Source organism: Mycobacterium sp. NPDC050853 (assembly GCF_040653875.1).
Taxonomy (GTDB): Bacteria; Actinomycetota; Actinomycetes; order Mycobacteriales; family Mycobacteriaceae; genus Mycobacterium.
On record NZ_JBFAGW010000006.1, the window covers coordinates 57,220 to 172,562 of the forward strand.

Below are 115,343 nucleotides of genomic sequence, written 5' to 3' on the forward strand. Positions count from 1 at the left end.
TCCGATCCGCCGGCGATCATGACGTCGTATTCACCGCGCTCGATGGCCGCAGCCGCCGTGGTGATGGCCTGCAGGCCGGAGGCGCAGGCACGGGTCACGGTGTGTCCCTCGACGCCGTGGCCGAGCTTCAGGTCGAGTGCGATCTCACGGGCGATGTTCGGCGCACCGGCAGGCAGAATCACCCCACCCCAGACGATGGCCTCGATCTCGTTCGACGAGATCTTGGTGTTGTCGAGCAGACCGCGTACGGCCTCGTCGGCCAGCGCGATGGTATCGATGCGGGTGAAGTCGCCGAAGGCACGAACGAACGGGGTACGCGCGCCCGCGACGATGACGGCGCGACGCTTGGCAGGAGCAGTCATGGCGGCGAGCTTACTCGCGAGTCAGTTGCCCGTTTACGCGGGTGCATCGAGCGTAAACATTGGTACTGATCGCACGGTCAGGACGCCAGATCCCTCGCAAGCTTGGACGCACCCAGCGCCATAAAACCGCCGGTGAATGTCGCCCAGAAGAGCGCCGCCGGTCGCGGCAGATCGCCACGCACCACATGAGCGACACCGTGCGTGGTGTCGATGGTGTCGACCATCAGCGCCAATCGCTGCCACCGCGACCGCTCCGACTCGGGACACGTCAGATACCCCACACCCAGGGCTATCGCACGCGCACCAAATACCCTTGTCACATAGGACAATTCAGGGGTCGTCGGCACATGACTCAATCGTGCCATCAATTGCGGGACCGCCAAACCGGCAATCCCCGAAGCCACACGTCCGACCGCAATTCCTCGTAATGCCGTATTGAGACTCATGTCGGCGATGCTGCCAGCGTGACGCACTCCTGACACTGCCAACCGGTGCCAGATCCCGCCCGATCCCTGCCAATTCACCCGACGACGCCGCCGGGCCGCTGTCCGGGCATCGGTCCCCAGCAGCGGCCTGGCAGCTTCACTCTCGTGCGGGCTACGTGCCCACGCCGGGACTGGCCGAGCCGTCCGCGGTGTAGGACTTGGCACCGGTCCCGGCCAGCTGGCCGCCCTCGACTATCAGGTACTCGTCGCGAATGGGCCGCCGCTCAAAGAAGTCCTCGAGAATCTCCCGGGTACCCGCGGCATACCGCGCCTGCGCCGACAGGGTGGTACCGGAAACGTGTGGTGTCATCGCTTCGTGCGGCATGGTGCGCCACGGGTGATCGGAGGCCGGCGGCTGCGGGTACCAGACGTCACCGGCGTAACCGGCGAGCTGTCCACTACGCAGGGCATCGACCACCGCATCGCGGACCGTGATCTCGGCGCGTGCGGTGTTCACAATGTACGAACCGCGGCGCATGGAGTTGATCAGATTCGCATCGAACAGATGGTAGGTCTGCGGGTGCAGCGGGGCGTGGATGTCGACGATGTCGACAGAGCTCACCAACGATTGCACATCCGGGTGGTAGATGAGTCCGAGCTCCTGCTCCACCTCGGCGGGCAACCGGCGGGTGTCGAAGTAGTGCAGCCGCACATCGAACGGCTTGAGGCGGCGCATCACGGCCTGGCCGATGCGCCCGGCCGCGATGATTCCGACGTCGAATCCCTCAAGGTCATAGGCCCTTTCGACGCTGTCTGCGATGTTCCAGCCTCCGTCGACGACCCACTGGTGCGACGGCAGGTAATTACGCACCAGCGCAAGGATCTGCATGACGGCGTGCTCTGCGACGCTGATGCTGTTGCAGTAGGTGACCTCGGCAACGGTGATGCCGGCCTTGATGGCCGCATCCAGATCGACGTGGTCCGAGCCGATACCCGCCGTTAACGCCAGTTTGAGCTTGGGCGCCTTGGCAATTCGTTCCGCACTGAGGTAGGCGGGCCAGAAGGGCTGGGAGATAACGATATCTGCGTCGGGCAGCTCCTTCTCGAACACCGAGTCGGGCCCGTCCTTGTCGGAGGTGACCACCAGCTCATGGCCCTGTGACTCCAGGAAGCGACGCAAGCCGAGTTCCCCGGATACACATCCAAGCAGTTCACCCGGGTTGAAGTCGATGGCCTCCGGCGTGGGCAAGGTCTGCCCGTCCGGATAGCCGCCGATGACCGGAATCGAATCTCGGGCGTATACGGGCGGATAGCCCGTCACCGGGTCGGGGTAGAGCACACACAAGATCTTCGCCATGACCACTCCTCTGCGGCAGTCCTGTGGGCCGCCAGTTCTTCTGATGCAGATGGCTTTTCAGCTATCCGATGCGTCCTTGTCGACGCACTCTCAGTTTCCGGCCCAGGATGGTCGGGTGTCCAAGACCAAGTTCCGACCGCCCCATAGGCGGAACCGATCAGGGCAGGTCGAGCGCCGCAGTGGTCTGGACCAGTGCACGCGCAAGCAACGACGCGGGCTCACCCGCGGCACGCACCAGCGCCACTGGCGAGCCCAGCGTCGGTACCTGTAGTTCCACCGTTCGAGTTCCTGTCGGCGCAGGCACGGTGGCGAACCAGGTCCGTGCGACGATCGCCGCCCAGCGACCCGTGCCGACGAGGGCCAGCAGGGTGGCGACGGAGTCGGCCTCCAAACGTGGCGATACCGTCAGCCCATGCTCGGCGGCCGCCTCGTCGATCCGGTCGCGATCACGCATACCCTTGTGCAGTAAGCACATTGGCAGGCTCAACGCCTCCGACCAATCGATCGGATCGGAGGCGTCACGCAACAACCCCTCACCGGCCACCAGCACATAGCGTTCCTCGTAGAGACGGGTCACCTCCAGCCCTTCGGTCTGTAACCCGTCGTCGTAGACCACGCCCGCGTCCAGCTCAAACCGGCGGATGCGATCCAGGATCTCGGCGGATCGCAGGCTGGACTCGATCCGTACCCGCACCAACGGGTGCTCACCGCAAAACGCATCGGCCATGAGCGCGACACGGGTCGCAGCGCCGGGTACCACGCCCAGCCGCAGTTCACCGGTGAGTCCGCTGCGCAACGCCGTCACCTCATGCTCCAGCGCATCACGGTCCGCGAGAATCCTTCGGGCCCAAAGGACCAAGCGGTCTCCCTCCGGGGTTAGTCCCTCAAAGTTCGACCCGCGCAATACCAAGGGGACACCCAGCTCGTGTTCGAGCTTGCGGATGGCCTCCGATAGCGCCGGCTGGGAGACGTAGCACGCCGATGCCGCACGGGCGAAGTGTCGTTCCCGCGCCAGCGCCACAAAATATTCGAGCTGACGGAACTGCATGGCTCGTTCTACCACGGGTGATCGGGTCTGCCTATCGACTCAGCGGCGACATCTCTTGGACAGGCACGCCCGGCGGCTCACACTGATCCTGTATCGCGGCCTCGACACCGTGATTGGCGTCGCCGCCGGGGTTGCCGCCGCCGTACTCGTCGGCAAGCCGAGAGCTACAGGATCTCGTCGATCGACTCGGTGGGGCGCGCCATCCGAGTGCCCTTCGCGGTCACCACGAAGGGACGCTGAATCAAGCGCGGATGCGCGACCATTGCGTCGAGCAAGGCGTCATCGGATGCGTTGGCGAGGCCGAGCTCCTTGTACTCCGCCTCGCCGGTGCGTGCCGCCTCGCGCACCGTCAGGCCCGCATCCTTGATGAGTGCCTTGAGCTGCGCCTTGGTGAGCGCATCGTCGAGGTACTTCACGACGGTGATATCGGCACCGGCATCCTCGAGCCGGGCCAGCGCCTGGCGGGACTTGGTGCACCGGGGGTTGTGGTAAATCGTCGCGTCCACAGCTTCAACTTACAGGTAGGGGTTCACGGCACGCCCGATACAGCGCGGGCCTGACGACCGCGCTGCCTCATTCCTACCGCTCACCCCCCGAGCAAATTCAGACTCGGCAGCTAGGCCGAAACCCCGACCGGTGCAAGACCATTGCGCTGACCACTTGTCAGCTTTCTGGAGAGGTTGAAGAACTTCTCCTAGATGGTTACGACCAATTTCCCGCTCGCGCTCCCGGCTTCCATAGCGGTATGCGCCTCGACGATCTGGTCGAAGGTATAAACACGATCGATAGGAATGTGGGTGTTGCCGGAGGCTGCGCCGTCGAGATACTCCTGCAGGACGTGTGCGGGCAGGTCGGCGGTGCCTCCGCCGTAGGAGGTCAGACGGACGCCCCGCGGGATGTAATCGATAGGGTAAAACTCATTGACTATCCACTGGTTGGACAGCATTCCGGTGAAGCACACCACCCCGTGAACGCGAGTGGCACGCAGGGTGTCCGGAAGCGTTGGTGTGCCAATGAGTTCCAGCGCGGTATCGACGCCGTCGGGCAGAATGTCTCGGACTTGGCGTGCGACCTGGCCGTCGTCAATGAGGACATGGTCGACACCGATCCCGACTAACGCGTCGGCCTTACCGGGGTTTCGCGTGGTGGAGAACACGGTCATATTGCGCTGTTTCGCCAGCACCGCAGTGGCCATCCCGATCGAAGAGGTGCCGCCCCGGATGAGAAGCGACTGACCGGCGCTGACGTCCAGTCCTACCGTCAGAGATCCGTACGACGTTTGCAGCATCTCGGGAACGGCACCCAGCGTGGCCCAGTCCAAGCCGCTGGAAAAGGCGGTCACCTGTGTAGCGGGCACACAGGTGTACTCGGCGTATCCGCCGTCGAACTCACGGCCCATGCCGCCCATCATGGCCATCACCTGCTGCCCGACCGCGAACTCACCGCCGGGGCAAGCTGCCACCACACCGGTGGCCTCGATACCGAGTACCCGCGGAAAGGTAACCCCTTCCGCCAGGCCCAAGCGGGTATGCAGTTCAGATCGATTCAAGCCGAAAGCTTTCACCGCAATGAGTACCCACCCGTTGACCGGTTCCGGGACCGGCAGCTCCCGGATCTTCAGGGCCTGCGGGGGTCCCGGGGCGTCCAGAACGATGGCCCGCATGGTGGTGGTCATGATGCCGTCCCATCCTTCACTGCTGTCTGTTCCGCGGCCGCGGCTTTGGTCAAGATCTTTGAGAACTGCTGCAACTCGCGAGCGGACAACACCGTCCCCAAGCGGCTCGAAAGTTCGTCCTCCAGGGACAATTTCGCCTTGGCCAGCAGGCGCCTACCGGACGAAGTCAACTCGATGGTCGAGGAGCGCCCGTCGTCTGGATTCGGTCGACGCCGGCAGTGATCGGAGCCTTCGATGCGGTCAATCAGCTTGCTGGTGCCGCCGACCGTGATTGACAGCTCGGTGGCAATGTCGTTGACCCGGCACGAGCCGCGCCGCCCGATGACGCGCATCGGCTCATACCGGCTCAGCGGCAGATCAAAATCGGCGCGCAGCCGTGCGTCCACGGCGTTCCACAAGCCGATTTCCCATCTGACCAACTCGCTGAACAACAGCTCCAGATCTGCCATGGCCCATCCTCTCAACCTACTACTGGATTCCATGGAATATAGCAGGCCGGTATGAGGCAGTGCATTCCGCGGAATGTAATTCGACTTGATGACCAGCGTCCGTCATTCGCTAGCTGAACCTCATCGACCTAGTGAACCAATGCCTTGAAATTGGCTGTACTGTAAGGGCTTCCAGTCCACTATCGACGGCGTTGATAAATCCCGAGGTGAGCGCTTCCGGGGCCTACTTAGCGATTCGTGCCGCGGGTCAGGCTGGGCATGATGACATCGTCCACCAGCGTCCGGACCGTGTTGGCTGTCGGTGACCGCACGGGCAGTAACGAGCGGAACACCAGATACCCCGGCAACAGATCCCAGAGTTCCTCGTTGACGGCGGCCGCATCGATCTCGCCCCGTTCGACAGCTGCGTTGACCACGTCATCGATCAACAACTTTCGCTGATCAATGAACTCCGTCCGAAACGCCTTGGTCAAGGCGGGATTTCGCGCGATCTCGTTCAGCAGACCGCGCATGACGGGCGTATTGCGCCGGACATCGGCGAGAGCATTGGTCCCGATCTGCAGCAGATCCTCGCGTAGTGAGCCGGTGTTAGGCCGGACGAGCTGGGCGCGCATCCCCTCGATGAAAGCCGCCAACACCAATTCCGCCTTCGACGGCCAACGCCGATAGATCGTGGCCTTGCTGGCTTTCGACTCGGCAGCGACTTCGTCGACCGATAGGCGGTCGTATCCGTGCTGCCGCAACAGACGCAGAGTGACCGCCAGCAGCTCCACCTCACGCGGAGTCCACTGAGGTGCCCGCCGCCCCTTAGCCCCCTTAGTCAACCCCGTTGACACAGCGCTCCTCATCAGAGTACGGTACCGTACCGTTCCACAAGAATCTTATCGGCTCGACCCGCTATCGGTACCCGATTGCGGTCTGCCGACTAGCGAGAGGGCGTGGGCGCTGGTGCAAGGTCGGTTCTGGAGTCTCCTCAAGCGGTGGTGGACATTGGCCGTCGCGGCCAGCGTGATAGCGGTGGTGGCCTTCGGCGTTACTCGCCTACACGGCGTATTCGGCTCGAACATCGAGCTGTCTCGCCCCGGCAATGAGGCCATGGAGAACACCAACTACAACCCCAAACGCGTCCTCTTCGAGGTCTTCGGCACGGCCGGAAGCACCGCAACCATCAACTTCCTCGATGAAATGGCACAACCGCACCGCGTCGACAATGCACCGCTGCCCTGGTCGCACGAGCTGGTTACCAACGACCCCACCCTGTTCGCCGATTTGCGCGCGCAGGGCAACGGTGACGTAACCGGTTGCCGCATTACCGTCGACGGCATCGTCAAGGACGAAAGGACCGTCACCATCGTGAACGGCTACACCACCTGCCTGGACAAGTCCGCATGAGTGCCGGTCACGCCCAAGAGTCACGGGCCGCCAGGATAATCCGCCGGCTCGCGGTGCCGATCGTCTTGTTCTGGGTGGCCATCGCGGCGGTGACCAACGCCGCAGTGCCGCAACTGGAAGTGGTTGGCGAAGAACGTTCTGCCCCACTGAACGCCGCCGATGCACCGTCCACCATGGCGATGAGGCATATCGGCAAGGTCTTTAACGAGTTCGACTCGGACAGCTCGGCAATGGTCGTCCTCGAGGGTGACAAACCCCTTGGCGCGCAAGCACATCAGTTCTACAACACGCTGGTGCAGCGGCTGAATGAGGACCGTGAGCACGTGCAGCACGTCGCCGACTACTGGGGCGATCCGATCACGGCGGGCGGTTCGCAAAGCAAGGACGGCAAGGCCGCGTACGTGCAGGTCTATGTCGCCGGCAATCAGGGCGAGGCGCTCTCCAATGAATCCGTCGATGCCGTACGGCGCATCGTGGCAGACACACCCGCCCCGGACGGGGTCAAGGCCTACGTTTCCGGCGAGGCCCCCACCATCACCGATCAGTTCGAGGTGGGCAACGCGGGCGCCGCCCAAGTCACGCTCATCACCTTCGCGGTCATTGCCATCATGCTGCTGATCGTCTACCGCTCGCTCGGCACCACGGCGCTGGTTCTGGCGACAGTCCTTGTGGAACTATCGGCAGCGCGCGGAATTGTTGCGGCACTAGGACACACGGGAGTCATCGGCCTGTCGACCTATGCCACGAATCTTCTGACAATGCTCGCCATTGCCGCCGGTACCGACTACGCAATATTTTTCGTCGGCCGCTACCAGGAAGCACGCTCAGCCGGTGAGGATCGTCTGGCCGCCTACCAAACGATGTTCAAGTCCACTGCTCACGTGATCATCGGATCAGGTCTGACCGTCGCGGGCGCGTTGCTCTGCCTGTCGTTCACGCGACTGCCCTACTTCCAGACCCTGGGTGTGCCTGCTGCGCTCGGGGTGCTGGTGACCCTGGCTGCCTCGCTCACCTTGGCCCCGGCCGTGCTGATAATCGCCAGCCGCTTCGGACTGATGGAGGCCAAACGTGCGATGCGCACGCGCGGTTGGCGCCGCATCGGCACGGCAATCGTGCGCTGGCCCGGCCCAATTCTCGTCGTCTCTTGCGTGGTGACGCTGATCGGACTGCTCGCGTTGCCGGGGTACAAGACCACCTACGACGGCCGCATCTACATGCCGAGCTCGGTTCCGTCCAACGTGGGGTATGCCGCAGCCGAACGTCACTTCTCCGTCGCGCGACTCAACCCCGAGCTTCTCATGATCGAGACCGATTTCGATATGCGCAATCCCGCGGGCATGGTCATGCTGGAACGCGTCGCCAAGTCCGTTCTGCATGCCCGTGGCGTGGCCCTGGTCCAATCGATCACCCGCCCTCTCGGGACGCCGATCACCCACTCCTCCATTCCATTTCAGATAAGTGCGTCGAGCGCCAGCCAGCTGATGAATCTCTCCCAGCAGCAGAACCAGGCCCTGTACCTGTCTCAACAGGCCGATCAGATGACGCAAACCATCGCTGTGCTGAGACAGCAACTGGCACTTCAGAAACAGAGCGCCGCGATCACGCACGAACAGACCCAGGGATTCCAGCAGACGGTGGCGGTCGCCCAGGACTTGCGCGACAAGATCGCGAACTTCGACGACCAGTTCCGACCCCTACGCAACTACTTCTACTGGGAACCACACTGCTTCGACATCCCCTTCTGCGCGGCGCTGAGGTCCGTCTTCGACGCCCTCGACGGTATCGACGAACTCGTCGATGCGCTCCAAACCGTCACCGGAAGCCTCAACAAGCTCGACGCTTTACAGCCCAAACTCGTGGATCTCATTCCACCCCAGATCGCGATACAGGAGAAGAACCGCGACCTGACCCAGTCCAACTACGCCATCAACAACGGCACCAATACGCAGAATGAGGAATCCACCCGCACCGCAACAGAGTTGGGCAAGGCTTTCGACGACGCGAAGAACGATGATTCGTTCTACCTGCCACCGGAGGCGTTCGATAATCCGGCGTTCAAACGCGGCATGAAGCTATTCATGTCCCCGGACGGCAAGGCCGCGCGCATGATCATCACCCATCAAGGAGATCCGCAGACCTCCGAGGGGATCGAACACATTGACGCGATAAAGGAAGCTGCCTTCGATGCCGTCAAGGCAACACCGCTGGCCGACGCCAAGATCTATGTGGCCGGAACCGCTTCGGCGTACAAGGACATCGCCGACGGCCAGAAATACGATCTGCTGATGGCCGCGTTGGCCTCGCTTGGCCTCATCCTGCTCATCATGATGTTCCTGACTCGCAGCCTCGTGGCGGCCATGGTCATCGTGGGGACGGTGGCACTGTCGCTGGCGGCATCATTCGGGATGTCAGTAGTGGTGTGGCAGTACATCTTCGGAATTCCGCTGTACTGGGTCATCTTCCCGCTGGCGGTCATCATCTTGCTGGCTGTCGGCGCAGACTACAACCTGCTACTGGTCTCCCGATTCAAGGAGGAAACCGGCGCAGGCTTGAAGACGGGCATCATCCGCGCCATTGCCGGCACCGGCGGGGTTGTCACCGCCGCCGGCCTGGTTTTCGCGGTGACAATGTCATCCTTCATCTTCAGCGATCTGCGCGTTCTTGGCCAGATCGGTACCACGATCGGCCTCGGACTACTCTTCGACACCCTCGTGGTGCGGTCGTTCTTGACGCCGGCGATAGCCACCTTGCTCGGCCGCTGGTTCTGGTGGCCCCTCAACATGCGCAGCCGCCCAATGTCGAATCCTTTTGGGCCGAAACCCTCCGGGACCGATGACGCCACCGGACCGATCTCCGTGCACGGCTGACGCTTACGCGGGCTGGTTCCACGGCGCGGTAGGCAGCGGAGACCCAGTCTCCAAGAATGACTTGAGGTTTGACAGCACGGCTGCCCATCCACCGTTTGCCTGTGCATACTCGGCCGGGTCCGCCAGATCGGCATGCGTGAGGGTGAGCCGCACGATGTCTTGGTATGGCTGAATCAGGAAGGTAACGGTAGATGTCGGCCCCTCGGCACCGCTCGCCGGGTCGGCCCAGGTGGTCACCAGCTTGCGTGGCGGATCGGCCTCCACCACGGTGCCCACCACATCGGCAATACCGGAACCGTCGACGCGTTGGTGTTCCCAGCGTGAACCCTGTTGCCAGTCAGAAACGTTCGCATGTCCCCAGTACTGGCCGCTCAGCTCGGGATCGGTGATGGCCTGCCACACCTTCTCCGGCGTGCTGCTGATGTAGGTGGTGTAGACGAAAGTTGGTTGAGACATGTTTGGCTCCTCAGCTCGCTGCTTGATCGCACTCAGCGCCCGCAGCCACGGGCGCTCGAACTTGTCGATCCACCGTTCCTGAATCTCTTGCAGCGGAACCGGATTGAGATAGTGCAGCTTCTCGCGGCCCCGCCGCACGGCACTGATCAGGTTGGCGGATTCGAGCACGCCCAGGTGTTGAGTCGCCGACTGTCGCGTCATACAAACGCCGTCGCACAGCTGACTCAGAGTCTGGCCGTTACGTTCATGCAGCCGGTCCAACAGCTCCCGTCGAGTTGGGTCGGCGAGAGCCTTGAAAACCATGTCCCAATGAGAATGGCCGGGCGCTGACTGCACCCGGCCATTATGCAGGTATTTACCTGCCTATTGCAACGGGTGTCTTTGTCGAGGCATTCACCCTGCTGAATCGGACGCCCTTATCGGCGACCTTCCCGTACTTGAGAACGGGCAGCTCACGGAAGTAGTTCTGGTACGAACGCCACGGGGCGGTCGGCACCTGGTGCGGCATCGCAGCGCCCGCACGCGAGATGTACCCGGAGTCCAAGTCCACAAACGGCAGTCGCTCCGTGGTCTCGGGCTCGACCGGCCACACGACCGTCTGGCCTTCCTTGTCCATGTGTTTGAGCAGCCGGCACGTGTACTGCGACACCAGATCGGCACGCAAGGTCCACGAGGCGTTGGTGTATCCGAACGTGAAGATGAAGTTCGGGATACCCGTCAGCATCAGCCCCTTGTAGGTGACGCACTTCGACGGATCGACCTCGATGCCGTCGACGACCGGCTTGAGGCCAGCCGCCAGCTGAACGTTCAAACCCGTTGCGGTGACAACAATATCGGCCTCAAGCTCCTCGCCCGACTCCAGCAGGATGCCCTTCGGGGTGAATCGCGCGATCCGGTCGGTGACGATCGACGCGGTGCCCTTGCGCAGCACGCGGAACAGATCCGAATCCGGCACCACGCACAACCGCTGGTCCCACGGGTTGTACTTCGGGGTGAAGTGCTTATCCAGATCGAAATCGGGCAGCTGCCGCTTCAGTAGCGCACGCAAGATCCCCTTCATCCGCTCCGGGTCGCGGCGGCTCGTCTGGTAGCTGATGAAGCTGACCATCTGGTTCTTCCACTTCACGATCGGGTACGCGATCGAGGCAGGCAGCTTGCCCTTCAGTGCCACCGCCAGGGCGTCGGTGGACGGCAGCGACACCACGTAGGTGGGCGAACGCTGCAGCATGGTCACGTGGCCTGCCGTTCCCGCCATCGCGGGAACCAGGGTCATGGCCGTCGCACCACTGCCGATGACAACGACCTTCTTGCCTGCGTAATCCAGATCCTCCGGCCAGTGCTGCGGGTGGATCACCTGACCGGCGAAATCGTCGAGACCCTCGAACTCGGGCGTAAAGCCCTCGTCGTAGTTGTAGTACCCGGTGCAGCCCAAGAAGAACTCGCAGGTGAATTCGACGGTCTCGCCAGCGTGCTCCACCTGCAGCGTCCAGAGGCCCTGCTCGGAGGACCACTCGGCGCCGACGATCTTGTGCCCGAATCGGATCGACTTGTCCACGCCGTATTCGCGAGCGGTATCCGTGACGTATTCGCGGATGGACGTCCCATCGGCAATGCCCTTGGTGCTCGTCCACGGCCGGAAGTTAAAGCCCAGGGTGAACATGTCGGAGTCGGAGCGGATCCCCGGGTAGCGGAACAGGTCCCATGTGCCGCCGATGCGCTCGCGCGCCTCCAGTACCAGGAACTTCTTGCCCGGCACGTCGCGGGTGATGTGGCATGCCATGCCAATACCCGAGATTCCGGCGCCCGCGATGACAATGTCGACATGTTCGGTCATGACAGCTAGGCTATCGACGCAGTGTCGAGAAAGTCAACAGTGTGTCGAGAACTTCATAGAATGCGCAGGTAGACGTGACTAAACCGACGACGAGAGGCCGCAGGACGACGCGCCCCTCCGGGGATGATCGGATACAGGCCATCCTGGCGACCGCCGAGGAGCTGCTCGCACACCGTCCGCTCACAGATATCGCCGTCGACGATCTGGCGCGCGGAGCCGGGATCTCCCGGCCGACGTTCTACTTCTATTTCTCCTCCAAGGAAGCCGTCCTCCTCACGCTCGCAGAACGCATCATCGAGGAGGCCGACGCCAATGTCGCGGCCATCGACATAACCGGCATGAAGAGCCCGGCCGAGTACTGGCGCGCCGTGATCAAGGCCTATTTCGATGCCTTCGGTTCGCACCGTTCCGTCTCGGTGGCGTTATCGGGCGTACAGGGGACCAGCGCCGAGCTGGATCAACGCTGGTCGGAGGTGACCGAGAATTGGGTCGCCATGACAGCTGTCGGCATCGACGCCGAACGAGCTCGTGGTGCCGCTCCGGAAACCATTCCCTCCCGCGATATCTCGATCGCGCTCAACCTCATCAACCAGTCGATGATGCAGGCGACCTTCACCGGTCAGCAGCCCGCCGTCGAGGATGACAGGGTGGTCGATACGCTGCTGCACGTCTGGCTCAACGCGATCTATGGAGAACTCCGTGAGAATTCGTAGTGCGGTGCTGCATTCGGCACCTATCGACCGGCCCTACCGCGACACCCATCCACTAAAAGTCGTTGAGCTGGAACTCGACCCACCCGGCCCCGGCGAGGTGCTGGTACGAATCGAAGCGGCGGGCCTTTGCCATTCGGATCTGTCGGTTGTCGACGGCAACCGCGTCCGACCGGTGCCAATGGCCCTGGGGCACGAAGCCGCCGGTGTCATCGCCGAAGTCGGCCCCGGTGTTCGCGACGTCTCCCCCGGCGATCATGTGGTGCTGGTGTACGTGCCGAGCTGCGGCGCCTGTCGGTACTGTTCCTCGGGTCGCCCCGCCCTGTGCCCGGACGCCGCTGCGGCCAACGGTCGCGGCGACCTGATCCGCGGCGGCACGCGCCTGCACGATCTGGACGGCACCGAGATCCGTCACCATCTGGGCGTGTCGGGCTTCGCGGATCATGCTGTAGTGGACCGTAATTCGGTGGTCGTCATCGCTCCGGACGTTCCCCTGGACACCGCCGCGCTCTTCGGCTGCGCCATGCTGACCGGTTTCGGGGCGGTCGTCCACACCGCCTCCGTGCGCCCCGGCGACTCGGTCGCGGTGCTCGGACTCGGCGGCGTCGGCCAGGCCGTCGTGATGTCGGCGGCCGCCGCGGGTGCCGGCGAGGTGCTCGCCATCGACCCCGTACCCGCCAAACGCGAGCTGGCCCTAGAACTCGGGGCCACCAGCGCCTGTGCACCAGAGGACGCCCCCGGCGGCCACGACTGGGTGTTCGAGGTGGTCGGATCGGCCGCGGTGCTGGAGCAGGCGTACGCGCTCACTGGCCGCGGCGGCGGCACCGTGTCGGTGGGCCTACCACACCCCGACGCACGGATCACGCTGCCCGCGTTGAGCATTGTGGCCGAGGGGCGCAGCATTCTGGGCTCGTACATGGGATCGGCGCAACCGCAACAGGACATCCCGGCGATGCTGGCGCTGTGGCGGGCCGGTCGACTACCGGTGGAGAAGCTCAAGTCCGACGACCTACCCCTCGCCGATATCAATATCGCCCTGGATGCGTTGGCCGACGGCCAGGCAGTCCGGCAGATCCTGCGCCCGGGCGCGGTGACGGCATGACCAAGCCAGAACTGCCCACCAAGGCCGACTTCCCGGTACATCTGCGGCACCAAACCCGTTGGGCCGACAACGATGTCTACGGGCACGTCAACAACGTCGTCTACTACGCCTGGTTCGATACCGCCGTCAACGGCTGGCTGATGAAGGCCGCCGGATGCGATATCCGGGACTTGCCTGCCATCGGCGTCGTCGCCGAAACCTCATGCAAATACCTGGCCGAGGTGTCCTTCCCCGATGAGCTGTCCATCGGCCTTGCCCTGGAGCACCAGGGCCGCAGCAGCGTCATCTACAAGCTCGCAGTGTTCCGCGTCGTCGACGGTGAAGTCGAAAGCGCACCCCGCGCATTGGGCAGATTCGTCCATGTCTATGTGGACTCCGACGCGCGCACTCCCGTTCCCATCCCCGAGCAGGTCACTACAGCTCTCGAACAGTTGAGGTAACAGCACATGCCATCCCTGCACCGCGCCGAAGGCGTGTACACCCTTCAACTCGGAACCGACGAGAACCGTTTCACCACAGCCAATATCGATCAGATCAACGCGCTGCTCGACGAGGCCCTCGCGGATGAGACCCCGGCCGCTCTGGTTGTCACCGGGAGCGGCAAGTTCTTCTCCAACGGGCTGGACGTCGACTTCCTGGGCACCAACCCCGACAAGCTCAGCTGGTACATCACCGAGGTCCAGAAGATTCTGGCGCGCTTCCTCGTGTTCCCCACGCCCACCGTCGCCGCCGTCAACGGTCATGCCTTCGGTGCCGGAGCCATGGTCGCGCTGGCCTGTGACTACCGGGTGATGCGCGTCGATCGCGGATTCTTCTGCCTGCCCGAGGTCGACCTCGGCATGCCGTTCACGCCCGGTATGGCGGCGCTGTGCCAAGGCAAGATGACACCACAGGCGGCGTCCGCCACCATGCCCAGCGGCCGGCGGCTCGGCGGCGCCGAGAGCCTGGGTTACCAGATCGTCGATGCAGCCGTCGACGAGGGCCAGGTGCTCTCTACCGCAACAAGTTTCGTAGCGCCATTAGTGGGCAAGAACCGGGACACGCTCGGCACGGTCAAGTACGGGATGTACGGCTCAATCGTCCCACTGCTGCTCGCCGGATTGGGGTCGTGACAACAAGGCCACGATGGACAGCGCGACCGCGATAGCCGACACTGCGATCGCGACCCAGAACCCGTACCCCGTCACGATCGGGGCCTTGATATTGGTGCGGTAGTACAGCAGTTCCAGCCCCAGCAGCCCAAGTGCCAGAACGCCCGCGGCGATCGGCGCAACGCGGTGCAGGATGTTCTGCCCCACCATGCATCCGGCCACCACGAGTAGCGCCGATACCAGCAGAATCATTTGTCCCGCACCGAATCCCGCTGGAAGTACGACGGATCCGATGGCACCACCAATGGCGTTGGCCCTGCCTCCACCGCTGGCCGAGGTACGCAGCCACGGAAGCCAGACGCTGACCGCCATCACCAGACCGGCGAATGCGATCAGCCACCCGGCGCGTCTCATGGCAATTGCCCCGGAACGCATTTGACCAGCATCGCCTTCAGAGAGCGGCGTTCGTCGACGGAGAGCTTCTCCATGACCTCATTCTCGGCAATGGTCACCGCCTCGACCGCCTTGTCCAGCTGGGTGCTGCCGCGCCGGGTCAGGCGAGCTGGCAGCGACCGGCCGTGGTCCGCATTCTCCGGACGGCTGATGAGCCCCTCCTCTTCCAGCCGGTGCAGCACCGCGTTCATTGCCTGTCGGGTAACCATGGCCTGCCTGGCCAGCTCCGAATTGGACATGCCGGGAGAGGTCTGCAGGATCCGCATGCAGATGTACTCGGGCAGGCTGAGGCCAATCGGCTCCAGCCGGGCCGCGACCTTGCCGCGCAGCGATGTCGCGGTACGGGTCAACAAGTACCCCAGGGTCGCGGTTCCGTCGGTTTCCATGTCAATGATGTTGACTTATGTCAGTTCCGCTTACAAGCAGGTCCCCACGCCGTGTCGGGCGCGGGGACCTTTGTGCTTGCTACCGGGGACTAGTCGGACGACGCCTTATGCGAGTCGCTGTGCGAGGAACCGTTCGAGGCGCTCGAGTGCGAGTCGCTCGATGAGGAGCTCGAGGCGGACTCCGACTTACCGGTGGTCGACGCGGCACTCTCGGGCTTCTTCGCAGCTGAAGAGTCATTTTCGGACTTCTTCGGTGCGGACCCCTTGTCGGACTTGGCGTCCTTGGAATCAGCCTTCTCGCTCTTGTCTCCCTTGGCCGAGTCTTCGGTCTTCGGCGCAACCCCGCCGCTGACCTCTCCGACCTTGGTGACCGGGGTGGGCAGTTTGACCTTCGGCACGTTGACCTTCGGCTCCGCAGGCTTGGCGGCATCAGCAGGAGTCGCAGGCTTGACGGGCTCAGCCGGGGTGGCTGGCTTGACCGGCTCGGCGGGGGTGGCCGCTTCCACGGGCTTGGCCGGCTCAGCCGGAGTCGTCACCTTGACCGGCTCCACCGAGGTGGCTGGCTTGGCAGGCTCGGCCGGGGTGGCGGGCTTGGCAGGCTCGGCCGGGGTGGCGGGCTTGGCAGGCTCGGCCGGCTCAGCCTTGGCCGGCTCTGCTTCGGCAGCAGCCTTCGAACCGGTAGCCTTCGACTCTGTCACCTTCGACGCATCGGCCGCCTTCGCGTCCGCCGTGGCCGTCTTGCTCAGCGCCGTAGGAATCGACGTCGGAACCTTTACGGCCGTGGTGTTCGCAGTCGCCGAGGGCAAGCTCAGACCCGACGGCAACAGCGATCCCGGGTTCTGGGTGATAGCCGAGACCACCGCGATCGTGTTCGCCAGATACGCGGCCGGAACACCCGCCAACAGCCCCAACGCCTTCGTCTCGGCGTTGATCAGGTTCTGAATCGTCGGTGCCGAGGTGGTGCCATCAGGGTTCACAATCAACTGCCCGGTCAACAGCTGGAACGGCGCATTCACAATCGTGAACGGCGACGCCAACACCGGTGACCTCGAGAACTTCGCATCGTATTGCAGCGGCCCAACGAGCAGGTTCACCAACGGATTCGCCGACGGCCACGTCGACCCCGCAGGCGCCGTCGGAGCAGCCGCAGCCGTAACCGCAGCCTCAGGAGCTGCCGCATTCGTAGCAGCGAGCGTCTTGGGGGTGGATGTTGTCGTCAGCGATTCGGGGAGCGACAGGATCAGACCCGACGGGAGGATCGATCCCGGATTCTGGGAAACAGCCGACACCACGGCGATCGTGTTCGCGACGTACGCAGCCGGTACCCCAGCCAACAGCCCCAACGCGGTCGTCTCAGCGTTGATCAGGTTCTGAACCGTCGGAGCAGATGTCGTGCCGTCGGGGTTGGCAATCGACTGTCCGGTGAGCAGCTGGTACGGCGCATTCACGATCGTGAACGGCGACGCCAACACGGGCGACTGCCACTTCGCATTGAACTGCAGCGGCCCAACAGCCAGGTTCACCAGCGGATTCGCCGACGGCCACGTCGACCCCGCAGGCGCCGTCGGAGCAGCCGCAGCGGTCACGCCTGGCAATGCGGCCAGCGAGCCGATGCTGGCGGGCGAGAGCGTGCCATCGTTCGACATCAGGACATACGCCTGTGTCGACACTGTCCGATGTTGTTCCGGACTGGCGCTAGGAGTTTGGATCGTGAGCGCGGAAGCCGACGCGGCGATGCAAATACTGCAAACCGTCGCGGCCGCCGTCGCACGAAGTCGTATACGCACGTAAACCACCCCTTCTGGGCAAAGCTTGTGAATAGGCTGGAAGTAACCTGGAGAACTCGCCATAAACGTAGGGCACACTGCACCATGCCGCCGACCAGGAACTCGATAGTTTTCCTAGCCGTAAGTCAAATATCTCCCGGGCGCCACCGAGGATTGCCCAGGGATTCTCCGAATCAACCAGCGGTTGGGCAAATCAACCCGCTATGGCTGTCGGACCCCGGTGCGAGCATCTGTTCATGAACGGAACGGCCAGCATCCTGCACGCGGATCTGGACTCGTTCTACGCCTCCGTCGAGCAACGTGATGATCCAGCGCTGCGCGGCCGCCCGGTGATCGTTGGAGGCGGTGTCGTGCTGGCCGCCAGCTACGAAGCGAAGCGGTGCGGGGTGCGCACCGCGATGGGAGGCCGGCAGGCGCATCAACTATGCCCGAGTGCCGTGGTGGTTCCACCCCGTTTCGACGCGTACAGCGCGGCGAGCAAGCAGGTCTTCGAGGTCTTCCGAGACACCACTCCCCTGGTCGAGCCCTTGTCCATCGACGAGGCGTTTCTGGATGTCGCTGGCTTACTGCGCATTTCGGGCACACCGCGCGATATCGCGGCAGTACTGCGCGCGGAGGTACGCCGGCGGGCGGGTCTGCCGATCACCGTCGAGATCGCTCGCACCAAGTTCCTGGCCAAGGTCGCCAGCCGTCAGGGCAAACCCGATGGGCTGTTGGTGGTGGAGCCCCACGAGGAGTCGTCATTCCTGCGGCCCTTACCGGTGCAGGCACTATGGGGCGTCGGCGCGATCACCGCCAAGAAGCTGCGGGTGTACGGCATCCATACGGTCGCGGATATCGCAGATCTCGGCGAGTCCACGCTGGCCGCAATGGTCGGCCGGGCCATGGGCCACCAATTGCATTGCCTTGCAAATAATGTGGACCCGCGGCGAGTTCGAGGAGGACGGCGGCGGCGTTCCATCGGCGCCCAATGCGCACTTGGGCGGCGACGCCGCACGCCTAAGGAGATCGACGCCATAGCCACCCAGCTCATCGAGCGGATCGCCCGGCGGATGCGCGGCACCGACCGCAGTTGTCGAACCGTGGTGCTACGGCTGCGGTTCGACGATTACACGCGCGCGACGCGTTCACACACCGTGCTGCGGCCCACGACCTCCACCGAGCGCCTGCTGGCGGTGGCACGGCAGCTTGTCGACGAGGGCGCCTCGCTGATCGCCGAGCGGGGAATCACCCTGATCGGATTCTCCGTTTCCAACTTCGACCCATGCGGCGCAGCACAATTGGAGCTTCCGTTCACAGGTTTGACCGAGAACGCGCTGGCGCTCGACAGTACCCTTGATGAACTGCGCGACAAGTTTGGCACTCGGTCAGTCACCCGTGCCACCTTGTTACACGGGGGTGGACACGAGGAGTGGGGCATCCCCACCTTCGAGGACCTCTAGAAAATAAGGCCCGTCATCACCGTGAGGACGATGACGGGCCTTTACCGCGGCAGTTATCAGGAATCGACCGAGCACAGCCAGAAGGTACCGCCGGTGGTGTCTTGCACCAGCGCCATCCGGCCATATGGGGTGTCCTGCGCGGGTGTCAGCACCACACCACCGAGCTCGGCGACCTTGGTGGCACTGGCGTCGGTATCGTCGGTACCGAAATACACGGCCCAATGAGCCGGCACACCCTCGGGAAGCGCCCACTGGCCGATGGTCGCGTCATTGACACCCGCGATCGGCTCACCCTCATGCTGGGCGCACGCATACCGGAAATCATCGGAATCACCCTCTACCTTGGTATCCCAACCGAGAACCTTGGTGTAGAAGTCGACCGCCTTGTCATATTCACGGGTATTCAGTTCATGCCACACCGGCGCGCCCGCCTCGGCAACCAACTGGAACCCCTTGTGAGCCAGCGGCTGCCACAACCCAACTACGGCGCCGGAGGAATCGCCGAAGATTCCCATGTATCCGAGCTCCGGAACTTCCATGGCCTGCATGCAATTTCCGCCACCGTTGTCGGCCACCTTCTGCAGCGTGGCATTGATGTCATCGGTGGCGAAGTACGTCGTCCACCCATCGGGGGCATTCCACTCCGGGTTTTTGGCGATCATTCCCGCGACGGCCTTACCGTCCTTGTGCGCGTTGACGTAGCCGCCGTAATCGGGGCCGGCCTCCTGCAGCGTCCAGCCGAACAGCGCGCCATAGAACGCCTTCGACTTCTCAAGGTCCGACGAGGCAAGGTCGATCCACGCGGGGGCACCGAGTGGCGTTTCTTCACGAGTGGGCATGGGGTCTCCTTGAACTGGATGGGGCATTCACAGGTATCGACCACCGGGGCCAGAAAAACTCATCGCAGGTGCCGACCCTGTCCGCCGCAGAGGGCGGCCAGTTCGCTACGGTCTGTGGCGTGATCGTGTTGCTGCCACCCTCGGAAACCAAACGTGAAGGTGGAGATCACACTCCTCTGCGCCTGGACGAACTGGCGACACCGGCGCTGAATCCACTCCGCGGGACACTCGTCGACGAGCTCGTCGCTCTCGCCGCCAACCCTCAGGCATGCAGGAAGGCGCTGGGCATCTCGGCATCGCAGGACGCCGAGATTCAGCGCAACGCCGAGCTGCGCGCCTCACCCACCATGCCTGCCCTGCACCGGTACACCGGCGTGCTGTACGACGCCCTCGACGTGACATCGCTGCGCGGTGCCGCCGCAACCAGGGCACGTGAGCGACTCGCTGTCGGCTCGGCACTGTTCGGACTGCTACGTGCCGATGATCCGGTCCCCGCTTATCGGCTGTCGGCCTCGTCCAAGCTGCCCGGACAACCGTCCCTCGCCGCGCGGTGGAAGCCGGCATTGGAACCGGTACTGGCCAAACTGGCTGCCAACGAACTGGTGGTCGACCTGCGCTCAGGCTCGTATGCCGGATTGGGACGGCTACCGCACGCGGTGACCGTTGATTGCCTCACCGAGCATCCCGATGGGCGCCGCACGGTGATCACCCATTTCAACAAGGCACACAAGGGAAAGCTGGCGCGCATCCTCGCCGGAAGCAGAGCCGAACCCACTGACGCCGCCGCGGTGGCCACCGTCGCCCGTCGCGCGGGACTTCATATCGAGCGCGACGGCAACGCGCTGACGATCATCGTCAGTCAGTAGACGCGGAGTGCGACTTTCCTTCGGAGGAATGTGAAGTCCCTTCCGATGACGATGCGCCCTTGCCGGTCGACGACTTCTCCGGCGACGACTTCTCCGTCGATGGCTTCTCAGCGGGCTTATCGGTCTTGCCGCCCACCGAGGACGTCAATCCCTCGCGAACCTTGGGCACCGTAGACGCAGCGGGTGCCTTGCTATCTGTCTCGGCTCCCTTGGACCCCTCTGCCGTCTTGGTGCCGCCGGTGGTGCTGGTGTCACCGGGCGCCGACTTCAGGCTGTCCCGGATGACCTTGACGGGATGCGTGACCTCAGGCTTGGCGGCTTCCGGCTTGGTGACCTCGGGCTTCGTCACTTCGGGCTTCGTCACTTCGGGCTTCGTCACTTCGGGCTTGGCGACTTCCGGCTTCGTAGCTTCCGGCTTGGCGGCCTCTGCCGTCGCCGGGTCTACCTTCGGCTCAACCGCTTTCGTCGGGTCCACCTTCGGCTCAACGACTTTCGTCGGATCTACCTTCGGTGCCTCCGCGGCCGTGTCGACGGGCTTGGCCTCATGCTCCGTCTTGGGCGCCTCTGCAGACGCCTCGGCAGGCTTGGCCCCATGCTCTGTGTGCTCGATGCCGGCCGTCTTCACAGCGGCGTCGCGCTTGGTGGCCTCTGACTTCTCGGACACGGCATCCGGCTTGGTGGCGGCCTGATCGGCCCGCTGAGAGAGGGACGTCTCCGGCGTGGTCTGAGTGTCGGCTGCAGGTGCCGACAGTTTCGGTACCTGCCCCAGCAGACTCGACAAGTCATTGAGCGCCGCGACAATCACCGTCGGCACACCCTCGGTCTTACCAATGATCGCCTGCACCGGCACCGTGATCGGTAATGCAAGCACGTGCAATACCGCGAAGGCCAGCTGGGCAAAGTAAGACGGAGTACCAAAGGCCGGACGCGGCCCCGGGAAATTAGTCGGCAAGGGATCCGGCGCCGGAGGCGGCTCGTCGGCGGGTGGGTCAGTCTCCGCTGCGGCCAACTTGGGCAACGGCGAGGAGACCTCTGCGACCTTCTGCTGCGGTTGCGCCGCTGCGGGTTGCTGCGGTGAGAGCCCTGGTATTTCGCCCAACAGGCCAGACAAATCATTGAGCGCCGCGGCGATCACCGTCGAGACGCCCTCGGCACTACCCAGGAAAAACTGCACCGGCACCGTGATCGGCAATGCGACAACGTGGAATACCGCAAAGGCCAACTGCGCAAAGTAAGACGGAGTACCAAAGGTCGGACGTGGCCCCGGGAAATTGGTAGGCGGCGTCGGCTCATCGGCCGCGGGCGGATCTGCGGGCTGGCCCACCGGCAGATCACCAGCATCAGCGGCGGGCGCATTGAGCTCTGGAGACAGGCTGGTCGGCGCGACTTTTGATGTCGTGAGGAGCTTGGCGACAGTGCCCATGAGATCGGTACTACTCGCCACTCCGGTGCCCGCCGAATTCGATTGCGCTACAGCATCATTCTGCGGGACAGCTACCGCCAACAGGTCAGAGAGCGCCGTGAGGGAGAATGGCCGTGTCGTCACGGAACGTGTTGTGGCCGTATATGTTACGGAAGGGGTCGACCGAACGGTTCGCACGTCCACGCCTGTTCCGACGCACAGACTGCACACCGCAGCAACCGCCGCAGTTCGAATACCTACATACACTGGACGACACTCCCCTCCGACCCGGGCCAGACCGCCTTCGACAAGGGAAAACTACTACCTCTACGCGCCGGCGACAACACGAAGGCCGCGGCAGCGACTTAACTGTCAGCGCCGGTCCGCACCGGCTGATCCGCCAGCGCGAGCATTTCGTCATCGGTAAACAACCGTGAGCGGATGAGAAACCGCACCCCTTCCGGCGCCTCCAGCGAAAATCCCGACCCACGCCCGGGCACCACATCCACCGTCAGATGCGTATGCGACCAGTACTCGAACTGATCGGCGCTCATCCAGAACGGGGCATCCCCGCTAACCTCACCGAGTAACACATCCGCTCCGCCCACCCGAAATTCCCCGAGCGGGTAGCACATTGGCGCGCTACCGTCGCAGCATCCGCCGGACTGGTGGAACATCACCGGCCCGTGTTTGGCCACCAACGACGCCAATAGCTCGGCCGCCGCCGGGGTGAGATCGACACGATTGATCAGAGCCGGACTTTCTTCGCGCAAACTGGGGGCACCTCCCGCTTGCGGGGGATCATCAGAAGAACCCCGCCGCGTCGGGCGAGTAGCTCACCAAAAGGTTCTTGGTCTGCTGGTAGTGATCGAGCATCATCTTGTGGTTCTCGCGCCCGATACCGGACTTCTTGTAGCCACCGAACGCGGCGTGTGCCGGGTACTGGTGGTAGCAGTTGGTCCACACCCGCCCCGCCTTGATACCGCGGCCCAACCGGTAGGCGTTGGTCATATCGCGTGACCACACCCCCGCACCGAGGCCATACAAGGTGTCATTGGCGATCTTCAACGCCTCATCCAGCGAGTCGAACTTCGCCACGGACAGCACCGGGCCGAAGATCTCCTCCTGGAAGATGCGCATGCTGTTGGTACCGGCGAAGACCGTCGGCTGAATGTATGCGCCGTCCGGGTATTCGGCGACCTTCCGGGCGTCTCCACCCGTGAGCACCTGAGCACCCTCTTGTCGCCCGATGTCAATGTAGGACAAGATCTTTTCGTACTGGTCGTTACTTGCCTGCGCACCGATCATGGTGTCCTCATCGAGCGGATCGCCGCTGACGATGGCCTCCACGCGCGGGATCGCTCGGGCGATGAACTCGTCGTAGATGGATGAATGCACCAGGGCGCGGGACGGGCATGTGCACACCTCACCCTGGTTGAGCGCGAACATGGTGAAACCTTCGAGCGCCTTGTCCAGGAAGGCGTCGTCGGCAGCCATCACATCAGGCATGAAGATGTTAGGGCTCTTACCGCCCAGCTCAAGGGTGACCGGGATGATGTTCTCGGTCGCGTACTGCATGATCAGCCGGCCCGTGGTGGTTTCACCGGTGAACGAAATCTTGGCGATGCGCGGACTGGAGGCCAACGGCTTACCCGCTTCGACACCAAATCCGTTGACCACGTTGATGACTCCCGGCGGCAGAAGATCACCGACCAGTTCCATCAACACCAGGATCGAGGCCGGGGTCTGCTCGGCGGGCTTGAGCACCACACAGTTCCCTGCAGCCAGCGCGGGGGCCAGCTTCCAGGCGGCCATGAGGATCGGGAAGTTCCACGGGATGATCTGCCCGACAACGCCGAGCGGCTCGTGGAAGTGGTAGGCGATGGTGTCGTGGTCGATCTCCGAGAGCGAACCCTCCTGGGCACGCAGCACCCCGGCGAAATAACGGAAGTGATCGATCGCCAAAGGAATATCGGCGTTGAGGCTTTCGCGGATCGGCTTGCCGTTGTCCCAGGTCTCCGCGACGGCCAGCCTCTCCAGGTTCTGTTCCATCCGGTCGGCGACCTTGAGCAGTGTGTTGGACCGATCGGTCGGCGAGGTGTTACCCCACGCCTCCGCCGCAGCGTGCGCGGCATCGAGCGCCTTCTCGATATCGGGTGCGGTGCTACGGGCGACCTGAGTGAACACCTTGCCGTCGATCGGAGAGGAGTTCTCGAAGTACTGGCCGTCCGCAGGCGCAACCCACTCACCACCGATGAAGTTGTCGTACCGAGGCGCGAAAGTGATTACGCTGCCATCGGTTCCGGGTGCTGCGTGCTTCATTGCCTGCTCCTGTCGGTCGAACATCCGAGCCCTGTGACGTACGTTACACCCAGGTCAGGGGCGGGGGCACCGGTTGTCAGTCCCGTGGCCAGAGCACCAGTTGAGTGCACCGGAACACGGCCACCGCGCGCCCATCCTCGGATGTCACCGTCGCATCCCACAGCTGAGTGGAGCGTCCGCGGTGAACCGGCACCGCAGTCCCGGTGAGCGTTCCCTCGCGCGCGGCGCCGAGAAAGTTCGTCTTCAGCTCGATGGTGGTGAATCCGGTCGCACCCTCCGGCAGGGAGGCTAGGCATCCGTACCCGCACAGCGTGTCAGCGAGCCCGACGATCGCGGCGGCGTGGACGAACCCGTTCGGAGCGAAATGCTCCCCGCGGATCGGAAGCTCGGCGGTGACGGAGCCGTCCTCGGCGCCGTCCCCGTACGACACAGACTCGATCCCCAGCAGCCCGGGAAATTGGCCGGCGGGAAGGCGTTCACTTGCCATCTGGCTTCCTGTCCACGTGTGTGCGGGCAACGATAATCGCCCGCCCGATCCGCATACCTTTAGCATGGGTAAGTTATGTCAGCCCAGTCACCTGAATCCACCACAGTCGATCAGGAAGCGGCCAGCTCCATGATCAGCGTGCAGCGCCGCAATCTGATTTTCATTGCGGTCCTGCTCGGGATGCTCCTTGCCGCCCTGGACAGCACCATCGTCGCCACCGCCCTGCCCACCGTCGTCGCCGATCTCGGGGATGCCGGGCATCAGTCCTGGGTTGTGACCAGCTATCTGCTGGCCTCCACGGTGGCTACCGCGGTCATGGGTAAGTTCGGTGACCTCTTCGGGCGCCGGACAGTATTCATGACCTGCATCGTGATCTTCGCCGTCGGATCACTGCTCTGTGGCATGGCCGGATCCATGGCGATGCTCGTCGGTGCCCGCGCCATCCAAGGCCTCGGCAGCGGCGGGCTGATGGTGACGGCGACCGCCCTCATCGGCGAGATCATCCCCATGCGCGAGCGCGGCCGATATCAGGGCATGCTCGGCGCGGTCTTCGGGGTGACCACGGTGATCGGCCCGCTCCTGGGCGGCCTGTTCACCGATCACCTCGGTTGGCGGTGGGCGTTCTACATCAACCTGCCCATCTCGGCCGTGGTGATCGTCGTGGCGGCCGGTGCAATACCCGCACTGGCCAAGGCGATGCGTCCCGTCATCGACTACTGGGGCATTGCGCTCATCGGATTGGGCGCCTCGGCGCTGACGTTGGCGACCAGCTGGGGCGGCACCACCTATCCGTGGTCCTCGCCGATGATCATCGGATTGTTCATCGGCTCGGTCGTAGCGATCGGTGTCTTCATCTGGGTGGAATCCCGCGTGCCCGAACCGATTCTGCCCCCGCGTCTGTTCCGCGACCCAGTCTTCACGATCTGCTGTGTGCTGAGCTTCGTCGTTGGTTTCGCCATGCTCGGCGTGATGACGTATCTGCCGACGTTCATGCAGTTCGTCAACGGTGTCTCGGCCACCGCCTCGGGGCTGCGCACCCTGCCGATGGTGGCGGGCATGCTCATCACCTCCACCGCCACCGGCACGCTCGTAGGGCGCACCGGCAAGTACAAACGCTATCCCGTGGCGGGCACCGCCATCATGGCCATCGCCCTGGTGCTGCTGTCCCGGATGGACAACTCGACGCCGTTCGCGCTGCAATCGCTGTACCTGCTGATCCTGGGCGTGGGCATCGGCGCCTCGATGCAGGTGCTCACCCTCATCGTGCAGAACACCGCCCGATTCGACGACCTAGGCGTCGCGACGTCCGGTGTGACCTTCTTCCGGACCATCGGCAGCTCCTTCGGTGCGTCCATATTCGGCTCCTTATTCTCAAATTTCCTTGCCCGCGAGCTGAATTCTGTAAAGGCACCCATCGAAGCCACTCAGTCCCCACAGGCACTGCACGCATTGCCGCATGAGGCTGCGATACCCGTTATCAACGCCTACGCCGACTCTTTGGATCTGGTATTCCTTTGTGCGGCACCGGTGGCCGCAGTCGGCTTCATCGTCGCGCTCTTCCTCAAGGAAGTCCCGCTGCAAGCCGCCGACTCGGCGAGCGCAGTGGATATGGGTGAGGGTTTCGCCATGCCCAACACGGTCTCGCCGGACAAACTGCTGGAGATCGCCATCAGCAACGCGATGCGCGGGTTCCCGCACATGGGCCTGCGCAAACTTCGCGAACGGGCGGGCGTCCGCCTGCCCATCGCCCCGCTGTGGGCGCTCGTCCAGGCCAACCGCTTCCTGCGAGCCACCGGTTCAGCTCAGGTATCCCGGATCGCACAGTGGTACCGGATACCGCCGGAGGTATTCGACCCGGCATTCAACGAGCTCGTCGAATATGGCCATGCACTGCGCACGGATGACCACATCTGGCTGACCGAGTCCGGCCGCCAGGAAGTCGACAAGATCAGTGAGGCAATCAACCAGTATCTGATCGAGCGACTTTCCCGTACGCCGGATTTCGAAGATCGCGCCGATCGTGAGCAGATTCAGGCTGCGCTGGAACGTATTTCACGCCGAATCGTGACCGATACCGATTGGCGCGAGAACCCTACCGCTGCACTACACGCGGCGCCTGGGGCGTTACCAGCAAGGTAAGCAGGGCCTGGATCGCCGGGCGCGGGTTGAAGTCTGGCGCGGGGTTTGCGAGCTGCTGATAGATGATGCCCGTCAGGTAGTCCTGGAAGATCTCCGCGTGCAGCTCGGGAGTGACCGGGTTCACCTTGCGCATCAGCTGCAGCGTGCGGGGAATCTGTGCATCCCGCCCCCGCTGCAACGGCTCCCTCAGCTCGGGGTGGCTCCAGCCTTCCATGAGCAGCACCATGTACGCCCGGACTCGGGAGCTCATCACCCCAACAGCACCGTTGGCATAGGCGGTGCCGACGTTCACAAGCTCGACGACCGTCGTCGGGTTCGTCTCGGTAACCAATGCCCGCCAGAAGGCGCGGCGCAACTTCTCGATCTCGATGATGACGCCCAGCAGTAAAGCGTCGCGGGTGCGGAAATGATTCGATGTCGTTCCGCTCGGGACGTTCGCCGCCGCGTCGACCGACCGATAAGTCAGGCCGTGGACGCCCAGGGTGCCCGCCACCTCAATGGCGGCAGCGATCACCTCTGCCCGCCGACCCTGTGGTTGCTCGTTCATCACAACAAGCGTATTACGACCGGTTTCTGGACACGCGCGTTCCCCGCATACTTCCCCCTGCACTGTCTTTAGGCTGGGCATCATGCGCTTCTCAATATGGGGACAGACGAATCAATCCTGGGCCGATCTGCTGGATATCGCCCAGTACGCCGACGACGGTTCGTGGCGCGCCTTCTACGCCGCCGACCACTTCATGTCATTCGCAGACACCCCCGAGAAGCACACCGACTTTCACGAGGCCACCGCGATCTTTGCGGCACTCGCCGCGGCCACCTCACGTATCCGGCTGGCACCCTTGGTGCTGTCGATGACCTTCCGGCATCCGGCGGTACTCGCCAACTGGGCGGTCACCGTCGACCACGTGAGCGGGGGGCGCTTCACGCTCGGATTGGGCGCCGGCTGGCAGGAGAACGAGCACCAACGGTACGGGCTCGAACTCGGCGAGCCGGGACCGCGAGTCAACCGGTTTTCCGAAGGGCTGCAAGCGATTACCGGACTATTGACTGAGCAGGCGACGACGGTGGACGGCGAGTACTACCGACTGACGGAGGCCATCTGCGAACCCAAACCGCTGCAGCGGCCCCTACCGATTCTGATCGGCGCAACCCAGCCGCGGATGCTGGGACTGACCGCTCGATATGCACAGGAATGGAACCAGTGGTCCACACCCGGGACCTTCCATGAGGTCTCGGGTCGCCTGGACGCCGCGGCCGAGAAGATTGGCCGCGATCCAGCGACGATATGGCGTTCCACGCAGGCGCGCATCATTGTCACCGATGGCCCGCAATCCGAAGCACGCGCCGCGGAAACCGCTGCCAAATCACCGATTCCGGTGTTGTACGGCACCGCCGAACGCATCGCGGAACAGATGGAGCCATGGGCACGCGAGGGTGTCGACGAGGTGATCTTGCCTGATCACCTTCTCGGCATCGGGAATGCCCGCCGGGACGCTTTTGACGCCCTGGCGCAGGCCCTCAGGCCGCTAGCGGACTAGTTCGCGCGCTGACCGGGGTTAGTTGCCCCAGCCGCGCTGGCCGTCCCAGCCACCGCAGACACCGTTGTAGCAGCCGTGACCATAGCCACCCTGTCCGGGATTCCACCCGCCGCACACCCCGTTGTAGCAGCCACCGCCGCCACCCGCGTCGCCGCCGCCCGAACCACCGGGATCGGCAAGAACGACCTGGTTGGACGTGGTTGTCGGCACCCCGGCGGCCATCACGGCAGCGGGTGCAGCAGCGATCAGCACCGCGCCGGCACCTGCGACGAGCACCCTTCCGATGATCTTCCGTGTGATTGACATATATCCATATTGCTCCTTATTCCGGAGCCTGCCAACCACCGACACCAACTTAATACTCATCCAATCACAAACGGTCACTTATGTTTTCGCAGGTAGAACGCAAAAACGCGATGTTTGTGGGTTGGCTCACCCTAGGAAGTCGATGCAAAGACCTGAACGAACTTCGATAGTGAGGCATCGATATCGCTGCGCAGTGCGGCCGCGACCACGGTGCCGATCGGGCCGAACATGGCGGGCCCGCCCAAGTGCAGGGTGAAGTCCACGACCGATCCCGGTCCCTTCGGGGTGATCGTCACCCTGAGCTTGACTTTCACACCGCCCCTGCCCTTGCCGTCCAGGAACAGTCCCGTCGGCGGGTCGTACTTTTGAAGCGTCCATTTGACCCGGTTGTACATGCCCTTGACGCACACGATCGAGTCGATCACAGTGCCCTCTTGGAGGGTCTCCGGCAACTTGCTGCGCCACGCCGTGTGAACACTCAGCCACTCATCGAATCGCTGCAGATCCGAGGCGTGCTCCCAGGCCACCTGGGGAGGGAGGGGCACATCGATGGAGGAATTCAATTTAGCTGCCACGCTGGCAGAGGATACCCGACCGATAAAAACAGATGGCTAACAGTTACTGGGCGCCGGTAGCCGGGCAAACCTGTCGGCTATCCACTGGACCCCGAGCCGCTCCCCTTCAGGGTCCACATGCCCCTTACCCGGCGCGACGATTTCCTGGACCGTGTCCCCCAGGGCGCATGCCCGTTGCACCGCCGCGTGGATCCAGCGTGCGTCGATAAGCCGATCGGACTCACCGGCATACACGAGCATCGGCCCGGATGCCCGACCCAGCGGTAGTGCGATCCGCTTCAGCGCGCCCGCGAAGATGGCCGCATCCTGCGGGGTGGTGCCGTGAAAATCGTTGGCGCGCAATCGGCCTATGGCCGCGGTCCGCGCGGGATCCAGTCCGTTGTGACAACCCAGCAGCAGCGCCTTGTCGTGTGGGTTGTCCTGAAATGACCCGTGCAGAAAGTTCTCCGGCACCAGCTCCGGGACGGTGACCGACAGCCCCGTGAGCAAGGTCGGCATCATCGAGAGCTGACTCAAGTCATATCGACCGTCGCCGACATGGGTGGCCATATTGGTGAGGTCGGCGGCCGGCGATAGATTTGCCGCCCCCACAAACTCCAGCTCAGGGGCGTAATCACCCGCAAGTTCGGCGGCCGCCCAGGTTGCCTGACCACCCTGGGATGCCCCGATGGCCGCCCATGTCGACGAAGCCCCGGGTATCAGCGACACCGCGGCGCGTGCCGCGTCGATGACGTTGAATCCCGCGGATCTGGGCTCCAGATAGGGGTGTGGACCCGGAACCCCCAGCCCCTCATAGTCGGTGATGGCCACCACCCACCCGCGCTTGGTGAGGTTTCGCACCAGCCAGATATAGCCCCGCAAGTCGGGGGCACGGGAGACCGCACAGTCGTCATCCAGGCCGGTAGTGCCGTGCCCTACCGATACGACAGGCCAACCCTCTCGCGGCGGTTCGCCTTTCGGCGAAAAGACGACTCCCGTGACCTCGGTGGGCGTGGCGGTGGAACCCGAGGTGGACATGTATCGGATGAGATGGCCGTCGGCGATGGCATCAAGATCTGGGGCCAGCGACAACAGCACATCCGATAGCACTTCACCCGGCGGCGGCGAGGGAGGCGGGGGTGCAACACCCTCCGCCTCGACCCGCGCGCAGGCCGCCGTGAACAACACCAGCGCCGCAATGAGCGGCGCCAGTCGGTTACTGCGCGTCGCCGGCCTTGGGGGCCTCAGGCGCTTCTGCCTTGTCGACGGCACTCTTTGCGGCGTCCTGCACCTTGTCCACCACCGAGGAGTACTTGCCACCGGTCTTGGAGTCGATCACGTCGCCGACCTTGTCGACCGCCTGGTTCACCTTGTCTTTGTTGCCCGACAACAGGCTCTTGAGCTTGTCGATGAGGCCCTTGAAATCAGCCATGTTGTAGTTCTCCTTAGGTCTGGGACGGCGCAACTGTAGTACGAGATCGCGGCGTATGTTGGGTCGAGTGACGGACCCTGTGAAAATCACGCTGACCGGCGCTCCGGAGACGATGCTGGCCACGCTGTACGGGCGCGCACAGGACGCCAAATCCCCCAATTCGGTTCTTCATGACCACTACGCCGCCGAGGCCGTCGCGCGCATCGACTACGACTTCTCCAAAACCAAGATCAAAGGCACTCAGGCGATCGGCGTAGCGTTGCGCGCCCGGCAGCTTGACGTCTGGACCTCCGAGTTTCTCACTGCACACCGAGAAGCGACGGTGCTGCATCTGGCCTGCGGGCTGGACACCCGCGTCTTCAGGATCAATCCGCCCGAGACCGTGCGCTGGGTCGATGTCGACTACCCCGATGTGATCGCGCTGCGGCGCACACTGCTCCCCGAGCGCGGAGGCGACTACCGGATGATCGAAAGCTCCGTCACCGATGAGGCGTGGCTGGAGAGCATCCCCGCCGACCGACCCACCCTCGCGGTGTTCGAGGGTTTGACGATGTACCTGACCGAGACCGAGGGCCAAGGGCTGATCCGGCGAATCACCGACCGATTCCCCAGTGGCCAACTGGCTTTCGACTGTTACGGCAGCATTGGGATCAAGCTGCAGAAGCTTGTGCCCGCGGTACGCAATGCAGGTGCCACCCTGCACTGGGGTATCGACGATCCCGCCCAGATCCAGGTGTTGCACCCGGGGTTGCGCTGCATCGACGACCTCCGCAGCACCGACGTGGCAGGTGAGGAACACCTGCCACTGTCGGGCCGCATCCAGATGAAGGTCATCTCCCATATCCCCGCCCTGCGCGATATCGGCAGGATCATGCGGTTCGGTTTCTAACCCCTTTTCTTACGCGAGCAGACGCATAGTGCACAGAGACGCCAGGTGGCGCGTGCACTATGCGTCTGCTCGCGTATGGAGGGTCAGCCGTTGAAGGTCAGCGGTTGAGGACGACCATGGCCTTGCCGTCAGCCACCGACTCAAGGGTCCGCAGCTGCAGCAGCTCAGGGTTCTCTCGCAGCAGCTTGGCGGTGTTGGCCATCGAGCGCAGCGCCGCGGCATCCGCGCGGGCCCGCTCCAGCTGAGCCTTACCGGCCTCGCGGGCCAGCAGCGGCTCGGCCAGTGCCTTGCGTACCTCGCCGGACAGCATGAGGTCCTTGACGACGAACCGGGTCACCGTCACACCCAGCTCCTCGACCTCGGCCGCAATCTTCGCGACAGCATTGGCACCCAGGAACTGACCCCGCTGGGCCAACAGCTCATCGAGGGTCAACGCCGCAACGGCGTCACGCAGCTGCAGCTGTGCCTGCAGGTAGATACCCCAGTGCACCGAACCACTCTCCGACCCGGCGAAAACGATCGGCTTGGCCACGTTGTACTCGGCCACGGCCGACACCTTCACGGTGAAGCCATCTGCCGTCAGCACATCCTGGCCGGCTACCTGAATCGACTGCGTCCGCATCTCCACGGTGACCAAGGTGTCGGTACGCGGGCGTGTGTAATGCACACCCGGCTTCAGCACAGCCTTGAACACACCGTCGCGGTACAACACGCCACGCTGCCATTCCATGACCGTGACCTTCGTGCCGACCATCTCGTCCCACATACTCATCCTTGTCACCTCTCTTACATTTCTTGTATTCCGTTGCGGAGAAATGACTTCCGAGCCGCATCGCGAACCGGCGGGAGGAATCGCCGTAGCGTCCCCGCTGGACCGGTCCGCGAACCTTGCGGCCCGCGGCCCGGAAGTCATCCGTATGGGACTCGAACCCAATAGCCTTAGGTGGGCATGCCGTTGGAGTGGAGCCTTTACACACGGAACGCCGTCCGGCGATGCCGGGGCGCCGCTTGATCTCCGCATTAGCAAAGGTACCGGAGGCCTTCGACGCGGCGCATCCCTATTTATTTCGGTCGTCTCAGTCGTTCTCGGTGGCCCAGAAGTGGCGAGGCCGGCCGGACCACTTGCCCTGCAGCCACCACAGCGCCTCTATCACCGCGGCGGCCGCGATACCGATGCCCAACGCCGGCCCGGTGACCGCCAGGTTGCTTGGGTCGAGCATGAATGTCTCTCGCGCCCAAGGAATCGCGAAGATCACCAGATAGCCAAGGCCTGAGAGCGTCACCAGCGCCACCCGCCACCATTGGTATGGACGCGCCACCACCGCAAGCACCCACACCGCCGCCACGAGCTCGGTGATCAGTGCCGCCGTCGACGCCTGCGTGCTGTTACCCGTGACATGCAGGATCTGGCGGGCCAACAGATACGACAGGAATGTCGCGATCCCCACGGTGAGGCCCGACGGGATCGCCGACGCCATCACCCGGCGCACGAATCCTGTCTGTGCGCGTTCGTTATTCGGCGCCAGCGACAGGACGAACGCCGGGATGCCGATGGTGAACCACGCCGCGATAGTGACGTGGATCGGCTGGAACGGGAACGGCACCGAGCCATAGTGGAAGATCTTCGAGCCCAGTCCCGCAAGTCCCACCGTCAGCGCCAGCAGCACCGAGTACACCGTCTTGGTGAGGAACAGGTTGGAAACCCGCTCGATGTTGCCGATGACGCGCCGCCCCTCGGCAACCACATAAGGAAGGGTGGCAAACTTGTTGTCCAACAAGACAATTTGGGCGACCGCACGTGAGGCCGAGCTGCCCGCACCCATCGCGACACCGATATCGGCATCCTTGAGTGCCAGCACGTCGTTGACCCCGTCACCGGTCATCGCGACGGTATGGCCATGCGATTGCAGAGCCTTGACCATCGCCCGCTTCTGGTCGGGCCGCACCCGTCCGAACGTGGTCGCCTCGGCCAGGGTGTCGGCGAGTTTGTCGGTATCAGCGGGCAGCGTGCGGGCGTCCACGGCGGCGCCGGAGAGCCCCAAAGACTGGGCCACCGCACTCACCGACACCGCATTGTCGCCGGAGATCACCTTGATCGAGACATGCTGGGAGGCAAAGTAATCAAGGGTGTCACGGGCGTCGGGCCGGATCTTCTGCTCCAGTACCACCAGCGCGCGCGACGTGACGGCGCCTGGTGCGTTCGCGTCGTCGACGGGCAGTTCTGCCGATGCCAGCAGCAGCACCCGCAGCCCCCGAGAACCGATCTCCTCGGCGGTGGTGGCGATGGGGTCGGCCGGGTCGAGAAGTACATCGGGTGCGCCGATCACCCAGTTGCCATGCTCCCCGTAGGAGGCGCCACTCCACTTCTTGGCCGACGAAAATGGGGCGATTGCAGTCGATTTCCAGCCCGGTGGGGTGTCATATGCCTCGGCGATGGCAGCGATGCTCGCGTTGGGTCGTGGGTCATCGGCGGCGAGGGAAGCCAAAGCGGCGAGGGCCTGCCGATCGCCATCGCCGTCGATCTTCTTCACCTCCGAGAGCCGCATCCCGTTCTCGGTGAGGGTCCCGGTCTTATCGGCGCATACCGTGTCCACCCGGGCCAGCCCCTCGATGGCGGGCAGCTCCTGCACCAGGCATTGACGCCGTCCCAGTCGAATCACGCCAACCGCGAAGGCGATTGACGTCATCAACACCAGGCCTTCCGGCACCATCGGGACCAGGGCGCCCACCATGCGCAGCACCGATTCCTGCCAACTGTCATCGGTCGTGAACAGCTGGGTATAGATGATGAGCGCACCCGCCGGCAGCAGCAGATAGGTGATGAACTGCAGAATCTTGTTGATGCCATTGCGCAGTTCGGAGTGCACGAGGGTGAACTTTGATGCCTCCTCAGCGAGCTTGGCCGCGTACGCCTCGCGCCCCACCTTGGTGGCCCGGTACGCACCGCTGCCCGCCACCACAAAGCTCCCCGAAAGCACCTGGGAACCAACGGTCTTGTCGATCGCATCGGCCTCGCCGGTCAGCAGCGACTCGTCGATCTCGAGGGCAGCCTCCTCGGTAACCTCGCCGTCCACCACGATCTGATCGCCGGGCCCGAGCTCGATGATGTCGTCGAGAACCACATCATTCGGCGCCAGCGCCGTCGCCACACCGTCGCGCCGCACCATGGGCCGGGCCTGTCCGACGATCGCGAGCTTGTCGAGCGTCTGTTTGGCCCGCAGCTCCTGAATAATGCCGACGGCACTGTTGGCAACGATCAGCAGACCGAAGGCGCCGTTGATCACCGAGCCGGTGGACAGCACGATGATGAGCAGCACGCCGAGAATCGCGTTGATACGGGTGAACACGTTGGCTCGCACGATGTCCGACACACTGCGTGCCGCACGGGACGGGACATCGTTGGTCTTCCCCTGCGCTACGCGCTCAGCGACCTCGGCGGCGGTCAGGCCGCCGACTGTGTTCGGCGCTCTTCGCGCAAGCGGCTCATTCATGCCCAGCCCCTCGGTCGTTGCCACCCCTGCACAGTAGCGACCAGCGCGTAGTGTCGCGGGCATGGACGCGGATGAGATCGCTCAGCGATTGTTCGCCGCCATCGAGATAGGCGATATCGACACTGTCGCCGTGCTGTACGCGCCCGATATCGTCGTCTGGCTGAACACTCTTGGGGAACCCAGGAACCGTGACGAGAACCTGGCCACCTTGACCTGGGTAGCCCGCAACCTGTCCGACTTCCGCTATACCGCCATCCGCCGGTCCATCACACCGGACGGATTTGTCCAGCAGCATGTGGTGAATGCGATCAATCGTGCAGGCGAACGCGTTTCGGTTGCCGCCTGCATCGTCGCCACTATCTCCGATGGGCTGATCACACGTATCGACGAGTACCTGGACTCCGCGGAGGCGGCCACGTTGTTGGCCAAGTGACTAGCCGCCGTTCGCCTTCCGAGAGTAATGTCAGTTCGTATGACATCGAAAGAACTTCCGGACTGGGAAGCTAGTTACCAGGGCAAGAGCGAAATCTTCTCGGGCGAGCCGCCATGGAATATCGGCGAACCCCAGCCCGAGCTGGCCGCGCTGATCGACGCCGGGAAGTTCCATGGCGATGTGCTGGACGTCGGCTGCGGGCATGCCGAGACATCGTTGCGCCTCGCCACGCTGGGGCATACCACTCTCGGGTTGGACCTGTCGCCCACCGCCATCGAAGCGGCGCGAGCGACCGCCGCCGATCGTGGATTGACCAATGCCAGCTTCGAGATCGCCGATATCACCAACTTCACCGGATATGACGGGCGCTTCGGCACCATCGTGGACAGCACCTTGTTCCACTCGATTCCGGTTGAGGCCCGTGACGGCTATCTGCGCTCGATCGTGCGCGCGGCCGCACCCGATGCGTCCTACTACGTACTGGTCTTCGCAGTGGGCGCGTTTCCGCCCGGGATCGGCCCGAACGCGGTCACGGAGGACGAACTTCGCGCCGCCGTGGAACCGTACTGGGTGATCGACGACCTGAGCCCGGCGTTCATCCACTCGAACATCCCGGCCGTCATTCCTGGTGTCGACTTCCAGATGCCCTTGTTCCACAAGGACGAGAAGGGACGCAATAAGCAGCCCGCGTTCCTGCTACAGGCACACAAGGGCTAGGAAAGCCGCCACCAGCCGTCGGGGGCGGCGGGCCGCTGCGCATCGGCCCGCTGCCCGGGCTTGGGCACCACAACCGTGACGCCGTGTTCCTCTCCGGCGGTGAGCACCCGCTCGATCGGCTCGGCCCATGGATGCAAGGCCAGGTTGAACGTGGCCCAGTGAATGGGTAGCAGCGGAGCATTAGACGTCGCGAGGTCCCGGTGCGTTTGGATGGCCTCTTCGGGGTTCATATGGATATCCGGCCATTGGGTGTTGTAGGCCCCGACCGGCAACAGGGTGAGATCGAAGGGACCATAGGTCTCGCCAATCACCTTGAACGCCTTGGTGTATCCGGTATCGCCGCCGAAGAACACCTTGTGCCTCGGCCCGGCGATAGCCCAGGACGCCCACAACGTGGTGTTGCGGACAAGCGACCGGCCCGAGAAGTGCCGGGCCTGAGTGCAGGTGAGCGTCAGTTTTCCGAGCTGGTGGCTCTCGTCCCAATCCAGTTCGATGACCCGGTCGGGTGACACACCCCAGCTGCGCAGATGAGCGCCGACACCAAGCGGCACCACGAACACCGCGTTCTGGCTGCGAGTCAACGCGATGACGGTGTCCATATCGAGATGGTCATAGTGGTCGTGACTGATAACCACCGCATCCAGGGCGGGCAGCGCCGACACCGATATCGGTACCGGATGCTGGCGATGCGGCCCTACGGCACGCGAGGGCGAGCACCGGTCGCTCCAGACCGGATCGGTGAGCACGCGGTATCCGTCGACCTCCACGAGCACACTGGAATGCCCGAACCAGGTGATCGCCAGATCCGCCGGCGAACCGGCAAGTTCGGGTACCGCTAGCGGCACCGGCGCCTTGGGGCTGCCGGCGCCCTGCCGGGTAAGCAGACCGCGCACCAGTGACGTCGGGTCCGCGTCGGGGACGAACTGCCGGGCGGACTCGGCATTGTGGAAGGAGCCGCCGCGGTATTGCGGGGATCCTTCGGCAACCTCGGCGATGCGGTCCTTGCTAGCCCCCAACGATCGCGGGACGTCACGCAGGACGCGTCCGAACCACGTCGACGCAAGAGCTGCGCCAGCGCCAACCCAGAGCGCCCGCATGCTCAGGCGCCCTGGAAGTTGGGCGGACGCTTCTGGATTCGGGCCACCTGCGCCTCGATGATGTCCTGACTGGACCACGCCTTGTCGAAGAGCTCCTTGTGCGCAGGAGCCTGATCCTCGAACGCACCGTCATCGTTCAGCACGCGTTTGGCGTGCTTGAGGGCCAGCGGCGCAAAACCGGCAAGTTCTGCAGCCCAGGCCTGGGCATCTGCCAGCTCTCCTATGCGGTTGGCCATGCCGGTGATGTACGCCGTCTGCGCATCCAACGGTTCGGCGGCCAGCAGCATGGCGCGTGCGCGGCCGTAACCCACCAGTGAGGACAATCGGCGGATGCTCCAGTTATCCAGGGCAATGCCATATTTGGCGACGGGGAACTGGAAGCGCGCGGACTCGGAGACCACCCGCAGATCGGCCACCATGGCCAGCATCACGCCGGCCCCGATGGCCGGGCCGTTGACGGCGGCAATCACCGGGACGTCGGCGGCGTCGATGCTCAGGATCGAGTGCTGCCAGGCATCGGCGAACTTATCGGGATCTGGGGCACCGCTGGACAGGTCGGCGCCCGCGCAGAACGAAGTGCCCTGCCCGGTGATGACAATGGCACGTGCCGTTTCCGCAGCCTTCCTGACCTCCTCGGCGAAGGCGACCGCGAGCTCGTAGGTCACCGCATTACGTCGTTCCGGGCGCTGAAGCTCAATCGTGGTGACGGGGCCGTCGCTAGTTACACCGATCATGCCGACCACCCTAATATGGCGCCTATGACTGCCGTCGCCGTGATTGGTGGTGGGCAGGCTGGGATCGCGGCGGGGTACTTCCTGCGGCGGCGTGGCCTCGAGCCGCTCGGCCGCAGACATTCCGCCGGGGAGCCCGGCGACGGATTCGTCATCCTCGATCACTCTCCTGGCCCGGGCGGGGCATGGCAGTTCCGCTGGCCCACGTTGACGCTCGACAACACCAACCGCATCTACCAGCTGCCCGGGCTGCCGTTCGACGAGACAGGAACCATCAAGGCGTCGACGGCCATGCCCCGGTACTTCGACGCGTACGAACATCGGTATGCCCTCGATGTCCACCGGCCCGCACACGTGCGCGAGGTACGGCCCGCGCCAGCCGGCTCGGACGGGTTCACGGTATCCAGCTCCGCAGGCGAGTTCAGTGTCCGAGGAGTGATCAACGCGACAGGGACCTGGGATAAGCCGTTCGTCCCCTACGTGCCGGGCGCCACCACGTTCGAGGGACGTCAGCTGCACACCCACGACTACCGAACACCCGAGGAATTCGCAGGCCGGCACGTGCTCGTGGTCGGGGGCGGGGTGTCGGCGGTGCAGCTACTCGTTGAGATTTCAGGAATTGCGTCCACTCGCACGTCCTGGGTGACCCGACGCGAGCCGGTATTCGTCACGGATTTCACCGTCGATCGACTGCGTACCGCAGTCGCCGGCGTCGACGAACGATCGCGCCGCGGGGAACCACAACGATCGGTGGTTTCCGCGACCGGGCTGCCGTGGACACCGGATATCGCCGAGGCTTCACAGCGCGGTGTGCTGGCGCGGCGCCCCATGTTCACCCGAATCACCCCGACCGGGGTCGCCTGGCCCGACGGCAGCTCATTGGATGTCGACGTGATCCTGTGGTGCACCGGGTTCAGACACGCGCTGGATCACTTGTCGCCGCTGCGCCTGCGCAACAGTCGCGGCGGCATCACCATGACGGGCCGGCTGCTCACACAGGTTGCCGGGCGGCCCGCTATCCACCTACTGGGGTACGGGTCCTCGGCCAGCACCATCGGCGCCAACCGGGCAGCCCGTGCCGCCGTCGCGGAGCTAATGGAATATCTAGAAAGTACCTAGAAGGAAGTGCTTCCTGAGGGCTGCAGGACGAAGCCGTGCTTCTGATCGCCCATCGACACCTGGCACGCGGTGAGGCCGCCACCGCCGACGGCACACGTGACATTTCCGTAGGTGAGTTTCTGACCGACATTGAGTACCGGCGCCTCGGGTCTGGTTCCGCAGGTCCAGGCGCCCTTGCTGATCTCGAACGCGCCATCGCCCTTCTGCGCGACGGTGCCCATTGGGCAGGTCCCGATACCGGGCAGATTCACACCGCCCAACCCCGGCACATTCGCGCTCGCGCCACCAACTCCCGGCACATTCGGGACATTCTGTGCATCGCCGGGAATCCCGGGAACGGCCCCGTCACAGCTCAGGCGCTGACGCGAATTGGGCGAGATGTTCTGCGAAGCGCGGAACATGCAGCCGATTCCGTCGGGGGTGGTGAAGTGGATCGACCGCACCGAGGAGTTCTCGTTGGTGACGAAGTACGCGTCGGGCGCCACCGCCGTGAACCCGTTCAAATCGGGGAAGTTATCGGCGCGGGCGACACCGGCACCGGCCAAAGACAACGTTCCCAGGGCGAGCACAGCAAGCACAGCGAGCGCGGCGCAGAGGCCAGCAACATAGGAAACCTTTTTAACGTGTACTGCTGTCGACATTCGCAAGCTTTCGGTGTGGGTCGCTGGATTATCAGCTTTCATGATACTGGCGGCGCAGAGCGCATTACTGGTCTCGACTGATCCGGGCTTCCGCGCAGTTCCCGCCGGAATTGTGGTGTCGCCGGACCTCGGTTGGCGGTTTTGAGCACCGCATCAGGCAAGATGGCAGGCATGCCTGATGGTCTTCGCGCAAGCGGCTCACCGGTTCCCGGCAGTCTTCGCGCGAGCGGCTCATCGTCAGATGCCGGGCACCTCTCCCCGCGCGTGCTCGTGGTGGACGACGACGCCGATGTGCGCGGGTCGCTGGAACGTGGCCTGCGCCTCTCCGGTTTCGAGGTGAACACCGCCAGCGACGGCGCCGAGGCGCTGCGCTGCGCCACCGAACATCGCCCGGACGCGATCATCCTCGACATCAACATGCCGATCCTGGACGGTGTCAGCGTGGTGACCGCGCTGCGCGCCATGGACAACGACGTGCCGGTCTGCGTGCTTTCCGCGCGCACCTCGGTGGACGATCGGGTCGCGGGCCTGGAGGCCGGCGCCGATGATTACCTCACCAAGCCGTTCGTGCTCGCCGAGCTGGTGGCCCGGGTGAAGGCGCTGCTGCGGCGGCGCGGTGCGGTGGCGACCTCATCTACCGAGACCATCACCGTCGGCGCGCTCGAGGTCGAGATCCCGGGCCGACGCGCCCGCATCAACGGTGTCGAGGTCGACCTCACCAAACGCGAGTTCGACCTGCTGGCCGTGCTGGCCGAACACAAGACCGCGGTGCTGTCGCGCGCCCAGCTGCTGGAGCTGGTGTGGGGATACGACTTCGCCGCCGATACCAACGTCGTCGACGTGTTCATCGGCTACCTGCGCCGCAAGCTCGAAACCGGCGGTGCACCCCGCCTGCTGCACACCGTGCGCGGTGTCGGGTTCGTGCTGCGATCGCAGTAGCGACAGATGAGCCGCTTGCGCGAAGACCAACAGTCATGACCAGCCCGAGTAAGCACCCCAGTCAACGGATTACCGACCTTGCCTACCGGCTGCTGGAAAAGCCGATGCGGGTCTTCTCGCTGCGCACCTTGGTCGCCATCGCCGCGCTGGGGGTGATGGTGCTCGTTGTCACACTCGGCGCCTGGGTGTGGCTGGGTGTCACAGAGAACCAGTACGAGCAGCTGGACAAAAGGCTCGACTCGGTGTCCAGCCTGGGCGCCGTCTCGAATCTGCTGAATTCGGTGATCAGCTCCGATAAGAAGCTCGATACCCCCGACGGCCTGGTGCTCACCGCCCGCGTCGCCGGCCTGACCAAGTCCATCCCCAGCGACCTGGAGCTGCCGCTACTGGCCCCCGGTTATGCCAACACCACCATCAACGGCGTCGAGTACCGGGTCCGGTCGTTCATCGCTCCCGGCAATATCCCCGTCGCGGTCGGCGCCCCGATTGCCGAGACCGAGCGGCAGATCTACCGGTACCACATCCGCATTCTCGCGATCTGCGGCGGCGTGCTGGTGGGCACCGTCATCGTCGGCTGGGTGATATCCCTCATCGTGGTGAGCCCCTTCCGGCTGCTGGCACAGCAGGCCCGCCTGATCAACGCGCAATCCAACCCTGATGACGTTAACGTTCGCGGCGTGCGTGAGGCGGTCGAGATCTCCGAGGCCGTCGAAGGAATGCTCGAACGCATCAACACCGAACAGGAAAAGACCAAGGCCGCACTGGAATCCGCACGCGACTTCGCGGCAGTCGCCTCCCATGAGCTGCGCACTCCACTCACCGCGATGCGGACCAACCTGGAGGTGCTCTCCACCCTCAACCTCAGCGCCGATCAACGCACAGAGATCGTCGACGAGACCATCCGCACCCAAAGCCGGGTCGAGGCAACACTTTCCGCGCTGGAACGGCTGGCACAGGGTCAACTGACCACCGAGGACGACCATGTGCCCGTCGATATCACCGAGCTGCTGGACCGTGCCGCCCATGACGCCGACCGCAGCTACCCAAATCTTGAGATCTCGCTACTGCCGTCCCAAACCATCCTGATGCTCGGGCTACCCGCCGGGCTGCGGCTGGTGATCGACAACGCGATCAAGAACGCGGTGAAACATGGTGGCGCGACCAAAGTTCAGCTGTCCGCCAACAGCACCGTGCATGGAGTCGAGATCGCTATCGACGATAACGGCAGTGGTATCCCCGAGGCCGAGCGCGAGCTGGTATTCGAACGGTTCTCACGCGGCTCCACCGCCTCGCATTCCGGCTCCGGCCTGGGCCTGGCACTGGTTGCGCAGCAAGCCGAACTTCACGGCGGCACAGCGGCTTTGGAATCCAGCCCGTTGGGAGGCGCCAGGCTGGTGCTGCGCCTCCCCGGGCATTAGTTCCTAGCGGGCGCCGAGCAGGTCGATCACGAACACCAGCGTCTTACCCGACAGCTGGTGACCGGCTCCGGCCTCGCCATAGGCCTGCGCCGGCGGCACCGTCAGCTGACGGCGTCCGCCGACCTTCATACCGGGGATGCCATCCTGCCAGCCCTTGATGAGCGCATCGAGTGGGAACTCGATGGACTCGCCACGGTTCCACGAGCTGTCGAACTCCTCGCCGCTCTCGAATTCGACTCCGAGGTAGTGAACGTTGACGACCGAACCGGGTGCGGCCTCCGCACCATCACCGACGGTGACGTCCTTGATGACCAGTTCAGTGGGCGGCGGACCTGGCTGAAAATCGATCTCAGGTTTTGTCATGCCAGCAGCGTATCGTCCGGCCGCCGATGGGCGGCCAGGCTGCTCACCGCACGTTCGACCTTGCCGTCCGCGCCGAGACGCTCCTGCACGGTGCCCGCGATTTCGCCGGCCGAAGTCATGGTGGCGGTCAGGCGCACCCGGTCGGCACGGAACAGGTCATAGCTGCACTCGAAGGGGCGGCCGTCGGCGCTCCGGGTGACCCTGGTGATCGCCAGCAACGGCCTACGGTGCGGCACGTCGAGCCACTCGGCCTCCCGCGGATTGGCACTGACCACCTCGATCGTCTCGGTGGACGAGGCCGGCGCCAGCCCATAACGCAGCTGACACAGCTCGTACAGTGAGCCGCCCAGGGGCTGCTCCAGCAGGTCGGGAACAAGCTCGGCGACAAAACATGCGGTGTCCACCGAGAGTGGCACACCATCGGCATAGCGAAGCCGCCGCACGTCGAAAACCTCTGCAGCGTTCCCGATTTCCAAGGCGGATTGCTCGGCGGGGGTCGCACACCTCCGGGAAGTGCCGAGTACACGGGTGTCACTGGTGTGCCCCCCGAGGTGCAACCTGGTGGGCAAGCCCGCCAGCTCGGCGACATTGCGCTGCACCAGATCCGCCCGTACGAAGGTGCCACCGCCCCGGCCGGTCTGGCGTTCGAGAATGCCCGCACGGCTCAACGGCACCAATGCGCTGCGGACGGTGGCACGCGAGACCGCGAACCGTTCCGCCATCTCGCGTTCGGAGCCCAATCGTGTGCCTGGGCGCAATGTGCCCTGAGCGAGCATCGACAGAATGCGGCGACGCACGTCCTCGGCTACCGGTCCGCCCTCCGACTCCTCCATCCGCTCAGTATTCCCGCCGGGCACCATTCAGGGTGCCAACGCCTCCGGCGACTCCGGTAGCACCTGCCCACCGTCGACCACGATGGCCTGGCCGGTGATGTATCCCGCCTCATCGGAAGCCAAGAAGGCAGCCAGGTGCCCAATATCAGTCGGGGTGCCCAGGGCCCCCAGGGGAATGGACCGCGCCATCCCGGACAGGTACTCCTCGCCCTTGTCCACCAGCCCCTCGGTGAGGATGTTGCCCGGCAGTATCGCGTTCACCGTCACCCGCCGCGGGGCGAGTTCGATCGCGGCCGTGCGCATGAAACCCAGCTGAGCCGCCTTGGATGCGCCGTAATGCGACCATCCCGGGTAACCGGTGATGGGCCCGGTGATGGACGAGGTGAGGATGACGCGGCCACTACCGGACGCGGTGAGCGCGTCCAGGCACGCCTGCACCGTGTAGACCGTGCCCTTGACGTTGATATCCAGCACCTCGGTGAGCTGCTCGGGCGTCATCGTCGCTAGCGGCGCCTCGGGGAAGATACCGGCGTTCGCACACACCACATCCAGCCCGCCGAACGCGTCGACGACGGCCTGCGCGGCATCCGCGCACGACGTTGGATCGGACACGTCCAACCTGATACCGACGACATTGCCGGCGCCGAGTTCATCCAATTCTGCTGATACCGAGTCGGCTTCACCGGGCGATCGTGCAGCGACCGCAACGTTGGCGCCGGCCCGTGCGAACACCGTGGCGATACCGCGGCCAATACCCTTGGTGCCGCCGGTCACCAGTACCGATTTGGTGGACAGATCGAACATCACACTTCCTTTCTTGCCAGCACGGCCTCTCCGGCCCACTCAGCCGACTCGACGGCCAAAAATGGCCTCCTGCAACCAGGTTCGGTCACCTAGGTATCGCTCCGCGAGACGGGCTGTACGAGTCCCGAATCCGTCACTGACTCTGATCGCCGCATCGGCATCGGCATGCGAGGCGATCCAGGCGGTGAGCATGACCCGGCGCAGCATCACGAAGACCGGGATCATGCCGAGGTGTTCCTCGGAGAGTCGGCGCACTCGTTGGTAGCCGTCGAGCCAATCCGCGATGGCCGCATCGGCCGCCGGAGTGTCCTCCACCCAGGACACCACCGCACCCAGATCGGCCAGGAACCAGGACCATCCGCAGTCATCGAAGTCGATCACGGTGATCTCGGAATCAGGCCGCCCCGGGTCCACCATCAGGTTGGACAATCGCATGTCGGCGTGTATCAGACCGAATCGATCTGGGGTATGGCCGTATTCGTTCAACCGCCGGATCATGTCTGCCACCGCGGCAGCGATCGACGTACGGTCGCCGTCGGCTATGCCGGGAGCGTGCCGCCAATCACCCCAGCGTGCGGTCGGGCCGAACATCGTGTCCAGATCCCAACGGAACCGGGTGAACTCGCGTGGCGCCTGCCAGCGCTGGGCATGGTCGTGCATGTGTGCGGTCAGCTCGCCCAGCTTGCTGTATCCGACCACGCCAGGTTCCTCTTCCGCGGTGCAACCCGGCACGAAACTCATCGCATCGACGTAGAGGGTGATCCCGTCCAGACATGCCGCGACAACATCCGACCCATCCTCGGCGCGGACGAGTTCCGGTGTAGTGACCGATGTCTCGGCACGCAGCGCACGCATCCAGGCCAACTCGGAACGGATCGCCGGTAGCGAGTGGTACCCGGGACGATGGACCCGAAGCACCATGGGTTGCGGCTCGTCCACCAGATAGGTGGCGTTCTCCGACAGGCTCAGCAGTCGCAGTGGGGCATCCGACGCCCTGCCATAACCGGGCAGGGCGGCACGCGCGAACGCACTGTGGGTCGGCGGTAGTCCCGGCATGGTCCGAGTGTGCACCATCAGAGGCAAGTAAGCAGACCAAATCGGACCATTTAACTCCGACGCATCACGACCGGCCCAGATTGAAACATCCTCGAAACGACTTGGGCCGATTTCTCTGATTCACTGTTGACCTGGGAACTATCCCAGGTATAAATGATCTCGTCGCATCTGAAGCAAGCCATTGGCCCAATATTTAGGACTGCGCCCGCTACGGGCAGCCGGGCTAAACCAGACCAAATATGGAGAAGGGATCGTCCGTGAGCGACATCATCGACCCACCCGCAGCCACCACCGCCGAGCCGGACGGCATGCAGCGTCTCAAGCCGAACGCCGTCGGATTGATGGGCGTGCTGTTCATGGCGGTGGCCACCGCCGCACCGATCACCGCGATGGTCGGCAATGTGCCGATGGCCGTGGGATTCGGCAACGGTGCCTATGCACCAGCCGGCTACCTGGTCGCCACCATCGTGCTGACGCTCTTCGCCATCGGCTACGCGGCGATGTCCAAGCACATCGTCGCCACGGGCGCCTTTTACGGATACATCTCCCATGGCCTCGGCCGTATCGTCGGGCTGGGAGCCGGGTTCCTGATCACGTTGGCGTACATGGTCTTCGAAGCGTCACTGGTCGGGATCTTCTCGTTCTTCGGCCACGACCTGTTCCTGACGTTCTTCCACCTGGACATCCCGTGGGTCCTCCTGGCGTTGGTCATGCTGGCCGTCAATGCGGTGCTCACTTACTTCGATCTCAGCCTTGCCGCCCGCGTACTGGGTGTATTCCTGGTGACCGAAATACTGATGCTGTCGCTACTGGCACTCTCGGTACTGTTCACCGGGGGCGGCCCACAAGGCTGGTCCTGGGGCTCACTCAACCCGCTCAACGGCTTTCACAGCCTCAGCGGAGTTGTCGACGGCCCGGCCGGGCCCCTCACGGTCGCCGGCTCGGCCGGTGTCGGATTGTTCTTCGCGTTCTGGTCCTGGGTCGGATTCGAGTCCAGTGCCATGTACGCCGAGGAATCCAAGAACCCCAAGAAGATCATCCCGATCGCGGTGGTGTCCTCGGTTGTCGGCGTCGGCGTCTTCTACGTCCTCGTCTCGTGGCTCGCGATCGTTGGCACCGGACCGGACAACGCTGTTGCGCTGGCCCAGGATTCGTCCACGGCGGGCGATATCTTCTTCGGCCCCGTCCAGCAGCACCTGGGGGTGTGGGCCGTCAACCTGTTCAAGGTCCTGTTGATGACGGGTTCATTCGCCTGCGGCATGGCCTTCCATAATTGTGCCGCCCGCTACCTGTACGCGATCGGACGCGAAAACGTCATCCCCGGGATGCGCCGCACCATCGGGGCCACGCACACCGCACATGGCTCGCCGCATATCGCGGGCATCGTCCAGACCGTATTCGCCACCGTGGTGGTGCTGTTCTTCGCATTCACCCATCGCGATCCGTACACCGGTCTCTACGGACTGATGGCCCTGCTCGGCACCACCGCGATCATGATCGTCCAGGCCCTGACCGCCTTCGCCGTGATCTCGTACTTCCACGTGCGACGAAACCACCCCGAGACCGCGCATTGGTTCCGGACGCTGGTCGCACCGCTGTTGGGTGGCCTGGGCATGGTGTACGTCGTCGTCCTGTTGGCCCAGCATGCGTCGTTCGCGGCCGGCACCGCGGCCGGCGACTGGATCTTCACGTCAATCCCATGGGTGGTTGGGGCAACCGGTCTCGGCGGTATCGCCTTGGCCATCTTCCTCAAATACACCGCACCCGACCGCTACGAGGACCTCGGTAGAACGGTCCTGGAGGAGGCACCCGAACGATGAGCTTTTCGAACATCATGGACTCAAACAGCTATTCCGGGCAGGACGAGGACCCGGCCACGGAGGCTCTTATCTCCGCGCGGGAACGGGTGCTCGGCCCCTCCTACCGACTCTTCTACGAACGCCCGGTCCACCTGGTGAGCGGAGAGCGCAGCCACCTGTTCGACACCGATGGCAACCGCTATCTGGACGCGTACAACAACGTCGCCAGTGTCGGCCACTGTCACCCTCACGTGGTCGAGGCGGTCACCCGGCAGCTGTCCACCCTCAACACCCACACCCGATACCTGCATGAGGGCATCGTCGACTACTCCGAGCGGCTACTCGCGACGATGCCCGGCGCCATTGATCAGGTGATGTATGCCTGCACAGGTTCTGAGGCCAACGACCTGGCATTGCGCGTAGCCCACATGTACACCGGGGCAACGGGAGTTATCGTGACCAGCGATGCCTATCACGGCAACACGGCCGCCGTCACCGCCGTCTCCCCATCACTCGGCGGGGACTCTCTCGGACCGCATGTCCGTACCGTGCCGGCACCCGACAGCTACCGGACACGACCTGGCGATCTGGCCACTGACTTTGCCGCCGCCGTTTCCCGTGCGATCGATGAATTGCACACCGCAGGATACGGATTCAGCTGCCTGCTGGTGGATACCATCTTCTCCTCGGACGGCATCTACCCGGACGCGTCGGTGCTGGAGCCCGCGGTGAAGGTAGTGCGTGCGGCCGGCGGTGTCCTCATCGCTGACGAGGTACAACCCGGATTCGGGCGTACCGGGGAAGCGATGTGGGGGTTCACCCGCCACCGCGTGGTGCCCGACCTGGTCACCATGGGTAAGCCCATGGCCAACGGCATCCCGGTGGCGGCCATGGCGGCCACCTCTGCGGTCCTTGCCCCATTTTCCCGGGAAGTGCCGTACTTCAACACCTTCGGTGGAAATCCGGTATCTATGGCAGCGGCATCGGCGGTACTCGACGTCATCGAGGACGAGAAGCTCCAGCTGCATGCCGCCGAGGTGGGTGCAGCACTGCGCTCCGAGTTGCGCTCCCTTGCGCTACAGCACGTCGAGCTCGGCGATATCCGCGGCACCGGCCTTTACACGGGGGTCGAGATCGTGCTCGACCCCGTATCCCGCACCCCGGACCGCGCCGGCGCACGCCGGATCGTGAACGCCCTGCGCGAACGGCGAGTCCTCATCTCGGTGTGTGGGCAGGATGGCAACGTCCTCAAGATCAGGCCGCCGCTGGCCTTTTCGCGGTCGGACGTCGACTGGTTCTGCACCGAGTTCGAGGCGGTACTGAAAGACATCGTTGGACCGGTCGGCGCGTCGTAGAGTTTCTCCATGACTGCCAGCGGATCGGCCAGGTACGACACCGTGATCGTCGGGGGCGGGCACAATGCCTTGACCGCCGCCGCGTATCTGGCCCGAGCGGGCCAACGGGTGTTGGTACTGGAGCGGCTGGAAGTGCTCGGCGGGGCCGCGATTTCAGCGCCCGCATTCGAGGGCGTCGACGCGAGGCTATCGCGGTACTCGTATCTGGTGAGTCTGCTTCCGCGGCAGATCATCAACGACCTGGGCCTCTCGGTGCAGCTGGCGCGCCGCAAGTACGCGTCATACACGCCGGACCCAGCTGACGGTGGACGGAGTGGATTCCTTGCCAGTACAGATGATTTCGCGGAATTCGGGGCACTCTGCGATACGGTGACCCGGCCACTGTGGGATTCCATACTGGAACCGCTGCGACGACGTAGCGAGGTCCGCGCCGGCGCCTGGGAACAGCTTGTCGAGACGCCCATCGGCGAGGTGATCCGCGCGGCCGCACCCGATGATCTGCAACGCGGGGTCCTGCTCACCGACGCACTGATCGGAACCTTCGCGAGCGCCGATGACCCGTCGCTGCGGCAGAACATCTGCTTCCTCTACCACCAGATGAACCCGTGGGACGTCCCCGTGGGCGGCATGGGCGCCGTCACCGGCTCGCTGGAATCCTCAGCGCGACGACTTGGTGCCGAATTACGCACCGGGGCTGAGGCCCTCGCGATCAATCCCGGCGGCGAGGTGCAGTACCGGATTGGCAACGACGAGCACATCGCGGTGGGCAACCACGTCCTCAGCGGCGTCAGCCCCACCGTGCTGGCCCGGCTACTTGGGGAAAACGCCCCCGAAGGACAGCCCGGCGCGCAGGTCAAGGTGAATCTGCTGCTGACCCGCCTACCTCGGCTGCGCGACGAAAAGGTCACGCCGGAACAGGCTTTCGGTGGCACCTTTCATATCAACGAGACCTTCACCCAGCTGGAGAGCGGGTTCCAGCAGGCGTCCCGCGGACATATCCCCGACCCGCTGCCCTGCGAGATCTACTGTCATTCCTTGGCCGACCCGAGCATTCTGTCGCCGGAGCTGCGTGCGTCCGGGGCACATACATTGACGGTGTTCGGGTTACATACTCCGCATGGGCTGAATGCAACCCGCGAGCAGCTGCAAGCCGCCGTACTCGCGTCACTTAATTCCGTACTGGCCGAGCCGATCACCGATGTGGTGGCAACAGACTCGCAGGGCCGACCGTGCATCGAGACCAAAACCACCGCAGACCTCGAGGAGGCCCTCGGGATGACATCAGGCAACATCTTCCACGGCGGATTGCACTGGCCGTTCGCCGAGGACGACGAACCGCTGGATACGCCCGCAGCGCGGTGGGGTGTGTCCACGAATCACGAACGAATTCTGCTGTGCGGTTCAGGTTCTCGTCGCGGCGGCGGCGTATCGGGGCTCGGCGGATATCACGCCGCGATGGCGGTATTAGACGCTAGCTGAGGGCCGCGGCTCTCTCCAAGATCACCCGCAAGTTCGTCAGTTCGACCTCACTCAAGGCCGCCAGCGCAGCCGGAGCCGGGTCATCCAGCTCGGCGATGGCAGCCACGACACGGTGGCCCTCATCAGTCAACGACACCCGCTTGCATCGGCGATTGTCGGGGTCGATGTGGCGGACCACCAACCCGCGCTGCTCCAAGTCACTTACCGCAACCGTGGCCGCCGGGGCATCCAGGGCCGTGGCCTCCGCGATTCCCTTTACCGTCATGGGCTGTCGCGCAAGCCTTCTCAGGATACGCACCCGACTGAATGGCAGCCCCGTCGCCTCGACGACCGTCCGTCGCCAGCCATCACGGTTATCGAGCACCAGACTCGCCATGGTGCGCCATACCTCGTCCGCGAGCGGTCTATCCGGCACGGGCCACCTCCCGAGCCGCGGTGCCTGCTATGAGCGGCGCGAGCCGTTGGGCCGACCGCACCGCAGCCGCAGAAGTGGACACGATGCCCAGCGTAACGATAACGAGCCCGAGTCCCGCACACATGAACCACAGGGCGGGCGGACCGATCGAACCGCACAGTGCCACACCAATACTCACACCCACCTGGCGGCTCGTGGAGGTAACCGCAGAGGCCGCGCCGGCCCGGTCCAGCGGCATCCCACTGACCGCGGCATTCGTGATCGGTGCATTCACCATGGCGAACCCCGCACCGAAAATGGCGAATACCACCAGGAGCTCCCAGATCGGTGTCGCCGTCGACACCCGGGTGAGCAGCAATGACGCGATGAAGAACAAGGTGCCCGCCGCCAGCAGTGACGGCCGCGCGCCGAACCGACCCACCATGCGTCCCGAGATCGGAGAGAATACTAGCGCCCCAACGGCAATCGGGAGATAGACCAATCCGGTGTGCATCGCGGAGAAGTGTCGCTCCCCCTGCAGGTACAGCGACATCGTAAACAGGAACGCACTCCATGCCACGCACGCACATATCGCCGTAAGGGTGGCCGAGGCGAACGGGATGCTGCGGAAGAAGCGCAAGTCGATGAACGGGTGCCGCCGCCGGGACTCGTAGCGGAGGAACACCGCGAACGCCACCAGCGCGGTGATCAGCACCGCGATCAATCGCGGCGTCGTCCACCCCAGCGAGGGGCCTTCAATGAGGGTGAACACGATGCCGAACAGGAAGAGCACCGCGAGTACCTGCCCCACCGGGTCGATATCGCGCATCGTGGCCGACTTGCTCTCCGGCACGAAGATCGCCGTCAACACGAAGGCGAGCGCACACACCGGCAGGTTGATCCAGAAGACGGCCCGCCAGCCCACCCATTCGATCAGCAGCCCGCCGACTATAGGGCCCAGGGCCATCGATATCCCGACGACCGCGCCCCAGAACCCCAGCGCCCTGGCCCGTTCCACGCGGCCGGTAAAGACCTGCGAAATGATGGACAGCGCAACCGGGTTGAGCATCGAGCCGCCCACCGCCTGCAGCAGACGCGCGGTGATGAGCAACCCGACGGTAGGCGCCACGCTGCAGAGCAGAGAACCCACCGCGAAAATCGAGAGCCCGATGTGGAAAACCTTCCGGCGCCCCAGCCGGTCCCCCGCGGCCCCCGACAGCATGAGCAGCGAGGCCAGGCCCAGCGTGTAGATGTCGATGACCCATTGCAGCTGCGAGGTGCTGGCGCCGAAATCCGCTCGGATGGTCGGCAGTGCGACGTTCACGATGGTGGAATCCATCGACACGATGAGCAGACTCAGGCAGCAAGACCCCAGGATGACGAGTTTGCGACGCTCGCTCAACTCGCCAATGGTTGCTTCCACGCCACCATTGTGAAACTACAACTGTTAGCGATGCAAACAGATTTACATCACACCGTCCGTCGACCCACTAAAAAACGAACGCGCAGTTACGCACACATCCTTCGAGTGGAAGCGTGCCTAACTGCGCGATCGGCGGAAAGGACTACGGGTACTGACGCTCTCCGTAGCCGGTGTAGATCTGGCGCGGACGGCCGATCTTGCCTGGCTCCGAATGCAGCTCGCGCCAGTGCGCGATCCAGCCGGGCAGCCGGCCGAGGGCGAACAGCACGGTGAACATGCGCGTCGGGAAGCCAATGGCCCGGTAGATCAGACCCGTGTAGAAGTCGACGTTCGGGTACAGCTTGCGCTCGATGAAGTAATCGTCGGTGAGCGCAGCTTCCTCAAGCGCCTTGGCGATCTCAAGCAGCTGGTCATCGCCGCCGAGCTTGCCGAGGATCTTGTCGGCCTGCTCCTTACAGATGCGGGCACGCGGATCGTAGTTCTTGTAGACACGGTGTCCGAAGCCCATGAGCTTGACGCCGTCTTCGCGGTTCTTCACCCTGCGCACGAAGTCGTGAGTGTCGCCGCCCTCGGCGCGGATGCGCTCCAACATCTCCAACACGGCCTGGTTCGCACCGCCGTGCAGCGGACCCCACAGCGCGTTGATGCCACCGGAGACGGACGTGAAAAGGTTGGCGTCCGAAGAGCCGACCAATCGCACCGTCGAGGTCGAGCAGTTCTGCTCATGATCGGCATGCAAGATCAGCAGCATGTCGAGCGCCCGCACGATCTCCGGGTCCACCTCGTACGGCTCGGCCGGAAAGCCGAACGTCATCCGCAGGAAGTTCTCGACGAGAGTCAGCGAGTTGTCCGGGTACAGGAACGGTTGCCCGACGGACTTCTTGTAGGCGTAGGCCGCGATGGTGGGCAGCTTCGCGAGCAAGCGGATCGTGGACAGCTCGACCTGGGCGTCGTCATGCGGGTCCAGCGAGTCCTGGTAGTAGGCACTGAGCGCGTTCGCGGCGCTGGAGAGCACCGGCATCGGGTGTGCATTACGCGGGAAGCCGTCGAAGAACCGCTTGAGGTCCTCGTGCAGCAGGGTGTGGCGCTGGATCTTGGTGGTGAAATCCTCCAGCTGCTGCGGGGTGGGCAGCTCACCGTAGATAAGCAGATAGCTCACCTCGATGAAGGTGGACTTGTCGGCCAGCTGCTCAATCGGGTAACCGCGGTAGCGCAGGATGCCCTCGTCACCGTCGATGTAGGTGATGGCGCTCTTGGTCGATGCGGTGTTGACGAAGCCCGCATCGAATGTCGTGTAGCCGGTATCGGCCAGCAGCTTGCCCAACGCGAAGCCATCCGAGCCTTCGGTCGCACGGACGATATCCAGCTTGGTTTCGCCTCCGGGGTACTGGAGAGTAGCGAAATCATTGTTGTCGGCCACAGGCATCCCTTCTGAGGTTCAGCGGCTCCGCAAGAACGTTCATAGAGAAGGTAGTCGCTCCGCCTTCAGGGCGCCTGGTCAGGGTCGAGGTCGAGAGGTCGAGCGCGGGCGAAGCGATCGACGGCCAACCGTCCGCGAACGCACCGCCTCCAGGGCGCGGTCCCACACCAGCAGCGCACCCGCCGCCATGATGGTCGGCCTGAACACATCCCTGGCCAGCGCCGCTGTCGCGGTGGCCTTGGTGGCCGCGCTGGCCTTGGACATGTGCCCGGAATCGAAGGGCGGCTGCGGGTCGTACTCGATGCTCAGCTGGATCGCCTTGGCCCGCTCCTCCCCCGCGATCTGGCCCGCCAGCCACAGCCCCAGGTCGATACCCGCAGATACGCCCGCCGCGGTGACGAGACCTTCGTGACCGGTGTGCACGATGCGCTCGTCGCCGACCGGTGTCACCCCGAACGCCTTGAGCGCGGGCAGCGTCGACCAATGCGAGGTAGCCCGGCGGCCCTCAAGCAGACCGGCCGCCGCCAGCACCAGCGAACCGCTGCACACCGAGGTGGTCCAGGTGGCAGCCGGATGAACCCGGCGCAACCACTCCAACAATTCCTCGTCGCGCGCGGCCATGGTTGTTCCCGGGCCGCCAGGAACCAGTACGACATCGGGCGACGGCGTCTCGTCGAACGAGTGCGTGGCACCGATGACCAGCACCCCGGAATCAGCGGTGACGGGCCCCGGTTGATGCCACACGAATCGGACCTCGGTATCGGGCATGAAGCGCAAGACCTCATACGGGCCAATGAAATCCAGTGCGGTGAAATCGGGGTACAGCACGATCGCGATCTGGGTCATAAGGAAGTCCTTTCGGTTCGGTAGAAGGTCTTGCGGTACTGGTCGGGCGATACGCCTATGCGGCGAACAAAGTTGCGGCGCAAGGATTCCGCAGATCCGAACCCGCAGCGGTTTGCGATCACCGTCATGGTGTCGTCGGTCTCTTCGAGCTGGCGGCGCGCGGCCTCGGACCGGATGCGTTCCACATAGGCCGACGGCGCCTCGCCCACCTCCGCCGTGAACACCCGGGTGAAATGCCGCGGGCTCATGGCCGCACGGCGCGCCAGCTCACCAATCCGATGCGAAGCTCCCGGCTCGGCCTCGATGGCCTCCTGAACATCGCGGATCGGCATGCGCCTGGCCCGCGGCATCCATACCGGGGCGGCGAATTGGGACTGTCCACCCGGGCGGCGCAGGTAGAGGACAAGCCAGCGCGCGACGGTCTGCGCCACCTCCGCGCCGTGGTCGTCCTCGACGAGCGCCAGCGCCAGGTCGATACCCGCGGTCACACCGGCCGCCGTCCATGTCTTGTCCGAGCTGCGGATGAAAATCGGATCGGGATCCACGGTGACGCTCGGGAACTCGGTTGCGAGTGTGTCGGCCAACGCCCAGTGTGTGGTGACCCGACACCCGTCGAGCAAACCCGCCTCGGCGGCCAGGAACGCACCGTTGCAGACGCTGATCACTCGGCGGGCAGACCGTGCCGAGGCGCGAATCCAGTCCATCAGGGCGGCGTCCCGTTGGACCGCGGCCACACCGACACCGCCCGGCAGGAGCAACGTGTCGCATCCCTCACCAGGATCCGGCAGAGGACGGGTGACCAGCTCCAGGCCCGAGCCGGTGGAGACGGCGGCGCCGTCGCTCGAGACCAGCGATACGTCGTAGCCGGGCGCGCCGGTCAAGTACTGCGACGCACTCGCAAACACCTCGTACGGCCCGACCAGATCGAGGGCCTGGACTCCCGGGAACCCCAGGATTACTACAGATCGAGTCACGGCTTCCACTATTCGCCACCTGCGCAATGGCGTCTAGGTCAGGTACCCCACAAATTAGGACATCAGGAATCCGGCGGCCGCTGCTCATCAGAGGCCGCGAGCAGACGCGGGGATTCAGCGGACGAGGTCCGGAACCGCACGAACACGGGCACAAGCAGCGCGGCGATGACCACCCCGACCACCACGAGGGCGCCACCACCGGCAGCGGCTGCCGTCGTACCCACCACGGCGGCGACCGCACCGTGCGTAACGTCCGCGACCCGCGGTCCCCCGGCGACCACTACCGTGAACACGCCCTGCAATCGGCCGCGCACATCGTCGGTCGCCACCGACTGCAAGATCGTCGTCCGGAAGGCCGCCGACACCATGTCCGCGATGCCGCCGATCATCAGGAAAAACAGCGCCGGCCACAGCAACGGCGCGTGCGCGGTGAGCCCGAAGCCCACCATCGCCAGCCCCCACACCACGATGCTCACCACCACCGCGAGTCCCTGCCGGTCGATCCGGTGGAACCAGCCGGAGAACACCCCGCCGATCACCGCGCCCGCCGATATTGCCGCCGACAACAACGCGATGACGGTGCCGCCGTCGGCGGGATCCCCAAACCCCTCGTGGGCGATCTGCGGGAACAGGATCCGCGGCATCCCGAAGATCATCGCGATGAGGTCCACCACGAAGGACATCAGCACGATCTTGTGCCCTGCCAAATACCGAAAGCCGTCGAGAACATCGCGGAAGCCATTGGTGCGCGCGTCTTTTGACACACCGCTCGGCGGCATCTTGTGCAGCTGGATCGTCGCCCAGATGGGCGCCACACACGCAATCGCGTCGATCATGTACAGCGCCGACAGATCCACCCACTTGAGCAATATTCCGGCCAGCAGCGGTCCGGCAATGAACCCGAACTGCTGCACTGTCATGTTCAGGGCGTTGGCGGCGGGCAGCTGATCGAGCGGAAGCATGCGCGGGATGGCGGCGGCGCGGGTCGGCGAGTTCACCGCGAAGAACGCCTGCTGCACCGAGAGCAGGCACAACACCACCCACACGTTGTTGACCGACAAAGCGGCCTGCACCCACAGCAGCACCGAGGAAACCCCCAGCCCCACCGCCGTGATGATCAGCAGGGTCCGACGATCCATCCGGTCGGCAAGTGCGCCGCCCCACAAGCCGAACACCACCAACGGAACCAGCCCGAAAACACCCGTCAGTCCGACATACGCCGAGCTCTGTGTCAGCGCATAGATCTGCACGGGAACAGCGAAGAGCGTGAGACCCGCCCCAATAACCGTGACCACCCCGGCCAGCCACAGACGCCGGAAATCCGGGTTACGGAGCGGCGTGACGTCGGCGATCAAACCTCTCAGGGCAGTGCCCGTTCACTCGCCAGGGCCCGGCCACACACCACCGGGCCTCCCCTCTCGCTACTGGCTGACACACACCTCGACATCCGGACCGACGTCCACGGTAGTGAACTTGCCGAGCCAGTAGTGGTTAACGCACTCCGCCCGCCGGATCTTCCCGCTCGCCGTCGGGTTTAGCCCGATGTCGTCACCGCGTGAACGGATGTGTCGGCCGGTTCATCTTTCGACTCGGGCGCTTCGACGGATTCTGCCTCGCCCGACTCCGAACCCACGTCAGGCCCTTCGACGGACTCTGCGTCGCCCGATTCTGAACCTGCGTCGGGCAGCTGGCCCACGAGATACTCGGCGAGCCCCCCGATGGTCGGGTAGTCGAATACCGCTGTCGCGTTGATCGTGAACTTGCCGCCGAATTGGCTGTGCAACCGATTGCGGAGTTCGATCGCCATCAGGGAGTCCGTGCCGAGGTCCAGGAACCGATTCGTTGCAGCCGGCGGTTGCGCCAACCGCAAGAAGTTCTGCACCTCGCGCTGAAGGAACTCGGTGACGAAACCGGCCCGCTGCGGCACCGGTATCTCCATCAGCTGATTGAGCAACTCGCTATCACCGGTCACCTCCCCGATGACACTCGGCAACACCAGGTCCAGGATCGGCGGACGCGAACTACCCAGCACCTTGGCGGCACGCTGCCAGTTCGCCTTGATGACGGTGGCCTGGCCGGTTCCGTTGGCGATGGCCTCGGCGAGAGCGGCGAGTGCCGCCGACGGTTCCAGCGGAATCAGGCCCTGCGCACTGATGTTCGCGGTCGCGGCCTCGGACGAAGCCATGCCACCTTGAGCCCAAGGACCGAAGTTGATTCCGGTGGCGGGCAAGCCTTGCGAGCGTCTCTGCGCGACCAGACCGTCGAGCAGTGCATTCGCGGTCGCGTAGTTGGACTGACCCGGTGAACCGAACAACGCCGACACCGAGGAGGACACGATGAAGATGTCCAGATCGTCGCCCCTCGTCAACCTGTCCAAGTAACCGGCACCGAATGCCTTGGGCGCCAAACTTGTTCGGAATCGCTCCACGCTCTGCTGACCCAGCAGCGCATCGTCGAGCACACCCGCCAGATGTACCACCCCGGCAAGTGGTGGCAGCTCCGCGCGAATCCGCTGCAGCAGGTTCGCGACTTCGGACTCCTCGCCGATATCGGCCGAGAAGACATGGATGCGGGTCTTGTACCGCTCGGTGATGTCGTCGATCAGCTGTTGTGCAGCCGCATCCGGCGCACGCCGACTGGTCAGCACGATGTCACCGGCACCGAGTTGGGCCAGATACGCCGCGGTGTGCAGACCTATCGCACCGAGACCACCGGTGATCAGATAGGTTCGATCCGGCCGCGGTGCAAGCGGATTCGGCATCTGGCACACGATCTTGCCGATGTGCCGGGCCTGCTGCATGCGGCGGAACGCCGTCCTGGCCTCGGTCAGCGGGTAGATCTCGGCGGGCAATGGCGTCCACTCGCCGTCGGCCAATCCCTCCGACACCTCGGTCAGCAGAGCCCGAATACGTTCGGGCTCTTGGAACATCACCGTGTCCAACGCGACGATCTCGTAGGCGATATCGGGACGGGCCTCGGTCATCTGCTCCGGGGTCCAGATATCGCGCTTGGCAATCTCGGCGAAACGGCCGTTCTTGGCGGTGGCTCGCAGCGTCGCCTCGATGAAGCCTTCGCTGGTCAGGCTGTTGAGCACCACGTCCACGCCGGCACCGTCTGTGTCCGCCAGGATTTGATCGGCGAAATCGGTTGTGCGCGAGTCGTACACGTACTTGACACCCAGTTTACGCAGTGTCGCACGCTTGAAGGTGCTGGCCGTGGCGAACACCTCTGCCCCGAACTGTTGGGCCATCTGGATGGCCGCCAGCCCGACGCCACCACTGGCGGCGTGGATGAGCACCTTGTCACCCGGCTTGAGCTGTGCCCAGTCGAATGACAGCCGCACCGTCAGCGCCGCAGCGGGAATCGTGGCGGCCTCGACCGCGCTAATCCCGTCGGGAATCGGCGCCAGGAACTGGGCCGGCACGTTGAATCGGCTGGCGAAAGCACCCTGCATGGAGCCGTAGACCCGCTGGCCCACCTCGACTCCGGTGACACCCTCACCCAATTGCGTGACGACACCGGCGAAGTCGCCGCCGATCGGTCCGGGATCGCCCGGGTAGAGCCCGAGAACGTTGAGCACATCGCGGAAGTTGAGACCCGCGGCCTCAACCCGCACCTGCACGTAGCCCTCGTCCGGCGATGCCACGTCCTTCTCGGTGATCCTCAGGTTGTCGATCGCACCACGTTCGGTGGGAGCCAGTACGTAGTCACCTCCGCGCGGCACCGTGAGATGCCCGCTACGTGCCCACGGCAACAACCGGGAGGCCAGCAGCTTGCCTTGGCGCAGTGCAATTTCCGGCTCTTCAATCGGAGTAACCAACAAATTCGCCAGTGCCTGCACGGCCTCAGGCGATCCGTCGCAATCGACGAGTCTGGCGCGCAGCGCCGGTTCCTCGTTGATCGTGGTTCGCCCGAATCCCCACAGCGCGGCCTGCACCGGATCGACCGGCTCGCCCGATTCGGTGGCCACAGCCCCCTCGGTCACGATCCACAGCCCGCCGGGCAGTTTCACGCCGCCGTTTTGGGAACCGCCCTGCACGGTATGCACGGCGCTGAGCAGGTTGGCGATCTCGGCCTCGACGCGCGCGGCGATATCGGTGCTCGACTCCTCCGGGTTGGGCGCGGCAGCGCGCCACACGACGCCGGAGAACGGCAGACCACTCTCCTTGGCCTGTACCAACACCTGTCCCAATAGCTCCGAATCAGTGGTCCGGTGCAGCGGGATGCAGCCCGGCACCTTGGCGGCCAGTTCGTCGAATCCGGCGATCAGCCAGGTGCCACTTGCATTTTCGGCCTCGGCTGTGTTGTCTTCGGAGGGCGGTGCAGGAACCTCGTGCCAGCCAAGGGTGTACAGCAGTCGGGTGGCGTCGCCACCCAGACCGCGCAGCAGCGCCTCGCGAGGCGCACGTTTCACCGTGAACTCACGAATCCCGCCCAGATGACGGCCATCCCGATCGAGATAGTCGAGATCGAAGACCTGGGTCTCGCTGTCGAGGGCGCTCTCGTGCCACCGCGCTCGGCAGTAGAACCGCCGAGGCATCTTCTCCTTCAACGTCACCTGCCCATACCGTAAGGGCAGGAACAGATCGCTGACGCCCTGCTCTGCCGCGAGCAGCGCGGGGAACGCGGGGAACGCGACACCGGTGCACAGATCCATCAGCACCGGGTGCATCGGTTCGGTTCCCAGCTGTTCGGCCAGTTCCTCACCAACAAGGACGTCGCCGATCGCCTCACCCTCACCAAGCCACAGCGACTTCAGTGAACCGGACCAGGTTGGGCCCCATGCCAGTTCCAGGTCGGCGAAGGTTTCGAACAACTCGTGCGGACGCATGCGCTCCATCCGCTCGATGGCCGCATCAACGGGCTCCGCCTCAGACGTCGACTCGGCTGTGCTGTCCACGCTATCCGCGCTGTCGTCGATGCCGGTGACAACCGTGCCCTCGGCGTTCAACGACCATTCGGCATCGCGTTCACCATATGGGCGGCTGTGCACTTGGAACTTCGACCCACCGCCATCCTCGAGCGGATGCAATGACAGCTGTACCTCGCGAGAGCTCTTCTCCGGCAGGATGATCGGCTCGTAGAAGAACACATCCTTGGCCCGTGCCGGAGCGCCGACCGCAGCCAAGGCCATCGCCGCATACGTAGCGCCGGGGACCACGACGGTGCCGTAGATGACGTGGTCGGACAGCCATGGCTGCGACTTGACCGACAACCGACTGGTGTAGACGGAATCGCCAGAGGCGAGGTCCTTCCCACTTCCCAGGATTCCGGAGACCGCGGGACCGTCTATCGCGATACCGGACGTCTTAGGCCAGAAACGCCTGCGCTGGAACGGATACGTGGGCAATTCGAGCGTGCGATGGGGTCGACGGTGCAGCGCAGCGAAATCAGGTCGGTGGCCGCTGACGTAGACCGCGGCCAGTGCATCGGCGATCTGGCGCCGGTCGTCAATGCCCTTACGCAGCGAGACGACTGCCCGAGGTGCGGCCAAGTGCTCCGGCCAGACCTGCACCGCGGCCCCGGTCAGCACCGGTTGCGGACCGATCTCCATCAACACCGCGCAACCCAGTGCCGCCACGGTGCGAACGCTTTCGGCGAATTGCACCGGTTGGCGGGAATGCCGTCGCCAGTACTGGGCGTCGATCGGGGTTTGAGCCGTGAGCACGGCACCGGTGCGGTTGCAGACGAGAGGCAACGTAGGGACCGCGAATTCCAACTGTGCTGCGTACGACTCGAATTCATCGAGCACCGGATCCAGTAATTCCGAGTGGAAGGCGTGGCTGGTCTCCAGCCAGGTGCAGCGGATTCCGTCTCCCTCGAAGCGCGCGACGGCCTGTTCCACGTCCTCGCCCGGACCGGAAAGCACCGTGTTCGGTCCGTTGTAGGCACCGACCGATACTCGCGGGAACTCGCCCGCGATCTGCTCGACATGCTTAGCGTCACTGAACACCGCCACCATTCGCCCACCCGCGGGCAGGCTGCCGAACAGTCGGCCACGCTCGGCGATCAGTCGCGCACCGTCTTCGAGGCTGAACACTCCTGCCACGCATGCGGCCGCATACTGGCCGACGCTATGCCCCAGCACCACATCGGGCTCAATGCCCCACGACTGCCACAGCCGGGCCAGGCCCATCTCGACGGCGAAGATCGCCGGCTGCGCGAATGACGTGTGCCGCAGGACTTTCCCAGCTTCTCCACCGGTTTCGCGATCGGTAGCGAACATCACCTCAAGCAACGGACGCGCCACGATATCCTTGACTGCTTCAGCGCAACGCGTCACGGTTTCGGCGAAAACCGGCTCTGCGTCGAACAACTCACGCGCCATCCCGGGATACTGGCTGCCCTGCCCGGTGAACAGCCATGCCGTCGTCGGATGATTCGTATGCTCGCCACGAACGACACCGGGGCGCAGACGGTTCTGGACCAGCTCGGCCAGCCCCTCGCGAGCGGCCTCGACCGAACCCACGACCAGCGCGGCGCGATGCTCGAAGTGCGACCGGCCTCTCCCCGCCGTGAGGCACACATCCTCGATGGCGACATCCGGATGGGCGGCCAACCATGACTCATAACGCTGCGCCACCGCGACCAGTGCCTCCGGTGACCTCGCGGACAGCGGAAGCACACTCACCTGGTCGCCCTGAGGTTCCGGCGCGCCATCTGTGACGTCGGTAGCACCTTCGTCCAAGGCCGCCGGTTGTTCCGGCGCCTCCTCGATCAGCACGTGCGCGTTGGTTCCGGTGAATCCGAACGAACTCACACCGGCGCGCCGCGGCCTGCCGTTGGCCTGCCACGGAATCGCCTCGTCCACGACCCGCACTGGTAGCGAGTCCCATGGGATATGCGGCGACGGCTTGTCGAAGTGCAGGCTCCGCGGCAACACCCCGTTTTGAAGCGACAGCACCACCTTGATGAGACCTGCTGCGCCGGATGCCGATTCGGTGTGACCGATATTGGATTTCACCGATCCCATCAGCAGCGGCCGGTCCGCATCACGCGAGCCACCGTAGGCCGCCGCGGCCGCCTGGACCTCGATCGGATCACCCAGCGGAGTACCCGTGCCGTGCGCCTCGAGGTAGTCGACGTCTCCGCCTTCCAGACCGGCCCGGTCCAGCACAGCACCGATAAGCCGTTGCTGTGCACCGCCGTTGGGTACCGTCAGACCACTGGAGGCGCCATCCTGGTTCACTGCGCTGGCGGGAATGACCGCGCAGATCCGATCGCCGTCGCGCTGCGCATCGCTCAGCCTCTTAAGCACGAGGATTCCGCAGCCTTCGCTGCGCACGTAGCCATCTGCGGAGGCATCGAACGTCTTGCATCGCCCGACGGGCGACAGCATCCTCGCGCGCGAGGCCGCGATCACCGTCACCGGACTCAACAAGACGTTCACGCCGCCGGCCAATGCCAAGTCGCAGTCGCCGGAGTGCAGTGCCTGGACGGCCTGATGAACGGCCACCAAGGCCGAGCTGCATGCGGTATCGACAGCCACCGCCGGTCCTTCAAGTCCCAGCGCGAAGGCAACCCGGCCGGAGATGGCGTTGAGCGCGTTGCCGGTGATGAAGTAGGGCTCGATCTTGTCGAGCGACTCCGACGACAGCAGGTGCGCATACTCGTTTGCGCCCACTCCCGCGAAGATGCCGGTTCGGCTGCCGCGCAACGCGGCCGGCGAGTAGCCGGCCCGCTCCAAGCCCTCCCATACCGTTTCCAGCATCAGCCGCTGCTGTGGCTCGATCCACACTGCTTCACGCGGGGAGATGCCGAAGAATTCAGGATCAAACCCATCGATTCCGTCGAGGAATCCACCGAAGCGCGTGTAGGTCTTGCCCGCGGCCTCTGGATCCGGGTCGTAGAACTCGTCGATGTCGTAACGGTCCTCCGGGACTTCCCGGATCGCGTCGACACCGCCGGACAGCAAGTCCCAGAAGGCTTCCGGGTCGGGCGCGCCGGGGAATCGGCACGACACCGCGACGATCGCAATCGGTTCGTCCGTGCGTGTCGTCGCCTGCCGAGGCGCAGACTTGACCTGCTCTTTGAGCCCGAGCACCTCGCCGAGCAGGTAGTCGGCAACATCGGAAATGCGTGGATGATCCATCACCAGGGTGACGGGTATCTCCTTGCCCACGCCTTGTTCCATGCGACGTCGCAATTCGACGGCCATCAGCGAATCCATGCCGAGGTCGAAGAACCCCGCATCCTCGCGGATCTCCGATACGTCCACGCGCGTCACCTCTGCCACCGCGTCGCGCAGGTAGTCGGTCAAGAGCTTCTTGCGCTGCTGAACGGGAGCGTTCGTGAGCCGCTCGACCAACTGCGTCTTGCCCGACTGCGTGACCGCCGGCGACGCGGTCAGATGCGAGGGCACCTCGCGCTCTAGCTCCGCCAGGAATGCTCGTCTCCCTGCCTGCTGGTACAGCGGCAGGAAACGGGCCCAGTCGATGCGGGCGATGACGCCCTGCACCGCGGAGGCCGCCACGACGTCCGCCAGGCCGGCCAGGGCATCGGCCGGCGACAACGTCTTGATCCCACGTTGTTCCAGTCGCGCACGGGATTCCGCGTCGGCCATGCCCGCCGTCCACGGACCGAAATTGACGCTGGTTCCGGCAATGCCTTGCTCCCGCAGACGCCAGGCGAGCCCGTCGAGGAAGGCGTTGGCCGCACTGTAGGCGGTCTGGCCGAAGCCACCCCACACCGATGCGATGGAGGAGGTGCTGATGAAGAAGTCGAGCTTCAGGGCCGGGTCGCCCAGGGCGGCTTCGCTCAAATGCCAAGCACCCCAAACCTTACCGGCGAAGACGCGGTCTACTTCTGCGTCGTCGAGGCCGCTGAGCGGGGTGGTACCGATCTCGCCCGCAGCGTGGACGATGCCCGCCAACGGCGATAGCTCAGCCTGCACGCCCGCCAGCAGGCGTGCCACGTCGTGCGCATCTGCGACGTCGGCGGTGACGACCCGGACTTTGCAGCCGTGCTGTGCGCCCAGTGCGTCGATGCGCTGCCTCGCGGCCTCGCTGGGTTCGCGCCGACTCGTTAGCACCAGATTCTTGGCGCCGCGGGCGGCCAAGTACCCGGCGATCTCCAGTCCGATCGAACCCAGCCCGCCGGTCACCAAATACGTTGCGTTATCACGCACTTCCAGCGGTTTACCGCTGGGCAGTTCCTCCCGCCGAACCAGCCGGGGAACGTAGACCGCTTGATCGCGCAACGCGATCTGGTCCTCCCTGACGGCCACGTCGCTCGATGCCGAGGCGCGACCGATGAACTGTGACCATTCGTCAGCACTGGCATCAGCCAGATCGGCGAGTCCGCCCCACACCTGCGGAAGCTCCAGCGCGGCCGCGCGGCCGAATCCCCACAGGGCACTCTGCTCCGGCGCCACGGTGTCCGCGTCGGTGATTCGCAGTGCGCCACGGGTGACCACCCAGATGGGAGTCCGCAGTTCAGCGGCGGCCGCGGCACGGAAGAGTCGCTGCGTTCCGCCCAACACTTGGTGTTGCATCCGCAGCAGCGACCGCGTCGAGGGTGTACCCGCGTCGAGTGCCGCGACGTGCACGATGCGTAGCGTTTGTTCCTGCGCCAAGGCGCCTGCCGCCGCAGCGCGCAACGCATCTGCGAGCTGTTGCTCGTCGGCGTCGGACGCCGGCAACCCGAGGATCCGATGCTGATGCCCACGTGCGGTCAGCACTTCGACCAGCGGCGCAGCCGCGCCAGATACCTCGCCTATGAGAAGCCAGGTAATGCCCGCGCCGGTTTCCTTACCGGAGAGTGGCGTGGGCGACTTCTCCCAGCGGAACTGGTAGCGGTCATCCGAGATGGTTTGGGTGCTGCGCTGCTGGTTGTGTTGCGCCGCAAGCCTGGTCAGCACGTTCAGAGTCTGTCCGTCGCCGCCCGCACCGTCGAGTAGATTCGCGAGTTCCTCGATCTTTCCGTCCTCGAGTAGCCGGACAGCCTCGGTGCGCGGTCCGCCGATGCGCTGCTGTTGGTTCGGGGCATCTCGGTTGTCTCGGTTGTCGCTGAACCAATACTGGCGACGTTCGAACGGATAGGTGGGTAGGTCGAGCTTTCGTGCGTGCCCGTGCTGGAACGCGCCGAACTCGGGCAGGTACCCCAAGACGTATGCGTCGGCAGCGGCTTCGGTGATCTGTCGGTGGTCTGCGGTGTTTCGACGCAGGGACGCGATCGCCCGTGGTGCGGTGGCCGGATCGGGCCAGGCCCGCAAGGCTGCGGCGGTGAGCACCGGTTGTGGACCGATCTCGAGCAACACCTTGCAATTCATGTCGGCGAGGGTGCGCACACTCTTCGCGAACTCCACCGGTTGGCGCGCGTGGCGACGCCAATAGGCGCCATCGAGTTTCACGCTTCTGCCGAGCGCCGCGCCGGTCCGGTTGTCGATCAGAATCCGTTGTGGAGTCTTGTAATTGAACTGACTCGCATATGACTCGAATTCATCGAGGATCGGGTCCAGCAGGGCCGAGTGGAACGCGTGACTGGTCTCCAGAAAGTCGCATCGGACTCCGCCTGCCACTAGCCCCGCCACCGCTTTTTCCAGATCCTGTGCGGGCCCGGACAATACGGTGTTGGCACCGTTGTAGGCGGCAACCGACAGACTCGGAAACTCGTCGGTCAGGCTCTCGACACGCGCGGAGTCGGTGAACACCGCGGCCATCCGACCGCCCGCAGGCAGACTGCCGAATAGGCGGCCGCGCTCGGCCATCAGCCGCGCGCCGTCCTCGAGACTGAACACGCCCGCAACGCACGCCGCCGAATACTGGCCCACGCTGTGCCCCAGCACCACGTCCGGCTCGAAGCCCCACGATTGCCAGAGCCGAGCCAAACCCATCTCCACCGCAAACAAGGCGGGCTGCGCGTAGGACGTCTGCCGCAGCGTCTCTTCTCTTTCCGGACCGTCCACATCGAAAATCACGTCCAGCAAAGGCTTTTCGAGAACATCAGCGACCACGGCCGCGCATCGACTCAGTGTCTCGGCGAAGATCGGTTCGGTGTCGAACAACTCACGGGCCATACCGGGGTACTGGCTGCCTTGGCCGGTGAACAGCCACGCCGTCTTCGGCGTGTCATGGGATTCTCCCCTACCGAGACCGGGCGCCGGGCGGTCATCCGCGACAGCGCCGAGCAGCTCGACGGCAGCTTCTCTCGAATTGACCACCAAGGCGGCCCGGTGCTCCAGGTGTGCTCGCGCGACTCCGGCGGTGAAGCACACATCCCCCAAGGTGGCCTCCGGGTGCTCGCTCAACCAGCTGCGGTACAGATCGGCGACCTGCGCCAATGCCGCGGGCGTCCGCGCCGAGAGCGGGAGAATGCTGAATCTCGGAGCCGCACCGTCGGCGACATCCAACCGCGGAGCCGCACCGTCGGCGACATCCGACCGGTGCTCCCCGGTCGTCTCGATCGGTGCCGCTGCCCGCTCCGGAGCCTCTTCGAGGATGACGTGAGCGTTGGTCCCGGCGAATCCGAACGAGCTGATTCCCGCAATGCGTGGCCGCCCGTTGCGCTCCCAGGGGGTGGCCTCCTTGACGACCTCCACCAGCAGCCGGTCCCAGGGAATGTGCGGTGACGGGTTCTGAAAGTTGCGGTGCTGCGGCAGCAGCTCGTTCTCAAGCGACAGGATGACCTTGATGACACCCGCGATACCAGCGGCCGCCTCCAGATGTCCGATGTTCGTCTTCGCCGAGCCGATCAACAGTGGATCGTTCGCTTCGCGGCCAATGCCATACGCCGCACCGGCTGCCTGAGCCTCGATCGGATCGCCCAGCGATGTCCCGGTGCCGTGTGCCTCCAGGTACCCGACATCGCTGGGCGCGACGCCGGCACGCCTGAGCGCATCGGCGATAACACGCTGCTGAGCAACGCCATTGGGCACCGTCAACCCGCCCGATGCGCCATCCTGGTTAATCGCGCTACCCCGGATCACGGCCCTGATCCGGTCGCCGTCGCGGATCGCGTCCTCAAGACGCTTGATGACGATGACACCTGCGCCTTCGCCTCGCACGTAGCCGTCTGCGGCCGCGTCAAAGGTCTTGCAGTTGCCGTCGGGCGCGAGCATATGCGCGTGAGAGAACGTGATCATTGTTGCGGGGGTCAGCAGAACATTCGCGCCGCCGGCCAGTGCGAGGTCGCACTCTCCGAGTTGAAGCGCTTGGCACGCTTGATGAATTGCTACCAACGACGAGCTGCACGCTGTATCGACGGCAACCGCGGGTCCCTGCAGCCCCAGCCGGTAGCTGATCCGGCCCGCGGCCGCAGCGTTCGACGTCCCAATGGCCATATAGGCTTCGATTTCGGGATAGGTCAGCTCATCGGAGGCCATTCCCAGGTAATCGTGAGTGGCCAAACCAACGAACACACCGGTGTTGGTGTTCTCCAAAGCCGTTGGCGCGGTGCCCGAATGCTCCACCGCGCGCCACGCCATCTCCAAAAGCAGCCGGTGTTGCGGGTCCATCAATCTGACCTCGCGCGTCGACATACCGAAGAACGGTGCGTCGAACCCCGTCACGTCATCGACGAAGCCCGCACGACGGGTCACGATCTTGCCGGGCACGCCAGGCTCCGGGTCGAAGAACTCGTCGACATCCCATCGGTCGGCAGGCACCTCCGATATCGCGTCCCGGCCTTCACGCAGCACATCCCAGAACTCGTCCGCGTCCGCGGCACCCGGAAAACGCGCTGCGTAGCCGATGATTGCGAAACTCGGCGCTGGCCCGATCGGATATTCGGCGGATTTCATACTGGGGGCCTCCTTGCGTCGGCGGATGAGAAAGTGACCCGAGACGTCGTCGCTCGCCAATGTGACGCGGCACGTCGGGGGGGGTGTGAACGCGACTCTAGCCGAACAAGATCACGCCCACGGGTGTTACCAAAAATCAATTTACCCGGACTCAAAGTTCTAGTTATTTTCGGTATGCCATGTGCCGCATATGTTTTCCCAGTTTCGCCGGGTGGTCCACAGTTCGCCGAACCGAGGGTATGTTGATCCGGCAACGAGTGTTACCGGACGCGGGGCCCGGCCGATTGAGAGGGACAGTGTTTTGCGCATAGGCACGATAACCGTTGGCGCACTTAATGAATGGACGTTAAGTCCCGGCTCCGTCACCTCCTGGCACCCTACCCCCACTGCCGCCGAGAAAGCCCTACAAGCACCTGTGAGTTCGGTGCCAATCAGCTACATGCAGAGCCAGCATCTTCGTAATTACTACGAACGCACAGCCTCGGGACTAAACTTTTCCCGGCAAATCATCGCCAGCTGTGATGTGCCCGGTCAGTGCGATATTCCCGCAATGGACCACGCCCTCAACACATATCTGCGAAGGCACGACACATTCCGCAGCTGGTTTGCGCACACCGACGACGGAGAGTTCGTCAGGCACGCGATCATCGATCCAGCTGACATTGAATTCGCGCCGGTCGATCAGGGTCACATGACAGTTGACGAAATACGCGGTCATGTCGTGGATATACCGAGCCCCCTGGAATGGGGATGCTTCACCTTCGGAATCATCCAGAACGAAAATCACTTCACGTTCTTCGCTGCCATGGATCACGTCCACGGGGACGCGACACTGATCGGCACCACGATGATGGAAGCAAACGGGATGTACTCGGCGTTGACCGCGAGCGGCCAGGCCCTGGCGCTTCCCGATGCCGGAAGCTTTGACGACTTCTGTACGCGCGAAAGGGAATTCACGTCAACGTTGACCTTGGATTCGCCGGGGGTACGCGCATGGATCGACTTCGCCGAGAACAACAACGGGACCTTTCCCGAGTTTCCGCTTCCCCTCGGCAGCCCGTCCGAGTCCACCCGCAGCGATATGACCTCCCTGGCTCTGATGAGCGCAGATCAGACCGATCGTTTCGAGTCGGCCTGCTCGGCGGCCGGCGCGCGCTTCGTCGGCGGCTTGTTCGCCTGCCTCGGCCTGGTTGAGCACGAATTCACCGGGGCTCTAACGTATTACGGGCTCACTCCGAGGGATTCCCGCACGGCCAGCGACAATTTCATGACGCAGGGCTGGTTCACCGGCCTGATCCCGATCGTCGTGCCGATCGCGGCAACCTCCTTCAACGATGCCGCCTATGCGGCGCAGACCGCCTTCGATTCCAGTCTGGACATGGCGAGAGTGCCCTACTACCGGGTACTGGAGTTGGCCCCGTGGTTGAAGTGGCCAGAGCCGAACTTTCCGGTGACGAACTTCTTGCATGGCGGCGCTGCCCCGCTCAACGCCATTCTCGCGGCAGGCGAGATGGGCCTTGCCAACAACATCGGAATCTATCCCGACGGCCGATTCTCCTATCAGTTGACTGTCTACATATTCCGGTACGGCGAAGGCACCGTGATGGCGATCATGCATCCCGACAACCCGGTCGCCGAGAAATCAGCTCTCCGCTACATGGAGGCCATGAAGTCTGTGTGCGTGCGGGTCGCTGACAGCGGGCACTGGGGACGCGTCGCGTAGCTTGGCAATGTCGGAGCAAGGATGAGGATGATATGCGGCGGCTAGCCGATCTCGTGGTGCGGTGGCCATGGGCGGTGATCGGCGTGTGGGTCGCGCTGGCGATCGCCCTGCCGTTGACGTTCCCCTCGCTGAACGAGATGTCCGAGAAGCATCCACTCGCCATCTTGCCCAGCGACGCACCATCAAGTGTTGCCGCCAAGAAGATGACCGAGGCGTTCCACGAATCGGGCAACGATGACCTCCTCCTCGTCGTGTTCATCAACGAGAACGGACTGGGGCCCAACGACGCAGCGACCTACCGCAAGGTGGTGGACGCACTCCGGCACGACCTGACCGGCGTTGTATCGGTGCAAGACTTCATCAGCACGCCCGAACTTCGAAAGTTCCTGACAAGTCAGGACAACAAGACCTGGGTTTTGCCGGTGGGCCTCGCGGGCGAGCTGGGCACACCCAAGGCCTTCGACTCCTATAACCGGGTAACCGGCCTCATCCAGCACAGCATCGACGGCAGTCCGACGGCCGTACACATCACCGGTCCCGCGGCCACCGTCGCCGACCTCACCGTCGCGGGTCAACGTGATCGCCTGCCGATCGAACTCGCGATCGGCATCCTGGTGCTCGCCGTGCTGTTACTGGTCTATCGCAGCGCGCTCACGATGATGCTTCCGTTGGTGACGATCGGGTCGTCACTGGTGATCGCACAGGCAGTGGTGGCGGGCTACTCACAAGCGACCGGCGCAGGGGTCTCAAACCAATCGATTGTGTTCTTGAGCGCGATCTTGGCCGGCGCCGGGACCGACTACGCCGTCTTCCTCATCAGCCGCTATCACGACTATCTGCGGTCGGGTAAGGATTACGACCAGGCGGTCAGGGCCGCGATGATGTCGATCGGGAAGGTGATCACCGCATCCGCCACGACGGTGGGCATCACCTTCTTGTTCTTGAGCTTCGCCCAGATGGGCGTGTTCAAAACGGTCGGAGTGTCATCGGCGATCGGGATCGGTGTCGCGTACCTGTCCGGAATGACACTGCTGCCCGCAATCCTGGTGCTCGCCGGGCCACGCGGTTGGGTCAAACCCCGGCGCGAACTGACTGCCGGGTTCTGGCGACGGTCCGGCATACGCATTGTCCGCAGGCCAATTCCACACTTGGTTGCCAGTGTGCTGGTGTTGGTCCTGCTGGGAAGCTGCGCGCTCCTCGCGCGCTACAACTATGACGACCGCAAGGCCGTATCGGCGTCGGCACCGAGTTCTGTCGGGTACGCCGCGCTGGAACGCCACTTCCCCCTCAGTCAGTCCATCCCCGAGTACATCCTCATCCAGTCACCGCGTGACCTGCGCACCCCGCAGGCCCTCGCCGACCTGGAACAGATGGCTTCCCGTGTCGCCCAGCTGCCGAACGTGGGCCTGGTCAGCGGTGTCACCCGCCCACTCGGCGAGGTGCCGCCGGAGTTCAGAGCCACCTATCAGGCGGGGCTCGTCGGCACCCGGCTGGCCGACGGCTCCAACCAGATCAGCCAACGCAACAGCGACCTCAATCGACTCACATCCGGGGCCAACACCCTGGCCGGCAGCCTCAGCGACCTACGCACCCAGCTCAACAAGATCGTCCCGGGTCTGCAGAGTCTGCTCGACGCGTCGGCCTCGCTGAAGACCAAATCCGGCGGTGACGAGCTGGTGCGGAATGTGGACAACGCCGCCAAGCTCGTCGACGCAATCAACGCGCTCGCCAACGACATGGGCTGGAACTTCAGCGCCGCAAAGGACATGTTCGCCTGGATCAACCCGGTCTTGAACGCGCTGCAGGCCAACCCGGTCTGCGATGCCGATGACTCCTGCAGCACCACCCGCGGCCAGCTCGAGCGGCTTGTCGGCGAGCGCAACAGCGGACGCCTGGACGAAATCAATCAGCTCGCTCATCAGCTCGGAAATTCCCAGGGCAACAAGGCAACCCTCTCCGCCACGGTGACCAAGCTGAACACCTCGCTCTTGAGCGTCGTCAACGGGCTGCAGGCCATGGGCCTGGACAAGCCCGGCGGCCCGCAGGCCGGCCTCAACCAGTTGCGGCAGGGCGCCGACCGCCTGGCCGGCGGCAGCCAGCAGGTGGCCGGCGGTGTGGATCAACTCGTCGGGCAGATCAAGGTGATCGTCAACGGTCTCAACCAGGCATCGAACTTCCTACTGACGATGAGGAACAACGCCGCGGACCCATCACAGGCGGGCTTCAACATCCCCGCCGAGGTGCTGAACAATCCGGACTTCCAAAGGGCCGCACAGGCATTCATCTCACCGGACGGCCACTCCGTGCGGTATTTGGTGCAAACGAAGCTCAACCCGTTCAGCCCCGAGGCGATGGACCAGGTTAACGAGATCAGTGGCATAGCCAGGGGTGCCCAGCCCAACACCACTCTGGCCGACGCCACGATATCGATGGGCGGGTTCCCCGTCGCCCTACGAGACACGCGCGACTACTACCAGCAGGACATTCGATTCATCATCGCGGCGACCATCATCATCGTTCTGCTCACGTTGATGGTGCTCCTGCGGGCGATCGTCGCTCCCCTCTATCTAGTCGGTTCGGTGGTGATTTCGTACTTCGCGGCGATGGGTATCGGCGTCGTGACGTTCCAATACATCCTCGGCCAACAGTTGCATTGGACCGTGCCGCCGTTGGCCTTCGTCGTGCTGGTCGCAGTGGGCGCCGATTACAACATGCTCTTCGTGTCGCGAATGCGCGACGAGTCACCCCACAGCCTGCGGTACGGCATCATCCGTACCTTGAGTTCGACGGGTGGTGTCATCACCGCGGCCGGATTGATCTTCGCCGCATCGGTGGGCGGTCTGCTCTTCTCCAGCATCGGGATCGTGGTCCAAGGCGGCTTCATCATCGGCGTGGGAATTCTGTTGGATACCTTTGTGGTACGGACCATCACGGTTCCTGCCATCGCGGCGTTGGTGGGGCAGGCGAACTGGTGGCCATCGCGGGTAAGCAAGCGACGGGGTTAGCAGGCACTCGTCATGTATGTGAGACTGAAAAATGAAGCCGAGCGGTCAGGAGCACGGATGAAAGACCTCCTCGCAGGAGCGGCCCTGCTGGTAGTCGCCAGCATGACAGGCTGTTTCGGCATCCCGTCCGCGGTGGCCGATGACCCACAAGTTCCGGGACCACCGATTCCCGGGATTTCGGCTAGCGGGATACCGATGGCCGCGCCGGTATCGCCGGACCGGACCGCATACGCCCTGGGCGGCGCACATGTGCTGGGCATCCCCTATGACGAGTACATCCGGATGACCGGCAAGGACTGGTTCCCGGGCATGAAACGGGCAAACATCTGGTATCCGGCAGGACAGATTCAGGGCCACACCCTGGAACGCTTCTTCCCCGGCATCGGCCCGGTGGGCGAGAAAATCCTGCCCGGCCTGGGTCTGGACGGCCCCAGCATCGGCCAGTCGGTCGACATCGGAGAACCCAACCTCGAAAACGCCATTCGCAACGGCGGTCCCGGTACGGCGATGGGGCTGTCCGAGGGAGCGCTTGTGCTGAACGCCGTCAAATCGGCGTTGGCAACGGATCCGACCGCACCGGCACCGGACACATTGACCTTCGCGACGTTCGGCGACCCGATCGCGAAAAGCCCCTTCAGCGAGAGCTTCCTGACCCAGAACTTCCCCGTCGGCTCCGTCGTGCCGTTCATGGACTACCCCATACCCGCCCCCGTGGAGAGTCAGTACCACACCGACCAGTTCATCTCGGCCTACGACAGCATCGCCGACTGGCCGGACCGACCCGATAACCTGTTTGCGGTCGCCAACGCCATCGCGGGCCTGGCCACCGGTCACACGGCGATCGCGTTCACCAACCCGAGCATGATTCCAGCGCGCAACATCGTCACGGAGGTCAACTCCAAGGGCGCGACGACGACGACGTACTTCATCCCCGAGCAGCACCTTCCCCTGGTGCTGGGCTTCAAGTACCTCGGCGTCCCCGAGGAGACGTTGAACCGGCTCGACGCGATCCTGCAGCCCCGGGTGGATGCCGGCTATTCGCGTAACGACGACCCGGCGACGGCACCGATCAGTGTGGACCCGGTGCACGGCTTCGACCCCGCAAAAGTCACGGCGCCGGCCAATCAGGCGACCTTCGGCGGCGGTGCCGATCCGCTTTCACAGATCACCAGTGGCGCTCTGGCCGTGCTGGGCAATGGCACCCGCGCCGACGGCGCGCACTGACGAATCCCCCGATAACCCAATCAGTACCGACATGACTATGGACATGACCCTGTGACGCCGACACCCCAGTCATCGATTCTCTCGATGTTGCACGGCCGTGCCAGCCTGCGCCCGAACGACATCGCATTCACCTTCACCGAATTCGCTGACAACCCGGCCGGTGTTTCCGAAAGCCTCACGTGGTCGCAACTATCCCGCCGCACCTTGAATGTGGCCCGCGAACTCAGCCTGCACGCGTCGGTCGGCGACAGGGCAGTGATCCTGGCCCCGCAGAGCCTTGACTACATTCTGGCTTTCCTGGGATCCATGCAGGCCGGGCTGATCGCGGTGCCGCTGCCGATGCCGCACCGCGGCTCAAGTCTTGATCGGGTAAGTGCCGTCTTCGACGACACCTCGCCCACACTTGTGCTCACCACATCCGCGGTTACCGAAGATGTCGCCCAGTACCTCGACGGCGCGCACCTACACATCGTTCCGAAGCTCGTCGAAATCGATGCGATGAACCTGGACGTTGACACTGGGCCGAGCATCGAGACGGCTCACCCGCCCGATATCGCATATTTGCAGTACAGCTCGGGCTCGACCCGAATACCGACCGGGGTCACGCTCTCGCATCGCAACCTTCAGGTCAATTTCGAGCAATTGATGAGCAGTCTTTTCGCACGCTCGGGTGTCACCATCCCGTCCGATCTCACCATCGTGTCGTGGCTGCCCTTCTATCACGATATGGGCCTGGTGCTCGGCGTCTGCGCACCGATCCTGGGCGGCTACCACGCCGACTTGAGCAGTCCGGTGTCATTTTTGGAACGACCCGCCAGATGGGTGCAGGCGCTGGCCCAGAGTGCTCATACCTTTTCTGCGGCACCCAATTTCGCCTTCGATCTGGCCGCCCGCAAAACCGCCGACAGTGACCTCGCCGGGCTCGACCTCGGCGGCGTACTGGGCATCATCAACGGCGCAGAACGCGTCGAGCAGGCCACCTTGGAACGTTTCGCCGATCGGTTTGCTCACTTCAACTTTCGGGACCATATGCTGCGTCCGTCCTATGGGATGGCCGAGGCAACGGTCTTCGTGACGAGCGGCAAATGGAGCGCATCATCGGATGCGGTCCGCTTCGATACCGACGAGTTGTCCACCGGCCGCGCTCGGCGAATTCGGGGCAGAACCGGCTCGGCACTGGTCAGCTACACACTGCCGCAGTCACCCGTGTTACGGATCGTCGACGCCGACACACACCGGGAGTGCCCGCCTGACGTGATCGGCGAGATCTGGGTGCATGGCGACAATGTCGCGGCCGGCTACTGGGGCAGGCCACCGGATGAACAGCGGTGCTTCGGCGCAACGCTCATCGACCCGACGCCCGGCACAACCGCCGGGCCGTGGCTGAGAACCGGTGACCTGGGTTTCGTCTCCGAGAGTGAGCTGTTCATCGTCGGGCGCATCAAGGATCTGCTGATCATCCGCGGGCGTAATCACTATCCCGAGGACATCGAGGCGACGGTCCAAGAGATCACACGTGGTCGGGTAGCGGCGATATCGGTCCAGCTGGAAAGCACCGAGAAGCTGGTCACCGTCGTCGAGCTCAAGAAGCGAGGAGACTCAGACGCAGCGGCGATGCACTGGCTCAGCGAGATCAAGAGCGACGTCACCTCCGCGATATCCAATATCCACGGTCTCAATGTCGAGGACCTCGTTCTGGTGTCGCCCGGGTCGATTCCCATCACGACGAGCGGCAAGATCCAGCGCGCCGCCTGCGTCGAGCGGTACTGGCAGGACCAGTTCACCCGACTGGACGCCTAGCCGTCAGATGCCTGCGATGCCGACAGCCACCAGCACGCATCCGACCACCGCCAGCACCAGCGCCATATTGCGCCGGCGATTCCGTTGCACCCAGCCGTTGAATGCTGCCAGTAGGCCGCGGGTGCGCTCCGGCGCGACCAGGAACGCCACCGCCGGAATCTCCACCACGGCGAAGGCCACCACGTTGAAGAACAGCAGCGCGCCGACCTGAGTGGCTGCGGGACAACCCGATACCAGAATGATCGCCAACGCCGCCAGATAGTCGACCGACGGCAGGGCAATCCCCATCCCGGCCACCCAAGCGACCCACAGCGAGGGGCCGATTGTCGGCCAGCGCATATTGCCCGGCGCCCGCACCTTTGATACCAGCACGGCCGCAATTACCAACGCCAGCACGCCAATTGCGCACTGCACACGCGGGAGCGTGAACTGCGCCGCACCCAGAACCGTGCCGCGCAGACCGAACAGCACCACCAATCCCACCGCGATGCCCATCACGAAGCCGCCGCACAGAAACACCAGCAACTGCAGCCCGGGACGTGGCCGGCTCAGCATCAGTACGGTCATACCGAGGCGGAACGGCTCGAAGCTCACCGCCACCGCCATCACCAACAGGGTGAGCCACATCGAGGTCAGGGCTGTAGCCGTTCTGTGCGTAGATCAAGGACCGCCGTGAGCGCCGACTCGACACAGGCTCCCAGAGACTGTGTCGAGTCGGGCCCAAGCCAGCGCTGAAAGCCATATTCGGCGGCGGCGAGGAGCATGTGCACGATCAGCCCGGGTCTCTGGTCGGCGACAGCATCCAGCCCCATCCGTTCCGCCGCGATAGCCGTTAGCTGCCGGCGGTCTTGTACCGAGATGAGCGATACCCGGGCCATCAGCTCCGGGGCCGTCAATATCGCCGTGCGCCACTGTTGCAGCTCGGCGTCGTCGACCTCGGCACTGCGCTCCGCGATGGCCGCCGACAACGCGATGGGAACCGCTTCATCCGGAGGTCTTTGGGAGAACCTGGCGGTGATCGCGTCTCCGCTGATGAGCAGGGGGTCGAGCAGCAGGTCTTCCTTCGCGTTGACATGACGGAAGTAGGTGCTCGCCGATACGCCGGCCGCGGCCGCGATCTCCTCGGTGGTCACCGCCTGGAACCCGCGTGCGGCGAAAAGTGCGATTGCGGCGCTGTAGATATCGCTGCGCACTCTCATCCGCTGACGCGATCGCAGCGAGCCGGTCATATCTGAAGACCTTGACACAAAGCCGTACGTTATGGCAATTTGACAGTTACTGTCATATTGATACCAACTCTCGATGCTGATCCCATGAGGAGTGATTGCGTTGGACGAGACCTACGACGTCGTCGTGGTGGGCTCCGGCGCCGCCGGCATGTCCACCGCGATAACCGCAAAGCAGCACGGCCTGTCGGTCGTCATTCTGGAGAAGGCCGCTCAGTGGGGTGGCTCCACCGCACGATCGGGAGGTGGCGTCTGGATCCCCGGGAACCATTTCCTTGCACAGTCGTCCGGAAAATCGTCGACAGAAGAGCTCGAGGACGCGCGCACCTACCTGCGCCACATCATCGGCCCGTTCGCGGCAACGGACCGCATCGACGCCTACATCGACCGAGGCCCCGAGGCGCTGAAGTTCCTCGCCGACAACTCCGCGCTCAACCTGGAATGGGTGCGCGGCTATTCCGACTACTTCCCCGAGGCCCCGGGCGGCCGCCCCGGCGGAAGATCCTGCGAACCCAAGCCATTCGATGCCCGACGGCTCGGATCAGACGTCGACACCATGGCGCCGTTCTACACCAAGGCACCCATGAACGTCGTCGTCAAGCAATCCGACTACCGATGGCTCAGCACCGGCCTGCGGCATTGGCGCGGCCCCTGGCACATGTTTCGGATCGGCGCCCGCACGGCGGTCGCCAAGCTACGACGGCAGCATCTCGTCGGAGTCGGAAGCGCCCTTGTCGCATCGCTTTTCGTTGGCATCAAAGAGGCCGGAATCCCCGTCCGGCTGGGTACCGCGCTGCGTGAGCTCGTCGTCACCGACGGTCGTGTCACCGGAGTCATCACCGATCAGGGCACCATCACCGCGCGATGTGGCGTCATGATCGCCTGCGGCGGTTTTGACCACAACGCCCAGATGCGCGAAAAGTACCACCGGGAACCCGCGGGCGCACAATGGTCGATCGGCGCCACCTCCAATACCGGCGACGGCATCCTCGCCGCCGAAACAACCGGTGCCGCAGTGTCTCTCATGGACGACGCGTGGTGGGCGCCCTCGATTCCGCTACCAAAGGGACCGTGGTTCGCGCTCGCCGAACGATCACTGCCCCGAAGCATTCTCGTCAACAGCCGTGGGCGAAGATTCATGAACGAGTCGCTGCCCTATGTCGAAGCCACCCACCAGATGTTCGGCGGCCGGTTCGGTTCCGGAACCGGCCCCGCCGAGAACCTGCCCGCATGGCTGATCTTCGACCAGACGTATCGGAACCGGTACACCTTCGCCGGTATCACCGGGCGCGCTCCGCTTCCCCGATCCTGGTTGAACAGTGGCGCAATCATCAAGGCGGACAGCATCGCCGAGCTCGCCCGGACGATCGGTGTACCCGCAGACGCACTCGAATCCACGATCGGTCGATTCAACGAGTTCGCACGCACCGGACGCGACGAGGACTTCCATCGCGGCGAATCCGCATACGACCACTACTACGGGGATATCACCAACAAACCCAATCCCAGCCTGGGAGAACTGAGCCAGGGTCCGTTCTACGCGGCCCGCATAGTGCCCGGCGATCTGGGCACCAAGGGCGGTATCAACACCGACGCCAACGCGCGCGCACTACGTCCCGACGGCTCCGTCATTCCCGGCCTCTACGCCGCCGGGAACGCGAGCGCCGCGCTCATGGGGCACACCTACGCCGGGCCGGGCGCCACGATCGGACCGGCCCTTGTCTTCGGTTATCTGGCCGCGCTCGACCTCACGGCTGCAGCCGCTGAACCTGCGCACCCGTGACCACAATCCGATTGTGTATGCGGTTCTCCCGGCCCTGCCAGAACTCCACGGTCTCGGGCGCGATCACATAACCACCCCACTGCGCGGGCACCGGCACCTCGTCCACATCGGCGAACCGCTGGGTGACGTCATCGAGCTGCGCCAACAGCGCCTCTCGTGATCCGATGGGTGCGGACTGCTGGGACGCCCATGCCCCCAGCTGCGAGCCGCGGGGCCGGTTAACCCAGTAGTCGGCGGTCTGCGCCGGATCGACCTTGGTCACCCGGCCGCGTACATGCACCTGTCGTCCCAGCGCGTACCAAGGGAAGGTGACGCTCGCGTACGGCGCATGGTCGAGCTGACGCCCCTTGGCGGAGTCGTAGTTTGAGAAGAACGTCACACCCGCGGAGTCGAATCCCTTGCACAACACGGTGCGCGTCACCGGCCTGCCGTTGTCGACGGTAGCGAGCACCATCGCATTAGGTTCGGGGATGCCCGAGGACACCGCGAGGTCAAACCATTTGCGCAACAAGGCAAGCCAGCCATCGGCGAGCCAGTCGACATCCAGATCGCCGCTGCCGTCCTTTTCTCCGGGGCGATAGTCCGAGCGCAGCCATTCATTCACGAAAATCACGCTACAGGCGAGTGCCACAAAGACATCTAAGAGACACCGCGGTGACTAAGAATCGCCCTTATTTGCGGGTGCGAGAATCGCGTTACCGAGTTGTTACCCACAGGTAGGGAGTCGAGAATCATGACAGTTGCAACGCCGCTACCAGCGGATTTCGCACCTGGCCTGGAAGGCGTGACAGCCTTCGCCACCGAGATCGCCGAGCCCGATAAGGACGGCGGCGCGCTCCGCTATCGCGGCGTGGATGTGGAAGATCTGGTCGCCCAGCACGTCACCTTCGGTGATGTCTGGGCACTGTTGGTCGACGGCAAGTTCGGCCAAGGACTCCCACCGGCCGAGCCGTTCCCCGTTCCGGTTCATACCGGCGACGTCCGCGTCGACGTACAGGCCGGGCTGGCCATGCTCGCACCCATCTGGGGCTTTGAGCCGTTGTTGGACACCGAAGACACCATCGCGCGTCATCAGCTGGCCCGTGCGTCGGTGATGGCGCTGTCGTATGTCGCGCAGTCGGCCAGGGGTCTCCAGCACCCGGCCGTACCGCAGCGGATGATCGACGAATGTTCCACCGTGACATCACGTTTTATGACTCGCTGGCAGGGCGAGCCCGACCCGAAGCATGTTGAGGCCATCGACGCCTACTGGGTGTCGGCCGCCGAGCACGGTATGAACGCCTCGACATTCACCGCCCGGGTCATCGCCTCCACCGGTGCCGATGTTGCCGCCGCGCTATCGGGCGCGGTGGGCGCGATGAGCGGACCGCTACATGGTGGTGCACCCGCCCGCGTGCTGCCGATGATCGAACAAGCCGAGAAGACCGGCGACGCCCGCGGCGTCATCAAGGGCATCCTGGATCGCGGCGAGAAACTCATGGGATTCGGCCACCGGGTATACCGCGCCGAGGATCCGCGTGCTCGGGTACTGCGTGGCACCGCCAAGCGCCTCGGGGCCGCGCGCTATGAGGTCGCCGCCGCCCTCGAGCAGGCTGCCCTGACCGAGCTGCGGGAGCGTCGTCCCGATCGCGTCATCGAGACCAATGTCGAGTTCTGGGCCGCGGTCATCCTCGACTTCGCGCAGGTACCGACCAGGATGATGCCGGCGATGTTCACCTGCGCACGCACCGCAGGCTGGAGCGCACACATCATGGAGCAGAAGCGCCTCGGCAAGCTAGTACGCCCGGCTGCGCTGTATATCGGGCCCGAGCCGCGCCCGATCGAATCCGTGGAGGGATTCGGGCTTCTGAACTCTCGCTTGAGTGTTTAGCCTCTGAACTCCTGGCGTCACTGCGCGTGAGGTGGTTGGGTAGGTCACATGACCTCCCCCGACCTCCCACCAGTTGAGCCTTCCGTCTCCCCGTACATCATCGTCGAGGACTCCCGCGCGGCGATCGAGTTCTATAAGAACGCCTTTGGCGCCGAGGAGCTCGGACTGCTGGAGACTCCCGACGGCAAGGTGATGCACGCCGCCGTCAAGATCAACGGCACGACGATCATGATGAACGACGACTTCCCCGAGTACAACGAGGGCAAATCCAGCACCCCGACAGCCCTCGGCGGCACCCCGGTCACCATTCACCTCACGGTGCGCAATGTCGACGAGTGGTTCCAGCGCGCCGTCGACGCCGGGGCGACCATCGAGATGCCGCTCGAAGACCAGTTCTGGGGTGACCGCTTCGGCGTCATCAAGGACCCGTTCGGCCACCAGTGGTCGATGGGTCAGCCGGTCAAGGTTGTCGACGCCGAAGAGCTCAAGAGGTGCGCGGCCGAAGGAGTCTGACTACCGCAACAGGTCTTCTAACGCCGATCCGCGAATCGCTTTGCGCCACAACGGTGGTTGCGGAGCGGTCGCGGCGGCGCGAAGCATCTCGGGCACCGAGACAAACTTATCGCGCGGGCGACCCTCGCCCTTACCGCGCGCAATCTCCGCGCGATCGATCGCCAGCCAGCCGTTGTGATCCACGATCGTGGGCTGACGCCGGCGGATCAGTTTGGACAGTCCCGACAGCCGCTGCGCAGGATCGGCGAGCAGTCCATCGTTGTAATCCTCGACTATCGAGGTGACGGTCTGCTGCGAGCAAGATTTGTTGGTCCCGATGAATCCGGTGGGACCGCGCTTGATCCATCCCGCCACATAGGTACCGGGATACGCCTTGCCGGTAGCCGGATCCATCACGCGCCCTTGCTCATTCGGGATAACGGCACGCTGGTTGTCGAACGGCACATCGGGCATCGGGATACCGCGGTAGCCGATCGAGGTGAGGAGTAGACCCGTCGCAATTGTGTCCACGGAGTCGCCCTGCTGGAACTCGACGCCCTCAACCCGACTCGCGCCCAAAACCTTGACGGGGGTGCGGTTGTAGGCGAACCGGATGGTCTTCCCGCCCGGCTCCCGCGCCTCACGCGGGAGGGTGCTGAGCACCTCCAGCTTCTGCCTGGTCAGCGGTTCCAGATGCGTCTCCAACGCCTCGTCGACCAGCTTCGCCGTCTCTTCGTCGATGACCACGGTCATATCGGGCAGACCAACGAGGCCGAGGAGCTCGGGCAGCGTGAACGCCGAGTGCTCGGGGCCGCGACGGCCGACGATGACGACCTCACGCAGCTTGCTGCTGCGCAACGCGGCCAACGCGGTGTCCGAAATATCTGTGCGCGCAAGGCGATCGGTATCCGCGGTGAGCACCCGCGCGACGTCAAGAGCCACGTTCCCGTTGCCGATGACGACGGCGCGTTCGTGATCGAGGTCGACCCGGAAATCGGTGTAGTCAGGGTGTGCGTTGATCCACGCGACGACCTGGGTGGCGGTGGCGTTGCCCAATAGCTCGAGGCCCGGGATGTCCAGGCGACGGTCCGAGGACGCGCCGACGGCGTAGATCACCGCATGGTGATGCTCCAGCAGCTCGTCGTGGGTGATGTCCTTACCCACCTCGACGTTCAGGAAGAACTCAAAGTTGGACTGTGCGGCCATCGTGTCGAAGAGCTTGGTTACCCGCTTGGTCTGCTGGTGATCGGGGGCAACCCCGGCACGTACCAAACCATATGGGGCGGGCAACCTTTCGAACATGTTGACCTTCACGCTCGGCTGGGTCAGCAGCTCGTCGGCGGCGTACATGGCCGCAGGACCGGAGCCGATTATGGCCACCTTCAGCGAGCGTCCACTCTCACGTACCGGCGGTGCCTGGATGACCGGAGCCAAACTGGCACGCGGGATTTCCCGCGGGTAGAACTCGGAGTTGATGCGCAGGAAGGGCAGCTGCTCTTCCTTGAGCACCGAGTCCGGCTTGATGGCATCCACCGGGCAAGCAGCTACGCAGGCACCGCAGTCGACGCATGTGGAGGCGTCGATGTGCAGCATCTCCGCCTTGAGGAAATCGGGTTCATCAGGCGTTGGGTGGATGCAGTTCACGGGGCATGCGTAAACGCAGGAGCCCTCGTTACAGCACGCCTGGGTAACGACGTGTGGCATCAGGCGGGAACGGTTTCCGGTGCTGCCTCGGTGTAGTTCACCAACGGGCCGCGCTGCGGCTCGCTGCGGTAGCGGGCGGCGCGACCATCGATGTGCATTGCCCGCCACACCAACTTGGCCACCGGGTTCATCATCCCGGTTTCCCTGACCAGCATCCGGACGTCGGAGAAGACCTCGCTCATCGTCTGCCGCGAGGCAGGGCTCTTCCAGAAGATCTCTTTCATCACCTCTTGCGGGATGTCGAATCTCTTGGCGAAACTGCGCGGCGGCGTCATGATCGCGCCCATCAGCACCCGCATGGTGATCGGGGTGGCAATCGACAGCACAAAGCGGTTGAACCAGTGCATGGCCGGGACGCGCTTGCGCAGGTACTCATGCGCGAAGGAGATATGCCGGGCCTCCTCGGCCACGTGGATCTCCATGACCCGCTTCATGATCGGGTGCAGGTTGTCACCTTCGCGCAGCACGTTCTTCTGCGTGTGGTCGATGGGCTCCTCACCGGCGAGCACACCCACGAAGAACATCTCGGGGAACGGCGTGGAGGCCAGTGGAACGAACGGGGACAGCCAGCGCAGCAGGCGCGGCATACCGGGCACATCGACACCGAGGCGGTTCACCATCTCCTGGAACATCAGGGTGTGGTTGCACTCTTCGATGGACTCGTGGTTGAGGTACCGGAACTCCGGTGAGCCGTTGGGGACGCTGAACGCGTACTGGATGAGACCGCGGATCAGGATGCTCTCGAAGTGCAGACCAACCTTGGCGACGTTGGCCTGGCGCCACATACCGATCTCGATTTGCTTCTCCAGCGACTGCGCCTGGTACCAGGGGTGCCGGCCGAACGGGTCGGTCCGGTGCGGAAGCACCCAGCGGGGGTCATTGGGGACGACGGCATACTCCGGGCTATCCCAGTCGATATCGATGAAGGGATCGAAGTTCCGGTGCGTGGAGCCGTGCGACAGGGTCTCGAGCACCTGGACGTAGCTCGCGTCGGCGCGTACTTCTTTCTTCGCGCGGAGCTTCTCGCGGAGCGACATGCCAATCTCCTTTGATTAGGTAACGGACCTGCGAACTTTTACGTTTCGGGGGCTACTTGAAAGTCTACAAGCTCTGGGCGAGTGTAGACAGACCGAAGCAGCCATAGCCAGGAGTTGAGACCAATGGTCCCATGTGACGTTCTCTGCAGGGCCTGTTTTATGTGACGCAGCTCTCAATGGGTGACCGTTTAGGCTGGTAGCCGTGTCTGAACTGACGATCCCCGCTGACCTGCTGCCCGCCGACGGACGCTTTGGCTGTGGCCCCTCCAAGGTGCGCCCCGAACAGCTGCAATCGCTCGTAACCGCCGGAGCCTCCCTCTTTGGTACCTCGCACCGGCAAGCACCGGTCAAGAACCTCGTCGGTCGCGTCCGCGAGGGCCTGAAGGAGCTGTTCTCGGCTCCCGATGGTTACGAGGTGATTCTCGGCAACGGCGGTTCCACCCTGTTCTGGGATGCCGCCGCCTTCGGCCTGGTCCGCGATAGGTCGCTGCACCTGACCTTCGGTGAGTTCAGCGCCAAGTTCGCCTCCTGCGTGGCGAAGAACCCGTTCGTCGGTGACCCGATCAAGGTGGTCGCCGAGCCGGGTGGCGCGCCGGCCCCCGTCTCGGATCCGTCCGCCGACGTGATCGCCTGGGCCCACAACGAGACGTCGACCGGTGTCATGGTTCCGGTACAGCGTCCCGCTGGTTCCGAGAACGCACTCGTGCTCATCGACGCCACCTCGGGTGCCGGCGGCCTGCCGGTGGATATCACCGAGGCAGACGCTTACTACTTCGCGCCGCAGAAGAACTTCGCCGGAGACGGCGGGCTGTGGCTGGCACTGATGAGCCCGGCCGCGTTGGAGCGGGTGGAGGAAATCGGTGGCAGCGGACGCTGGGTGCCAGACATCCTGTCGCTGCCGATCGCGGTGGAGAACAGCCTCAAGAACCAGACCTACAACACGCCTGCGATCGGCACGCTACTGCTGCTGGCCGATCAGATCGACTGGCTCCTGGGCAATGGCGGCCTGGATTGGGCCACCAAGCGGACCGCCGACTCGGCCTCGCGGCTGTACTCCTGGGCCGAGGCGACGTCGTACACCACGCCATTCGTGGCGGATCCGGCGCAGCGCTCACAGGTGGTGGGCACCATCGACTTCAAGGATGACGTGGACGCGGCGGCCGTTGCGAAGGTGCTGCGCGCCAACGGCGTTGTGGACACCGAGCCGTACCGCAAGCTGGGTCGCAATCAGCTGCGAGTGGCGATGTTCGCGGCCATCGACCCCGAGGACGTCTCCAAGCTGACGCAATGCGTCGACTGGGTCGTCGAGCGCCTCTGACTCACACTCGGCGGTAGTGGCTACGGCTTGCGCACAGTGAGGTCGTAGACCTCGACGTCATCGACGATCTGCTTGGTGAAGGTGTTTTGCACCCACTCCTGGACGGACTTCGAGGTCTCGCTGCCGGGAGCTCCGAACCCCTCGCCGCCACCGTCATTGCCCAGGAAATAGTGGATCTGCCCGTCGGCGACGTACTGCTGGAACTGCGCCAGGGTCGGCGACGGGTCGGTGCCGTTGAAACCACCGATGGGCATCACCGGACGGCCGGTAGCGAGCTGGTATCCGGACGCACGGTTGGAGCCGACCGCCGCGGCCACCCAGGTGTAGCGGTCGGCGTTGCCCTCCAGGGCGGCAACGATATTGGGGCCTGGGGTGCTTCCGTCCAACAGACCGCCACCGCGCTTCGAACCACGTTCGAACTCGGGTCGGTGCCTTTCCGGCGTATCCGGGAACTCCGGGAAGCCGCCGCCCTTGACCTCGGGCCCGGCCGAAGGAAGCGCTCCACTCTGCGGTGTGGCGATGGTCTGGGCGGAGTACGCGATCGGACCCGCCAGTGCGACGACGATCGCCACGGCCGCGACGGCTTTCGGGTATCTGTTCACCGCAAGACCGCCCAGCGTCACTACTCCCAGGCCGAGGACCGCCCAGCGCAGCCACGGCAGGAACTCAGGTGACCGACCCAGCAGCATGCAGGACATCCCCACGGTGAGAGCCAGTGTTACCGCCAGAGCTGCTCTTACCCAGGCTTTTTCCCGGTCCCGCCAGGCCACGGCTGACCCTGCACCCACGAGAGCGGCGACAGCGGGCGCCAGTGCCACCGAGTAGTACGGGTGGAAGATGCCTTGCATGTAGCTGAACACCGCACCCGTGGTGAATACCCACAGCCCGAACACAAGCAGCACCGCGCGCCGCGTATCCGACCGAGACTCCTTGCTTAACAGCATAATTCCCAGCACTGCGAGGACCAGCGCCGTGGGCAACAGCCAGGCGATCTGCCCGCCGAGCGCAGGCTGGAACAACCTGCCTATCCCGGGCTCGCTCCCGAAATGGCCACCGAAGCCGTACATCTCCTCACGCGGACCCGAGGCGCTGCCCTTCTCGTTACCGTTGATGCGGCCCAGGCCGTTGTAGCCAAGGGTGAGCTCCAGGATCGAGTTGTCGGGCGAACCGCCGATCCACGGGCGCGAGCCCGGTGGCCAAAGTTCCACCGTGACGATCCACCATCCCGCCGAAACCACTGCCGCTGCAGCTGATCCGACAAGTTGCGCCAGTCGCTTCCCGACGCTCACCGGGCCCGCGATCAGGTAGGTCAACGCGACGGGCGGGATGATGAGCATGACCTGCAGCTGCTTGGTCAGAAACCCGAAACCGACCAGAACCCCGACCAGAATCAGCCAGCGGGTGCGGCCGTCTTCGATGGCGCGCAACGTCGCCCACACCGCGGCGATCGTCAAGAAGACCAACAGGGCGTCCGGGTTGTTGAAACGGAACATCAGTACCGCCACCGGAGTGACCGCGAGCACCAGCCCGGCCAGCAGACCGGCCGCATGTCCGAAGTATCGGCGGACGATCACGTAGAGCAAGCCCACAGATGCCACACCGAGCAGCACCTGGGGCACCAGGATGCTCCAGCTGCTCAGTCCGAAGATGCGCACCGACAGTTCCATGAGCCACAGTGAGGCGGGTGGTTTGTCGACGGTGATCGAGTTGGCGGCATCCGAGGAGCCGAAGAACGCGGCCTTCCAGGATACCGAACCCGCTTGCACCGCAGCCGAATAAAAGGAGTTGGCCCAGCCGTTGGCGCTGAGGTTGACCAAATATGCCGCCGCGGTGCCGATCAGCAGAAGACCAACGCTGATCCGCTCCCGCGTCATCGCGTGTTCGCGCTTCGGAAGACCCATCGCAATCCGACGAATCGGACCAGCGTCGCAACAAGATTGGCCACCGTCAGCACGATCAGCAGTACGTGCTTGGCGGCATCCGGGACGAGGTGATGCATGGCGACCAGCGAACCACTGGTCAGGGCCAGCCCGATGCCGAATATGACAAGGCCCTGGAACTGGTGCTTGGCGACATTGTGCCTCCCCCGCACACCGAAGGTGAAGAATCTGTTGGCCGAGGTGTTGAGGACGGCGGTAACGAGCAGTGCCAGGAAGTTGGCGGCCTGATCCCCCACCACCCCGTGCAACACCAGAAATAGCATGGCATAGGCCAATGTGCTTGCCGCACCAATGATTCCGAACCGAACCAGCTGGCCGACCATACCGGGAGGAACACCCTCGACAAGCGGTTCGCGGCCGAGGCTGTGGCGTAGCTCTTCCAGCGGCAGGGTGCCGAGCATGAGTGCCCGACCCAGCCGCCAGATGCCGAGCAGGTCCTTGCGCACGGTGTCGACAATGTCGACGCGGCTGTCCGGGTCATCCACCCAGTCGACGGGTACCTCGTGGATGCGCAGGCCGACCCGCTCCGCGAGCACCAGGAGCTCGGTGTCGAAGAACCATTCCTTGTCCTCGACCAACGGGAGCAGTTGGCGCGCCACATCGGTGCGGATTGCCTTGAATCCGCACTGTGCGTCGGAGAACCGAACCTGCAGCGAGGCGTGCAGGATCAAGTTGTAGGTGCGTGAGATGAACTCGCGCTTGGGGCCGCGGACCACCCGCGAATTACGGTTGAGCCGCGAGCCGTAGGCGACATCCGAATGCCCCGAGATCAGCGGTGCGACAAGCGGCATCAGCGCATTGAGGTCGGTGGACAGGTCCACATCGCAGTAGGCGACGACCTCGGCATCCGAAGACAGCCAGGCCGCAGCCAGGGCCCGTCCCCGCCCCTTCTCCTCGAGGTGCAGCACGTCGACGTCGTCGAGCTCGTCGGCAAGCCGATGCGCGATCTGCAGGGTGCGATCGGTGCTGGCGTTGTCGGCGATGGTGATGCGTGCCGTGTACGGAACCTCGTTGGCCAGGAACGCATGCAGGCGGCGCACGCACGGCTCCAGGTCGTTCTCCTCGTTGTACACCGGGATCACGATGTCGAGGGTCGTCGCGAGTATCGCGGTAGGCGCCGTCTTGATGTCGATCGGCTGCATCACACTGGTCACGACAGAAACAATGGTTGCCGGGGCTCCGGTGTCACTGGGTTGCCGCTGCGAGTCTCCTGTGAACGCCGCGACGGAACCGGGCGCATTCCGTATGCTCGGACCACGAAGTTCGTTGGTCATGCTCAAACCCACATAGGGGTCCGTATATGGGAGTGATCACCGCGATCGGACGTGCCGGTGCAGGTGTGGCGGCAGTCATGCTGACCGGCGGCGCCTTGGTGGCAGCCATCGTCGGCTCACCCGACGCGTCGGCAGCCGCCGAGTGTCCGCAGGGCATGACCTATGACATGTCCATGGATCTGTGCGTGCCGATCGGGATGTCCTTTGATTCGAGCTTCTCGCCACCGATCAGCGGCTGCGGGACGGCGGGAACTCCGAAGATATGCCGTGGTCCGGTACCGCGGCCACCGCATCCGCCGACTGCCCCCGCACCCGCGCCGGACGGTGGTAAATGGCCCGGCAGGTATGGGCCGACGTGATGTCGGCCGAACACAGCAGTAGGTACCTGTTGCCCGAAAAGGAGTTGTCATGAGGCTTGTGAATGAACACACCCGCCGTGCAGGGCTTTTGGCTGGTATCGGGGTTACGGCGGCGATACTCGGCGGGGTGCCACAGGCCGCCGCCGAGCCCGAGCCGGCACCGCCCGTCATCAATTGCGATGCGGCCGGGTACCAACGAGTCGCTGCCGGGGTGGCTCTCACGACAGCCGATTACATGGACGAACACCCCGACGTCCGAGACGCGTACACGGCAGTGAAATCGGATGCGGTGCGGCCGAACGAACAGGTCCTCCAGTACCTGAAGGCCCACCCGGACGTGGCGGCAGACATTGCACGTCTACGACAACCGTTGAAAGATCTCATGATTCGTTGCGGATGGGCGGTCGAGGCATCCGAACGTTAGAACACCGGTAGGACCCGACGCCACCCCGGGCTAGGTTGGCACGTGTGACGGAGCCACCCACCGACGACGAGAACCGGTCGATCGACTACCGATTCACCCTGGCCAACGAACGCACATTTCTATCGTGGATCCGCACCGCGCTCGGTCTACTCGCAGGAGGCGTAGCGGTCCAGACCCTCGTCCAACCGTTTCATCACTCCGGCGTCCGGCATGTGCTCGCGGCCTCCTGTCTGGCGCTCGCGGTGGTGGTATCGATCGGCGCCTACTTCCACTGGCGCGATGTCAAGGAACGGATGGACCGGGCCCAACCTCTCCGGGGCACCATGCTGGTGCCCCTGCTCGCCGTCAGCATCGGGTTGGTCGCGATCCTCGCGTCGATTGCGGTCTTCTACCGATGACGCGGGCCCACGAGACCAACGCCGCCGAGCGCACCGCGCTGGCCTGGCGCCGCACCGGATTGGCCGCCGCCGGAACTGCCGCTGTGCTCATGACCCATGCGCTCATCAACAAGCAGACCGCGGGGGCGTCATTGATCGCATCAGCGGTCGTGCTCGGGATCGTCGCGATCAGCACGGTGCGTCATTACTCGCTGGCCCGCGGGCACTGGTACCACGGCGGCAAGGTCATCGCGCTGACCACCGTGACGACGGTCGCGGTAGCCCTGCTGTCAGCAGGTATAGACATTTCAAATCTGGTTACGTAGGTATACCCGCGTTCCGCGGACCGCGTTCCGTTATCGCCCCATACTTTGTCCTGTTCGGCTCCACCCCCATCACACATAAGGAGAACGCTATGAAGCGTGGGCTTGTGGTCGCCATTGGCGGCGCGGCGATTATCGCCGCAGGTTTGGTCGGCTGTTCGAGCGATAAGGACAAGTCCGAAACCAAGGGCACCACGGTGAGTGGCAATGGAGGCTCCGTCGCCACCAACAGCACTGCCAAGGTTGTCATCGACGGCAAGGAGCAGAAGCTCGAGGGATCCGTGGCCTGCACCGCCGCCGGCGGCAAGTTCAACATCGCCATCGGCAGCGGAATGCAAGCTGTCGCGGCCGTGCTGAGCGAAGGCGATGCACCCAGCGTGACGTCGGTGGGCCTCGGCAACATCAACGGCGTCACGCTCGGCTACGCCGAGGGCGCGCCGGGCGGCAAGGCCACCGCGAAGAAGGATGGCAAGAAGTACAACATCAGCGGCACGGCAACCGGCGTCGACATGGCCAACCCCATGCAGCCTGTCGAGAAGCCGTTCGAAATCGAAGTCACCTGCCCATAGCGGCAACGAGATATCGGCCTAGCCGGGCAGCACTTGTGTTGCCCGGCTAGTCTTTTCCAGAGACCACAGGGGGCAGCGTGAAACACATATCGATGGCCATCCTCGGGGCGGCAGTGCTCGCTGCAGGACTGACCGGGTGCTCCAAAAGCACGGGTATCACGAGGATCTCGGGCACCTCTGTCGACGGAATGCCCAACACCGGACCGGTACGCGGCGCCACACCAACCAGTCCCGGCAAGCCGAAGGGCGCGACCGCAACGATAAGTGTCGACGGGAAGACGGTGCAGACCGACGCTCCCACCAGATGTTCGCCGGGCCCCGATCACGGGGTATTCATCACCATCGGGAAAGTCACCGACGATCGTGGGGTGATCCTCAAGGGCGATCCCCCGACTGTCGATGCCGTCAATCTGGGTGATGTCAACGGCACCCGGTACATCTACATCGAAAGTCTCCCGCATAAGGGTGAGGTCGCCACCGCAACCAAGGACGGGGATCGCTACACCGTCGAGGGCACGATCATGGGCTTCAACAAATCATCGATGAAGAACGCCGGGACCAAGCCGTTCCGGGTCGACGCGGCGTGCCCCCGATAGCAAACAACATCTGCCACTTGCGTCACATAGCGCGAAGTGTCCGCAAAAGCAAGTAGCCCCCACCCCCGCGTGTCACCACGGAATGGCCCTCTACCTGCATTAAGGTCCCGAAGAACTGGGTCATCCAGGCCAGGGCGAGGAGGGCATCATGCGCGAACTAAAAGTCATCGGCCTATCAGTCGACGGCAAGCGAGTGATCTGCCAGGACGCCAACAGCGCCGACAAGTTCGCGATTGACGCCGACGACCGACTCCGTGCCGCCGCACGCGGTGATTTGTCCCGTCTGGGGCAGATTCAGATCGAAATGGAGAGCTCGTTGCGACCCCGGGAAATTCAGGCTCGCATCCGTGCCGGCGCCACCGTCGAACAGGTCGCCTCCACCGCCGGAGTCGACGTCTCGCGGATTGAACGGTTCGCCCATCCCGTATTACTGGAACGGCAGCGCGCGGCCCAGATGGCCAGCGCGGCCCACCCCGTCCGCAATGACGGCCCCACGGTCAACACGCTATCCGACACCGTGGCCGGCGCGATGTTCGCACGCGGACTCGACCCCGACGGCATCGAATGGGACGCGTGGAAGGTCGAGGACGGACGCTGGACCGTCCAGTTGCAATGGCGTGCCGGGCGGTCAGACAACAAGGCTCATTACCGGTTCACTCCCGGAGCCCACGGCGGCACCGTGACCGCACTCGACGATTCCGCGCGCGAGTTGATCGACCCGACGTTCACGCGCAGCCTGCGCCCCGTCGCACCAGTGGCTCCCCTGCTCCCCGATCCCGAGCCGGAGTTGTTCAACGAGCACCGCGCGCCGCAACGTGATCGCGAACCCGTCCGCGAGCCCGAACCCGTGGTCGCCCACGAGCAAGCCGACACCCAGTCGGTCCCCGCACCTCGACGCTCACGGCGGAACAAGCCTGCAGTGCCGACATGGGAAGACGTACTGCTGGGCGTTCGCTCCGGCGGCCAGAACTAGCGGCCGACGGATCCAGCCCGCGGGCCGGACACCGCGCTGCGGTCTAGGTGATCAGCGCGGTTGCCACGGCGGCCACCCATCCGCCAGCGATTCCGATCGCGATACCCAGCACGAACCACCGCAACACCGGGCGCTCCCGCCAACCCCATAAAGTCGGCGAAAGACCGCCCACTGCAACGATATTGAGCAGTACGGCCCACAGCGGGTGCACATGCACCAGCCCGAGACTCAGCACCACCACACCGACCGCGACCACCACGGCCACACACATCGCCGACACGATCCCCTCAGCCCACGGCGTGTCGGCGCTGCCCGATGGTCTTCCCGCAAGCTCGGCGCGCCTCCCGCTTACGGGGGCCTCATCGGCACTCATGGCGCGAGCCTAACGCGTTCATAGAAGGCCAGCGCCGCAGCGGTCGCGACGTTCAACGAGTCGGTGCCGTTAGCCATCGGGATGCGCACCCGCACATCGCTGGCACGCAGCGCGACGTCGGTCAATCCCGGCCCCTCGGCGCCCACCATCAACGCCACCTTCTCGTCCCGCAAGGGCGGTATCGCTTCGGCCAGCGCCCGCGAGTTACCGGCAGGCGTCATCGCCAGCAACCGGAATCCATTGTCCCGCAACCGGTACAATGACTTCGGCCATTCCGGAAGACGCGCGAACGGCACCAACAGCGCGTGCCCCATCGACACGCGAACCGCCCGCCGGTACAGCGGGTCGGCGCATCCACTGCCGAAGAACACGGCATCCACCCCCATCCCGGCGGCGTTGCGGAAAATCGAGCCCAGATTCTCGTGGTCGTTGACACCCTCCAACACCGCAACCGTGCGTGCGCTCTCCATCAGCTCGGCGGCCGCCAATTCCTCGGGACGCCGCGATGCCGCGAGAACCCCACGGTTGAGATGAAACCCGACGACTTCCGCCATCACCTCGGCACTTGCCCGGTAGTACGGCACGTCGACCGACTCGAGATCACCTGCCAGCTCGGTCAATCGGCGGTCCGTGCCCAACAATGCGAAGGGGGCGAAACGCGAGGCCAGCATGCGCTGCACGACCAGTACACCCTCGGCGATCACCAGACCCTTGCCGCTGGGCAGATCGGGCCGGCGGTCGACGCTATTGAGATCACGGAAGCTGTCGAGCCGCGGGTCCGCTGCGTTGTCTACATCAACGACCAGCATCTAGCCCCGCCTTGCCAGCGGCGTCGGCTCACACACCGGGGTTGCGGCGGGAGCGGGCGGAACGACATCGTCGGTCTCCGGAATCTCCTCGACGACAACCGGACACGGATGACGGCGCAGATACGCCGCACACGCCAATCCGGCGGCCACCGACACCACCCCGCCGACCAACAGCGGCATCCGTCCTCCATGAAGATCGGCCAACCAACCCACCAACGGACTACCCAGCGGGGTACCACCCAGGAACGCCACCATGTAAATGCCCATCACCCTTCCCCGAAGTTGCGAATCCACGGACAGCTGAATGATATTCATCGCCGCCGTGGTGAAGGTGAGCGCAAGCAGCCCCGTCGGGATGAGCGCGACGGCCACCGCGAAATAGGTCGGCATCACACTGACCACTGACTCGGAAATTCCGAAAGCTATTGCCGCGCTGAAGAACAACCGTAGCCGCACCTTCTTGGTGCGGCGGGCCGCCATAGTCGCACCGAGCAGCGTGCCGATCGCCAGGGACGTGGACAGCAGACCGTACGACTCCGCACCCTGACCAAAGGTCTCCCGCGCCAAAACCGCGAGCGACAACGAGAAGTTGAGCCCGAAAGTCGACACCAGGAACACCGTCAGCATGATCATCGTCAGATCGCGCCGGTGCCAGACATAGGAGAACCCTTGGCGTAGTTGGCCCTTTGCCGGTGGAACCGGGTCGCTGGTGCGCAGTTCGTCTGGATTCATACGCCACAGCGCGATCCCCACGCCGATGAAGCTGACGAAGTTCAGCAGGAAGACCCAGCCGGTCCCGATCATCCCGATCAGCACCCCGGAGATCGCCGGGCCGACGATGCCGGCCAGGTTGAACACCATCGAATTGAGCCCCACGGCATTGGGGAGGTGTTCGGGGCCCACCATCTCGATGGTGAAGGACTGCCGCGTGGGCGCCTCGATCGACGCGGCGCAACCCATCGCAAACGCGACGGTCATCACGTGCCAGATCTGCACCAGCCCGGTGACCTGCAGGACACCCACAGTCAGTGCGCAGAAAGCCATCAGTGTCTGGGTGAACATCAGCATTCGCCGCTTGTCGTAGCGATCGGCCAACACCCCGCCCCACGCCGACAACAGCAGCGTCGGTCCGAATTGCAGCGCCATCACCACACCCAGCAGGAAGGCATTGCCGTGCGAAAGGTCCAGCACCAGCCAGTCCTGCGCCACACGCTGCATCCAGGTGCCGATGAGCGACACCATCTGGCCACTGATCCACAGCCGGTAGTTACGTGTGCGCAGCGATACGAATATCCCGCCGCGATCTGCCACAGGAGATCATTTTAGAGACTAACGAGATTGTCAGCTAACCGTTTTCATTGACCAGCGCCGACAACAGGTCGGTCGCCTCCCGCAGCACCGTTCGTTGCTCCGGGGTGAAATCGGTCAGGTGCTCACGCAGCCATTCCTCGCGGGCACTGCGATCGGCCTGAACGATGTCGGCGCCTGCCTCCGAAAGCGAGACAACAACCTGGCGTCCGTCGGTCGGATGCGCCGAGCGCTCCACCATCCCGAGCTCGGCCAGCGAGGCGATCACCCGCGTCATCGACGGCGGCTGCACGCGCTCGCGGGCGGCCAGCGCACCTGGGGTCATTGCGCCCTCATTGAGCAATGTGGCCAATGCCGATAACTGCGTCAGGGAGACCGGGGATTCAGCTCGACGAAACCTCAGATGCCGGGCCAGGCGGATGACAACGAGCGACAGATCGCTGGCCAGCCGGGCATCGGGGTCGCTCACGGCCCAAACCTTACTGCACGTCCAGGGCTTTCACAGGGACAAACCCGACTAGCGCCCCACCCACCGTCGCGCCGTGCGTATGCTGCGCATCTAGTGGACACCCCCGCGCCCCAACCGCCCCCGCTCCCGGCCGCACTGCTCAATCCGTGGCCGGTCGTCGTGGCAGGCACCGTGCTGTGGGTGATCGCCAACATCCTTGCCTTCACCATCCCTGCGTTCGAGGGCTGGCGTCCCATCACGCTCGCCGGGCTCGGTACCGGCGCCCTCGGCACCACCATCGTCCTGCTGCAAGTGCGCGCGGCACGGCGCGGTTCACGCGGCGCACAAACCGGCTTGTAGCCCGAATCCAACGTCAGACCCCAGAAAGAGAAGGAATCCTCATGCCCAACGCATCACTGCTGGAAGCCGCCGTCGAGATCAACGCGCCCGTGGACACGGTGTGGGGTTTGATCGCCGACTTCGACAACATGCCGCGCTGGAGCCCCCAGACCCGCAAGATGTTCGTCCGCGGCCCCGTCCAGTCGGGCACCAATGTCATCAACTACAACCGCAAGGGCTGGAAGGTGTGGCCGACACGGGCCGTACTGACCGCCGTCGAGCCCAACAAGCGACTTGCCTGGTTCATCAAGGACAACCTGAGCGAGTGGAGCTACGAACTCGAGCCCACCGCACAAGGAGGCACCAGGATCGTCGAGCGCCGGGTGCTGGGTGACAAACGGTCGGCCGTTTCCACCAATCTGCAGAACCTGATGTTCGGCGGCACCGAGGTATTCGACGAGGTGCTGCTCGAGGGCATGCGGACCTCGCTGTCGAAGATCAAGGCCGCCGCGGAAGGGGCCTAGTCCCTAATCGCCGAGTGCGGGCGTGACGCGGTTTTCGTGCCCGATTTCCGCGTCAGGCTCGCGCTCGGTGTCGGGCGTCAGGCGTCGACGTCCAGGACGCCGTCGTCGAAGGGCTCGTACAACGGCGTTGCCGAGTTGACCGGCTGCGGCGTATCCGAATGGGCACCGCACCCGTACTCGATGTGTACGACGCGACCGTCAGCCGACATCGAATTGGCGCACACGCCGAACGCGACACCCAGCGATCCGCCCAGCGGCAGATAAAAACCGCAGGACCGGCACACCCTGCGGGTGGCACGCGCCATCTCGGTATCCGGGCCCCAATTGCCGTCGAACCAGCGCTGCGCGGCATCGAGGCGACCGGTGAGGCTCAGCACCTGCTTGCGCCCTAGCCCAATCTCACCCGCAGTCTCGGTGACCTCCGGATCCCCGCCGTCGGTGTATCCGGGCACCAGACGATGATCATTCGGCGGCGGCGCGAGCAAGTCACCCGGGCCCAGGTCACCCGGGCGGATGCGCTCATCCCAGGGCACCCAGTTCGGAGCGCGTAGCGCCTCCGTGCCGGGAACGAGCACCACCTCACTAACGGTCGCGGCCCTGGCACCAGGTGCCGCGGCCATCACCACCTCCCAGTGCCACCCGCGATATCCCGGCAGGTCGGCCTCGAAACGGTGGGTCAACGCATGTAGATCGGCGTCCTCGGAGGAGGCCCCGAGGTATTTGCCCACGGTCTCCCCACTGAACTCGATAACGGCAGTACGCGCCTGCTCAATACAGCTGTAGAGGGCGTCGTGGCCGGAGATAGTGATGTCCATCGCTGATCATCTTCTCACCGTGAGGGACAATCGACACATGCGGGAGACGGATGGGCCGCCTGCGCGAGGACAATCGGATTACGCGCGGTTCGGGAAGCGCCAGGACGGTAGTGGCTCCCAGCCAGGTCAGCGCGGTCAGGATTCCCCGAAATCCGACGCACGCGATGCCAACTCCCACCCCGGTATGGCCAACTACCCGACGGGCGGCTCCAACCGGGACCCTCTTCGCGCAAGCGGCTCATCGACGCGGGACCCTCTTCGCGCAAGCGGCTCATCGAACCGCTACCTGCCACCTTTAGGGGAAGAACGCCGTGAGCGGCCGCGGCGACGGCCCCCGACCGAGCACGAGGCCCCGTCGAAGCTGACCGTCACCCGCGTCGCCGCGATGCGCAGCCGTGAGATGGGCTCCCGCATGTACGGGCTGTTCCACAAGGCCGCCACCGCTGACGGTGCTGACAAGTCGGGCCTGACCGCGCTCACCTATCCGGTCATGGCCAATTTCGCGGTGGACGCCGCGATGGCAGTGGCCCTTGCCAACACACTCTTTTTCGCCGCCGCCACCGCCGAATCCAAGAGCAAGGTGGCGTTGTATCTGCTCATCACCATCGCACCGTTCGCTGTCATCGCCCCGCTGATCGGTCCCGCGCTGGACCGTCTGCAACACGGGCGCCGGGTTGCGCTGGCCGCCTCGTTCGGGCTGCGCGCCGTGCTCGCGGTCATCATGATCGCCAACTACGACACCGCCAGCGGCAATTTCCCGCCTTGGGTGTTGTATCCATGCGCATTGTCAATGCTGGTGCTGTCCAAATCCTTTGGTGTATTACGTGGCGCGGTGACACCACGCGTGCTGCCCCCAACCATCGACCTGGTGCGAGTCAATTCCCGACTCACCACCTTCGGCCTGGTCGGCGGGACCATTGCGGGCGGAGCCATCGCCGCGGGCTTCGAACTCGCGTTTACTCGGCTATTTCATTTACCCGGAGCGCTTTTCGTCATCATCGCGGCCGCGGCGGTGGGCGCCTGGGCATCCATGCGCATCCCGAAGTGGGTCGAGGTAACCGCCGGTGAGGTGCCCACCACCTTTGGCTATCACGGCGACGACGGCGAACACCCGACCGTGTTGTTGCGACGCTCTCATAAGCAGCAGGACAAGATCCGCCAGCCACTGGGCCGCAACATCATCACCGCGCTATGGGGCAACGGCACCATCAAGGTGATGGTGGGATTCCTCACCCTCTACCCGGCATTCGTCGCTAAATCCCATGACGCGCATGGCTTCCAACAGCTCGCGATACTGGGAATGATCGGCGCGGCCGCAGCCATCGGCAATTTCGCCGGCAACGCCACCAGTGCCCGGCTCAAGCTCGGCCGTCCCGCCCTGCTCGTGGTGCGCTGCGCCAGCGCGGTGACGGTAGTGGCATTGGCGGCGGCGATGGCGGGCGTCCTGGCGGTCGTGGTGTTCGCGACACTGGTGACCTCGGGAGTCAGCGCCATCGCGAAGGCCTCCTTGGACGCCTCGCTGCAGGACGACCTGCCCGAGGAATCCCGTGCGTCGGCGTTCGGGCGGTCCGAGGCGCTGCTGCAGCTGTCCTGGGTGCTCGGCGGCGCGATCGGCGTGATGATCTACACCGATCTGTGGGTGGGGTTCACCGTGGTGTCGGCAGTGCTCATCCTCGGCCTGGCGCAGACGCTGGCCAGTTTCCGTGGCGCATCACTGATTCCGGGCCTGGGCGGCAACCGCCCGGTGATGGCCGAACAAGAGGGTGGCAAGGTAATCGCGTGAAGATGAAGCTGGCGGCACTTGCCGTCGTCTTGGTGCTGACGGCCGCGGCCATGGTCGGGTTCATCGCCTGGCAGCTGCGCGAGTACAGGGAAGGCCCGAAGGAGCGGCCCGTGGTCAGCGCGTTCACCCACGGCACGCTAGTGCGGGTTGCGCCGCTGCTCTACTGCGACCGGACACTCACCGATTGTGACCCGCCAGGCCGTATCGCCGAGCTTCCCGTGAACAGCAGTGAACCCGTTCAGCTTTCGGTTGATGGGCAGATCGCCAAGGGCCCGTGGTCGGTCAAGCCGGTGTACGCCGACCTGACAGACCCGTCGATCAAGTACGCCGACGAGACCATTCATCGGGATCACCGCACGGCAGTCACCGTGCCCACCGTCAACGATTCCGGGAGGAAACTGGTGGGGATTGAGGTATCGGTGCCGACGGTCGGCGTCAACGAGCTCGGCGAGCAGGTCTTCCGTGCGCGCGCCATCTGGTCCGTGGCGACGGTCTGGAAGAACTAACCCCGGGAGCGATAGCCCGCGCGCACCTCGGCATCAAGATGCTCGGTGGAGTAGCTCAACGCGGTCCGACCCATGGCTGCGGCATTCACGTCCAGATACCCGAGAAGTATCTCTGGGCCGCAACGCTTTCCGGCCTCGCGCAGCATCCAGCCGTAAGCCTTTTGGATGAGGTCACGACGGTCTTCGATCACCAAAGGTGCCACGGCAAGCAGGGGTTGCACATCACCGCGTTTGGTGAAGGCGAACGTGCCGATGATACCCACCCGTCGACGCCACAGGTCGTCCTCGGCGGCCAGCTCCAGCAGTAGCGAATAGTCCTGGCCGACAAGCCATTCGCCAAGGATCTGCTCAGCCGAGGAATCGACCAGATCCCAGTTGTTCACCCGGCCGGCGCGGACCTGTTCGAGATAGGTGTCCGCCCAGTCCTGCCGCTGCGCACCCTTGGCATGTTCGAACTCCCAGACCGCGAGGATCAGCGCCGTCAATCGGTGCTCGTGTACCCCGCTGGCCAGAAGTCGCGTCACCTCATTGCGCCCGATGCCACGGAACTGCCGCGCCAGCGTGCGCTGAGCCGGCACGGACACACCCATGAAGACGTCACCTTCGCCGTATTCACCCGGCCCGGTCTTGAAGAACCGGGCCGATTTCTTGGCACGGTCGGGATCACCCATGGCGTCCAGCGCCGCCATCACATCCTCGGCGCGGACGGGCGTCAGGTCAGGCGTCCAGCTCGGCAGCGACCGCGCGCACGACCTCGGACACCTTGCGGGCGATCTTGCGGTCGGGGTAGCGCCCCTTGCGCAGCTCGGTCTGCACCGTGCCATCGAGCAGGGTGATCATGTCCTCGATCATCCCGTGCAGTTCGTCGGTGGTGTGCTTGTGATTGACCGGGCCGGCGCTCTCGCGGCGCGGCTTGGACACCGTCGGCGGCGGGTCAATCAGCTTGACGCTCAATGCCTGCGGCCCGCGACGGCCGGCGGCCATGCCGAACTCGACCTTCTGCCCGGCCTTGAGACCTTCCACTCCAGCAGGCAGCGCCGAGGAGCGGACATAGACGTCCTCGCCGTCCTCCTGCGACAGGAAGCCGAAGCCCTTTTCGGCGTCGTACCACTTCACCTTGCCGGTTGGCACTGCACTCACCTCACATAATTAACGCGCCCCAGATAGGACGCGGTGACTGGTCATCCTACTCGGACCGCGCAAGTGGCCGCTACGCTGGCAATATGACCCCGCTCATCGATTCCCACGGCCGGGTCGCCACTGACTTACGAGTGTCATTGACGGACCGGTGCAATCTGCGGTGCACCTACTGCATGCCCGCAGAGGGACTCGACTGGTTGCGCAGCGACGCACTGCTCACCGCTGACGAATTCACTCGCCTCATCGGTATCGCGGTAACCCAGCTGGGGATCCGAAGCGTCCGGTTCACCGGCGGGGAGCCGTTGATATATAGGGATATAGCGAAGCTCGTCGCGGCGGTGTCGGCCCTCGCACCGCGGCCGGACATCGCGCTCACCACCAATGGCATCGGCCTGGAACGTCAGGCCACCGCACTGCGGGATGCCGGACTGGATCGCATCAACGTGTCACTGGATACGTTGGACACCAACCGTTTCGCCGCGACCACCCGTCGGGACCGGTTGCCAGATGTCCTCAGGGGGCTCGAGGCCGCCACTGCCGCCGGGCTGACACCGATAAAGCTCAATGCGGTTTTGACGCCCGGGCAGTACAAAGAAGATGCCGTCTCGCTGTTGCGGTTCAGCCTGGACCACGGATACGAGCTGCGGATCATCGAACAGATGCCCCTGGACGCCGAACACAACTGGAGCCGGGACCAGATGGTGACGGCCGAAGAGGTCCATGCCGCGCTGAGCCGCGAATTCGCCCTGACCGAAGATCCGGCACCCCGCGGCAGCGCCCCGGCGCAACGCTGGCTGGTGGACGGGGGTCCCGCTACGGTCGGAATCATCGCGTCCGTGTCACGGCCGTTCTGCGGGGACTGCGACCGCACTCGACTGACGGCTGACGGCCAGGTACGCAATTGCCTGTTCGCCAGCACCGAGACAGACCTGCGCGGACTGCTCCGCTCAGGCGCCGACGACGCCGCGGTGGTATCGGCATGGCAGGCAGCCATGTGGGCGAAGAAGCCGGGCCACGGCATCAACGACCCAACCTTCCTGCAGCCGGATCGTCCCATGAGCGCGATCGGCGGCTAGGTGAGCATCCGAATCCGATACTTCGCCGCCGCCGCGACCGCGGCGGGTCGGCAGGAAGAGATCGTCGAACTCCCCGCAGGGTCGTCTTTCGACGATCTCACCCGCCATCTGGCCGCGAGCGGGACGGAACTGGAACGCGTTTTGGCGCGTTGTTCCTTTCTTTATGACGGCGTGGCGGTCCGCGACCGTTCCGACCGGCCCGAATCGGGGGCTGTCGTGGATGTTCTGCCTCCATTCGCTGGCGGGTAGAAGTGCGCTGGCACAACCGCTTCTTAAGGAAGCTCTAAGGTAACTCTGAGAGTTGCGTGTAGAGATCTCCAGGAAATTTCGTGATATGCGACACACCACCTCAGGTCACAGTCGGGTCACGGCGTGGACACGGGACGGTGGAGCTACGCATCAACCTGCACAGACCTCGTCCGCGGCGGGAATAAACCCACCCCGCCGTGGACGAAACACCGTGAAATGTCCAACATGACGAGACGCGCATGGGCACGTACGGTCATTCGAAGTCCATATCCGCGCACCGAGCTCCGTCCCTCGGGTATGGCACCTCGTCGGTAAATCAAGGGACGGAGGCGGGGAACCCAACCGCCGGAGATCTCGATCTCCAGCACGAACCTCACTGGTTCTTGGGGTGAAGCCCGGGAAACCGGGCCGGGCGACCTCTCGCTCGAACCCGACAGCTCACTTCGCAGGTGCGTCACAGAGAGGAACACGACGGACATATGAGTGGACGGCACAGTAAGCCCACCAAGGCGGGCGCTAAGGCGGCCAAGGTCGCAGTAGCAGGTGCAGGCCTTGTCGGTGGCGGTCTGATGATGGCCGCGACGGCCAACGCAGCCACCGACGGCGAGTGGGATCAGGTCGCGCGCTGCGAGTCTGGGAACAACTGGGCCATCAACACCGGTAACGGGTACCAGGGCGGGCTGCAGTTCTCGCCCAGCACCTGGATCAACAGCGGTGGCGGCCAGTTCGCCCCGTCCGCTCACCTGGCCAGCAAGGAACAGCAGATCGCGATCGCCGAGAAGGTGCTCGCAGGCCAAGGCCGTGGCGCCTGGCCGGTCTGCGGCCGTGGCCTCTCCGGTTCCACCCCCCGGACCGCTCCTGCCGCGAACATCACCCCTGCCGCGCACCATGAGGCGCAGGCCACCGAGCCCGCACCCGCACCCGGTCCGGCCCCCGAGGCGGACGAGCAGTTCGTCGCCGAGACGCCCGAGGCTCCCGTAGTCGAAGAAGCCCCGGCACCCGAAGAGGCGCCCGCCCCTGAGGCCCAGGAAGTTGACTTCCAGTCCGGCCCCGCACCTGCCGAGCCCGCCCCGGCACCCGAGCCCGAGGCTCCGGCCGAGGAGGCCCCGGCCCCCGATTTCGTCGCCGCCCCGGCACCTGAGGCCCCCGTCGTCGATGAGGCGCCCGCTCCTGAGGCTCCCGCCGCCGAGGATCAGGTCCTGCCGTACGAGTTCCAGTCCGGCCCCGCACCCGCCGAGCCCGCCCCGGCACCCGAGCCCGCCGCTGCTCCCGAGATTCCGCTTCCTGCGGGTGTCCCGGATGCCGCGGACATCGGATTCGCCGCAGGCAAAGCCGCGTTCGACGCCGGTCCGGTGGCCGCGAACGGCGTGCCAAACGCCGAGTCGATCGCGGGTGTTGTTCGTCATCTGCCCGATCCGAACAACCTGCCTCCCGGCACCACCGATGTGACCCCCTCCGATGGTCGCGGAGTGTCCTACCTGAAGGACATCGTCTTCGCGATGCAGACGCAGGATGTCAAGGCCAGCGACGCAATCCTCGCCCTGGCGCAGCGCTAACTCACGCATTCGAAAATCGCCCCGGCCCTGACGGCCGGGGCGATTTTCGTTGCACGGTAACCCTTTCGGATGGAATGGTAGGCGCCTTGTCAAGGGGGTTGACGTCCCGGATTCTAGGCGTACCTTGGTCTCCATGACGGCATCGACCACTCCCCCAGACGTACCGAGCCACGAAGCATTCGAAGCGGTCTACAACGGCAAACCCATGTTCGAGGGCGCCCCGGCCGCGGGTGTGCCCTGGGATATCAGGGACGCGCAGCCTCGAATCAAGGAGCTCGCCGCATATGGTGCGCTGCGCGGCAACGTCTTGGACATCGGCTGCGGTCTCGGCGAGAACTCGATCTACCTCACCCAACAAGGCCTGTCGGTCACCGGCCTAGACTTCTCCCCCTCCGCCATCGAACAGGCGAAGGAACGCGCCGCCGCCGCGGGCGTGACCGTCGACCTCCAGGTCGCCGACGCCACCAAGCTCGACGGCTGGGACGGAAAGTTCGACACCGTGATCGACAGCGCCGTGTATCACTGTTTCGACCACGAAGACCATCAGCAGTACGCCGCCGCACTCCACCGGGCCACCCGGCCGGGCGCGCGCTGGTTCATCGCCTGCTTTGGCGACGGCACCGTGAACGGCATCGCGATGCCGTTCGGTGTGCAGGATCCCGAAGAGATCAAGAGCGTATTGGCCGAAGCCAACTGGAACATCCAATACTTCGGTAGCACAACATATCTCGGATCTCGAGTGGCATTCATCGGTGCCGCGCTGGCCGGTATCGACCCCGAGCAGATGCCCGCCGAGATGCGCGAGCGGTATCAGCTGCCGGGCGTAGCCGAACAAGCACAGAAGACATTCGAGCGTCTCCAGCAGCTGGACGACGACCTGATCCACATGCCGTTCTTCAACATCGTCGCAGAAAGAGGCTGAACAGTCATGACCGCACCAACCCAGAACACGTTCGAGGATCTATACCGAGAGAGCGTCAAGGACAACGGACCCATCATCCCGTGGGATTCCAAGGAGGCCAAACCCCGCATCAAGGAGCTGGCCCTGCTCGGCGCGGTCCGCGGAGACGTCCTGGATATCGGCTGCGGCCTCGGCGATAATGCCATTTACCTTGCCCAGCAAGGCTTTAACGTCACGGGACTGGACTTTGCCCCTTCGGCGATCGAACAAGCCAAGGGCCGGGCAGCGGCAGCCGGCGTCACCGTTGACTTCCAAGTCGCCGACGCCACCAAGCTCGACGGCTGGGACGGAAGGTTCGACACCGTGATCGACAGCGGCGTGTACCACTGCTTCGACGTGGAAGGAAACGCGAAGTACGCGTCCGCCCTCCACGCTGCCACCCGCCCCGGAGCGCGCTGGTATATCTGGTGTTTCGCACAGGGAAAGGTGCATGGCGTGCCTACGCCGTTCCAGAACGCGCTGCAGGCGGAGGAGATCGAACAGGTGCTACCCGCCAATGGATGGACCGTGCTGCAGCTGAACCCGACCACAATGGCGGCGCCAAAGGCCGAGTTCCTCAACGCGATTCGCGGCACCTACCGCGGAGACCCCGAAAGACTGGACCGGCTCGAACAGGATGTCGACGATCAGCTGCTCTACGTCCCGGTGTACACGGTGATCGCCGAACGGGCCTAAGGAGCTACAGCTGGCGGCCCGCGAGTACGCGGGCCGCCGACGCCGATATCGCGGCGATGGTCCACAGCGCGGACGGAGAGGCGAGCATGGATGTCACAGTGCTGGTACCGGATTCAGGCACCATGCCTTCCAGCCGCTGAGTCAGCCACCGCAACGCCAAGGGTGCCCCCAGCACCACCAGCGACAGGTGCTCACTCAGCCGATCGCGCCGATAGGTGACATCCGTGCCGTTAGCCAGATAGAACTCGGCCTGCCGATCCACCTCGGCGATACCGACAAGCTGATCGCGCACCGCTGTGTAGAGATACACGGGACAGGTCGGCGCTACCTTGCCCAGGCGCAGGTCCTCGCTCATGGCGGCGATATCGGGTAGCGCCATCAGCTCGGCCAACGGGCGGTCGAGATATCTGTCGAAGTTCCGCAGTGCATAGCGGGTAATCGCCTGACCGGTCGACAAACCGCGCACCGTCATCATGATCTTTGCACCCTTGCGCGAAAGATGTTCACGCAGCATGGAATCCAATGCCGGATAGCTGTCCTGCAATGCCGAGATCGCGGCCATGCCAAGACCCGCGAACACGCCGCCGTTGGTCCTCTCCAGGATAGCGCTGGGGTCGGAGGCCGGTGAACCCAGCGCCGCGGCCACGATATTGAGTTCCGGCGCGTAGCCCGGCGCCATCTCCACGGTCCACGAACTGGCAAGTCCGCCACCGGAGTAGCCCCACAGTCCGATCGCCGTGCCGGCGGGGAGACGCAGTTCGGAGAAGGCCAGGGTGGCACGCAATCCGTCAAGCACGTGATAACCGGGTTGGCGCGCAACAACATAACGTCCCGGCTGCCCGCCGTGGTCAGCAACGCTCACGATCCACCCCTGGCGTAGCGCGGCCGCCATCAGCAACAGCTCGATCTGCGGGTTGGCGAATGGCCCCCGGGCGCCCTGCAACAGACAGTAGGACGGGAAGCAAGTTCGCTGGCTGGAATTGATCGCGCATTGATACCCGAGCAGGCGTGGGTTGGCGGAGTCATGCGCCGCTGGCACCAGCACCGTCGTCGTGGTGACTTCCGGGGCGCCGTGCGGATCGGTGGTTCGGTACAGCAGCTGCCAGGCGGTCACTCGCTGGCGAAGTACCCCAAGGAATCCGACATCCACAGGACGGGCATGCAGCACCGTTCCCGGTGCCGTATCACCGAAGCCGTCGGGCGGGACATGGAAGGAATCCTCGGCCGGGCGGGCAGGGCGTCTACCGGGGTGCGGAAAGATCTCGGGCGCGGGCGCCACATCGGAGCGTTTCGGCTGCGCGACAGTGCTCATGAACTATGGAAGTTAATGCACTCAACGGAACAGTAGTGCCCTGATCTGGGTTTTTAGGTATCAAACCCCAACCGGAGCCCCGATTTTTCAGGCCGAGCCCACCCACTCGTCACTGCCATCGGCGAAGAACTGGTGCTTCCATACCGGTAGCGCCGCCTTCACGTCATCGACGAGGCGCTGGCAGGTGGCAAATGCCTGACGACGGTGGTCGGCGCTCACCGCCACGACAAAGGCCGCCTCACCGACCGTAAGCGCGCCGATACGGTGGCTCACCGCCACCGCACGCACGCCCTCGGCCTCAGCGGCGATACGTTCCACCACATCGGCGAGCACCTGTTGGGCCGACGGATGCGCCGAATACTCCAGCCGCAGCACCGTCTTACCGCCGTCATGATCGCGCACATTGCCCACGAATCCGACTGTGGCTCCAGCAGATTCATGATCGACGAGCTGCTCGTGCTCGATCAGCGAGATGCGTTCCGCGGTCAGCAGCGCACTGGTGACGGCGGCGCTCATGGGTGATCACCCCCGGCGATCTGGTCCAGCGCATGGTCCAGCACTCCGCCGAGTACCGACAGCCCGTCACGCACCCCGCCGGTGGAGCCGGGCAGATTCACCACCAGCGTGTGGCCGACGACACCGCACACGCCACGGGACAGGATGCTGGTTGGCACGGCAGGCAGCCCGGAGCGCCTGATGGCATCGGCCAGACCGGGAATCTGGTAGTCCAGCAGCGCGGCGGTCTGTTGAGGGGTGACATCGGTCGGTGAGAGCCCGGTACCGCCGGTGGTGACAACGAGCCGAACTCCCTCGTAAGAAACCGCCTCCCCGATCGCTTCCCCCACCGCATCGCCGTCGGGCACCACGACCGGTTCCTCAACGCGGAAATTTTGCGCACTGAGCCATTCGACGATGAGGGGCCCGGTCTTATCGGGGTACAGACCGGCGGCGGCACGGGTCGAGGCCACGATCACCCGCGCAGACTTCACGGTCGGGTCCATGTTCCGGTCTTGCCGCCCTCTTTGCGCAGCACCCGGACGTCGTCGATACGCGATGCCGGGTCCACCGCCTTGACCATGTCGTGCAGCGTCAGACCGGCGACCGTCACGGCGGTCAGCGCTTCCATCTCGACCCCGGTGCGGTCGTTGGTGCGCACAGTGGCCGTGATGTGGATGGACCCCGCTACGTCGGCGGGACCCTCGATAGCCCCGATCTCGAAATCCACGTCGATGCCGGTGAGCGGTATCTGGTGACACAGCGGGATGAGCTCGCTGGTGCGTTTGGCAGCCATGATGGCCGCCAGCCGAGCGGTGGCGATGGCGTCACCTTTGGGGAGCGTGCCGTCCGAGAGAAGTTTCAGAACCTCGGGGGTGGTAACGAACCGTCCCGCCGCGACGGCCTCGCGTGCGGTGGCCTGTTTGGCCGATACATCGACCATGTGCGCGGACCCGTGCTCGTCGATATGCGACAGGCGGTCGGGCATGCCCCTGTTACTTATTGATGACCGTGACGGGGTGCACGTACGGCACAGACTCCACCGGGAACTCGATGTCGCCGAACGGAGATAGCGCTCCCGTGCGGTCGGTCGCGAGCTCGCTCACCGCGTGCTCGCCGTCCACATGCGCGGGCCAGCCGTTGTCGACGTACTGCTTCTTGTCAGCCACAAAGTCATTGTGGCAGGCCGGGGGGCCGACGGCGAACCCAACCCGCGATTACGCTGGTCGCCGATGAGCGCGTGCGCGAAGAGGATCATGCCCGGATGAGTGATGACGCGGCGTTGGTTACCTGGCTGCACCAACTGACCGATGAACAGTTGGTGCAGCTGGTCCGACTGCGGCCCGATTTGGCATCCCCACCCCCCGGCTCGCTGGCGGCGCTGGCGAGCCGTGCGCTGTCACGCCAATCGGTGCGCGCAGCCTCCGACAACCTGGACTTTTTGACCCTGGCGGTGCTGGATGCGCTGCTGGTAGCACGTGCGGAGGTCACCGGCGTGCCGCTCTCGGATGTGCTTGCCCTGGTCGACGGGCGCGCCACGGAACTGCAGGTACGCGCCACCCTGGACCGGCTGCGTGACCTCGCACTGGTGTGGGGCGATGGCGAGCTGCACCTGGCGGCAGAGACCCGGTTCGGTCTGCCCTGGGTGGTTGGGCAGGTGATCAGCGAGCAGACCCCCGACGCGTTCGACGAGGCGCGTGCCGCGCTAGAGATCGCCGATGGCCGCGAGATGGAGCTGCTGCAGGCATTGATCGCGGGGTCCCCCATCGGTCGCACCCGCGATGCCGCCCCGGACGCCCCTCCGGACCGACCCGTACGGAGGCTGCTGTCCGCAGGCCTGTTGCAGCGCATCGACGACGAGACGGTGCTGCTGCCCCGATCCGTGGCACAGCTGTTGCGCGGCGAGGAGCCGGACCGGCTACAGCCCCCGATCACGAAGACGACGACGTCGACCAAGCCCGAGGCCGACGCTGCCGCGGCCGGCGCCGCCCTGGATCTGCTGCGCGAGGTGGGACTGCTGCTCGACGAGCTCGGCGTCAACCCCGCACCGCAGCTGCGCAGCGGCGGCCTGGGAGTGCGCGAGGTCAAACGGCTCACGAAGGCGACGGGTATCGATGACACCCGCATGGGACTGCTGCTGGAGGTGCTGGCCGCCGCGGAGCTGATCGCACTGGGCGAGCCCGATATCCAGACCGATAACGACGGCTGGCATTGGGCGCCGACCGTCCAGGCCGATCGGTTCGTGGAGCTGTCGGCAGCGTCCCGTTGGCTGCGGTTGATGACGGCCTGGTTGATGTTGGCGGCGCGGCCCGATCTGATCGGCAAACGCACCAGCGAGGACAAACCGATTGCGGCGCTGTCGGATTCGCTGCGTTCGACGGCGGCACCGTATGACCGCAAGCTGCTGCTGGAGATCCTCGGCGAATTGGATCCCGGGCACGGGTTGCAGCCCGAGGAGGCGTCCCGGGTGATGCGGTGGCGTCGTCCACGTTGGGGTACTCGGCTAGGTGTGGAACCGGTAACGGCCCTGCTGCTCGAGGCGACGACGCTAGGAGTGATCGGACGTGGCGCGCTACCGACACCTGTTCGCGTCTTCCTGGACAGCGCCGGCAACGAGTTGGCCACGCTGGCCGCGATGGAGAAGGCGCTGCCCGCGCCCATCGATCACTTCTTGGTGCAGGCCGACCTCACCGTGGTGGCTCCGGGTCCGCTGACCCGCGAGCTGGAACTGGATCTGTCGGCGGTAGCAGACCTGGAATCGGCGGGGGCGGCCAGCGTCTTTCGGGTGAGCGAGGGCAGCATCCGCCGCTCCCTGGACTCGGGACGCACGGCGACGGGTCTGCACAGCTTCTTCAGTTCACGATCGAAAACCCCTGTCCCCCAGTCACTGACATACCTCATCGACGATGTGGCGCGCCGGCATGGGCAGTTGCGCGCCGGGGTGGCCACCTCGTTCCTGCGCTGCGACGACATCGCCCTGCTGACGCAGGTGATGTCGTCGCATCTGGCCGAGGATCTGGGCCTGCGGCTGCTGGCCCCGACCGTCGCGGTGTCGTTGGCCCCGTTGGCCGAGCTGGTGGCCGGACTGCGCTCGGCGGGGTTCGCCCCCGCTGCCGAGGACGCCACCGGGACGATCGTGGAGCTGCGTGCGCACCGGGCCCGGGTGACGCCGCAGCCACATCGCATGGGGTGGACACCACCGGTGCTCAGCGAGCCCGCTGCGGCCGCGGTGATCAAGGCCATCCGAGCTGTCGGTGATCGCGACAGCGGTGTCCGCATCGAGCTGTCGCATGCGGTGGCGCTGTTGCAGCAGTCGGCCAAGGCGCAGACCAGCGTGTTGATCGGATACGTGGACCCGGCCGGGGTGGCGTCCTCGCGGGTGGTCAACCCGATCAGCGTGCGGGGTGGGCAGCTGTCAGCCTTCGACACCGCCGCGGGGCGCATCCGGGATTTCGCGATCCATCGCATCACCGCGGTATCACCGCCCTCCTAAGGCGCCGACACGCCGCGCGGTGGCGGTTCTGTATCGCACGTGTCCGCCACAAATGGGCGTGTCGGCGGGGGTCAGTAGGCTGGATCGAATGACCGACGGACCGCTGATCGTCCAATCCGATAAGACCGTGCTGCTGGAGGTCGATCACGACCAGGCCAACGCGGCGCGCCAGGCGATCGCCCCCTTCGCGGAGCTGGAACGTGCACCCGAGCATGTACACACCTACCGCATCACGCCGCTGGCATTGTGGAACGCCCGCGCCGCCGGCCACGACGCCGAACAGGTCGTCGATGCGCTCGTCACCTTCTCCCGTTACGCGGTGCCGCAGCCACTGCTGGTGGACATCGTCGACACGATGGCACGGTACGGACGCCTACAGCTCGTCAAGCATCCGGCACACGGGCTCATGCTGGTCAGCCTCGACCGCGCCGTGCTCGAAGAAGTGCTGCGACACAAGAAGATCGCCCCCATGTTCGGCGCCCGTCTCGACGACGATACGGTGCAGGTGCACCCCAGCGAGCGGGGTCGCATCAAGCAGATGCTGCTCAAGATCGGCTGGCCTGCAGAGGATCTCGCCGGATATGTGGACGGCGAGGCCCACCCGATCAGCCTCGCGCAGGACGGATGGGAGCTACGCGACTACCAACAGATGGCCGCCGACTCGTTCTGGGCGGGCGGCTCCGGGGTCGTGGTGTTGCCCTGTGGCGCCGGCAAGACGCTGGTGGGTGCGGCCGCCATGGCGAAGGCACAGGCAACCACCCTGATCCTGGTCACCAACACCGTGGCCGGGCGCCAGTGGAAACGTGAACTCATTGCACGAACCTCGTTGACCGAGGAGGAGATTGGCGAATACTCCGGCGAGCGCAAGGAGATCCGCCCGGTCACCATCGCCACCTATCAGGTGATCACCCGGCGCACCAAGGGTGAGTACCGCCATCTGGAGCTCTTCGACAGCCGCGACTGGGGGCTGATCATCTACGACGAGGTGCACCTGCTGCCCGCACCCGTGTTCCGGATGACGGCGGATCTGCAGTCGCGGCGCCGCCTCGGACTCACCGCCACCCTCATCCGTGAGGACGGTCGCGAGGGCGACGTGTTCAGCCTCATCGGCCCCAAACGCTATGACGCGCCGTGGAAAGACATTGAGGCGCAAGGTTGGATCGCCCCCGCCGAGTGCATCGAGGTGCGGGTAACCCTCACCGAGAACGAGCGCATGATCTACGCAACCGCCGAGGCCGATGCACGGTACAAGCTGTGCTCGACGGCCCACACGAAAATCAATGTGGTGAAGTCGATCCTGGCCCGCCACCCGGGGGTGCCGACGCTGGTGATCGGCGCCTACCTGGATCAGCTCGACGAACTAGGGACCGAACTCGACGCCCCGGTGATCCAGGGCTCCACCAAGAACGCCGAACGTGAGCAATTGTACGACGCGTTCCGGCGCGGAGAGATCGCGACCCTAGTGGTGTCCAAGGTCGCTAACTTCTCCATCGATCTTCCAGAAGCCGCTGTGGCCGTACAGGTTTCGGGAACATTCGGATCACGCCAGGAGGAAGCGCAGCGCCTGGGTAGGCTGCTGCGGCCGAAGGCCGACGGCGGGCAGGCCTACTTCTACTCGGTGGTGTCCCGTGACACCCTCGACGCCGAGTACGCGGCACACCGGCAGCGGTTCCTGGCCGAACAGGGCTACGGCTATCGGATAACCGACGCCGACGATTTGTTGGGGCCTGCGATCGGTTGAGCACTCAACGCTCGTCCTGAGCCCGGGAGAGTTCGTCGCCGGCCTGCTCGGCGGGTGATTCGAAGCGGCGCTTGATCCGCAGCAAGGGCGTCTCGAAGTACCGGAAGCTCAGGTAGGCAACGGCGATGACGAGGACAACCGTGCCAGCGCAGAGCGCCAGTCCCTGCTCTTCGTGCACAAGCCGGCGTACGACGTTGGCGCACAACATATGCATCAGGTAGATGCCGTAGCTGATCACGCCGATGAACGCGAGGGGCCGCCACGTCAGTACCGGATGCATCAGCGTGTTCTCGCGGATAGTGACGGCGGTAACGGCAACGGCCATCACGATCTGGATCGACCATGACGGGGCGCCACACCACAGTCCCGCGATCATCACCGCAAAGACCGCAGGGGCCGACCACCACCAACCCAGCACCATCGCGACCGCGGCGTAGCCGCGACGGGTGTTCACGACAATCGCGAAGGCCGCGCCGAGCAGGATGGGCAATGACAGGCTCGCCAGCATGCGCCAGGGCAGCAGCTCAGTGTCCAGGAAGATGCCGGCGCAGACGGATACCGACGCCAAAGCGAAAAGCACGGTGAGCGGTGCCCAGATTCGCCCCTTGCCCACAACCAGAGCACCCACCAACAGCGGTGGCCACAGCAGGTAGAACTGCTCCTCAGTGGACAGCGACCACGAAAAATAGAACGGCACCGAGGTACCGCTGGTGAGATCGACAAACCAGTTGACGGTGTAGGTCAGGAAGGCCGCTAAGTTCCCGAAGAATTGCTCACCCTTTGCCGTACCGCGCTCGGTGGCGAACACCAGCACGATGTATAGCATCAGCACCACGTAGTACAGCGGGAATATGCGTAACGCCCTGCGTGCGTAGAAGTTTCGCAGCGATATAGACTCGGCGCGATCACGTTCGCGGATCAGCAAGGTGGTGATGAGAAAGCCGCTGATCGCAAAGAAGAAATCGACGCCCATGAATCCGCTCTGCGAGATCCGCGGACCGGGCGTCCCGGACGTGTGGTGCCAGATCACCGCGAGGACACTCAGTGCTCGCAGGCCGTCCAGCGCCCCGAATTTCTTTGTCGCAAGGAACGACTCGTAGGCGGCCACCGCGCGTTGCGACAGCCTGTCATCAGCGAGATGCTGGTTCACTACTACGACTCTCCAACTCGATGATCGCGAAGGGTTCGCTGCATCGAAAGTAGGGTACGGGCGTAGCCAGATTACCGTTGCTGTTTACATACCCCGTCGTCGGCAGTGTCGAGCTGGATATCCGTCGAGCTGATCGAGGGCGTCAGGAACCGAAGTTGCCCGATCAACTCCCTGGGCAGGTCCTCGATATGGGTCGGGTACCGGGTGCCGTCGATCACGCTTCGCGCCGTCAGCGAGAAGCTCTTGGCGACGTCCGCGTCAAACGCCCCGTACTTCTGCAGCGCCGTCGCGACCATTCGTTGAAAGGGGCTGAGATTCAACGTTCGCAGATCGAGGGACGGATCAAGCTGAATCCTTATCCCCTCCGGTACCCCGTCCGGGACCGTGCCGTCCGAGCGCGTACCCGGATACACATAGGTGGGTGCATTGATGGGGATGGCAAACCGCAGTGCATGATCGATCACTCCGCCCTGCACATCTTCCGGCGTGATCAGCCCCGCGAGATAGGACAGCTCGCCTCCCGAATGTGCGGGCCCACTGACATGTCCTCCTGATCCGGTGTCGACCCGATAGGTGGCCTGGGCGATCGCCGACATGGATTCCGTTGCGAAGGATTGGAATTCGTACTCACATCCGTTGGTGTCGTCAATGATCGCGATGTGAGCGTCAGAGTCCTGCGTGGGTCGGTAGTGCGGCAGATACGGGACGTCGATCGATTTCCCACTGTTGCGGACGGTGACGGCGCGGGTGGGAGTGCCCGCGGGGGCGTGATACACCGCAGTGGTCCAGATGTCCTCGTTGACGTCGATGGTCTTGATACTCGGATTGTTCAGCAGCGCGGCAACCCAATACGGCGACCGAGGGTCGACCGGCGGGTTCGGCGGGAGAGGCTGATTCAGGAATGAGTTGGCCGCGAAATAGTTACCGTTCGTCGATACCGGCCCGCGCGCCGTTTGGGACACCGAGAACTCTTGTACCGCAGGGCCGCCGGCATTGAGAAAGCTGACCCGGATGGTGTGCACACCGGCCTCGACGTTCCGCGTGGCAAGGTCGGTGCCCCAGTCGCGGGTGTCGGCGTGATCGAAGATCTGCTCGCCATCGAGCCACACGCGCGCGACGACACCACCGCTCATCGAGGCGATCCGATACTCACCCGCCACCGGAAACCGGATCGAGCCGGTGGCATCGACCGAGAATCCGTCGGCATTAACCCATGGCGCGGGTGATCCGGTGAAGTGCCCGCCGACTGAGTACTCGCATCTGGCGAGCACCGCAGTGCCCGACTGATCGGTGTTGTTGTAGTAACGCGTCCAGTACTGACCCACATCGCAAGGGTTCGTCGCCGCGACGTCCGTCCCGGGACCGACCGGCGCACAGGCAGCCACCAACAGGAACACCGAGAGCAGGACTGCCGCGCGCACGAATTCACTCTACGGGCGGCTGCTTACCTTCCGGCCGCGGCAAGTTTGGTGAGGTGCCGCTGGGTGCGTTTCATCCCGAAGCCCACGATGGCGCGCACCACCGGCGCCACATGGCGCACCAGCCCCGAACCGTCGATCGCCCATACCCACGTGAATTCGGAGCCCTGGGGGGTCGGTGTCACCACGTAGTCCTCGGCGAACGCCCGTAGTCCGGGCAGCGGCAGCGGGGGCTTGACCATATAGAACGCCTTGCGCCGACCCTCCTCCCAGAGGAAGTACTTCTCGTGCGCCTTCGGTCCGACTACCGGACCGATCCGGCGGACGGCGCCGACACCGGCCCGGGGACTGCCCCAGATCACCCGAAGGCCGGGAGCCAGCCACCGCAAGGTGGTGTCATTGGTCAGCTCGCGCCACACCGCGTCGGCGGAGAGCGGAACTGAGATGGTTTCGCTGACTACAACCGGAGCGGTGGCCAGGAAGGTTTCATCGACGGACTGAAGTGCAGGCATGCCGGTAACTTACGGTACTAGTAATTGTGTAAACAAGGTGGGCTACCGCTGCAGCCGCTCGCGCAACTCCACGCTTGTTCAAGGCGATCAGGTCAGTGCAGAAACGACCTCACGTACGAACAAGTCGATTCCGGAACGGTCGTAGGCGGCCTCCGGAAAATTGCATATCGCATATCCCAGTCCGCGGTTGCGGAACTCCGTCAGACGCTCGGCGATCTGTTCCGGGGTCCCGGCCGTCTCGGCCAGATTGCCCACCATCACCTCGGCCACGTCCTCGCCGATGACCGGGACGAGCCGCGATTTGATGGCCGCCAACCGGTCGGCGACCTCGGCATCGTCGGCGCCTATGACGACGTTCACGTTGACGCTCCGGACAATCGCATCGAAGTCCGTACCGACATCCTTACAGTGCCCCGCAAGCACTTTCGACTTGTGCTCGAATTCCTCGGGCGTCTGTCCGAAGTTGGTGTACTGGGCATAGCGCGCCGCGATCCGCAACGTCACCTTCTCGCCACCGCCGGCAATCCACAGGGGAATTCCGCCCCGCTGCAGTGGCTTGGGCGCCACAATCGCATCGGATACCTGGTAATACCTGCCGTCCAGGGTGACGCGACCGTCCCGCCAGGCATCGCGCATGATGCGGACCCCTTCGCGTAATCTGCCGAGGCGTTCGGCAGCATCGGGAAATCCGTAACCGTATGCGCGCCACTCGTGCTCGTACCAGCCGCCGCCGATGCCCATCTGAGTGCGCCCGCCCGAGATGAGGTCTACCGTCGCGGCGACCTTGGCCAGATACACCGGGTTTCGGTATCCCATCGCCGTGCACATCTGCCCCAGCTTGATCCGCGAGGTAACGGCGGCGAAGGCGGACATCAGCGTCCACGCCTCATGGGTCGCCTCGTCGGTGGGTACCGGCACGGTATGGAAGTGGTCGTAGACCCATACCGAGTCCCAGGGAC

General features: G+C 64.4%; 107 protein-coding genes and 1 riboswitch (2 of these 108 only partly in view). Of the genes, 45 read left to right on the forward strand and 62 right to left on the reverse strand.

Features of this window, described 5'->3' with window-relative positions; genetic code table 11:
* From AB0H22_RS18860 to AB0H22_RS18895, 8 genes are all read right to left on the reverse strand, one after another.
* Window positions 1-362: the beginning of an acetyl-CoA C-acyltransferase gene (locus AB0H22_RS18860; RefSeq protein ID WP_358148102.1), read on the reverse strand. 919 nt of this gene lie to the left of the window's left edge; 362 of the gene's 1,281 nt are visible here — the first part of the coding sequence; the start codon lies at window positions 360-362; its stop codon lies off the left edge, out of view.
* Between the two features lie 77 nt (window positions 363-439).
* On the reverse strand, window positions 440-808 hold the full coding sequence (locus AB0H22_RS18865; protein WP_358148105.1) for a hypothetical protein: 369 nt from the start codon (window positions 806-808) through the stop codon (window positions 440-442).
* A 151-nt stretch (window positions 809-959) separates the two neighbouring features.
* Entirely contained in the window at window positions 960-2,144 is a 1,185-nt protein-coding gene (locus tag AB0H22_RS18870; RefSeq protein ID WP_358148107.1) for an NAD-dependent formate dehydrogenase, read from the reverse strand.
* A 157-nt stretch (window positions 2,145-2,301) separates the two neighbouring features.
* On the reverse strand, window positions 2,302-3,192 hold the full coding sequence (locus AB0H22_RS18875; protein WP_180751153.1) for a LysR family transcriptional regulator: 891 nt from the start codon (window positions 3,190-3,192) through the stop codon (window positions 2,302-2,304).
* A gap of 164 nt (window positions 3,193-3,356) precedes the next feature.
* Window positions 3,357-3,698: an arsenate reductase (glutaredoxin) gene (arsC, locus tag AB0H22_RS18880; protein WP_180751152.1), complete on the reverse strand. Its 342-nt coding sequence runs from the start codon at window positions 3,696-3,698 to the stop codon at window positions 3,357-3,359.
* A 188-nt stretch (window positions 3,699-3,886) separates the two neighbouring features.
* Entirely contained in the window at window positions 3,887-4,867 is a 981-nt protein-coding gene (locus AB0H22_RS18885) for a zinc-binding alcohol dehydrogenase family protein (RefSeq protein WP_358148109.1), read from the reverse strand.
* Window positions 4,864-5,316 (reverse strand): MarR family winged helix-turn-helix transcriptional regulator, encoded by a 453-nt coding sequence (locus tag AB0H22_RS18890; protein WP_358148111.1) that lies wholly within the window; start codon window positions 5,314-5,316, stop codon window positions 4,864-4,866. The genes AB0H22_RS18885 and AB0H22_RS18890 overlap by 4 nt, the downstream gene beginning before the upstream one ends.
* A gap of 227 nt (window positions 5,317-5,543) precedes the next feature.
* Complete coding sequence (locus AB0H22_RS18895; protein WP_358148114.1) at window positions 5,544-6,164, reverse strand: TetR/AcrR family transcriptional regulator; 621 nt, start codon at window positions 6,162-6,164, stop codon at window positions 5,544-5,546.
* Between the two features lie 100 nt (window positions 6,165-6,264).
* Here AB0H22_RS18895 and AB0H22_RS18900 point away from each other — a divergent pair, with 100 nt between their 5' ends.
* Both AB0H22_RS18900 and AB0H22_RS18905 read left to right on the forward strand, forming a co-directional pair.
* Complete coding sequence (locus AB0H22_RS18900) at window positions 6,265-6,708, forward strand: MmpS family transport accessory protein (RefSeq protein WP_180751149.1); 444 nt, start codon at window positions 6,265-6,267, stop codon at window positions 6,706-6,708.
* Entirely contained in the window at window positions 6,705-9,575 is a 2,871-nt protein-coding gene (locus AB0H22_RS18905) for an MMPL family transporter (RefSeq protein WP_358148116.1), read from the forward strand. The genes AB0H22_RS18900 and AB0H22_RS18905 overlap by 4 nt, the downstream gene beginning before the upstream one ends.
* A 3-nt stretch (window positions 9,576-9,578) precedes the next feature.
* Here the strand turns inward: AB0H22_RS18905 and AB0H22_RS18910 are convergent, their stop codons facing one another.
* Together AB0H22_RS18910 and AB0H22_RS18915 are read right to left on the reverse strand one after the other, a co-directional pair.
* Window positions 9,579-10,334 (reverse strand): SRPBCC domain-containing protein, encoded by a 756-nt coding sequence (locus AB0H22_RS18910; protein ID WP_358148118.1) that lies wholly within the window; start codon window positions 10,332-10,334, stop codon window positions 9,579-9,581.
* A gap of 52 nt (window positions 10,335-10,386) precedes the next feature.
* A complete protein-coding gene (locus AB0H22_RS18915) occupies window positions 10,387-11,865 on the reverse strand; it encodes an NAD(P)/FAD-dependent oxidoreductase (protein WP_180751147.1) in 1,479 nt (492 codons plus the stop codon).
* A 74-nt stretch (window positions 11,866-11,939) separates the two neighbouring features.
* Here AB0H22_RS18915 and AB0H22_RS18920 point away from each other — a divergent pair, with 74 nt between their 5' ends.
* From AB0H22_RS18920 to AB0H22_RS18935, 4 genes are read left to right on the forward strand one after another with little or no spacing between them, the layout of a single operon-like run.
* Window positions 11,940-12,578, forward strand: a complete 639-nt coding sequence (locus tag AB0H22_RS18920; RefSeq protein WP_180751146.1) for a TetR/AcrR family transcriptional regulator — start codon at window positions 11,940-11,942, stop codon at window positions 12,576-12,578.
* Window positions 12,565-13,677, forward strand: coding sequence for an alcohol dehydrogenase catalytic domain-containing protein (locus tag AB0H22_RS18925; RefSeq protein WP_180751145.1), 1,113 nt, complete (start codon window positions 12,565-12,567; stop codon window positions 13,675-13,677). The genes AB0H22_RS18920 and AB0H22_RS18925 overlap by 14 nt, the downstream gene beginning before the upstream one ends.
* The gene (locus tag AB0H22_RS18930) at window positions 13,674-14,117 is read left to right on the forward strand and encodes a thioesterase family protein (RefSeq protein WP_180751144.1); all 444 of its coding nucleotides are present in this window, start codon (window positions 13,674-13,676) and stop codon (window positions 14,115-14,117) included. Before AB0H22_RS18925 ends, AB0H22_RS18930 begins: the two co-directional genes overlap by 4 nt.
* Window positions 14,118-14,123: 6 nt before the next feature.
* The gene (locus AB0H22_RS18935) at window positions 14,124-14,789 is read left to right on the forward strand and encodes an enoyl-CoA hydratase/isomerase family protein (protein ID WP_358148122.1); all 666 of its coding nucleotides are present in this window, start codon (window positions 14,124-14,126) and stop codon (window positions 14,787-14,789) included.
* Here AB0H22_RS18935 and AB0H22_RS18940 read toward each other — a convergent pair.
* From AB0H22_RS18940 to AB0H22_RS18950, 3 genes are all read right to left on the reverse strand, one after another.
* Window positions 14,751-15,182 carry a hypothetical protein gene (locus tag AB0H22_RS18940; protein ID WP_180751142.1) on the reverse strand — a complete coding sequence of 144 codons (432 nt, stop codon included), beginning with the start codon at window positions 15,180-15,182 and terminating at the stop codon, window positions 14,751-14,753. The two genes, AB0H22_RS18935 and AB0H22_RS18940, sit on opposite strands and share 39 nt — an antisense overlap.
* Complete coding sequence (locus AB0H22_RS18945; protein ID WP_180751141.1) at window positions 15,179-15,607, reverse strand: MarR family transcriptional regulator; 429 nt, start codon at window positions 15,605-15,607, stop codon at window positions 15,179-15,181. Before AB0H22_RS18945 ends, AB0H22_RS18940 begins: the two co-directional genes overlap by 4 nt.
* A gap of 89 nt (window positions 15,608-15,696) precedes the next feature.
* Complete coding sequence (locus AB0H22_RS18950; protein ID WP_358148125.1) at window positions 15,697-17,403, reverse strand: hypothetical protein; 1,707 nt, start codon at window positions 17,401-17,403, stop codon at window positions 15,697-15,699.
* A gap of 227 nt (window positions 17,404-17,630) precedes the next feature.
* Here AB0H22_RS18950 and dinB point away from each other — a divergent pair, with 227 nt between their 5' ends.
* Window positions 17,631-18,836 (forward strand): DNA polymerase IV, encoded by a 1,206-nt coding sequence (dinB, locus tag AB0H22_RS18955; protein WP_358148126.1) that lies wholly within the window; start codon window positions 17,631-17,633, stop codon window positions 18,834-18,836.
* A 56-nt stretch (window positions 18,837-18,892) separates the two neighbouring features.
* Here dinB and AB0H22_RS18960 read toward each other — a convergent pair whose 3' ends face one another.
* Window positions 18,893-19,675, reverse strand: a complete 783-nt coding sequence (locus AB0H22_RS18960; protein WP_358148129.1) for a VOC family protein — start codon at window positions 19,673-19,675, stop codon at window positions 18,893-18,895.
* Between the two features lie 119 nt (window positions 19,676-19,794).
* On the opposite strand from AB0H22_RS18960, the gene yaaA reads away from it, so the two are divergent.
* Window positions 19,795-20,541 (forward strand): peroxide stress protein YaaA, encoded by a 747-nt coding sequence (gene yaaA / locus AB0H22_RS18965; RefSeq protein WP_358148417.1) that lies wholly within the window; start codon window positions 19,795-19,797, stop codon window positions 20,539-20,541.
* On the opposite strand, the gene AB0H22_RS18970 is transcribed toward yaaA, so the two are convergent.
* The 4 genes from AB0H22_RS18970 to AB0H22_RS18985 form a co-directional block, all read right to left on the reverse strand.
* Window positions 20,531-22,210: a hypothetical protein gene (locus AB0H22_RS18970; RefSeq protein ID WP_358148132.1), complete on the reverse strand. Its 1,680-nt coding sequence runs from the start codon at window positions 22,208-22,210 to the stop codon at window positions 20,531-20,533. The genes yaaA and AB0H22_RS18970 overlap by 11 nt on opposite strands.
* A 98-nt stretch (window positions 22,211-22,308) precedes the next feature.
* Entirely contained in the window at window positions 22,309-22,716 is a 408-nt protein-coding gene (locus AB0H22_RS18975) for a DUF779 domain-containing protein (protein ID WP_358148135.1), read from the reverse strand.
* A gap of 31 nt (window positions 22,717-22,747) precedes the next feature.
* Window positions 22,748-24,265 (reverse strand): aldehyde dehydrogenase, encoded by a 1,518-nt coding sequence (gene adh, locus AB0H22_RS18980; protein ID WP_180751136.1) that lies wholly within the window; start codon window positions 24,263-24,265, stop codon window positions 22,748-22,750.
* A gap of 76 nt (window positions 24,266-24,341) precedes the next feature.
* Window positions 24,342-24,752 carry a PaaI family thioesterase gene (locus AB0H22_RS18985; protein ID WP_358148138.1) on the reverse strand — a complete coding sequence of 137 codons (411 nt, stop codon included), beginning with the start codon at window positions 24,750-24,752 and terminating at the stop codon, window positions 24,342-24,344.
* Between the two features lie 129 nt (window positions 24,753-24,881).
* Between AB0H22_RS18985 and AB0H22_RS18990 the strand changes: the two genes are divergently transcribed.
* Window positions 24,882-26,891, forward strand: a complete 2,010-nt coding sequence (locus AB0H22_RS18990) for an MDR family MFS transporter (RefSeq protein WP_358148419.1) — start codon at window positions 24,882-24,884, stop codon at window positions 26,889-26,891.
* Here AB0H22_RS18990 and AB0H22_RS18995 read toward each other — a convergent pair.
* Entirely contained in the window at window positions 26,845-27,405 is a 561-nt protein-coding gene (locus tag AB0H22_RS18995; RefSeq protein WP_358148421.1) for a TetR family transcriptional regulator, read from the reverse strand. The two genes, AB0H22_RS18990 and AB0H22_RS18995, sit on opposite strands and share 47 nt — an antisense overlap.
* Before the next feature lie 115 nt (window positions 27,406-27,520).
* Here AB0H22_RS18995 and AB0H22_RS19000 point away from each other — a divergent pair, with 115 nt between their 5' ends.
* A complete protein-coding gene (locus tag AB0H22_RS19000) occupies window positions 27,521-28,432 on the forward strand; it encodes an LLM class flavin-dependent oxidoreductase (RefSeq protein ID WP_358148140.1) in 912 nt (303 codons plus the stop codon).
* Between the two features lie 18 nt (window positions 28,433-28,450).
* On the opposite strand, the gene AB0H22_RS19005 is transcribed toward AB0H22_RS19000, so the two are convergent.
* The 4 genes from AB0H22_RS19005 to AB0H22_RS19020 form a co-directional block, all read right to left on the reverse strand.
* A complete protein-coding gene (locus AB0H22_RS19005; protein ID WP_180751133.1) occupies window positions 28,451-28,738 on the reverse strand; it encodes a hypothetical protein in 288 nt (95 codons plus the stop codon).
* A 131-nt stretch (window positions 28,739-28,869) separates the two neighbouring features.
* Window positions 28,870-29,313, reverse strand: coding sequence for an SRPBCC family protein (locus AB0H22_RS19010; RefSeq protein WP_180751132.1), 444 nt, complete (start codon window positions 29,311-29,313; stop codon window positions 28,870-28,872).
* Between the two features lie 36 nt (window positions 29,314-29,349).
* Entirely contained in the window at window positions 29,350-30,390 is a 1,041-nt protein-coding gene (locus tag AB0H22_RS19015; RefSeq protein WP_358148423.1) for a lipase family protein, read from the reverse strand.
* 118 nt (window positions 30,391-30,508) lie between these two features.
* Window positions 30,509-30,724, reverse strand: coding sequence for an antitoxin (locus tag AB0H22_RS19020; RefSeq protein WP_180751131.1), 216 nt, complete (start codon window positions 30,722-30,724; stop codon window positions 30,509-30,511).
* Between the two features lie 55 nt (window positions 30,725-30,779).
* Here AB0H22_RS19020 and AB0H22_RS19025 point away from each other — a divergent pair, with 55 nt between their 5' ends.
* A complete protein-coding gene (locus AB0H22_RS19025) occupies window positions 30,780-31,613 on the forward strand; it encodes a class I SAM-dependent methyltransferase (protein ID WP_358148144.1) in 834 nt (277 codons plus the stop codon).
* Between the two features lie 97 nt (window positions 31,614-31,710).
* Here the strand turns inward: AB0H22_RS19025 and AB0H22_RS19030 are convergent, their stop codons facing one another.
* Window positions 31,711-32,385: a slipin family protein gene (locus AB0H22_RS19030; RefSeq protein ID WP_358148146.1), complete on the reverse strand. Its 675-nt coding sequence runs from the start codon at window positions 32,383-32,385 to the stop codon at window positions 31,711-31,713.
* Between the two features lie 304 nt (window positions 32,386-32,689).
* Complete coding sequence (locus AB0H22_RS19035) at window positions 32,690-35,104, reverse strand: cation-translocating P-type ATPase (protein WP_180751271.1); 2,415 nt, start codon at window positions 35,102-35,104, stop codon at window positions 32,690-32,692.
* A gap of 61 nt (window positions 35,105-35,165) precedes the next feature.
* Between AB0H22_RS19035 and AB0H22_RS19040 the strand changes: the two genes are divergently transcribed.
* Together AB0H22_RS19040 and AB0H22_RS19045 are read left to right on the forward strand one after the other, a co-directional pair.
* Complete coding sequence (locus AB0H22_RS19040; RefSeq protein WP_358148148.1) at window positions 35,166-35,537, forward strand: nuclear transport factor 2 family protein; 372 nt, start codon at window positions 35,166-35,168, stop codon at window positions 35,535-35,537.
* 39 nt (window positions 35,538-35,576) lie between these two features.
* Window positions 35,577-36,254 (forward strand): class I SAM-dependent methyltransferase, encoded by a 678-nt coding sequence (locus AB0H22_RS19045; protein ID WP_358148150.1) that lies wholly within the window; start codon window positions 35,577-35,579, stop codon window positions 36,252-36,254.
* Here the strand turns inward: AB0H22_RS19045 and AB0H22_RS19050 are convergent.
* Complete coding sequence (locus AB0H22_RS19050; protein WP_358148153.1) at window positions 36,251-37,351, reverse strand: MBL fold metallo-hydrolase; 1,101 nt, start codon at window positions 37,349-37,351, stop codon at window positions 36,251-36,253. The genes AB0H22_RS19045 and AB0H22_RS19050 overlap by 4 nt on opposite strands.
* A gap of 2 nt (window positions 37,352-37,353) precedes the next feature.
* Window positions 37,354-38,085 carry an enoyl-CoA hydratase gene (locus AB0H22_RS19055; RefSeq protein WP_180751125.1) on the reverse strand — a complete coding sequence of 244 codons (732 nt, stop codon included), beginning with the start codon at window positions 38,083-38,085 and terminating at the stop codon, window positions 37,354-37,356.
* Between the two features lie 15 nt (window positions 38,086-38,100).
* Between AB0H22_RS19055 and AB0H22_RS19060 the strand changes: the two genes are divergently transcribed.
* Window positions 38,101-39,201: an NAD(P)-binding domain-containing protein gene (locus AB0H22_RS19060; protein ID WP_180751124.1), complete on the forward strand. Its 1,101-nt coding sequence runs from the start codon at window positions 38,101-38,103 to the stop codon at window positions 39,199-39,201.
* Here the strand turns inward: AB0H22_RS19060 and AB0H22_RS19065 are convergent.
* A complete protein-coding gene (locus AB0H22_RS19065; RefSeq protein ID WP_255486016.1) occupies window positions 39,198-39,704 on the reverse strand; it encodes a hypothetical protein in 507 nt (168 codons plus the stop codon). The genes AB0H22_RS19060 and AB0H22_RS19065 overlap by 4 nt on opposite strands.
* 309 nt (window positions 39,705-40,013) lie before the next feature.
* On the opposite strand from AB0H22_RS19065, the gene AB0H22_RS19070 reads away from it, so the two are divergent.
* Together AB0H22_RS19070 and AB0H22_RS19075 are read left to right on the forward strand one after the other, a co-directional pair.
* Complete coding sequence (locus AB0H22_RS19070; RefSeq protein ID WP_219603238.1) at window positions 40,014-40,781, forward strand: response regulator transcription factor; 768 nt, start codon at window positions 40,014-40,016, stop codon at window positions 40,779-40,781.
* A 104-nt stretch (window positions 40,782-40,885) separates the two neighbouring features.
* Window positions 40,886-42,199, forward strand: coding sequence for a HAMP domain-containing sensor histidine kinase (locus AB0H22_RS19075; protein WP_358148427.1), 1,314 nt, complete (start codon window positions 40,886-40,888; stop codon window positions 42,197-42,199).
* Between the two features lie 3 nt (window positions 42,200-42,202).
* Here AB0H22_RS19075 and AB0H22_RS19080 read toward each other — a convergent pair whose 3' ends face one another.
* Genes AB0H22_RS19080 through AB0H22_RS19095 form a run of 4 tightly spaced genes read right to left on the reverse strand, consistent with a single transcriptional unit; the run spans window position 42,203 to window position 45,255 of the window.
* Window positions 42,203-42,562 carry an FKBP-type peptidyl-prolyl cis-trans isomerase gene (locus AB0H22_RS19080; RefSeq protein WP_180751123.1) on the reverse strand — a complete coding sequence of 120 codons (360 nt, stop codon included), beginning with the start codon at window positions 42,560-42,562 and terminating at the stop codon, window positions 42,203-42,205.
* Window positions 42,559-43,395 carry a GntR family transcriptional regulator gene (locus AB0H22_RS19085; protein ID WP_180751122.1) on the reverse strand — a complete coding sequence of 279 codons (837 nt, stop codon included), beginning with the start codon at window positions 43,393-43,395 and terminating at the stop codon, window positions 42,559-42,561. Before AB0H22_RS19085 ends, AB0H22_RS19080 begins: the two co-directional genes overlap by 4 nt.
* 27 nt (window positions 43,396-43,422) lie before the next feature.
* Window positions 43,423-44,199, reverse strand: a complete 777-nt coding sequence (gene fabG / locus AB0H22_RS19090) for a 3-oxoacyl-ACP reductase FabG (protein WP_180751121.1) — start codon at window positions 44,197-44,199, stop codon at window positions 43,423-43,425.
* A 39-nt stretch (window positions 44,200-44,238) separates the two neighbouring features.
* A complete protein-coding gene (locus tag AB0H22_RS19095; protein WP_358148157.1) occupies window positions 44,239-45,255 on the reverse strand; it encodes a phosphotransferase in 1,017 nt (338 codons plus the stop codon).
* Window positions 45,256-45,512: 257 nt separating this feature from the next.
* Here AB0H22_RS19095 and AB0H22_RS19100 point away from each other — a divergent pair, with 257 nt between their 5' ends.
* The 3 genes from AB0H22_RS19100 to AB0H22_RS19110 are packed head-to-tail and all read left to right on the forward strand — an operon-like array spanning window position 45,513 to window position 49,888.
* Window positions 45,513-47,075: an APC family permease gene (locus AB0H22_RS19100; RefSeq protein ID WP_180751119.1), complete on the forward strand. Its 1,563-nt coding sequence runs from the start codon at window positions 45,513-45,515 to the stop codon at window positions 47,073-47,075.
* A complete protein-coding gene (locus AB0H22_RS19105; protein WP_180751118.1) occupies window positions 47,072-48,409 on the forward strand; it encodes an aspartate aminotransferase family protein in 1,338 nt (445 codons plus the stop codon). Before AB0H22_RS19100 ends, AB0H22_RS19105 begins: the two co-directional genes overlap by 4 nt.
* Before the next feature lie 9 nt (window positions 48,410-48,418).
* Window positions 48,419-49,888, forward strand: coding sequence for an NAD(P)/FAD-dependent oxidoreductase (locus tag AB0H22_RS19110; protein WP_358148160.1), 1,470 nt, complete (start codon window positions 48,419-48,421; stop codon window positions 49,886-49,888).
* Here AB0H22_RS19110 and AB0H22_RS19115 read toward each other — a convergent pair.
* From AB0H22_RS19115 to AB0H22_RS19145, 7 genes are all read right to left on the reverse strand, one after another.
* Window positions 49,881-50,264: a MarR family transcriptional regulator gene (locus tag AB0H22_RS19115; RefSeq protein ID WP_180751267.1), complete on the reverse strand. Its 384-nt coding sequence runs from the start codon at window positions 50,262-50,264 to the stop codon at window positions 49,881-49,883. The two genes, AB0H22_RS19110 and AB0H22_RS19115, sit on opposite strands and share 8 nt — an antisense overlap.
* Window positions 50,265-50,292: 28 nt before the next feature.
* Window positions 50,293-51,705 carry a DHA2 family efflux MFS transporter permease subunit gene (locus AB0H22_RS19120; protein WP_180751116.1) on the reverse strand — a complete coding sequence of 471 codons (1,413 nt, stop codon included), beginning with the start codon at window positions 51,703-51,705 and terminating at the stop codon, window positions 50,293-50,295.
* Between the two features lie 142 nt (window positions 51,706-51,847).
* Window positions 51,848-53,125, reverse strand: coding sequence for a citrate synthase (locus tag AB0H22_RS19125; RefSeq protein ID WP_358148164.1), 1,278 nt, complete (start codon window positions 53,123-53,125; stop codon window positions 51,848-51,850).
* Between the two features lie 78 nt (window positions 53,126-53,203).
* Window positions 53,204-53,971: a DJ-1/PfpI family protein gene (locus AB0H22_RS19130; protein ID WP_358148166.1), complete on the reverse strand. Its 768-nt coding sequence runs from the start codon at window positions 53,969-53,971 to the stop codon at window positions 53,204-53,206.
* Entirely contained in the window at window positions 53,968-54,945 is a 978-nt protein-coding gene (locus AB0H22_RS19135) for a GlxA family transcriptional regulator (protein WP_180751113.1), read from the reverse strand. Before AB0H22_RS19135 ends, AB0H22_RS19130 begins: the two co-directional genes overlap by 4 nt.
* Before the next feature lie 62 nt (window positions 54,946-55,007).
* A complete protein-coding gene (locus AB0H22_RS19140) occupies window positions 55,008-56,297 on the reverse strand; it encodes an MFS transporter (protein WP_358148430.1) in 1,290 nt (429 codons plus the stop codon).
* Window positions 56,298-56,479: 182 nt separating this feature from the next.
* Window positions 56,480-67,684: an SDR family NAD(P)-dependent oxidoreductase gene (locus AB0H22_RS19145; protein WP_358148170.1), complete on the reverse strand. Its 11,205-nt coding sequence runs from the start codon at window positions 67,682-67,684 to the stop codon at window positions 56,480-56,482.
* Window positions 67,685-67,985: 301 nt separating this feature from the next.
* Between AB0H22_RS19145 and AB0H22_RS19150 the strand changes: the two genes are divergently transcribed.
* The 4 genes from AB0H22_RS19150 to AB0H22_RS19165 are packed head-to-tail and all read left to right on the forward strand — an operon-like array spanning window position 67,986 to window position 75,436.
* Window positions 67,986-69,407, forward strand: coding sequence for a condensation domain-containing protein (locus tag AB0H22_RS19150; RefSeq protein ID WP_180751111.1), 1,422 nt, complete (start codon window positions 67,986-67,988; stop codon window positions 69,405-69,407).
* 32 nt (window positions 69,408-69,439) lie between these two features.
* The gene (locus AB0H22_RS19155) at window positions 69,440-72,412 is read left to right on the forward strand and encodes an RND family transporter (protein ID WP_358148172.1); all 2,973 of its coding nucleotides are present in this window, start codon (window positions 69,440-69,442) and stop codon (window positions 72,410-72,412) included.
* A 57-nt stretch (window positions 72,413-72,469) separates the two neighbouring features.
* Entirely contained in the window at window positions 72,470-73,636 is a 1,167-nt protein-coding gene (gene pe, locus AB0H22_RS19160) for an acyltransferase PE (RefSeq protein ID WP_180751109.1), read from the forward strand.
* Between the two features lie 51 nt (window positions 73,637-73,687).
* The gene (locus AB0H22_RS19165; RefSeq protein ID WP_180751108.1) at window positions 73,688-75,436 is read left to right on the forward strand and encodes an AMP-binding protein; all 1,749 of its coding nucleotides are present in this window, start codon (window positions 73,688-73,690) and stop codon (window positions 75,434-75,436) included.
* A gap of 3 nt (window positions 75,437-75,439) precedes the next feature.
* On the opposite strand, the gene AB0H22_RS19170 is transcribed toward AB0H22_RS19165, so the two are convergent.
* Both AB0H22_RS19170 and AB0H22_RS19175 read right to left on the reverse strand, forming a co-directional pair.
* Window positions 75,440-76,063 carry a GAP family protein gene (locus tag AB0H22_RS19170; RefSeq protein WP_358148175.1) on the reverse strand — a complete coding sequence of 208 codons (624 nt, stop codon included), beginning with the start codon at window positions 76,061-76,063 and terminating at the stop codon, window positions 75,440-75,442.
* Window positions 76,064-76,068: 5 nt separating this feature from the next.
* Entirely contained in the window at window positions 76,069-76,665 is a 597-nt protein-coding gene (locus tag AB0H22_RS19175; protein WP_180751106.1) for a TetR/AcrR family transcriptional regulator, read from the reverse strand.
* Window positions 76,666-76,765: 100 nt separating this feature from the next.
* On the opposite strand from AB0H22_RS19175, the gene kstD reads away from it, so the two are divergent.
* Window positions 76,766-78,445, forward strand: a complete 1,680-nt coding sequence (kstD, locus tag AB0H22_RS19180; RefSeq protein ID WP_358148177.1) for a 3-oxosteroid 1-dehydrogenase — start codon at window positions 76,766-76,768, stop codon at window positions 78,443-78,445.
* Here kstD and pdxH read toward each other — a convergent pair.
* Complete coding sequence (pdxH, locus tag AB0H22_RS19185) at window positions 78,411-79,058, reverse strand: pyridoxamine 5'-phosphate oxidase (RefSeq protein WP_358148179.1); 648 nt, start codon at window positions 79,056-79,058, stop codon at window positions 78,411-78,413. The genes kstD and pdxH overlap by 35 nt on opposite strands.
* A 120-nt stretch (window positions 79,059-79,178) precedes the next feature.
* On the opposite strand from pdxH, the gene AB0H22_RS19190 reads away from it, so the two are divergent.
* Both AB0H22_RS19190 and AB0H22_RS19195 read left to right on the forward strand, forming a co-directional pair.
* On the forward strand, window positions 79,179-80,315 hold the full coding sequence (locus tag AB0H22_RS19190) for a citrate synthase 2 (RefSeq protein ID WP_358148182.1): 1,137 nt from the start codon (window positions 79,179-79,181) through the stop codon (window positions 80,313-80,315).
* 48 nt (window positions 80,316-80,363) lie between these two features.
* The gene (locus AB0H22_RS19195; RefSeq protein WP_180751102.1) at window positions 80,364-80,828 is read left to right on the forward strand and encodes a VOC family protein; all 465 of its coding nucleotides are present in this window, start codon (window positions 80,364-80,366) and stop codon (window positions 80,826-80,828) included.
* Here the strand turns inward: AB0H22_RS19195 and AB0H22_RS19200 are convergent, their stop codons facing one another.
* Together AB0H22_RS19200 and AB0H22_RS19205 are read right to left on the reverse strand one after the other, a co-directional pair.
* On the reverse strand, window positions 80,829-82,511 hold the full coding sequence (locus AB0H22_RS19200) for an FAD-dependent oxidoreductase (RefSeq protein ID WP_358148186.1): 1,683 nt from the start codon (window positions 82,509-82,511) through the stop codon (window positions 80,829-80,831). It lies immediately after the preceding gene.
* Window positions 82,511-83,548 carry a diiron oxygenase gene (locus AB0H22_RS19205; RefSeq protein WP_180751100.1) on the reverse strand — a complete coding sequence of 346 codons (1,038 nt, stop codon included), beginning with the start codon at window positions 83,546-83,548 and terminating at the stop codon, window positions 82,511-82,513. Before AB0H22_RS19205 ends, AB0H22_RS19200 begins: the two co-directional genes overlap by 1 nt.
* Before the next feature lie 202 nt (window positions 83,549-83,750).
* Here AB0H22_RS19205 and serC point away from each other — a divergent pair, with 202 nt between their 5' ends.
* The gene (gene serC / locus AB0H22_RS19210; RefSeq protein ID WP_180751099.1) at window positions 83,751-84,866 is read left to right on the forward strand and encodes a phosphoserine transaminase; all 1,116 of its coding nucleotides are present in this window, start codon (window positions 83,751-83,753) and stop codon (window positions 84,864-84,866) included.
* Between the two features lie 20 nt (window positions 84,867-84,886).
* On the opposite strand, the gene AB0H22_RS19215 is transcribed toward serC, so the two are convergent.
* Window positions 84,887-86,767, reverse strand: coding sequence for a glycosyltransferase family 39 protein (locus tag AB0H22_RS19215; RefSeq protein ID WP_358148190.1), 1,881 nt, complete (start codon window positions 86,765-86,767; stop codon window positions 84,887-84,889).
* Window positions 86,737-87,960 (reverse strand): bifunctional glycosyltransferase family 2/GtrA family protein, encoded by a 1,224-nt coding sequence (locus AB0H22_RS19220; RefSeq protein ID WP_180751097.1) that lies wholly within the window; start codon window positions 87,958-87,960, stop codon window positions 86,737-86,739. Before AB0H22_RS19220 ends, AB0H22_RS19215 begins: the two co-directional genes overlap by 31 nt.
* Before the next feature lie 146 nt (window positions 87,961-88,106).
* Here AB0H22_RS19220 and AB0H22_RS19225 point away from each other — a divergent pair, with 146 nt between their 5' ends.
* The 7 genes from AB0H22_RS19225 to sepH all read left to right on the forward strand — a co-directional run bounded on the left by AB0H22_RS19225 (window position 88,107) and on the right by sepH (window position 91,701).
* Entirely contained in the window at window positions 88,107-88,439 is a 333-nt protein-coding gene (locus tag AB0H22_RS19225; RefSeq protein WP_180751096.1) for a hypothetical protein, read from the forward strand.
* Window positions 88,440-88,488: 49 nt separating this feature from the next.
* Window positions 88,489-88,863, forward strand: coding sequence for a hemophore-related protein (locus tag AB0H22_RS19230; RefSeq protein WP_180751095.1), 375 nt, complete (start codon window positions 88,489-88,491; stop codon window positions 88,861-88,863).
* A 44-nt stretch (window positions 88,864-88,907) separates the two neighbouring features.
* Window positions 88,908-89,261: a DUF202 domain-containing protein gene (locus AB0H22_RS19235; protein ID WP_180751094.1), complete on the forward strand. Its 354-nt coding sequence runs from the start codon at window positions 88,908-88,910 to the stop codon at window positions 89,259-89,261.
* Window positions 89,258-89,566 (forward strand): DUF202 domain-containing protein, encoded by a 309-nt coding sequence (locus AB0H22_RS19240; protein WP_180751093.1) that lies wholly within the window; start codon window positions 89,258-89,260, stop codon window positions 89,564-89,566. The genes AB0H22_RS19235 and AB0H22_RS19240 overlap by 4 nt, the downstream gene beginning before the upstream one ends.
* Before the next feature lie 89 nt (window positions 89,567-89,655).
* Complete coding sequence (locus AB0H22_RS19245) at window positions 89,656-90,132, forward strand: lipoprotein LpqH (protein WP_180751092.1); 477 nt, start codon at window positions 89,656-89,658, stop codon at window positions 90,130-90,132.
* A gap of 77 nt (window positions 90,133-90,209) precedes the next feature.
* The gene (locus tag AB0H22_RS19250; protein ID WP_180751091.1) at window positions 90,210-90,728 is read left to right on the forward strand and encodes a lipoprotein LpqH; all 519 of its coding nucleotides are present in this window, start codon (window positions 90,210-90,212) and stop codon (window positions 90,726-90,728) included.
* Window positions 90,729-90,876: 148 nt separating this feature from the next.
* A complete protein-coding gene (gene sepH, locus AB0H22_RS19255; RefSeq protein ID WP_358148195.1) occupies window positions 90,877-91,701 on the forward strand; it encodes a septation protein SepH in 825 nt (274 codons plus the stop codon).
* Window positions 91,702-91,744: 43 nt separating this feature from the next.
* On the opposite strand, the gene AB0H22_RS19260 is transcribed toward sepH, so the two are convergent.
* The 4 genes from AB0H22_RS19260 to AB0H22_RS19275 are packed head-to-tail and all read right to left on the reverse strand — an operon-like array spanning window position 91,745 to window position 94,660.
* Window positions 91,745-92,074, reverse strand: a complete 330-nt coding sequence (locus AB0H22_RS19260; protein ID WP_358148198.1) for a DUF2537 domain-containing protein — start codon at window positions 92,072-92,074, stop codon at window positions 91,745-91,747.
* Complete coding sequence (locus tag AB0H22_RS19265; protein WP_358148200.1) at window positions 92,071-92,883, reverse strand: RNA methyltransferase; 813 nt, start codon at window positions 92,881-92,883, stop codon at window positions 92,071-92,073. The genes AB0H22_RS19260 and AB0H22_RS19265 overlap by 4 nt, the downstream gene beginning before the upstream one ends.
* Entirely contained in the window at window positions 92,884-94,194 is a 1,311-nt protein-coding gene (locus AB0H22_RS19270) for an MFS transporter (RefSeq protein WP_358148203.1), read from the reverse strand.
* A 34-nt stretch (window positions 94,195-94,228) separates the two neighbouring features.
* Entirely contained in the window at window positions 94,229-94,660 is a 432-nt protein-coding gene (locus AB0H22_RS19275) for a MarR family transcriptional regulator (RefSeq protein ID WP_180751086.1), read from the reverse strand.
* A 93-nt stretch (window positions 94,661-94,753) separates the two neighbouring features.
* Here AB0H22_RS19275 and AB0H22_RS19280 point away from each other — a divergent pair, with 93 nt between their 5' ends.
* Both AB0H22_RS19280 and AB0H22_RS19285 read left to right on the forward strand, forming a co-directional pair.
* Complete coding sequence (locus AB0H22_RS19280) at window positions 94,754-94,999, forward strand: DUF2530 domain-containing protein (RefSeq protein ID WP_180751085.1); 246 nt, start codon at window positions 94,754-94,756, stop codon at window positions 94,997-94,999.
* A gap of 41 nt (window positions 95,000-95,040) precedes the next feature.
* Window positions 95,041-95,502: an SRPBCC family protein gene (locus AB0H22_RS19285; RefSeq protein ID WP_180751084.1), complete on the forward strand. Its 462-nt coding sequence runs from the start codon at window positions 95,041-95,043 to the stop codon at window positions 95,500-95,502.
* Window positions 95,503-95,579: 77 nt separating this feature from the next.
* Here the strand turns inward: AB0H22_RS19285 and AB0H22_RS19290 are convergent, their stop codons facing one another.
* Complete coding sequence (locus AB0H22_RS19290; protein ID WP_180751083.1) at window positions 95,580-96,317, reverse strand: DUF3027 domain-containing protein; 738 nt, start codon at window positions 96,315-96,317, stop codon at window positions 95,580-95,582.
* 184 nt (window positions 96,318-96,501) lie between these two features.
* Here AB0H22_RS19290 and AB0H22_RS19295 point away from each other — a divergent pair, with 184 nt between their 5' ends.
* Window positions 96,502-98,100: an MFS transporter gene (locus AB0H22_RS19295; RefSeq protein WP_358148432.1), complete on the forward strand. Its 1,599-nt coding sequence runs from the start codon at window positions 96,502-96,504 to the stop codon at window positions 98,098-98,100.
* Window positions 98,097-98,606, forward strand: a complete 510-nt coding sequence (locus tag AB0H22_RS19300; protein ID WP_358148209.1) for a DUF2771 domain-containing protein — start codon at window positions 98,097-98,099, stop codon at window positions 98,604-98,606. The genes AB0H22_RS19295 and AB0H22_RS19300 overlap by 4 nt, the downstream gene beginning before the upstream one ends.
* Here the strand turns inward: AB0H22_RS19300 and AB0H22_RS19305 are convergent.
* Both AB0H22_RS19305 and AB0H22_RS19310 read right to left on the reverse strand, forming a co-directional pair.
* Window positions 98,603-99,295, reverse strand: coding sequence for a DNA alkylation repair protein (locus tag AB0H22_RS19305; protein ID WP_358148211.1), 693 nt, complete (start codon window positions 99,293-99,295; stop codon window positions 98,603-98,605). The genes AB0H22_RS19300 and AB0H22_RS19305 overlap by 4 nt on opposite strands.
* Before the next feature lie 28 nt (window positions 99,296-99,323).
* Window positions 99,324-99,737, reverse strand: a complete 414-nt coding sequence (locus tag AB0H22_RS19310; RefSeq protein WP_358148214.1) for a cold-shock protein — start codon at window positions 99,735-99,737, stop codon at window positions 99,324-99,326.
* Window positions 99,738-99,829: 92 nt separating this feature from the next.
* Here AB0H22_RS19310 and moaA point away from each other — a divergent pair, with 92 nt between their 5' ends.
* From moaA to AB0H22_RS19335, 5 genes are all read left to right on the forward strand, one after another.
* Window positions 99,830-100,822, forward strand: a complete 993-nt coding sequence (gene moaA, locus AB0H22_RS19315; protein WP_180751078.1) for a GTP 3',8-cyclase MoaA — start codon at window positions 99,830-99,832, stop codon at window positions 100,820-100,822.
* Entirely contained in the window at window positions 100,823-101,071 is a 249-nt protein-coding gene (locus AB0H22_RS19320; RefSeq protein WP_358148217.1) for a MoaD/ThiS family protein, read from the forward strand. It abuts the gene before it with no gap.
* 296 nt (window positions 101,072-101,367) lie between these two features.
* A riboswitch (cyclic di-AMP (ydaO/yuaA leader) is annotated at window positions 101,368-101,540 on the forward strand.
* Between the two features lie 10 nt (window positions 101,541-101,550).
* Window positions 101,551-102,627 carry a transglycosylase family protein gene (locus AB0H22_RS19325; RefSeq protein ID WP_358148219.1) on the forward strand — a complete coding sequence of 359 codons (1,077 nt, stop codon included), beginning with the start codon at window positions 101,551-101,553 and terminating at the stop codon, window positions 102,625-102,627.
* Window positions 102,628-102,760: 133 nt separating this feature from the next.
* A complete protein-coding gene (locus tag AB0H22_RS19330; protein ID WP_358148222.1) occupies window positions 102,761-103,549 on the forward strand; it encodes a class I SAM-dependent methyltransferase in 789 nt (262 codons plus the stop codon).
* A 6-nt stretch (window positions 103,550-103,555) separates the two neighbouring features.
* Window positions 103,556-104,263 carry a class I SAM-dependent methyltransferase gene (locus AB0H22_RS19335; RefSeq protein ID WP_358148224.1) on the forward strand — a complete coding sequence of 236 codons (708 nt, stop codon included), beginning with the start codon at window positions 103,556-103,558 and terminating at the stop codon, window positions 104,261-104,263.
* Between the two features lie 4 nt (window positions 104,264-104,267).
* Here the strand turns inward: AB0H22_RS19335 and AB0H22_RS19340 are convergent, their stop codons facing one another.
* The 5 genes from AB0H22_RS19340 to AB0H22_RS19360 all read right to left on the reverse strand — a co-directional run bounded on the left by AB0H22_RS19340 (window position 104,268) and on the right by AB0H22_RS19360 (window position 107,239).
* Window positions 104,268-105,575, reverse strand: a complete 1,308-nt coding sequence (locus AB0H22_RS19340) for a lipase family protein (protein ID WP_358148226.1) — start codon at window positions 105,573-105,575, stop codon at window positions 104,268-104,270.
* An 87-nt stretch (window positions 105,576-105,662) separates the two neighbouring features.
* Window positions 105,663-106,091, reverse strand: coding sequence for a molybdenum cofactor biosynthesis protein MoaE (locus AB0H22_RS19345; RefSeq protein WP_180751072.1), 429 nt, complete (start codon window positions 106,089-106,091; stop codon window positions 105,663-105,665).
* On the reverse strand, window positions 106,088-106,576 hold the full coding sequence (locus AB0H22_RS19350) for a MogA/MoaB family molybdenum cofactor biosynthesis protein (RefSeq protein WP_358148230.1): 489 nt from the start codon (window positions 106,574-106,576) through the stop codon (window positions 106,088-106,090). Before AB0H22_RS19350 ends, AB0H22_RS19345 begins: the two co-directional genes overlap by 4 nt.
* Window positions 106,561-107,058: a cyclic pyranopterin monophosphate synthase MoaC gene (moaC, locus tag AB0H22_RS19355; RefSeq protein WP_180751070.1), complete on the reverse strand. Its 498-nt coding sequence runs from the start codon at window positions 107,056-107,058 to the stop codon at window positions 106,561-106,563. The genes AB0H22_RS19350 and moaC overlap by 16 nt, the downstream gene beginning before the upstream one ends.
* Before the next feature lie 7 nt (window positions 107,059-107,065).
* On the reverse strand, window positions 107,066-107,239 hold the full coding sequence (locus AB0H22_RS19360) for a hypothetical protein (RefSeq protein ID WP_180751069.1): 174 nt from the start codon (window positions 107,237-107,239) through the stop codon (window positions 107,066-107,068).
* Window positions 107,240-107,334: 95 nt separating this feature from the next.
* Between AB0H22_RS19360 and AB0H22_RS19365 the strand changes: the two genes are divergently transcribed.
* Both AB0H22_RS19365 and AB0H22_RS19370 read left to right on the forward strand, forming a co-directional pair.
* Entirely contained in the window at window positions 107,335-109,563 is a 2,229-nt protein-coding gene (locus AB0H22_RS19365) for a helicase-associated domain-containing protein (protein ID WP_358148233.1), read from the forward strand.
* An 88-nt stretch (window positions 109,564-109,651) separates the two neighbouring features.
* Window positions 109,652-111,304, forward strand: coding sequence for a DNA repair helicase XPB (locus AB0H22_RS19370; protein WP_180751067.1), 1,653 nt, complete (start codon window positions 109,652-109,654; stop codon window positions 111,302-111,304).
* Between the two features lie 4 nt (window positions 111,305-111,308).
* On the opposite strand, the gene AB0H22_RS19375 is transcribed toward AB0H22_RS19370, so the two are convergent.
* The 4 genes from AB0H22_RS19375 to AB0H22_RS19390 form a co-directional block, all read right to left on the reverse strand.
* Entirely contained in the window at window positions 111,309-112,454 is a 1,146-nt protein-coding gene (locus AB0H22_RS19375) for an acyltransferase (protein WP_358148235.1), read from the reverse strand.
* A gap of 71 nt (window positions 112,455-112,525) precedes the next feature.
* Window positions 112,526-113,875, reverse strand: coding sequence for a PA14 domain-containing protein (locus tag AB0H22_RS19380; protein ID WP_180751065.1), 1,350 nt, complete (start codon window positions 113,873-113,875; stop codon window positions 112,526-112,528).
* A gap of 23 nt (window positions 113,876-113,898) precedes the next feature.
* The gene (locus tag AB0H22_RS19385; RefSeq protein ID WP_180751064.1) at window positions 113,899-114,384 is read right to left on the reverse strand and encodes an SRPBCC family protein; all 486 of its coding nucleotides are present in this window, start codon (window positions 114,382-114,384) and stop codon (window positions 113,899-113,901) included.
* Window positions 114,385-114,471: 87 nt separating this feature from the next.
* Window positions 114,472-115,343, reverse strand: the 3' portion of a protein-coding gene (locus AB0H22_RS19390) for an LLM class F420-dependent oxidoreductase (protein ID WP_180751063.1). The gene runs 130 nt beyond the window's last position; the window shows 872 of its 1,002 coding nt (coding positions 131-1,002); its start codon lies off the right edge, out of view; it ends in the stop codon at window positions 114,472-114,474.

Excerpts from the sequence above, each read along its gene's own strand:
- AB0H22_RS18865 (WP_358148105.1), bottom strand. The coding sequence starts at position 808 with ATGAGTCTCAATACGGCATTACGAGGAATTGCGGTCGGACGTGTGGCT.
- AB0H22_RS18870 (WP_358148107.1), bottom strand. The coding sequence starts at position 2,144 with ATGGCGAAGATCTTGTGTGTGCTCTACCCCGACCCGGTGACGGGCTAT.
- AB0H22_RS18875 (WP_180751153.1), bottom strand. The coding sequence starts at position 3,192 with ATGCAGTTCCGTCAGCTCGAATATTTTGTGGCGCTGGCGCGGGAACGA.
- AB0H22_RS18885 (WP_358148109.1), bottom strand. The coding sequence starts at position 4,867 with ATGACCACCACCATGCGGGCCATCGTTCTGGACGCCCCGGGACCCCCG.
- AB0H22_RS18890 (WP_358148111.1), bottom strand. The coding sequence starts at position 5,316 with ATGGCAGATCTGGAGCTGTTGTTCAGCGAGTTGGTCAGATGGGAAATC.
- AB0H22_RS18895 (WP_358148114.1), bottom strand. The coding sequence starts at position 6,164 with ATGAGGAGCGCTGTGTCAACGGGGTTGACTAAGGGGGCTAAGGGGCGG.
- AB0H22_RS18905 (WP_358148116.1), top strand. The coding sequence starts at position 6,705 with ATGAGTGCCGGTCACGCCCAAGAGTCACGGGCCGCCAGGATAATCCGC.
- AB0H22_RS18910 (WP_358148118.1), bottom strand. The coding sequence starts at position 10,334 with ATGGTTTTCAAGGCTCTCGCCGACCCAACTCGACGGGAGCTGTTGGAC.
- AB0H22_RS18915 (WP_180751147.1), bottom strand. The coding sequence starts at position 11,865 with ATGACCGAACATGTCGACATTGTCATCGCGGGCGCCGGAATCTCGGGT.
- AB0H22_RS18930 (WP_180751144.1), top strand. The coding sequence starts at position 13,674 with ATGACCAAGCCAGAACTGCCCACCAAGGCCGACTTCCCGGTACATCTG.
- AB0H22_RS18935 (WP_358148122.1), top strand. The coding sequence starts at position 14,124 with ATGCCATCCCTGCACCGCGCCGAAGGCGTGTACACCCTTCAACTCGGA.
- AB0H22_RS18940 (WP_180751142.1), bottom strand. The coding sequence starts at position 15,182 with ATGAGACGCGCCGGGTGGCTGATCGCATTCGCCGGTCTGGTGATGGCG.
- AB0H22_RS18945 (WP_180751141.1), bottom strand. The coding sequence starts at position 15,607 with ATGGAAACCGACGGAACCGCGACCCTGGGGTACTTGTTGACCCGTACC.
- dinB (WP_358148126.1), top strand. The coding sequence starts at position 17,631 with ATGAACGGAACGGCCAGCATCCTGCACGCGGATCTGGACTCGTTCTAC.
- AB0H22_RS18960 (WP_358148129.1), bottom strand. The coding sequence starts at position 19,675 with ATGCCCACTCGTGAAGAAACGCCACTCGGTGCCCCCGCGTGGATCGAC.
- adh (WP_180751136.1), bottom strand. The coding sequence starts at position 24,265 with ATGAAGCACGCAGCACCCGGAACCGATGGCAGCGTAATCACTTTCGCG.
- AB0H22_RS18985 (WP_358148138.1), bottom strand. The coding sequence starts at position 24,752 with ATGGCAAGTGAACGCCTTCCCGCCGGCCAATTTCCCGGGCTGCTGGGG.
- AB0H22_RS18990 (WP_358148419.1), top strand. The coding sequence starts at position 24,882 with ATGATCAGCGTGCAGCGCCGCAATCTGATTTTCATTGCGGTCCTGCTC.
- AB0H22_RS19000 (WP_358148140.1), top strand. The coding sequence starts at position 27,521 with ATGCGCTTCTCAATATGGGGACAGACGAATCAATCCTGGGCCGATCTG.
- AB0H22_RS19005 (WP_180751133.1), bottom strand. The coding sequence starts at position 28,738 with ATGTCAATCACACGGAAGATCATCGGAAGGGTGCTCGTCGCAGGTGCC.
- AB0H22_RS19020 (WP_180751131.1), bottom strand. The coding sequence starts at position 30,724 with ATGGCTGATTTCAAGGGCCTCATCGACAAGCTCAAGAGCCTGTTGTCG.
- AB0H22_RS19025 (WP_358148144.1), top strand. The coding sequence starts at position 30,780 with ATGTTGGGTCGAGTGACGGACCCTGTGAAAATCACGCTGACCGGCGCT.
- AB0H22_RS19030 (WP_358148146.1), bottom strand. The coding sequence starts at position 32,385 with ATGAGTATGTGGGACGAGATGGTCGGCACGAAGGTCACGGTCATGGAA.
- AB0H22_RS19035 (WP_180751271.1), bottom strand. The coding sequence starts at position 35,104 with ATGAATGAGCCGCTTGCGCGAAGAGCGCCGAACACAGTCGGCGGCCTG.
- AB0H22_RS19040 (WP_358148148.1), top strand. The coding sequence starts at position 35,166 with ATGGACGCGGATGAGATCGCTCAGCGATTGTTCGCCGCCATCGAGATA.
- AB0H22_RS19045 (WP_358148150.1), top strand. The coding sequence starts at position 35,577 with ATGACATCGAAAGAACTTCCGGACTGGGAAGCTAGTTACCAGGGCAAG.
- AB0H22_RS19050 (WP_358148153.1), bottom strand. The coding sequence starts at position 37,351 with ATGCGGGCGCTCTGGGTTGGCGCTGGCGCAGCTCTTGCGTCGACGTGG.
- AB0H22_RS19055 (WP_180751125.1), bottom strand. The coding sequence starts at position 38,085 with ATGATCGGTGTAACTAGCGACGGCCCCGTCACCACGATTGAGCTTCAG.
- AB0H22_RS19060 (WP_180751124.1), top strand. The coding sequence starts at position 38,101 with ATGGCGCCTATGACTGCCGTCGCCGTGATTGGTGGTGGGCAGGCTGGG.
- AB0H22_RS19070 (WP_219603238.1), top strand. The coding sequence starts at position 40,014 with ATGCCTGATGGTCTTCGCGCAAGCGGCTCACCGGTTCCCGGCAGTCTT.
- AB0H22_RS19075 (WP_358148427.1), top strand. The coding sequence starts at position 40,886 with ATGCGGGTCTTCTCGCTGCGCACCTTGGTCGCCATCGCCGCGCTGGGG.
- AB0H22_RS19080 (WP_180751123.1), bottom strand. The coding sequence starts at position 42,562 with ATGACAAAACCTGAGATCGATTTTCAGCCAGGTCCGCCGCCCACTGAA.
- AB0H22_RS19085 (WP_180751122.1), bottom strand. The coding sequence starts at position 43,395 with ATGGAGGAGTCGGAGGGCGGACCGGTAGCCGAGGACGTGCGTCGCCGC.
- fabG (WP_180751121.1), bottom strand. The coding sequence starts at position 44,199 with ATGTTCGATCTGTCCACCAAATCGGTACTGGTGACCGGCGGCACCAAG.
- AB0H22_RS19095 (WP_358148157.1), bottom strand. The coding sequence starts at position 45,255 with ATGCCGGGACTACCGCCGACCCACAGTGCGTTCGCGCGTGCCGCCCTG.
- AB0H22_RS19105 (WP_180751118.1), top strand. The coding sequence starts at position 47,072 with ATGAGCTTTTCGAACATCATGGACTCAAACAGCTATTCCGGGCAGGAC.
- AB0H22_RS19110 (WP_358148160.1), top strand. The coding sequence starts at position 48,419 with ATGACTGCCAGCGGATCGGCCAGGTACGACACCGTGATCGTCGGGGGC.
- AB0H22_RS19115 (WP_180751267.1), bottom strand. The coding sequence starts at position 50,264 with ATGGCGAGTCTGGTGCTCGATAACCGTGATGGCTGGCGACGGACGGTC.
- AB0H22_RS19130 (WP_358148166.1), bottom strand. The coding sequence starts at position 53,971 with ATGACCCAGATCGCGATCGTGCTGTACCCCGATTTCACCGCACTGGAT.
- AB0H22_RS19145 (WP_358148170.1), bottom strand. The coding sequence starts at position 67,684 with ATGAAATCCGCCGAATATCCGATCGGGCCAGCGCCGAGTTTCGCAATC.
- AB0H22_RS19155 (WP_358148172.1), top strand. The coding sequence starts at position 69,440 with ATGCGGCGGCTAGCCGATCTCGTGGTGCGGTGGCCATGGGCGGTGATC.
- pe (WP_180751109.1), top strand. The coding sequence starts at position 72,470 with ATGAAAGACCTCCTCGCAGGAGCGGCCCTGCTGGTAGTCGCCAGCATG.
- AB0H22_RS19170 (WP_358148175.1), bottom strand. The coding sequence starts at position 76,063 with ATGTGGCTCACCCTGTTGGTGATGGCGGTGGCGGTGAGCTTCGAGCCG.
- AB0H22_RS19175 (WP_180751106.1), bottom strand. The coding sequence starts at position 76,665 with ATGACCGGCTCGCTGCGATCGCGTCAGCGGATGAGAGTGCGCAGCGAT.
- AB0H22_RS19190 (WP_358148182.1), top strand. The coding sequence starts at position 79,179 with ATGACAGTTGCAACGCCGCTACCAGCGGATTTCGCACCTGGCCTGGAA.
- AB0H22_RS19195 (WP_180751102.1), top strand. The coding sequence starts at position 80,364 with ATGACCTCCCCCGACCTCCCACCAGTTGAGCCTTCCGTCTCCCCGTAC.
- AB0H22_RS19200 (WP_358148186.1), bottom strand. The coding sequence starts at position 82,511 with ATGCCACACGTCGTTACCCAGGCGTGCTGTAACGAGGGCTCCTGCGTT.
- AB0H22_RS19205 (WP_180751100.1), bottom strand. The coding sequence starts at position 83,548 with ATGTCGCTCCGCGAGAAGCTCCGCGCGAAGAAAGAAGTACGCGCCGAC.
- AB0H22_RS19215 (WP_358148190.1), bottom strand. The coding sequence starts at position 86,767 with ATGGGTCTTCCGAAGCGCGAACACGCGATGACGCGGGAGCGGATCAGC.
- AB0H22_RS19225 (WP_180751096.1), top strand. The coding sequence starts at position 88,107 with ATGGGAGTGATCACCGCGATCGGACGTGCCGGTGCAGGTGTGGCGGCA.
- AB0H22_RS19230 (WP_180751095.1), top strand. The coding sequence starts at position 88,489 with ATGAGGCTTGTGAATGAACACACCCGCCGTGCAGGGCTTTTGGCTGGT.
- AB0H22_RS19240 (WP_180751093.1), top strand. The coding sequence starts at position 89,258 with ATGACGCGGGCCCACGAGACCAACGCCGCCGAGCGCACCGCGCTGGCC.
- AB0H22_RS19245 (WP_180751092.1), top strand. The coding sequence starts at position 89,656 with ATGAAGCGTGGGCTTGTGGTCGCCATTGGCGGCGCGGCGATTATCGCC.
- sepH (WP_358148195.1), top strand. The coding sequence starts at position 90,877 with ATGCGCGAACTAAAAGTCATCGGCCTATCAGTCGACGGCAAGCGAGTG.
- AB0H22_RS19260 (WP_358148198.1), bottom strand. The coding sequence starts at position 92,074 with ATGAGTGCCGATGAGGCCCCCGTAAGCGGGAGGCGCGCCGAGCTTGCG.
- AB0H22_RS19265 (WP_358148200.1), bottom strand. The coding sequence starts at position 92,883 with ATGCTGGTCGTTGATGTAGACAACGCAGCGGACCCGCGGCTCGACAGC.
- AB0H22_RS19285 (WP_180751084.1), top strand. The coding sequence starts at position 95,041 with ATGCCCAACGCATCACTGCTGGAAGCCGCCGTCGAGATCAACGCGCCC.
- AB0H22_RS19290 (WP_180751083.1), bottom strand. The coding sequence starts at position 96,317 with ATGGACATCACTATCTCCGGCCACGACGCCCTCTACAGCTGTATTGAG.
- AB0H22_RS19295 (WP_358148432.1), top strand. The coding sequence starts at position 96,502 with ATGGCCAACTACCCGACGGGCGGCTCCAACCGGGACCCTCTTCGCGCA.
- AB0H22_RS19305 (WP_358148211.1), bottom strand. The coding sequence starts at position 99,295 with ATGGCGGCGCTGGACGCCATGGGTGATCCCGACCGTGCCAAGAAATCG.
- moaA (WP_180751078.1), top strand. The coding sequence starts at position 99,830 with ATGACCCCGCTCATCGATTCCCACGGCCGGGTCGCCACTGACTTACGA.
- AB0H22_RS19325 (WP_358148219.1), top strand. The coding sequence starts at position 101,551 with ATGAGTGGACGGCACAGTAAGCCCACCAAGGCGGGCGCTAAGGCGGCC.
- AB0H22_RS19330 (WP_358148222.1), top strand. The coding sequence starts at position 102,761 with ATGACGGCATCGACCACTCCCCCAGACGTACCGAGCCACGAAGCATTC.
- AB0H22_RS19335 (WP_358148224.1), top strand. The coding sequence starts at position 103,556 with ATGACCGCACCAACCCAGAACACGTTCGAGGATCTATACCGAGAGAGC.
- AB0H22_RS19340 (WP_358148226.1), bottom strand. The coding sequence starts at position 105,575 with ATGAGCACTGTCGCGCAGCCGAAACGCTCCGATGTGGCGCCCGCGCCC.
- AB0H22_RS19345 (WP_180751072.1), bottom strand. The coding sequence starts at position 106,091 with ATGAGCGCCGCCGTCACCAGTGCGCTGCTGACCGCGGAACGCATCTCG.
- AB0H22_RS19350 (WP_358148230.1), bottom strand. The coding sequence starts at position 106,576 with ATGGACCCGACCGTGAAGTCTGCGCGGGTGATCGTGGCCTCGACCCGT.
- moaC (WP_180751070.1), bottom strand. The coding sequence starts at position 107,058 with ATGCCCGACCGCCTGTCGCATATCGACGAGCACGGGTCCGCGCACATG.
- AB0H22_RS19365 (WP_358148233.1), top strand. The coding sequence starts at position 107,335 with ATGAGTGATGACGCGGCGTTGGTTACCTGGCTGCACCAACTGACCGAT.
- AB0H22_RS19370 (WP_180751067.1), top strand. The coding sequence starts at position 109,652 with ATGACCGACGGACCGCTGATCGTCCAATCCGATAAGACCGTGCTGCTG.
- AB0H22_RS19385 (WP_180751064.1), bottom strand. The coding sequence starts at position 114,384 with ATGCCTGCACTTCAGTCCGTCGATGAAACCTTCCTGGCCACCGCTCCG.